111 protein-coding genes and 1 tRNA gene (1 of these 112 only partly in view) are annotated in these 114,336 nt (G+C 62.7%); 47 read left to right on the forward strand and 65 right to left on the reverse strand.

Annotated features, from left to right (window positions below; genetic code table 11):
• On the reverse strand, positions 1-331 hold a 331-nt coding region (locus ABX74_RS11425), incomplete at its 3' end, for an ATP-binding cassette domain-containing protein (protein WP_047888863.1).
• 211 nt (positions 332-542) lie between these two features.
• On the opposite strand from ABX74_RS11425, the gene ABX74_RS11430 reads away from it, so the two are divergent.
• A complete protein-coding gene (locus ABX74_RS11430; RefSeq protein ID WP_223257891.1) occupies positions 543-1,763 on the forward strand; it encodes an HNH endonuclease in 1,221 nt (406 codons plus the stop codon).
• 15 nt (positions 1,764-1,778) lie between these two features.
• On the opposite strand, the gene ABX74_RS11435 is transcribed toward ABX74_RS11430, so the two are convergent.
• The 8 genes from ABX74_RS11435 to ABX74_RS11470 form a co-directional block, all read right to left on the reverse strand.
• Complete coding sequence (locus tag ABX74_RS11435; RefSeq protein ID WP_029536790.1) at positions 1,779-3,380, reverse strand: substrate-binding and VWA domain-containing protein; 1,602 nt, start codon at positions 3,378-3,380, stop codon at positions 1,779-1,781.
• Positions 3,381-3,593: 213 nt separating this feature from the next.
• Entirely contained in the window at positions 3,594-5,006 is a 1,413-nt protein-coding gene (locus ABX74_RS11440) for an acyl-CoA synthetase (RefSeq protein WP_047888916.1), read from the reverse strand.
• A gap of 12 nt (positions 5,007-5,018) precedes the next feature.
• The gene (locus ABX74_RS11445; RefSeq protein WP_047888865.1) at positions 5,019-5,699 is read right to left on the reverse strand and encodes a rhomboid family intramembrane serine protease; all 681 of its coding nucleotides are present in this window, start codon (positions 5,697-5,699) and stop codon (positions 5,019-5,021) included.
• 64 nt (positions 5,700-5,763) lie between these two features.
• The gene (gene dapC, locus ABX74_RS11450) at positions 5,764-6,867 is read right to left on the reverse strand and encodes a succinyldiaminopimelate transaminase (RefSeq protein WP_021332787.1); all 1,104 of its coding nucleotides are present in this window, start codon (positions 6,865-6,867) and stop codon (positions 5,764-5,766) included.
• Positions 6,868-6,872: 5 nt separating this feature from the next.
• Positions 6,873-7,196: a ferredoxin gene (gene fdxA / locus ABX74_RS11455; RefSeq protein ID WP_003945248.1), complete on the reverse strand. Its 324-nt coding sequence runs from the start codon at positions 7,194-7,196 to the stop codon at positions 6,873-6,875.
• Between the two features lie 146 nt (positions 7,197-7,342).
• Positions 7,343-8,101, reverse strand: a complete 759-nt coding sequence (locus tag ABX74_RS11460; RefSeq protein ID WP_020908480.1) for a hypothetical protein — start codon at positions 8,099-8,101, stop codon at positions 7,343-7,345.
• Positions 8,101-10,659, reverse strand: a complete 2,559-nt coding sequence (locus tag ABX74_RS11465; protein ID WP_019744516.1) for a bifunctional FO biosynthesis protein CofGH — start codon at positions 10,657-10,659, stop codon at positions 8,101-8,103. The genes ABX74_RS11460 and ABX74_RS11465 overlap by 1 nt, the downstream gene beginning before the upstream one ends.
• A 118-nt stretch (positions 10,660-10,777) precedes the next feature.
• Positions 10,778-10,966, reverse strand: a complete 189-nt coding sequence (locus ABX74_RS11470; protein WP_003945217.1) for a hypothetical protein — start codon at positions 10,964-10,966, stop codon at positions 10,778-10,780.
• A gap of 82 nt (positions 10,967-11,048) precedes the next feature.
• Between ABX74_RS11470 and ABX74_RS11475 the strand changes: the two genes are divergently transcribed.
• Positions 11,049-11,552: a PH domain-containing protein gene (locus ABX74_RS11475; RefSeq protein WP_047888866.1), complete on the forward strand. Its 504-nt coding sequence runs from the start codon at positions 11,049-11,051 to the stop codon at positions 11,550-11,552.
• Complete coding sequence (locus tag ABX74_RS11480; RefSeq protein WP_021345012.1) at positions 11,549-13,120, forward strand: PH domain-containing protein; 1,572 nt, start codon at positions 11,549-11,551, stop codon at positions 13,118-13,120. The genes ABX74_RS11475 and ABX74_RS11480 overlap by 4 nt, the downstream gene beginning before the upstream one ends.
• On the opposite strand, the gene ABX74_RS11485 is transcribed toward ABX74_RS11480, so the two are convergent.
• The 6 genes from ABX74_RS11485 to typA form a co-directional block, all read right to left on the reverse strand.
• Positions 13,080-13,925, reverse strand: a complete 846-nt coding sequence (locus ABX74_RS11485) for a uroporphyrinogen-III synthase (RefSeq protein ID WP_020908485.1) — start codon at positions 13,923-13,925, stop codon at positions 13,080-13,082. The two genes, ABX74_RS11480 and ABX74_RS11485, sit on opposite strands and share 41 nt — an antisense overlap.
• 51 nt (positions 13,926-13,976) lie before the next feature.
• On the reverse strand, positions 13,977-14,393 hold the full coding sequence (locus ABX74_RS11490) for a hypothetical protein (protein ID WP_021332784.1): 417 nt from the start codon (positions 14,391-14,393) through the stop codon (positions 13,977-13,979).
• 93 nt (positions 14,394-14,486) lie between these two features.
• A complete protein-coding gene (locus ABX74_RS30375) occupies positions 14,487-14,645 on the reverse strand; it encodes a hypothetical protein (RefSeq protein ID WP_179154671.1) in 159 nt (52 codons plus the stop codon).
• Between the two features lie 107 nt (positions 14,646-14,752).
• Entirely contained in the window at positions 14,753-15,637 is an 885-nt protein-coding gene (gene mshB / locus ABX74_RS11495; protein WP_047888867.1) for an N-acetyl-1-D-myo-inositol-2-amino-2-deoxy-alpha-D-glucopyranoside deacetylase, read from the reverse strand.
• The gene (locus tag ABX74_RS11500; RefSeq protein ID WP_047888868.1) at positions 15,634-17,418 is read right to left on the reverse strand and encodes an ABC transporter family substrate-binding protein; all 1,785 of its coding nucleotides are present in this window, start codon (positions 17,416-17,418) and stop codon (positions 15,634-15,636) included. The genes mshB and ABX74_RS11500 overlap by 4 nt, the downstream gene beginning before the upstream one ends.
• Positions 17,419-17,569: 151 nt before the next feature.
• Complete coding sequence (gene typA / locus ABX74_RS11505; protein WP_019744525.1) at positions 17,570-19,477, reverse strand: translational GTPase TypA; 1,908 nt, start codon at positions 19,475-19,477, stop codon at positions 17,570-17,572.
• 324 nt (positions 19,478-19,801) lie between these two features.
• Between typA and ABX74_RS30380 the strand changes: the two genes are divergently transcribed.
• Positions 19,802-19,978 carry a hypothetical protein gene (locus ABX74_RS30380; RefSeq protein ID WP_019744526.1) on the forward strand — a complete coding sequence of 59 codons (177 nt, stop codon included), beginning with the start codon at positions 19,802-19,804 and terminating at the stop codon, positions 19,976-19,978.
• Here the strand turns inward: ABX74_RS30380 and ABX74_RS11510 are convergent.
• Entirely contained in the window at positions 19,956-20,381 is a 426-nt protein-coding gene (locus ABX74_RS11510; protein WP_047888869.1) for a (deoxy)nucleoside triphosphate pyrophosphohydrolase, read from the reverse strand. The genes ABX74_RS30380 and ABX74_RS11510 overlap by 23 nt on opposite strands.
• Before the next feature lie 16 nt (positions 20,382-20,397).
• Here ABX74_RS11510 and ABX74_RS11515 point away from each other — a divergent pair, with 16 nt between their 5' ends.
• The 3 genes from ABX74_RS11515 to ABX74_RS30595 all read left to right on the forward strand — a co-directional run bounded on the left by ABX74_RS11515 (position 20,398) and on the right by ABX74_RS30595 (position 22,195).
• Positions 20,398-20,700: a 4a-hydroxytetrahydrobiopterin dehydratase gene (locus tag ABX74_RS11515; RefSeq protein WP_029255826.1), complete on the forward strand. Its 303-nt coding sequence runs from the start codon at positions 20,398-20,400 to the stop codon at positions 20,698-20,700.
• A 271-nt stretch (positions 20,701-20,971) separates the two neighbouring features.
• Entirely contained in the window at positions 20,972-21,715 is a 744-nt protein-coding gene (locus tag ABX74_RS11520) for a hypothetical protein (protein WP_029255827.1), read from the forward strand.
• A 78-nt stretch (positions 21,716-21,793) separates the two neighbouring features.
• Positions 21,794-22,195, forward strand: a complete 402-nt coding sequence (locus ABX74_RS30595; RefSeq protein WP_223257892.1) for a hypothetical protein — start codon at positions 21,794-21,796, stop codon at positions 22,193-22,195.
• On the opposite strand, the gene ABX74_RS11530 is transcribed toward ABX74_RS30595, so the two are convergent.
• A complete protein-coding gene (locus ABX74_RS11530; protein WP_080945697.1) occupies positions 22,186-22,644 on the reverse strand; it encodes a MarR family winged helix-turn-helix transcriptional regulator in 459 nt (152 codons plus the stop codon). The genes ABX74_RS30595 and ABX74_RS11530 overlap by 10 nt on opposite strands.
• An 86-nt stretch (positions 22,645-22,730) precedes the next feature.
• Between ABX74_RS11530 and ABX74_RS11535 the strand changes: the two genes are divergently transcribed.
• Both ABX74_RS11535 and ABX74_RS11540 read left to right on the forward strand, forming a co-directional pair.
• Positions 22,731-24,176, forward strand: a complete 1,446-nt coding sequence (locus tag ABX74_RS11535) for an MFS transporter (protein WP_047888870.1) — start codon at positions 22,731-22,733, stop codon at positions 24,174-24,176.
• 235 nt (positions 24,177-24,411) lie between these two features.
• Positions 24,412-24,912, forward strand: coding sequence for a nuclear transport factor 2 family protein (locus ABX74_RS11540; protein ID WP_007726289.1), 501 nt, complete (start codon positions 24,412-24,414; stop codon positions 24,910-24,912).
• On the opposite strand, the gene ABX74_RS11545 is transcribed toward ABX74_RS11540, so the two are convergent.
• The gene (locus ABX74_RS11545) at positions 24,899-25,681 is read right to left on the reverse strand and encodes a DUF1906 domain-containing protein (protein ID WP_020908491.1); all 783 of its coding nucleotides are present in this window, start codon (positions 25,679-25,681) and stop codon (positions 24,899-24,901) included. The genes ABX74_RS11540 and ABX74_RS11545 overlap by 14 nt on opposite strands.
• Before the next feature lie 888 nt (positions 25,682-26,569).
• Here ABX74_RS11545 and ABX74_RS11550 point away from each other — a divergent pair.
• Positions 26,570-26,800, forward strand: coding sequence for a PLD nuclease N-terminal domain-containing protein (locus ABX74_RS11550; protein ID WP_047888918.1), 231 nt, complete (start codon positions 26,570-26,572; stop codon positions 26,798-26,800).
• Here the strand turns inward: ABX74_RS11550 and ABX74_RS11555 are convergent.
• The 8 genes from ABX74_RS11555 to ABX74_RS30750 all read right to left on the reverse strand — a co-directional run bounded on the left by ABX74_RS11555 (position 26,788) and on the right by ABX74_RS30750 (position 34,150).
• On the reverse strand, positions 26,788-27,729 hold the full coding sequence (locus tag ABX74_RS11555; protein ID WP_047888871.1) for an antibiotic biosynthesis monooxygenase: 942 nt from the start codon (positions 27,727-27,729) through the stop codon (positions 26,788-26,790). The genes ABX74_RS11550 and ABX74_RS11555 overlap by 13 nt on opposite strands.
• A 1-nt stretch (position 27,730) precedes the next feature.
• Complete coding sequence (locus ABX74_RS11560; RefSeq protein WP_020908493.1) at positions 27,731-29,131, reverse strand: amidohydrolase family protein; 1,401 nt, start codon at positions 29,129-29,131, stop codon at positions 27,731-27,733.
• A gap of 69 nt (positions 29,132-29,200) precedes the next feature.
• Positions 29,201-29,899, reverse strand: a complete 699-nt coding sequence (locus ABX74_RS11565) for a CPBP family intramembrane glutamic endopeptidase (RefSeq protein WP_020908494.1) — start codon at positions 29,897-29,899, stop codon at positions 29,201-29,203.
• A 168-nt stretch (positions 29,900-30,067) separates the two neighbouring features.
• On the reverse strand, positions 30,068-31,030 hold the full coding sequence (locus ABX74_RS11570; RefSeq protein ID WP_223257893.1) for an iron-siderophore ABC transporter substrate-binding protein: 963 nt from the start codon (positions 31,028-31,030) through the stop codon (positions 30,068-30,070).
• A 110-nt stretch (positions 31,031-31,140) separates the two neighbouring features.
• The gene (locus ABX74_RS11575; protein ID WP_007726307.1) at positions 31,141-31,620 is read right to left on the reverse strand and encodes a VOC family protein; all 480 of its coding nucleotides are present in this window, start codon (positions 31,618-31,620) and stop codon (positions 31,141-31,143) included.
• 86 nt (positions 31,621-31,706) lie between these two features.
• The gene (locus ABX74_RS11580; RefSeq protein WP_223257894.1) at positions 31,707-32,693 is read right to left on the reverse strand and encodes an alpha/beta hydrolase; all 987 of its coding nucleotides are present in this window, start codon (positions 32,691-32,693) and stop codon (positions 31,707-31,709) included.
• A complete protein-coding gene (locus ABX74_RS11585; RefSeq protein WP_047888873.1) occupies positions 32,690-33,694 on the reverse strand; it encodes an alpha/beta hydrolase in 1,005 nt (334 codons plus the stop codon). The genes ABX74_RS11580 and ABX74_RS11585 overlap by 4 nt, the downstream gene beginning before the upstream one ends.
• Before the next feature lie 330 nt (positions 33,695-34,024).
• Positions 34,025-34,150, reverse strand: coding sequence for a hypothetical protein (locus ABX74_RS30750; protein ID WP_019744544.1), 126 nt, complete (start codon positions 34,148-34,150; stop codon positions 34,025-34,027).
• A 272-nt stretch (positions 34,151-34,422) separates the two neighbouring features.
• On the opposite strand from ABX74_RS30750, the gene ABX74_RS11590 reads away from it, so the two are divergent.
• Positions 34,423-35,544: a winged helix DNA-binding domain-containing protein gene (locus tag ABX74_RS11590; RefSeq protein ID WP_047888874.1), complete on the forward strand. Its 1,122-nt coding sequence runs from the start codon at positions 34,423-34,425 to the stop codon at positions 35,542-35,544.
• Positions 35,545-35,658: 114 nt separating this feature from the next.
• Positions 35,659-37,356, forward strand: coding sequence for a fumarate hydratase (locus ABX74_RS11595; protein WP_003945198.1), 1,698 nt, complete (start codon positions 35,659-35,661; stop codon positions 37,354-37,356).
• Positions 37,357-37,415: 59 nt separating this feature from the next.
• On the opposite strand, the gene ABX74_RS11600 is transcribed toward ABX74_RS11595, so the two are convergent.
• From ABX74_RS11600 to ABX74_RS11630, 7 genes are all read right to left on the reverse strand, one after another.
• On the reverse strand, positions 37,416-37,766 hold the full coding sequence (locus tag ABX74_RS11600) for a hypothetical protein (protein ID WP_003945214.1): 351 nt from the start codon (positions 37,764-37,766) through the stop codon (positions 37,416-37,418).
• Between the two features lie 52 nt (positions 37,767-37,818).
• Positions 37,819-38,382, reverse strand: a complete 564-nt coding sequence (locus ABX74_RS11605) for a mismatch-specific DNA-glycosylase (RefSeq protein WP_020970240.1) — start codon at positions 38,380-38,382, stop codon at positions 37,819-37,821.
• A gap of 20 nt (positions 38,383-38,402) precedes the next feature.
• Entirely contained in the window at positions 38,403-39,731 is a 1,329-nt protein-coding gene (locus ABX74_RS11610; protein ID WP_021345023.1) for a WS/DGAT domain-containing protein, read from the reverse strand.
• Between the two features lie 32 nt (positions 39,732-39,763).
• Positions 39,764-40,258, reverse strand: a complete 495-nt coding sequence (locus tag ABX74_RS11615) for an SRPBCC family protein (protein WP_042952474.1) — start codon at positions 40,256-40,258, stop codon at positions 39,764-39,766.
• A 75-nt stretch (positions 40,259-40,333) separates the two neighbouring features.
• A complete protein-coding gene (locus tag ABX74_RS11620) occupies positions 40,334-40,699 on the reverse strand; it encodes a VOC family protein (protein WP_020908504.1) in 366 nt (121 codons plus the stop codon).
• Complete coding sequence (locus ABX74_RS11625) at positions 40,696-41,082, reverse strand: phage holin family protein (protein WP_019744552.1); 387 nt, start codon at positions 41,080-41,082, stop codon at positions 40,696-40,698. Before ABX74_RS11625 ends, ABX74_RS11620 begins: the two co-directional genes overlap by 4 nt.
• A gap of 40 nt (positions 41,083-41,122) precedes the next feature.
• Positions 41,123-42,088 (reverse strand): L-lactate dehydrogenase, encoded by a 966-nt coding sequence (locus ABX74_RS11630; protein ID WP_019744553.1) that lies wholly within the window; start codon positions 42,086-42,088, stop codon positions 41,123-41,125.
• A gap of 107 nt (positions 42,089-42,195) precedes the next feature.
• Here ABX74_RS11630 and ABX74_RS11635 point away from each other — a divergent pair, with 107 nt between their 5' ends.
• Both ABX74_RS11635 and ABX74_RS11640 read left to right on the forward strand, forming a co-directional pair.
• Positions 42,196-43,053, forward strand: a complete 858-nt coding sequence (locus ABX74_RS11635; RefSeq protein ID WP_047888919.1) for a PE-PPE domain-containing protein — start codon at positions 42,196-42,198, stop codon at positions 43,051-43,053.
• 95 nt (positions 43,054-43,148) lie between these two features.
• A complete protein-coding gene (locus tag ABX74_RS11640; protein ID WP_047888920.1) occupies positions 43,149-44,213 on the forward strand; it encodes a glycerophosphodiester phosphodiesterase family protein in 1,065 nt (354 codons plus the stop codon).
• Between the two features lie 307 nt (positions 44,214-44,520).
• On the opposite strand, the gene ABX74_RS11645 is transcribed toward ABX74_RS11640, so the two are convergent.
• A tRNA-His gene (locus tag ABX74_RS11645) sits at positions 44,521-44,593 on the reverse strand.
• A gap of 187 nt (positions 44,594-44,780) precedes the next feature.
• Here ABX74_RS11645 and ABX74_RS11650 point away from each other — a divergent pair.
• A complete protein-coding gene (locus tag ABX74_RS11650) occupies positions 44,781-45,743 on the forward strand; it encodes a pseudouridine synthase (protein WP_047888875.1) in 963 nt (320 codons plus the stop codon).
• Between the two features lie 16 nt (positions 45,744-45,759).
• On the opposite strand, the gene ychF is transcribed toward ABX74_RS11650, so the two are convergent.
• Positions 45,760-46,839 (reverse strand): redox-regulated ATPase YchF, encoded by a 1,080-nt coding sequence (gene ychF, locus ABX74_RS11655; RefSeq protein WP_019744568.1) that lies wholly within the window; start codon positions 46,837-46,839, stop codon positions 45,760-45,762.
• Positions 46,840-46,909: 70 nt separating this feature from the next.
• Positions 46,910-47,413, reverse strand: a complete 504-nt coding sequence (locus tag ABX74_RS11660; protein ID WP_020908510.1) for a CD225/dispanin family protein — start codon at positions 47,411-47,413, stop codon at positions 46,910-46,912.
• 89 nt (positions 47,414-47,502) lie between these two features.
• Between ABX74_RS11660 and ABX74_RS11665 the strand changes: the two genes are divergently transcribed.
• The 3 genes from ABX74_RS11665 to ABX74_RS11675 all read left to right on the forward strand — a co-directional run bounded on the left by ABX74_RS11665 (position 47,503) and on the right by ABX74_RS11675 (position 51,677).
• Positions 47,503-49,080, forward strand: coding sequence for an FMN-binding glutamate synthase family protein (locus ABX74_RS11665; RefSeq protein WP_047888921.1), 1,578 nt, complete (start codon positions 47,503-47,505; stop codon positions 49,078-49,080).
• A gap of 111 nt (positions 49,081-49,191) precedes the next feature.
• Positions 49,192-51,474 carry a carbon starvation CstA family protein gene (locus ABX74_RS11670; protein WP_019744571.1) on the forward strand — a complete coding sequence of 761 codons (2,283 nt, stop codon included), beginning with the start codon at positions 49,192-49,194 and terminating at the stop codon, positions 51,472-51,474.
• Between the two features lie 2 nt (positions 51,475-51,476).
• Complete coding sequence (locus ABX74_RS11675; protein ID WP_019744572.1) at positions 51,477-51,677, forward strand: YbdD/YjiX family protein; 201 nt, start codon at positions 51,477-51,479, stop codon at positions 51,675-51,677.
• A gap of 6 nt (positions 51,678-51,683) precedes the next feature.
• On the opposite strand, the gene ABX74_RS11680 is transcribed toward ABX74_RS11675, so the two are convergent.
• Positions 51,684-52,088, reverse strand: a complete 405-nt coding sequence (locus ABX74_RS11680; protein WP_019744573.1) for a hypothetical protein — start codon at positions 52,086-52,088, stop codon at positions 51,684-51,686.
• A gap of 152 nt (positions 52,089-52,240) precedes the next feature.
• Between ABX74_RS11680 and ABX74_RS11685 the strand changes: the two genes are divergently transcribed.
• A complete protein-coding gene (locus tag ABX74_RS11685) occupies positions 52,241-53,434 on the forward strand; it encodes an AI-2E family transporter (protein WP_003945249.1) in 1,194 nt (397 codons plus the stop codon).
• Here the strand turns inward: ABX74_RS11685 and ABX74_RS11690 are convergent, their stop codons facing one another.
• Both ABX74_RS11690 and ABX74_RS11695 read right to left on the reverse strand, forming a co-directional pair.
• Complete coding sequence (locus ABX74_RS11690) at positions 53,435-56,413, reverse strand: AAA family ATPase (RefSeq protein ID WP_047888876.1); 2,979 nt, start codon at positions 56,411-56,413, stop codon at positions 53,435-53,437. It abuts the gene before it with no gap.
• Entirely contained in the window at positions 56,410-57,585 is a 1,176-nt protein-coding gene (locus ABX74_RS11695; protein WP_047888922.1) for an exonuclease SbcCD subunit D, read from the reverse strand. Before ABX74_RS11695 ends, ABX74_RS11690 begins: the two co-directional genes overlap by 4 nt.
• 217 nt (positions 57,586-57,802) lie before the next feature.
• On the opposite strand from ABX74_RS11695, the gene ABX74_RS11700 reads away from it, so the two are divergent.
• Positions 57,803-58,759: a DUF6542 domain-containing protein gene (locus tag ABX74_RS11700; protein WP_020970252.1), complete on the forward strand. Its 957-nt coding sequence runs from the start codon at positions 57,803-57,805 to the stop codon at positions 58,757-58,759.
• Positions 58,760-58,826: 67 nt separating this feature from the next.
• Here ABX74_RS11700 and ABX74_RS11705 read toward each other — a convergent pair whose 3' ends face one another.
• Positions 58,827-59,840 carry a 4-hydroxy-3-methylbut-2-enyl diphosphate reductase gene (locus ABX74_RS11705; RefSeq protein WP_003945273.1) on the reverse strand — a complete coding sequence of 338 codons (1,014 nt, stop codon included), beginning with the start codon at positions 59,838-59,840 and terminating at the stop codon, positions 58,827-58,829.
• Between the two features lie 153 nt (positions 59,841-59,993).
• Between ABX74_RS11705 and ABX74_RS11710 the strand changes: the two genes are divergently transcribed.
• From ABX74_RS11710 to ABX74_RS11720, 3 genes are read left to right on the forward strand one after another with little or no spacing between them, the layout of a single operon-like run.
• A complete protein-coding gene (locus ABX74_RS11710; protein WP_029255847.1) occupies positions 59,994-60,593 on the forward strand; it encodes a lipid droplet-associated protein in 600 nt (199 codons plus the stop codon).
• Positions 60,590-61,855 (forward strand): exodeoxyribonuclease VII large subunit, encoded by a 1,266-nt coding sequence (gene xseA / locus ABX74_RS11715; protein ID WP_003945258.1) that lies wholly within the window; start codon positions 60,590-60,592, stop codon positions 61,853-61,855. The genes ABX74_RS11710 and xseA overlap by 4 nt, the downstream gene beginning before the upstream one ends.
• A complete protein-coding gene (locus tag ABX74_RS11720) occupies positions 61,852-62,076 on the forward strand; it encodes an exodeoxyribonuclease VII small subunit (protein WP_019744579.1) in 225 nt (74 codons plus the stop codon). The genes xseA and ABX74_RS11720 overlap by 4 nt, the downstream gene beginning before the upstream one ends.
• A gap of 21 nt (positions 62,077-62,097) precedes the next feature.
• Here ABX74_RS11720 and ABX74_RS11725 read toward each other — a convergent pair whose 3' ends face one another.
• Positions 62,098-62,667 carry a DUF4245 domain-containing protein gene (locus tag ABX74_RS11725; RefSeq protein WP_029255848.1) on the reverse strand — a complete coding sequence of 190 codons (570 nt, stop codon included), beginning with the start codon at positions 62,665-62,667 and terminating at the stop codon, positions 62,098-62,100.
• Positions 62,668-62,847: 180 nt separating this feature from the next.
• Here ABX74_RS11725 and glpX point away from each other — a divergent pair, with 180 nt between their 5' ends.
• Both glpX and ABX74_RS11735 read left to right on the forward strand, forming a co-directional pair.
• Positions 62,848-63,882: a class II fructose-bisphosphatase gene (gene glpX / locus ABX74_RS11730; RefSeq protein ID WP_019744581.1), complete on the forward strand. Its 1,035-nt coding sequence runs from the start codon at positions 62,848-62,850 to the stop codon at positions 63,880-63,882.
• A gap of 101 nt (positions 63,883-63,983) precedes the next feature.
• Positions 63,984-65,387 carry a class II fumarate hydratase gene (locus ABX74_RS11735; protein WP_019744582.1) on the forward strand — a complete coding sequence of 468 codons (1,404 nt, stop codon included), beginning with the start codon at positions 63,984-63,986 and terminating at the stop codon, positions 65,385-65,387.
• A gap of 49 nt (positions 65,388-65,436) precedes the next feature.
• Here the strand turns inward: ABX74_RS11735 and ABX74_RS11740 are convergent, their stop codons facing one another.
• Positions 65,437-66,156, reverse strand: a complete 720-nt coding sequence (locus ABX74_RS11740) for an NADPH-dependent F420 reductase (protein WP_020908517.1) — start codon at positions 66,154-66,156, stop codon at positions 65,437-65,439.
• A 59-nt stretch (positions 66,157-66,215) separates the two neighbouring features.
• Positions 66,216-66,671, reverse strand: a complete 456-nt coding sequence (locus ABX74_RS11745) for a nitroreductase family deazaflavin-dependent oxidoreductase (protein ID WP_020908518.1) — start codon at positions 66,669-66,671, stop codon at positions 66,216-66,218.
• 339 nt (positions 66,672-67,010) lie between these two features.
• Here ABX74_RS11745 and ABX74_RS11750 point away from each other — a divergent pair, with 339 nt between their 5' ends.
• The 5 genes from ABX74_RS11750 to ABX74_RS11770 all read left to right on the forward strand — a co-directional run bounded on the left by ABX74_RS11750 (position 67,011) and on the right by ABX74_RS11770 (position 71,835).
• Positions 67,011-67,577 carry a TetR/AcrR family transcriptional regulator gene (locus ABX74_RS11750; protein WP_003945239.1) on the forward strand — a complete coding sequence of 189 codons (567 nt, stop codon included), beginning with the start codon at positions 67,011-67,013 and terminating at the stop codon, positions 67,575-67,577.
• A 97-nt stretch (positions 67,578-67,674) separates the two neighbouring features.
• Positions 67,675-69,246, forward strand: coding sequence for an MFS transporter (locus tag ABX74_RS11755; protein WP_047888877.1), 1,572 nt, complete (start codon positions 67,675-67,677; stop codon positions 69,244-69,246).
• Between the two features lie 97 nt (positions 69,247-69,343).
• Positions 69,344-70,957, forward strand: a complete 1,614-nt coding sequence (locus ABX74_RS11760) for a serine hydrolase (RefSeq protein ID WP_047888878.1) — start codon at positions 69,344-69,346, stop codon at positions 70,955-70,957.
• Between the two features lie 17 nt (positions 70,958-70,974).
• Positions 70,975-71,400: a limonene-1,2-epoxide hydrolase family protein gene (locus ABX74_RS11765; protein WP_019744587.1), complete on the forward strand. Its 426-nt coding sequence runs from the start codon at positions 70,975-70,977 to the stop codon at positions 71,398-71,400.
• Positions 71,401-71,430: 30 nt separating this feature from the next.
• The gene (locus ABX74_RS11770; RefSeq protein WP_019744588.1) at positions 71,431-71,835 is read left to right on the forward strand and encodes a carboxymuconolactone decarboxylase family protein; all 405 of its coding nucleotides are present in this window, start codon (positions 71,431-71,433) and stop codon (positions 71,833-71,835) included.
• A gap of 60 nt (positions 71,836-71,895) precedes the next feature.
• Here the strand turns inward: ABX74_RS11770 and ABX74_RS11775 are convergent, their stop codons facing one another.
• The 5 genes from ABX74_RS11775 to ABX74_RS11795 form a co-directional block, all read right to left on the reverse strand.
• Entirely contained in the window at positions 71,896-73,263 is a 1,368-nt protein-coding gene (locus tag ABX74_RS11775; RefSeq protein WP_003945274.1) for a PhoH family protein, read from the reverse strand.
• 275 nt (positions 73,264-73,538) lie between these two features.
• The gene (locus ABX74_RS11780) at positions 73,539-74,255 is read right to left on the reverse strand and encodes a helix-turn-helix transcriptional regulator (protein WP_007726367.1); all 717 of its coding nucleotides are present in this window, start codon (positions 74,253-74,255) and stop codon (positions 73,539-73,541) included.
• A gap of 26 nt (positions 74,256-74,281) precedes the next feature.
• Positions 74,282-75,715 (reverse strand): amidase, encoded by a 1,434-nt coding sequence (locus ABX74_RS11785; RefSeq protein WP_019744590.1) that lies wholly within the window; start codon positions 75,713-75,715, stop codon positions 74,282-74,284.
• Positions 75,716-75,867: 152 nt separating this feature from the next.
• Positions 75,868-77,175 (reverse strand): serine hydroxymethyltransferase, encoded by a 1,308-nt coding sequence (gene glyA, locus ABX74_RS11790; protein ID WP_003945195.1) that lies wholly within the window; start codon positions 77,173-77,175, stop codon positions 75,868-75,870.
• A gap of 76 nt (positions 77,176-77,251) precedes the next feature.
• Entirely contained in the window at positions 77,252-78,448 is a 1,197-nt protein-coding gene (locus ABX74_RS11795) for a hypothetical protein (RefSeq protein ID WP_020970259.1), read from the reverse strand.
• A gap of 172 nt (positions 78,449-78,620) precedes the next feature.
• Here ABX74_RS11795 and coaA point away from each other — a divergent pair, with 172 nt between their 5' ends.
• Entirely contained in the window at positions 78,621-79,553 is a 933-nt protein-coding gene (gene coaA / locus ABX74_RS11800; protein ID WP_003945270.1) for a type I pantothenate kinase, read from the forward strand.
• 6 nt (positions 79,554-79,559) lie between these two features.
• Here coaA and ABX74_RS11805 read toward each other — a convergent pair whose 3' ends face one another.
• Complete coding sequence (locus ABX74_RS11805; RefSeq protein ID WP_003945211.1) at positions 79,560-80,327, reverse strand: isoprenyl transferase; 768 nt, start codon at positions 80,325-80,327, stop codon at positions 79,560-79,562.
• 172 nt (positions 80,328-80,499) lie between these two features.
• Here ABX74_RS11805 and trhA point away from each other — a divergent pair, with 172 nt between their 5' ends.
• The gene (trhA, locus tag ABX74_RS11810) at positions 80,500-81,168 is read left to right on the forward strand and encodes a PAQR family membrane homeostasis protein TrhA (RefSeq protein ID WP_020970260.1); all 669 of its coding nucleotides are present in this window, start codon (positions 80,500-80,502) and stop codon (positions 81,166-81,168) included.
• On the opposite strand, the gene ABX74_RS11815 is transcribed toward trhA, so the two are convergent.
• The 3 genes from ABX74_RS11815 to mca are packed head-to-tail and all read right to left on the reverse strand — an operon-like array spanning position 81,135 to position 84,371.
• Positions 81,135-83,162, reverse strand: a complete 2,028-nt coding sequence (locus tag ABX74_RS11815) for a thioredoxin domain-containing protein (protein WP_047888879.1) — start codon at positions 83,160-83,162, stop codon at positions 81,135-81,137. The genes trhA and ABX74_RS11815 overlap by 34 nt on opposite strands.
• Before the next feature lie 19 nt (positions 83,163-83,181).
• Positions 83,182-83,496 carry a hypothetical protein gene (locus tag ABX74_RS11820; RefSeq protein ID WP_007726381.1) on the reverse strand — a complete coding sequence of 105 codons (315 nt, stop codon included), beginning with the start codon at positions 83,494-83,496 and terminating at the stop codon, positions 83,182-83,184.
• Positions 83,493-84,371: a mycothiol conjugate amidase Mca gene (gene mca / locus ABX74_RS11825; RefSeq protein WP_020908526.1), complete on the reverse strand. Its 879-nt coding sequence runs from the start codon at positions 84,369-84,371 to the stop codon at positions 83,493-83,495. Before mca ends, ABX74_RS11820 begins: the two co-directional genes overlap by 4 nt.
• Positions 84,372-84,674: 303 nt before the next feature.
• On the opposite strand from mca, the gene ABX74_RS11830 reads away from it, so the two are divergent.
• Together ABX74_RS11830 and greA are read left to right on the forward strand one after the other, a co-directional pair.
• A complete protein-coding gene (locus tag ABX74_RS11830; RefSeq protein ID WP_021345049.1) occupies positions 84,675-85,100 on the forward strand; it encodes a DUF4307 domain-containing protein in 426 nt (141 codons plus the stop codon).
• A 227-nt stretch (positions 85,101-85,327) separates the two neighbouring features.
• A complete protein-coding gene (gene greA, locus ABX74_RS11835; RefSeq protein WP_007726385.1) occupies positions 85,328-85,822 on the forward strand; it encodes a transcription elongation factor GreA in 495 nt (164 codons plus the stop codon).
• 86 nt (positions 85,823-85,908) lie between these two features.
• On the opposite strand, the gene ABX74_RS11840 is transcribed toward greA, so the two are convergent.
• On the reverse strand, positions 85,909-87,009 hold the full coding sequence (locus tag ABX74_RS11840) for an NlpC/P60 family protein (RefSeq protein ID WP_053062017.1): 1,101 nt from the start codon (positions 87,007-87,009) through the stop codon (positions 85,909-85,911).
• A gap of 205 nt (positions 87,010-87,214) precedes the next feature.
• On the opposite strand from ABX74_RS11840, the gene ABX74_RS11845 reads away from it, so the two are divergent.
• Positions 87,215-87,460, forward strand: a complete 246-nt coding sequence (locus tag ABX74_RS11845; protein WP_153211881.1) for a hypothetical protein — start codon at positions 87,215-87,217, stop codon at positions 87,458-87,460.
• On the forward strand, positions 87,457-88,251 hold the full coding sequence (locus tag ABX74_RS11850; RefSeq protein ID WP_003943281.1) for an FAD:protein FMN transferase: 795 nt from the start codon (positions 87,457-87,459) through the stop codon (positions 88,249-88,251). Before ABX74_RS11845 ends, ABX74_RS11850 begins: the two co-directional genes overlap by 4 nt.
• A 6-nt stretch (positions 88,252-88,257) precedes the next feature.
• Here the strand turns inward: ABX74_RS11850 and ilvA are convergent, their stop codons facing one another.
• From ilvA to ABX74_RS11865, 3 genes are all read right to left on the reverse strand, one after another.
• Positions 88,258-89,421: a threonine ammonia-lyase gene (gene ilvA, locus ABX74_RS11855; protein ID WP_223257899.1), complete on the reverse strand. Its 1,164-nt coding sequence runs from the start codon at positions 89,419-89,421 to the stop codon at positions 88,258-88,260.
• A 135-nt stretch (positions 89,422-89,556) separates the two neighbouring features.
• On the reverse strand, positions 89,557-90,729 hold the full coding sequence (locus tag ABX74_RS11860; RefSeq protein WP_007728802.1) for a cystathionine gamma-synthase: 1,173 nt from the start codon (positions 90,727-90,729) through the stop codon (positions 89,557-89,559).
• Positions 90,730-90,773: 44 nt separating this feature from the next.
• Positions 90,774-92,159 (reverse strand): cystathionine beta-synthase, encoded by a 1,386-nt coding sequence (locus tag ABX74_RS11865; protein WP_003943292.1) that lies wholly within the window; start codon positions 92,157-92,159, stop codon positions 90,774-90,776.
• 71 nt (positions 92,160-92,230) lie between these two features.
• Between ABX74_RS11865 and ABX74_RS11870 the strand changes: the two genes are divergently transcribed.
• The gene (locus ABX74_RS11870) at positions 92,231-93,202 is read left to right on the forward strand and encodes an SGNH/GDSL hydrolase family protein (protein WP_047888880.1); all 972 of its coding nucleotides are present in this window, start codon (positions 92,231-92,233) and stop codon (positions 93,200-93,202) included.
• A 121-nt stretch (positions 93,203-93,323) separates the two neighbouring features.
• Entirely contained in the window at positions 93,324-94,541 is a 1,218-nt protein-coding gene (locus tag ABX74_RS11875) for an acetyl-CoA C-acetyltransferase (protein WP_047888881.1), read from the forward strand.
• Between the two features lie 66 nt (positions 94,542-94,607).
• Here ABX74_RS11875 and ABX74_RS11880 read toward each other — a convergent pair whose 3' ends face one another.
• The 8 genes from ABX74_RS11880 to ABX74_RS11915 all read right to left on the reverse strand — a co-directional run bounded on the left by ABX74_RS11880 (position 94,608) and on the right by ABX74_RS11915 (position 105,018).
• Entirely contained in the window at positions 94,608-95,363 is a 756-nt protein-coding gene (locus ABX74_RS11880) for an enoyl-CoA hydratase/isomerase family protein (protein WP_021332748.1), read from the reverse strand.
• 120 nt (positions 95,364-95,483) lie between these two features.
• A complete protein-coding gene (locus tag ABX74_RS11885; protein ID WP_007728810.1) occupies positions 95,484-96,335 on the reverse strand; it encodes a Bax inhibitor-1/YccA family protein in 852 nt (283 codons plus the stop codon).
• 177 nt (positions 96,336-96,512) lie between these two features.
• Positions 96,513-97,649 (reverse strand): class I SAM-dependent methyltransferase, encoded by a 1,137-nt coding sequence (locus ABX74_RS11890; RefSeq protein ID WP_047888882.1) that lies wholly within the window; start codon positions 97,647-97,649, stop codon positions 96,513-96,515.
• Positions 97,650-97,739: 90 nt separating this feature from the next.
• A complete protein-coding gene (locus ABX74_RS11895; protein ID WP_020908534.1) occupies positions 97,740-98,426 on the reverse strand; it encodes a nitroreductase in 687 nt (228 codons plus the stop codon).
• Positions 98,427-98,494: 68 nt separating this feature from the next.
• A complete protein-coding gene (locus ABX74_RS11900; protein WP_046378941.1) occupies positions 98,495-99,400 on the reverse strand; it encodes a TIGR03619 family F420-dependent LLM class oxidoreductase in 906 nt (301 codons plus the stop codon).
• A gap of 3 nt (positions 99,401-99,403) precedes the next feature.
• On the reverse strand, positions 99,404-100,255 hold the full coding sequence (locus ABX74_RS11905) for an SDR family NAD(P)-dependent oxidoreductase (protein ID WP_021332745.1): 852 nt from the start codon (positions 100,253-100,255) through the stop codon (positions 99,404-99,406).
• A 46-nt stretch (positions 100,256-100,301) separates the two neighbouring features.
• The gene (locus tag ABX74_RS11910) at positions 100,302-102,722 is read right to left on the reverse strand and encodes a putative bifunctional diguanylate cyclase/phosphodiesterase (protein WP_189637333.1); all 2,421 of its coding nucleotides are present in this window, start codon (positions 102,720-102,722) and stop codon (positions 100,302-100,304) included.
• Positions 102,715-105,018 carry a putative bifunctional diguanylate cyclase/phosphodiesterase gene (locus ABX74_RS11915; RefSeq protein WP_223257895.1) on the reverse strand — a complete coding sequence of 768 codons (2,304 nt, stop codon included), beginning with the start codon at positions 105,016-105,018 and terminating at the stop codon, positions 102,715-102,717. The genes ABX74_RS11910 and ABX74_RS11915 overlap by 8 nt, the downstream gene beginning before the upstream one ends.
• 297 nt (positions 105,019-105,315) lie before the next feature.
• Here ABX74_RS11915 and ABX74_RS11920 point away from each other — a divergent pair, with 297 nt between their 5' ends.
• From ABX74_RS11920 to ABX74_RS11940, 5 genes are all read left to right on the forward strand, one after another.
• Entirely contained in the window at positions 105,316-105,993 is a 678-nt protein-coding gene (locus ABX74_RS11920) for a tellurium resistance protein TerA (RefSeq protein ID WP_007728823.1), read from the forward strand.
• Positions 105,994-106,283: 290 nt separating this feature from the next.
• A complete protein-coding gene (locus ABX74_RS11925; protein ID WP_047888884.1) occupies positions 106,284-106,478 on the forward strand; it encodes a hypothetical protein in 195 nt (64 codons plus the stop codon).
• A 944-nt stretch (positions 106,479-107,422) separates the two neighbouring features.
• Positions 107,423-108,109, forward strand: a complete 687-nt coding sequence (locus ABX74_RS11930; RefSeq protein WP_029255863.1) for a hypothetical protein — start codon at positions 107,423-107,425, stop codon at positions 108,107-108,109.
• A 549-nt stretch (positions 108,110-108,658) separates the two neighbouring features.
• Positions 108,659-109,882: a hypothetical protein gene (locus tag ABX74_RS11935; RefSeq protein WP_053062018.1), complete on the forward strand. Its 1,224-nt coding sequence runs from the start codon at positions 108,659-108,661 to the stop codon at positions 109,880-109,882.
• A gap of 102 nt (positions 109,883-109,984) precedes the next feature.
• Positions 109,985-110,473 carry a hypothetical protein gene (locus ABX74_RS11940; RefSeq protein WP_223257896.1) on the forward strand — a complete coding sequence of 163 codons (489 nt, stop codon included), beginning with the start codon at positions 109,985-109,987 and terminating at the stop codon, positions 110,471-110,473.
• Positions 110,474-110,637: 164 nt separating this feature from the next.
• Here the strand turns inward: ABX74_RS11940 and ABX74_RS11945 are convergent, their stop codons facing one another.
• The gene (locus tag ABX74_RS11945) at positions 110,638-110,976 is read right to left on the reverse strand and encodes a helix-turn-helix domain-containing protein (RefSeq protein WP_411269026.1); all 339 of its coding nucleotides are present in this window, start codon (positions 110,974-110,976) and stop codon (positions 110,638-110,640) included.
• Between the two features lie 50 nt (positions 110,977-111,026).
• On the opposite strand from ABX74_RS11945, the gene ABX74_RS11950 reads away from it, so the two are divergent.
• The 4 genes from ABX74_RS11950 to ABX74_RS30910 form a co-directional block, all read left to right on the forward strand.
• Entirely contained in the window at positions 111,027-111,614 is a 588-nt protein-coding gene (locus tag ABX74_RS11950) for a hypothetical protein (protein WP_144419574.1), read from the forward strand.
• 496 nt (positions 111,615-112,110) lie between these two features.
• On the forward strand, positions 112,111-112,407 hold the full coding sequence (locus ABX74_RS30175; RefSeq protein WP_144419575.1) for a hypothetical protein: 297 nt from the start codon (positions 112,111-112,113) through the stop codon (positions 112,405-112,407).
• A complete protein-coding gene (locus tag ABX74_RS11955; protein ID WP_047888886.1) occupies positions 112,404-112,985 on the forward strand; it encodes a hypothetical protein in 582 nt (193 codons plus the stop codon). Before ABX74_RS30175 ends, ABX74_RS11955 begins: the two co-directional genes overlap by 4 nt.
• 123 nt (positions 112,986-113,108) lie before the next feature.
• Positions 113,109-114,336, forward strand: the 5' portion of a protein-coding gene (locus ABX74_RS30910) for an AAA family ATPase (protein WP_082148494.1). Its footprint extends 977 nt past the window's final position; 1,228 of the gene's 2,205 nt are visible here — the first part of the coding sequence; its start codon is at positions 113,109-113,111; the stop codon falls past the right edge of the window.

The raw sequence follows: 114,336 nt of genomic DNA on the forward strand, positions 1-114,336 counted from the left end.
CCTCGTCCACGCGGGACTTCGGGATCCCGTTCGAAGCAGCCATCCACTGCAGATGCGCCCGCGCACTGCGATTGGGATGCACCCACTTCGCATCCAACAACGCGCCCACCGTCCGCAACGGCGTCTTCAACTCCCGGTACGGCTTGCCGTCGATCAACGCCGCACCCGACGTCGGCTGATCCAAACCCAGGATCATCCGCATCGTCGTCGACTTACCGGCACCGTTCGGGCCCAGAAAGCCCGTCACGATGCCCGGCTTGACCGTGAACGACAAATCGTCCACCGCTTTCGTCGGTCCGTAAACCTTGGTCAATCCCCTCAACTCGATCATGAGGACCAGTCAACCATGAAAACCGAACTGTCGGAACTTTCGGACGCCAACAGAGAAAGCCGTTGCGTGCGTTCACCGTCGGCGCTAGTATCGAATGTATGTTCGACACTACCGGGGGGTAAAAGTGACGACGAAAGTATCTGAACAGGCGATATCCAAACAGACGATATCCGAAGAGACGATCGGACAATTCCGAGCGTCACTCGTCAGCATGGATCGTTCCATCGACAACGCAGCTCGCGTGGATCTACTACGCGCACTGGAAGAGCTGAAGGCCAGTTGCGCTGGGGCCCAGGCATTGCTGGCTGCCGATCTCGACACGGTAACCCGCAAGGACCGCGGCGAACGGGGAGTTCCGCGCTCGTACCAGGGCCGTGGAATCAACGCACAGATTGCCCTCGCACGGCGAGAGTCGGCATGGTTCGGAACTCAGCATCTCAACCTGGCCCGCGCACTGAAAGACGAGATGCCGCACACACTTCGACTACTCGTCCGTGGCTCCATCAGTGAGCATCAAGCGACAATTCTCATGCGTGAAACTGCGTGTCTCACAGTCCAGGATCGCGCTGCATTGGATCGCGAGTTCTGCTGCGACGCTGCGATCTTGGACGGATGTGGCACCCACCAACTGACAGAAAGAATCCGCGCACGCACTGCGGAAATAGACGCCGACAGTGTTGCCAGACGAGCACGCAAAGCCGTACGAGACAGACGTGTGACGTCTCGGCCTGCGCCCGACACGATGTGCTGGCTCAATGTCCTACTTCCCGCTGCCGCGGGTACCGTCGTATATGCCACGCTCGGCCGCGATGCAGATTCCGTACTTGCCGGCGGGGACGAGCGCACGCGAGCTCAGATCATGGCTGATCTCCTGGTGGAGCGGGTCACCGGAATCGGCCGCGCCACACCGACACCCGTCACGGTGAATCTGATTGTCTCCGACCAGTCACTACTCGGCGACGGTTCCGACCCTGCCCACGTCCACGGGTACGGACCTGTTCCAGCAGCCATCGCACGTGAATGGATCACCTTGTCCGGCGAGGACTCCGAAACCATGACAACGGTTCGAAAGCTCTACGCACGCCCCGATACGGGCGCACTGACCGCAATGGAATCCACCGCGAGAACCTTCCCGAAGGGGTTGGCACGATTGATCGAACTTCGTGATCGAAGCTGCCGCACTCCGTGGTGCGACGCGCCGGTTCGCCACCGCGACCACATTCGCGATCACTCGAGGGGTGGCCTCACCAGCGCAGCCAACGGTGCCGGGTTGTGCGCGGCATGCAACTACGCGAAACAGGGCTCGGGCTGGTCTGCCGAACCTGTACGAGGTACCCGGCACACCTTCACCACGACGACGCCTACCGGGCACCGATATTCGTCTGAGGCTCCGCCACTTCCGACCCCCTGGGCCGGTCCCGACGCGGCCTGAGTTCCTCGGTGTCGCTCACGATCCTCGGTGAGCCAGTGCGTTCACAAACACCTCGGAAATCTCCGAGGGGTCACGAGCGATGTATGTCGAACCGCCCGTCACGCGGGAGATATCGGCGAGCGCCGCCGCATCGGCGTCATCGGTGATGCCGATGGTGACGATGATGACCGGACGCGCCGGATCCTGCTCGCGTGCAAGAACATCGAGCAGCTGTTCACGGCTGATGCTGTCGGGATCTTCGTTGGCACCGTCGGTCAAGATGATGACGCTGTTGACCGCTCGCGGATCGTACGATTCCTGCACCTTACGGAAGGCGGCCAGCGTCGTGTCGTACAAACCGGTGGCGCCACGCTTGAGTTCGGTGAGCCGGTTCGCCTGATCAGCCATCAACTTTCGCTGAGTCACGCCGTCGACGATGGTGTCGTAGCGCCTGATCGGCACCAATTCCTGAAAGTCCTGGGTTCCGTTCATACCTTGGGAGAACGCCCAGAGACCGGCAGCGACACTGTCCGGGAAGACCTGATTGCCGGCGAGAGCGGCAGCAGTGGTCAACTGCATGCGCGTCTTGCCGCCTGCTGCCGGGTAGTCCATCGACGCAGACACGTCGATCGCAACGAGTGTCCGGATCGGCTTGGCCATCAGAGCCCAAGCGCCCAGCGTTTGATCGGCCACCGACTGTTCGGAGACCGTCAAGGCCGTCACGTCACCAACTCCACCTTCGACAGCTCCACCGCCGGAAGTACGGAAACCGCTGCGTGTCAGCACTTCCTGAGCAGATTCACTGTGCAACAGGTCGGCTATGGCGTCACTCTTCTTCGCTGCCGCGTAGTGCCGATCCGGCGCCGAGGCACTGACCACCAGGGGGTAATCCATGATCATGGTTCCAGTCGCCGGTACTGTCGCGGAAATCTTCGACTCGGCTTTCGTGAACTCGACGACCTGTTGCTCGGTCGAAACACCGACCTTGCCGGAGCTGACCAATTCGGTGAGCATCTTCTGCCCTACCGGCTGATCTTCGGTACGAACGCTCTCTGCTTGGGCATGGGGTACGAGTGCCGCTCGAACCGATTCGGAGGTGGCCCCGGTCTCCGCGAGGGCTCCGAGAATGGGCGCCGACGCAACCCCGGTGAACAACGGATTGCCCAGCGCGAGATCGGGAACCTGAAGCGCCGTGAGCCAACTGGCAAACTGCTCGCCACCGCCGGACGCGAGGACGACAGGCGAGGTGGCGATCGAACCACCGGCGGCAGCGACCGGCCCCTTGGCCGTCAGTGCAGCTTTGCCGACCCACGCTGTCGAATCCGGTATCCACATGTCCGGTGCGTCCACGCCCTTGCCCAGGGTTCCCGCTACGTCGCCTGGCAACGCAGAGGTGACCGTGATCCGCGAACAGCCTGTCTGCTCCGGCGACGATTCTGCGAGGATCTCCGTGACTGCAGGCGCGATCGCAGGATCTGCTGCCAGCGAGTACTCGTCGACGCTCTCGCAGGAATCGGACTGTGTTGCCTTGAAGACCACCACCCCGGTAGCGACTACCGCGACGGCAACCAACCCACCCACTGCGTAGAACCCGATCGATCGCCCGCTGTCAGGACTCGAATGCCGTCCGCCCGCCATGAAATCTGCCCTTCCGAGGCCACTCGCACTAGGACATACCGACGGCATGCGTGCGACTGGAGCTATCCCTACCGGGCGGTAGTGTAGCCAAGAACACAGAAATTCCAACTAGCGCTGAATCGTCGGAGAACCGACGAGCCCATATTCCGGGACAGTCCGACCGAAGTCACGAACCTTCAAGCGTCACAGCGACTTTTCAGCAAACCGCCCTGCTCAGAAGAGCTCGCGCTTCTGGACCTTGCCCATCGCGTTACGCGGGAGAGTCTCGGCGAAGCGAACCTCGCGGGGACGCTTGTGCGCCGACAACTCAGCCCCGACCAACTCGACCAACTCAGCTTCGGTGACCTCGGGGCTCCCGGGCTTACGGACTACGACGGCGATGATCCGCTGACCCAGATCGGCGTCGGGGACACCGATCACCGCAACTTCGGACACCGAAGGGTGCCCGAGGATGGCGGTCTCGATCTCGCCGGCGCCGACTCTGAATCCACCGGTTTTGATCAAGTCGATGGATTCGCGGCCGACGATTCGGTGGAACCCACCCTCGTCGATGACGGCGACATCACCGGTCTTGAAGTAGCCGTCCTCCGTCCAGGACTCGGCGGTTGCGTCTGGACGGTTCAAGTAGCCGTCGAAAAGCATCGGCCCACGTACCTGTAGACCGCCGATACTCTCGCCGTCGTGTGGCACGTCGTTGCCCTTCTCGTCACGAAGACGAGTCTCGACTCCGCGCAGCGGCACGCCGACCCACCCCGGGCGTCGCTCGCCGTCGAAACGTGTGCTCAGAGTCAGCATCGTCTCACTCATGCCGTAACGCTCGATGGGCGTCAATCCTGTTCGCTCCCGCAGCTTTTCGAAGACAGGCACAGGAAGCGGCGCACTGCCGGAAACCAGAAGTCGGGCACCGGACAACGCGCGGGCAGCTTCTTCGTCCTCGGCGATACGCGACCAGACGGTGGGAACACCGAAGTAGAGGGAGCCTTTCGCCCGGGCGTAATTTTCCGGCGTCGGCTTGACGGTGTGGATCACCCGGCTGCCGATCCGGAGGGGGCCGAGGATTCCGAGGATCAGTCCGTGCACGTGGAAGAGCGGAAGCCCGTGCACGAGCGTGTCTCGCCACGTCCAGTCCCAGGCCTCGGCGAGCGCGTCGATCCCGGCTGCGATGGCCGAGCGACTGAGCAGAACGCCCTTCGGTGGGCCAGTGGTTCCGGACGTGTACAGGACGAACGCGGTGGTCTCCGGTGCCGGTTCGGGATAGCTGTGCCACGAGCGAGCGTGCAACCGGACGGGAACTACCGGCAGAGTGTCGCAGTGGTCGTCCGTTTCACCGAGCCACGCCTGAGCACCCGAGTCACGCAGAATGTGCTCCCGCTCAGCCTTCCCCGAGTCCGGCGGGACCGGCACAACGGTGACACCGGCAATCAATGCCCCGACGACGGCGAGAATCGTTTTTGCTGTGGGAGTTGCCAATACGGCAACCCGATCGGCCTGCGCCACCCGTTCCGCGACCGAGGTCGCGGCACCGAGAATGGCACTCCGCGAGAGAACCGTGTCACCGATCGTCACGGCGTCGTCGAGGTCGTCACCGCGGGCGACAGCAAGGGGGTTCAGTGATCTCAGCAGCACCACGACAGCATCTCACAGGGCCGATGGTCGCAAACTTTCTCCTGCCCGACGCGCGTCTATCGAGTGAGGAGGGAAAAGCGTCACCAGCGCCGCCCCCAGGAGCGCCCCGGAAAGAACGGCGAATCCGTGCGCATCGTCGACCGTCACCAGGGTTGCGCCGCCGACGACAATCACGGCCGTCAGAACAATCTCAGGCATTCGCGGGCGCACCAGAACACCGATCCCCGCGGCCGCCGCTGCCAGAGCAAGTGTGGCACCGGAGTTTCCTGCGCCGGTCGACGGAAAGACTGCGGTGGTGAGCAAACCGAACAACAGTTGACCGAGCAGAAAGAGAGCCCAGCCGCGTGCGGCGCCCCAGAGCCGAAACGCAGGCGGTGCAACCACAGCCAGGGTCACGAGATTGGTGACGGTTCCTGCGACCCCTCCGTCCTGGACGAGCACGGAGGTCAGAATGCGCCACCATTGACCGTCGCGAATCAATGCGGGATCACGACGAAACATCTCGAGTAGTCCTGGTATCAGCGCCTGCAGGATGGACGGCACTGCAACCATCAGCCAGAGGAGAGTTGCCGAGAGTGGGAATTCTCCGAAAACTCGACGACTTTTCAACCACACGAGCATCAGTGCAACCGAGGCGACAACGACAGCAAAAATCAGTACCGCGTCCAAGCCGCCGGTCCCTGAGGTGGTCACAGCGCGACCTTACATCGGACCGATACCGACATCAGGGAACCTGACACCTGGGAAAGGACACAGTTCAGGCGGAGAGGCGCTTTGCTGCCGCGGCGATTCGTTCGTCTGTTGCAGTGAGCGCGATCCGCACGTGCTTGCTCCCGCTCGGACCGTAGAACTCACCGGGGGCAACGAGAATCCCACGATCGGCGAACCAACTGACCGTCGCTCGACATTCCTCGCCGCGCGTCGCCCAGAGGTACAGACCCGCCTCGGAATTGTCGACGGTGAATCCGGCGCCTCGAACAGCTTCGATCAACACGCTGCGACGCTCGCGGTACCGCTCGCGCTGGATGTTCTCGTGTTGGTCGTCGCCCAAAGCTGCGGTCATCGCCGCCTGGATCGGCAGCGGCAGGATCATGCCCGCGTGCTTACGCACCTCGAGCAGTTCCGACACCAAAGCCGGATCACCGGTGACGAACCCCGCGCGATAGCTCGCGAGATTGGACGTCTTCGAAAGCGAGTGGACCGCAAGCAAACCGGTCAGATCGCCGTCGTTGACACGGGGATCGAGAATGGAGAGCGCATCCGCTTCCCACGTCAATCCGAGGTAGCACTCGTCGGAGACGACGATCGCGCCGCGCTCGCGCGCCCAGGCCACGACCTTCTGCAAGTGCTCGAGGCCGAGCACTTTGCCGGTGGGGTTCGACGGCGAGTTCACGAAGATCATCGCCGCCGACTCGGGACCGAGCTTGTTCAAGCCGTCGGCGCGCAGGACGCGAGCGCCTGCCAGCTTCGCCGCGACCTCGTACGTCGGGTATGCCAACTCCGGAATGACCACGAGATCGTCGGCTCCGAGACCGAGCAATGTCGGCAGCCACGCGATCATTTCCTTCGTGCCGATCGCCGGCAGGACCGCTGCCGGATCGACGTCGGGAATGTTGTAACGGCGATCGAGTGACTCCGCTACGGCCTCGCGAAGTGCGAGCGTGCCGTGCGTCGTCGGATATCCGGGTATCTCGGCAACAGAGGACAAAGCCTCCTGTATCACCGGATCAACGGGATCAACCGGCGTTCCCACGGACAGGTTCACGATGCCGTCGGGATGAGAGTGCGCCTTCGCCGTGACGTCGGCGAGCGAATCCCACGGAAAATCAGGAAGCCCAGCGGCCACCGGAGTACGAGACAAGATCTCTATTCCTCACCCATGGGAGGCAGCGCCTTGATGAACGGCGTGTCGTAGTCGACCTTGCCGAGCTTGGCCGCTCCACCCGGCGAACCGAGATCGTCGAAGAAATCGACGTTGGTGCTGATGTACGCGTTCCACTGGTCCGGGACGTCGTCTTCGTAGAAGATGGCTTCGACGGGACAGACAGGCTCACACGCGCCGCAGTCGACACACTCGTCGGGGTGGATGTAAAGCATGCGTCCACCCTCGTAGATGCAGTCGACAGGGCATTCTTCGATGCACGCCTTGTCCATCACATCTACACACGGTTCAGCAATCGTGTAGGTCACTGCCGATCTCCCTGCCTTCCTGTCGTGCATCGCCGCCGCAACACGCAGTTGCAAGGGGCCGAAAATCCGATACGACTCTCACGTACCGCGGGAACAGCCTATTATCCCCCTGCCAACCGACTCTGAGCAGGCGGGGGTAACACATTTCAGCCTACTGCGGTGATGTTCCTCGACCGAATCGCGATCCACTTCTCCCCCGCAGCAGCAGCGCGGACCAAAGCGCCGCGCTCACCGAGATAATCCGCCACGACGCCGACCACCGGAATCTTGCCGAAAATCTCGTACGGTTTCGTCCGCGACGGCCGCTTGTGCAGCTCGTCCGTGATGGCACGAAAAGTCTTGGACGTGCGCCACAAGGTGCCGATGAGCGCGAACGGGCGCCAGGTCTCGTCAGCACCGCTGACCGACTTTTCGGCGAAATCCTCACCGGCGAGCAGATCTCGGGACTTGGTCTCACGCCGGCACAGCACCGACGCCAGGAGGTCCACCTGCTGATCCCGCTCCGTCACTCCGTGTTCACGGGCAACCGCAACGAGCACAACGGCCTGATTCGCGAATGCCAAGAGGTCCTGGATCGGCAGCCGATTGAGGAGGACGCCGAAGATGCCGGGGAACGCGACGGCAACGGTGTTGAGTGCACCCAACCGGGTCGTCCACCACTTCGAGCGCTGCTCGTCGGTCATCACCGACCACGCAGCCGTCCCGGGGAACTTGACGACGTCGAGGACCCAGGCCGCCGCGTCCAACACCATCGCTGCGGCATTTCGCTCGGGATCGGTCGGCTCGAAGGTCCGACGCTTGATACCGAGCGGATCGCTGTAGGCGAGATCGAGAACCGGGTTGATCCCCCATACCGCTCGATCGAGAACCTCGACGACCTTGCGGTCCCCCAGAACATCGGCCATCAGGCAATCGCTCCTTCGCGTCGTGCATGTGTGGTGGTTCGTTCGCGCGCCGGGCGTCCGATTCCCTCGGCGATGGCGCGCAGTTCTGCGACGGTCTTCTCGGACCCGTGTTCGGAGCCTGCCATCCGCGAGATCGTCTCCTCCATCAGCGTTCCGCCGAGGTCGTTGGCTCCGCCGTTGAGCATCATCTGCGTTCCGGTGATCCCGAGCTTGACCCAGCTGGTCTGGATGTTGGGGATACGACCGTGCAGCATGATGCGTGCCAGTGCATGCGCAGCGCGGTTGTCCCGGTTGGTCGGCCCTGGCCGTGAAGCGCCCGCCAGGTACAGCGGCGCGCTCTGGTGAACGAACGGCAGCAGCACGAACTCCGTGAATCCTCCTGTACGGTCCTGAATTCCGCGAAGAACGTTCAGGTGCCCGACCCAGTGGTGCGGCTGATCGACATGCCCGTACATCATCGTCGAACTCGACCGCAGCCCCACCTCGTGGGCCGTGGTGACCACTTCGATCCACTCTGCCGTCGGCAGTTTGCCCTTGGTGAGGATCCAGCGCACCTCGTCGTCGAGGATCTCCGCTGCCGTACCGGGAATGGTGTCCAGGCCCGCCTCACGCAAAGCGGTCAGCCAATCCCTGATGCTTTCACCGCTGCGCGATGCACCGTTGACGATCTCCATCGGCGAGAACGCGTGGACGTGCATCGACGGCACGCGCTTCTTGACGGCCCGGACCAGGTCGGCGTAACCGGTGACGGGAAGTTCCGGATCGATACCGCCCTGCATGCACACCTCGGTCGCGCCGGCGACGTGCGCTTCCCACGCACGGTCGGCGACCTGCTCTGCCGACAGCGTGAACGCGTCGGCGTCGCCCTTGCGCTGCGCGAATGCACAGAACCGGCAGCCCGTGTAGCAAATGTTGGTGAAGTTGATGTTTCGGTTCACCACGTAGGTGACGTCCTCGCCGACGGCGTCCTTGCGTAGCGCATCCGCCAGTGCCACAACAGCTTCCAGGCCCGGGCCCTCCGCCGTGGCAAGGGCCAGGTACTCGTCGTCGGAGCATCCGGCCGGGTCGCGTTCGGCACTGCGCAGCGCAGCCAGCAGATCGGTGTCGACGCGAATCGGAGCACTGAGCTCGAGTACCTGTTCGCGCACGGTCTCCCAGTCGCCGAACGCACTGCCCAGGTCACTGCGGGTCTCGGTGTTGCGCCCGTCTGTATCGATCTCGGTATTGAGATCGACGCGTCCGCTCGATTCCCACGACTCGTCCGGTTCCTGCCACGGTCGACCCACCGGTTTGGTGTCGGGCCGGGCGAGGCCGGTTTTGGGGTCCGCCAGTGCCTGCACGTGGCCCGCAATGCGCGGATCGATCCACGGAGCCCCGGCCAGGACATATGCCGGCTGAGCCGCAGTGCGTTCGGTCAGGGTGAAGCCGCCTTCGGCGCTGATCTCCGCCAAGGTCTCGAGATTCGGCCACGGACGCTCCGGGTTGACGTGATCGGGGGTCAACGGTGACACCCCGCCCCAGTCGTCCACACCGGCGCCGAGCAGCGCAAGGCACTCGCTGTTCGAGACGAGATTCGGCGGACTCTGAATCCGCATCGTCGGCCCGAGCAGCAGGCGTGCTACGGCGATGGCCGCGAGAAACTCGTCGAGTCCTGCATCAGGGGTATCGCGCATCGCGGTATCAGGTTTGGCCAGGAAGTTCTGGATGATCACTTCCTGGATGTGCCCGAACGCCTTCTGCGACTTGCGTATCGCCATGATCGATTCGGCACGCTCGAGGAAGTTCTCCCCGATGCCCACAAGAATTCCCGTGGTGAACGGGATGTTCAGTCGGCCTGCGTCGGTCAGGGTGCGTAGCCGAACCGCCGGGTCCTTGTCCGGGCTGCCGTAGTGGCATTCGCCCTTGTCGGTGAACAGGCGGGTAGCGGTCGTCTCGAGCATCATGCCCATCGACGGAGCAACGGGCTTGAGCCGCGAGAGTTCCTGCCAGCTCATCACACCGGGATTCAGATGCGGGAGCAGTCCGGTCTCCTCGAGTACCCGGATCGACATCGCCCGCACGTAGTCGAGGGTGGAGTCGTAGCCGCGTTCGTCCAGCCACTGCTTTGCTTCCGGCCAGCGAGCCTCGGGGCGATCACCCAGCGTGAACAACGCTTCCTTGCAGCCCAATTCGGCACCTGCCCTGGCAATGTCCAAAACCTCGTCCGGCTCCAGGAACATGCCGTGCCCAGCGGCACGCAGTTTCCCGGGCACCGTCACGAACGTGCAGTAGTGGCACTTGTCCTGGCACAGACGGGTCAGCGGAATGAAAACCTTCCGCGAATACGTCACGGTGTTCGGCCGACCCGCTGCCAGCAGACCCGCATCGCGAACCTTGGCTGCCGAGGAACACAGATCGGTCAGATCGGTTCCCCGCGCCTGCAGCAGCGTTGCCGCCTCGTCGACGTTCAGGGTCGCTCCATCGCGTGCGCGACGGAGAACTCGCCGCATCGCCGACGCTGACGGGCCGGGCGACGGACTGGACGAGGCGGACGCGGAAATGCCTGGCATCGGAAGCATGGTGGGTTTGCCGGAGTCATCACCAGTTCGGTTCACCTAGCGATCATGCGCCATGTTGGACGACTAGTGCCACCCGGTGCCAGAAGTAGGAGGCCTTACCGCCCCGACACGGCCTCGATCACGACGGCCGGTAGTCGTCGTCGACCGCGACCTCGACTCGTTGATCCACCACGTCAGCCACTGGCGCGTCGAGTGGAATGTCGGTCAGATCGGGTTCTTCGGGGGCGTTCGGATCTACGGGTGTCGATTGTTCGAGCGCATCTGATTCCGGAGCCTCCGGGTCGAATGTCGCATCTTGTTCGGTCATCACGTGCTCCCTTCGCAGTCGCCACACTCCACGATAGGGCCGATGTCGACAGATCGCCCCTCACTCGACCAAAGTAGTGCCCATGACTGCCCCGCAACCGCTGACCATGGCCGACCCGTTATGGCGACCCAGCGCCAAAGCCCCGAGGCTGTGGGCAATCACTGCCTCGCTGTTCTGGGTACCCGTCATCGTCGCCGAAATCGTCTGTGCCGTCTTGATACCCGGAATCCCGTCCTGGGTGGTGGGCCTGGTCTTCGCAGTCACCGTCCTATTCGCGGCCACCTACATTCTGATGGTTCCGGCGTGGCGGTATCGCGTCCACAGATGGGAAATCAGTGACACTGCGGTGTACACACGCACGGGGTGGTTCACCCAGGAACGACGGATCGCACCGATATCGCGCGTGCAGACCGTGGACACCGAACGCGGACCGATCGACCGCATGTTGGGTCTGGCAACCGTGACCGTCACTACGGCGTCGTCGGCCGGGGCTGTGAAGATCTCCGCGCTCGACCAGGAAATCGCCTCCCGCACAGTGGCCCAACTGACGGAGATCGCGGGCACCAACGTGGGAGACGCAACGTGAACGAGAAGCAGTTGGGCGACCCGACCGCGATCGAAATCCCGGTCGAGGCGGAAACGGCAGCTGCCGAGGCAGCCGAGGAGGAACAGCCCTGGCTCCGCCTCGACCGCCGCATGCTTCTGGTCCACCCCGTCAACGAAGTCGTCAAACTGCTCCCGGTCCTACTAGTCTCCGTAGTTCTCGGCAGCCAATCCGGAAACCACTGGTGGGGACTCGGCGTCGTCACTCTGCTCGTCGTCTTCGGTCTGTTGCGGTACTTCACCACCACGTACCGAATCGGGCCCGTTCACGTACAACTGCGCACCGGGGTATTCCAGAAAAAGCTGCTCTCCGTCCCGCGTAGCCGCATCCGATCCGTCGACGTCGAGGCCGGGGTCATGCACCGACTGCTCGGGCTGTCGATCGTGCGCATCGGGACCGGCCAGCGCGCCGGGATCGGCCACGATTCGAACAAGTTCGAACTCAATGCCCTCTCGACTGCCCTGGTTCCGGACCTACGTGCCGCACTGTTGGCCGGCGCGCAACAGGCACGGCGACTGGAAACCCCGGGCACACCGGTCGAGAACATCGCCGAACCGGTCGACACCGAGATCGGTCACTGGGAGCCCAGTTGGGTTCGCTACGCTCCCTTTTCGTTCACCGGAATCGCCATCATCGCAGCGATCATCGGCATCTCGTTCCAATACGGCATCGGCACTGCCGTCGCGAAATCGTCGGCAGTAAGCGACAGCTTCGACTCACTCGAGAGCCTGGGCATCGCGCTGATGGTCGTCATCGCACTCGTCGTGCTGCTGGTGCTGTCGAGTGCACTCGCCTGCGTCCAGTACCTGATCGCGTTCGGCAACATGAAACTCACCGACAACGGCCGCATCCTGCATGTCAGTCACGGCCTGTTGAAAACTCGGCAAACCACACTCGACCGCGCCCGCCTCCGCGGCACGACGCTCAAGGAACCGCTTCTACTGCGATTGGCCCGCGGCGCGCGGCTCGACGCCATCATGACCGGGGTCAGCGCGGAGAAGAAGGAATCTTCGCTGCTGCTCCCGCAGGGGCCACGGAGGGAAGCCGAGCGAGTGATGGCTACCGTGATCGGTGATTCACGTCAGGCGTCCGCCCCGCTGATCCCGCACGGCCCGGCCGCGCGGCGTCGCCGGTACACCAGGGCACTGTTTCTCGCGACTGTGGCGTTTCTGGTCTGCGTGGCGTGCGCGGCTTCTGGTCTGGATGTACCGATCTACGCGTGGTTCGGGGTCGCCGTACTCGCCATCGCTGGCGCTGCCCTCGCCTACGACCGATACAACGGCCTCGGCCACGCAGTCCTGCCGGGATGGTTGATCACCCGAAGCGGCTCGCTCGATCGCCAGCGTCACAGCCTCGAATCCGAAGGTGTCATCGGATGGACAGTGCGCGAGACGTTCTTCCAGCGACGCGCAGGCGTGGCAACCGTCATCGCCGCGACGCCAGCAGGCACCGGAAGCTACGAGGTGATCGATCTCCCCGCCGAGAACGCGTGGGCATTGATCGAAGCCGTCACTCCGGGCGGTGGCGACGTTTGGGCAGGTCGTCGATGATGAGCCTCGCCAGCGAACCGAGACGCGATCGCTCCGGCTGGATGGTCGGAACACCGAGAAGTTCCAGCGGGGCGGCCGTCACCGGTCCGACGCAGTAGGTCGGTACCGGTCCGCGCATAGCTGCGACGAACCGCTCCAGCTCGCCCATCTCTTTGGCCGTGCTGAGCATCGAGGAGACCGCGGGGGCACTGGTGAAGGTCAGTGCGTCGATTGCACCGGAACGAACTGCAGCGACCAACGCGCGGACCGGTGACTGATCCGGCGGCCGGATCCACCGATAGACCGACACCGGGGTGACAACCGCGCCGATGTCGGCGAGGGATGCGCTCAGGTCCGTCAACGGCTCCCATTCGGTGATGGTGCCGTGCAACTGGACCGCGACGCGTAAGCCTGCCACTCCCTCGCTTCCGAGGTGTTCCAGAACTTCCTCGGACGACTCACCCGAAGGCGACCATTCCTCACGCAGTCCGGCGCCCCGGATGGCGCCCGTCGCCTTGGGGCCGCGGGCGATGATGCGCGTCCGGGCCAGAGCTCCGAGGAACTCGTCGGTCAAACCCCACGACGCGACGGCGTCGAGCCAACCCCGAAAGCCGATTCCGGTGCTGATCACGACCAATTCCGGTGGATCGGCAATCAACGCGGACGTCTGAGTGCGCAGGTCTCGATCGTCCACCAACGGCAGCACATGGATCACCGGTGTCCGCACGATCTCCGCGCCTCGACGTTCGAGGAGCGTCGCAAATTCTTCGACACGCCGTTCTGCGGTCAAGGCGATAGTCGCGCCCGCCAGATCATCTTCAGCCACAGGCTGAGTGTCCCTTATGGATGGGTCACTTTCCTACGCGCGCGCCGAGAACTATTGCGAACTGAGGGTGGCAAGCCTGTTGATCGCTACTTTGAAGAGGAAAACCGCGGCCGGAGCGATTGCGCCGACCAGCAGTAAGAACGTCAGAGGGGACGAGAGCACCAGTACATCGCCGCCGGGGCCGCCCACCATGCACACCAAGAACCCGACGATCCAACCGGCGAGCGGCAATGCGGCCATACCCGGCGTCGTAACCGTGCGGGCGGCGATCACCAATACGAGGTTCGCGGTCGCTGCCACGAGAATGCTGATCGGAAATGCCGTCGTACCGAGATGAGTCGGCAAGAACAGGACTGACAACACCGCGCACAAGAACCCGTCGAAAATCAGGACACCGAGGATGACAGGGTCGAGCCACGACAGCGACGTTTCTGTCGAAGCGTCTGTGTTGTTCTCGGCCGTGATCATGGTTTTGATAGTGGTCTATCGACGGCCAACGCGCGAGCGCGGGGTCCCCTCCCGACAAGCACCCCGGCTCGCGCCCGAAAAGCACGAAGTCGATCAGGGAACCGGCGGGAACCCGAGCAGCGTCAGCAGATGACTTTGCTGATCTGCAAACGCGTAGAGCGATCCGTAATACACGTCGTGGTAGTAACCGGCCATCGGACGCAACGAATCGACGAAGGCGACGATCTGGTTCTGCAGGTCCCAGTTGTACATTTCTTCAGCCCCCAGGCTTTGCTGTTACCGAAAGGACCACCCATCCGGTGACACGCATCACACACCACTACGGCGTCGATCGCAATGCCTGTGAGCCGACGCCCAGGTCAGCTGTGCAGCCCGCCGAACAGATCGCGCTCGCGACCGTCCTCACCCACCGGACCGAGCGTGCCGGCGGCCAATACGAAATGCTCGACCGTCAGGATCGGTTGGGCCACGTTGTTCGACAATGCGAACTCGGCTCCACTCGGGGCTACCGTCACCTGAGTGGCGTGGGCGCTCAATGCCCTCGCCTTCGCATCGATGACGCCTCGAACATCGATTGCCGTCGTCACGTCTGCGTCCTCGACGCTCGGCAATTCACCGGGCTCGGGCAGACGCCAGTTCTCCGGGAACTCGGAAATCGCCGCGATGCCGCGTTCGAGTCCGCTGCGCTCGGTCACGGTCCAGTAGAACTTCGGAGTCGACCACGGCTCGCCGGCCTCGGGATATGCGGCCGTTGCTGCAGCTTCCACGGCCGCTGTCGTGATCGCGTGTGCCTGGATGTGATCCGGGTGCCCGTAGCCTCCGTTGGGGTCGTACGTGATCACGACGTGCGGCCGAATCTCACGAATGACGGCGACCACCGCGCCGACTGCCTCGTCGAGTCGAGCATTGACAAAGGCACGGGGATTGGCGGCCGAAGGTGTGCCGATCATTCCGGAGTCGCGATACCGACCGGCACCGGCGAGGAAGCGAGGAGCGGCACTGCCCAAAGCCGACAAAGCAGCGCTCAATTCGGCGATCCGGTAGCCCCCGAGTTGATCGGCCTCGGCAGCCACGAGCCCTGCCCACGCGTCACCGATCACTTCGCCTTCCTCCCCCAACGTGCAGGTGAGGACCGTGACGTCGGCGCCTTCGGACGCGTAACGCGCGATAGTGCCACCGGTGGTGATCGTTTCGTCGTCCGGATGTGCGTGCACCAACAAAAGTCGCTTCGCCGACGCGGTCACTTTGCCACCCTCACCCAGTCCGTAGCGTTTCCGAATATCCCCACCTGCACCGGCCCGTCGAGGACCACGCCCTCGACTCCGGTCCCGACTGCAACCAGCGCTCGGCTCTGCACGATCGGCAAAACCGCCGCAAGATCCCACAGCTTGGGTTCCGCATCGGCGATCAACGACCCGAGATCCCCGATGCCACTGAGCGCTTCGTCGATCCGACCTTGCAACGCCGGATCACACAGCCCGGACAGGTTGCTCGGAGCCTCGACGCTTGTCGTTCGGACAGGCTCCGGAGACTGCGACGGCGTGGGTGTGGGCACCGCCGAACCTGTCGCAGGAGTGGAAGGCGCTGTCGGGCAACTGAACCGGGAGGCCAGCGAAGTTGCGGTGTCAGCGCCTGCTCGGCTCCAACCGACGATCATGTCGACGCGTCCTGTGGTCAGATCCTCGCCGTAGAGCTCCTCCGGCGGCACCGATTCGACGGTCGCCAGGATCCCCACGTCACGCAATTCGTCGGCAGCGGTGTTTGCCACGGCGATCGCGATGTCGTCGTTTTCGGGAGCGCCGATCAGCAGCGTCAACTGAGCGCCGTCCCGGACGATCGATCCGACCGTTCCAGTGCCAGTGACGATTCCGGTGGGCGGTGCTGTCAAGTAACCGGCTGCGGTCAGCTCGCCCAGCGCCTGCTCTCTGGTCGGTTTCGGCGGCGCGGTTGGCGCATATCCCGGATCCGACGGCGCGAGGATCTGAGCTTTCACCGGGGCCGACGCCGATTCACTCCCGGCCGCCACTACGGCGAGCAGGTCCGGATCGAGCAGTCTCAGAACACCTTTACGCACCCGAACGTCCGCGAAGTTCTTGCTGCGCCCATTGACGTTGATGTCGAGAGTGCGCGGAACGTAGGAGAATGCAGTACTGACACCCGGGATTGCAGAAAGCTGAATATCCGTGGCACTACCCGAATGAACTTGCGCCACTTGAGCATCGTCGGTACGCAGTGCATCCGCCAACTGCGAAGCCGTTCCTCCGCGGCGCAGAACTATCTGATCCGGATCTGAGGGCTTGCCCCAGAATCGGTCGTTGCGTTCCAGCACGATTTCGTCTCGACCACGGTCGACCGAGCGCACGTGAAAGTGGGCTCCAGACACCGGAATCCCCTCACTCAAACCGGTGCTGAAACCGCCGGGAGTGTCCTTGATCAGGTGGGACGGAAGAATATCGGTGAACAACTCTCGCCACGCCGGATACGGCGCACGCATCACGACGTTGACCGTCTTGCCACCGCCGGACGAGTTCACGTCGTCAATCATCTGATAGCCCGCGGGGTTGACCACACCGGGAACCGAGATCATCTGCTGCCAGAGGTAGCGAAAGTCCTCTGCCGCAATGGGAGCGCCGTCCGACCATTGAGCTTCGTTGCGCAGTTGGTAGCGAATAGTGAACGGAGCCTCTGACGTCACTTCAGCCGAAACGAGAAAAGAATCGTCGATCGCCCACTCCGTCGCACCAGGCTGCGTCGGCGAATTGATCGGGCGAAACGCACTGGGCAACACGAGGTTGCCGACTGCGGAGTTGACCGGCGACTGATCCGCGAGCAGGTGCGGGTTGAATCCGCCTCCTACCTCGTCGATCGCCACAGTGACCTGCTTCATCGCCGGAACGACCGGAGTCGGTGTGGGCTTGACGGTTTCGGTGCTCTCGACCGGAGGCGGCGGATCGGCCGTACACGCAGTCAGCGACAACGCCGTCACTGCCACTGCCAACGCCAGGTAGCGACGTCCTGAGGCCACAGACAATTCCTTCCGTACGGGGCCGCGTCGCCCCTTCGCACTCGATTTCCGGGCAGAACTTTCGCCCGGAAACCATGAAGGCGAATGTACCTTTCCGCCGAAAACTCGGCTGAAAGGCACATCCGCCTGTCAGGTGGTAACCGACGAAAGACTACAGAGCAGCCTTGTCGCGAGACTTGCTACGCGAACGCTCGCGAGCGCGCTCGGTTGCATTGAGATGCACCTTGCGGACGCGGACGTCCTCGGGGGTGACCTCGACGCACTCGTCGCCGGAGCAGAATTCCATGGCCGCTTCGAGCTCGAGCTTGATGGGCTTCGCGAGGGTCTCCATCACGTCTGCGGACGACTGACGCATGTTGGTCAGCTTCTTCTCGCGGGTGACGTTGATGTCGAGGTCTTCCTGACGGGGGTTGATACCGACGACGTGACCCTCGTAGGTGTCTGCGCCGGGCTCGACGAAGAAGGTTCCGCGGTCAGCCAGCTGGATCATGGCGAACGGCGTCACCGTGCCGGAACGGTCCGACACGAGAGAACCGGTGTGGCGTGCACGAATCTCGCCGGCCCAGGGGCCGTACCCGTCGAAGACGGCGTTGGCGATGCCGGTTCCGCGGGTATCCGTGAGGAATTCCGTACGGAAGCCGATAAGACCACGCGAAGGAACGATGAACTCCATACGAACCCAGCCCTGACCGTGGTTCGACATCTGAACCATCTTGCCCTTGCGGTTTGCCAGAAGCTGAGTGATGGCACCGAGGTACTCCTCGGGGCTGTCGATGGTCAGCTCTTCGAAAGGCTCGTGGATCTTACCGTCGACAGTCTGAGTGACCACCTGCGGCTTTCCGACGGTCAGTTCGAAGCCTTCGCGACGCATCTGCTCGACGAGGATGGCGAGCGCGAGCTCTCCACGACCCTGGACCTCCCAGGCATCGGGACGTCCGATGTCGAGAACCTTGAGCGAGACGTTACCGACCAGCTCCTGGTCCAGGCGAGCCTTGACCATGCGCGAGGTGAGCTTGTGACCCTTGACGCGGCCGACCAGCGGTGAGGTGTTGGTACCGATCGTGACCGAGATAGCCGGCTGATCGACAGTGATGCGAGGCAGCGCAACCGGGTTGTCGAGGTCGGCAAGCGTGTCACCGATCATGATGTCCGGGAAGCCCGCAACAGCGCAGATATCGCCGGCAAGCGCAACCTCGGCGGGAACACGCTCGACACCGATGGTGGTGAGCAGTTCGGTGATCTTGGTCTTGGTGATGACGGGCTCGCCGTCGACCTCGCGGCACCAGGACACGGTCTGGCCCTTGCGCAGCTCGCCGTTGTGGATGCGAACCAGCGCGAGGCGACCGAGGAATGCCGACGCGTCGAGGTTGGTGACGTGAGCCTGAAGCGGCGCGTCGACCGTGCCCTTGGGGGCCGGGACGTACTCCATCAGAACCTGGAACAGAGCGGTAAGGTCCTCGGCGTCGGGCGCCTGACCGTTCTCGGGCTGCACCGTCGAAGCCTTGCCCTCGCGGCCGGAGGCGTAGAGAACCGGCAGCCCGAGCGCAAGCTCGGCGGCTTCGGCGGCCTCGTCGGAGAGATCGGACGCGAGGTCCAGGAGCAAGTCCTGAGCCTCGGAGACAACCTCTTCGATGCGAGCATCGGGACGATCGGTCTTGTTGACAACCAAGATGACGGGCAGTGAGGCAGCAAGTGCCTTACGCAGCACGAAACGCGTCTGCGGAAGCGGGCCCTCGGACGCATCGACGAGCAGGACGACGCCGTCGACCATGGACAGACCGCGCTCGACCTCGCCACCGAAATCGGCGTGGCCCGGGGTGTCGATGACGTTGATGACGGTGACCGAACCATCCTCGTTGCGCTTGTGCACCGAGGTGTTCTTCGCGAGGATCGTGATGCCCTTCTCGCGTTCTAGGTCGCCGGAGTCCATGACGCGATCGACCAGCTCGGCGCGCTCCTCGAACGCGCCGGACTGACGAAGCATGGCGTCGACGAGGGTGGTCTTGCCGTGGTCGACGTGTGCGACGATGGCAACGTTACGGAAGCTGGTGGTGGTCACGCGATGGCTCTCCTGGCTGAGTTGATTCGGCCACGCGAAAGTCAAGTCGCACGGCTCTTCTGGTGGCCGCTGCACGAGTGTGTGATCCGAATCAGGGCACGAATCGCCTGAATAGGCACCGCGGCCTAGTAAATACTACTCGCTCCGAGCGGATACTCCTGCATTGTGCGGCCTCTATCACCGCCCCCACCAGCCAATAGTGATCTGCACCACGCTGAAGCGAGTAGGATTACGACCTGGAGAAACAGGGTGTTTAAGGGTACGCTAACCTCGTTCCAAGAGCGGGCTCTCCGCCGTAGTGAAACAGGAAAGCCGCAGCGTCACATGGGAAAAATCAAGGCAAGCAAGGTCTCGAAGCTCAAGCCGAAAAAGAAGTGCTGCCGGAAGAAGACACGGTGCATCAAGTGCCCCGTCGTCATCATGCGGATGAAGAAGCTCGAGAACGAGGGCGCATCCAAGAAGGAACTGAAAGCCGGTCTCAAGAAGGCCCGCGCGGCGTAAGCGCCCTCAACTCCTCGAGCAATTCGGGGATCCAGGCTCGATCGTTGTCGACCAGATCCATCGACAAGAGTTCTTCGGCATCGACCCATGCCAACTGAGCGTGGTCGAGCGCGACCGGTTCGCCGGACAGCAACTCCGCCCGGTACGCCCGCAGGACCAACCCGGCCGACAGTTGCACGTCGACGCCGATTCTTGTTCCGCATCGAACCTCTACCGCAAGCTCCTCGCGCAACTCGCGGGCCAACGCAGCCTGCGGCGTTTCGAACTCCTCGACCTTCCCGCCCGGCAGTTCCCAGCGACCGGCCAACGCCGGCGGACTCGTCCGCTGCGCGAGGAGCAGCCTTCCCCCACGGAAGATCGCACCGGCGACAACTTCGCGATCCCTTGCAGGCACATCACTCATCGCACCATGATGGAGTATGGCCACTTTGTTGTCCGACTCCGCGATCCAAAGCGCTCTCGACGAACTGCCGGCCTGGCAGCTGTCGCCGGGCTCGATCACTCGTACCGTCGATTCCGCGACTTTCCCGGATGCGATCGCGCTTCTTCAACGCATCGCGGCTGTCGCCGAGGCCGCAGATCATCATCCTGACATCGACGTTCGCTGGCGAAAGGTCACGTACACGCTTTCGACACACTCGGCGGGCGGTCTCACGGAACTGGACTTCGACCTTGCCCGTCGAATTGACGTACTCGTCGACGATTCGGTCCGTTTCGACTGATCTCCGAGTAAACAAACCTCGCAATCTGACGTAACAGTTGCATCAACTTTCACATAGATCACTTCAGTCACAGGTATGGTCGCCGTAAATCACGATCGAGGCCGGTCATGCCATAGACTCCCCCCGGTGCGTAGCTGCTCAGCAACTGAACAGCTGTACAACCCGGGGGCTCTGTACATAGAGTGACCCCTCGAGCCGTCAAACGCGGAGCTCGCCTAGGCGCCCGCGCGGTATGACTAAGGATGGGGAAACAGTGCTTCGAACCCGAGGTATGCGAAAGGCGTTCACCGCCGTCGCTATTGCCGCAGTAGCAGGACTGGCATTGCCGGCACAGGCAATGGCCGATCCGGCAGCACCGCCCGCACCCGAAAGTGTGCCGATCGAGTTCCTCGCATCGTTTGCGCCCGCCATCATCGGCGCCGCTGCAGGTCCGGCTGACGTCGCCGGCGGCCCGCAGCAAGCGTTGCTCGACCAAGCTCGCGCGATCCTGAACTCTCCCGGCATTCCGCCCGAGATCAAAGCCACCCTCGAGAAGGTCATCACCTTCCTCGACGGCAGCGGCGGCGGCGGACCGGAAATCCCGAACGAGAACGCCCCCGTCATCGCGCAGTTCCTCTACCCGACGCTTGGCAAGGGCTGCATCTCGGCCACCGCCGATTCGGTCGGAACCGCGCTTGCTGTTCCGGGCCCGGCTCACCTGCCCCCTCCCGGCCCCGCTGCCGGTCAGGCCGGGTTCGTCTTCACCGCTCTCGGTACGGCTCCCGCCGTCGACGACCAGCCGGTGCCGATGACCGTGACGTGGGTCAACATCGACAACCAGCGCAGCGCCACCCAGAACCTGACCAACGCGTCGCGCATCAACCCGGATGGTCCCGCCACCTTGTCGGCTATTGCCGATACGGGTCCGGGACGCGTCCTCTCGGTGATCAGCGGTTCGCTGACCACCCAGCCGGAAGGCGCAGATCGCATCACCTGCAGCTTCCTCCCGACCGTGGGTATGTTCGCGGTCGCTTGATCGAAGTCTTGTGAAAGGGACCCGCCGAATTCCGGCGGGTCCCTTTTGCATCTCCGATCACCGTGATAGACCCGATAGATGGGACATCTACGAGTGGATATCACGCATGGCCGTCCAGACAAGGCATCGAGCCCAGACGACCAGTCGATACGGTCTCACAAGTCGAGTCGATCGATACTGTCCATCCGATCCGAGGGGTCCATTCTCTCGATCGGATCGGCGTACTCGATTCTCTCGATCGGTAGCGTCGGCTCTTTCCTTTCGATCGGGAGCATCGGGTCTACGGCATCGGTGCTGAGTTCGGGCTCGTTCGCCAGCCTCGGGTCGGCACTGTCCGGTCTCTCACGCTGGTCACTGCTTTCCTGGCGGGGAAATCACACCGCCCCCGAGGAACATCCGAAACTTGTTGTCATTGCGCCGGAATCGGATTCGAGCGATCCGGACCGATCACTGCGGTCCGTCTCGCACTCTCAGACCTGATTCGGTCGCGGCCATTCGCGGCCTTCCAAGGACTCGACCGAGGTATTGAATTGCCGCAGTAGGTCACCGAGCGCGAGGCGCTGCTCCGGCGTCCACTCACGCAGCGCCTTTGCGACTCCTGCTGTCGAATGTGCGCGGTCTGCACGGAGTTTCGCCAGACCCTGCGCCGTCGGCCGAACTTTTCGAGCCAGCCCACCGTCCGGATCCTCCACCCGCTCCACCAGACCCTGCCGCCTCAGAGCGCCGATCTGCCGGTTGATGGTCGAAATGTCGAGCGAGAAAGCACAAGAGAGTTCCTTGAGGCTCATGGGCTGCTGCAATTCCAGTCGTCCGAGCAACAGATACGCGGACCGGTCCAGAAGAAGTTCGGCTCTTTGAGCCAGCGCGTGGTAACGCGAGAGCAGGGTCAACTCGTACTCGATGTTCACCAGTTCGGGTTCTCGATCCATACTCATATTGTGCAGAATACACACGATGTGTAGCGTGCACATTGGGGCGAACGCACCAAATCAGAACAATCCATGGCGGGAGCCGCATGTCCGTGCACGCAGATTCGTCGAACGTCGACGAGAAATCCCCGGACAAGAAAACCACGGTCACGAACTACGCACCTTCGGGTCCCGTGCTCACAGTCCTCGGGCTGTGCGGAATCGTCGTCGCGCTGATGCAGACACTGGTAGTCCCGATCATCCCGCAGTTGCCTCACCTACTGAATTCCACCCCCACCGACACCTCGTGGGCGGTCACCGCAACACTCCTCGCTGCCGCGGTGATCACGCCGATCAGCGGGCGGCTCGGCGACATGTTCGGCAAGAAGCGAATGCTGCTCGTCAGCCTCGGATTGGTCGTTCTGGGCTCGGCCATCTGCGCGATCGCACCTTCACTCGTGGTGCTCATTATCGGACGTGCACTTCAAGGAGCATCTATCGGGGCGATTCCATTGGGCATAGCCATCATTCGCGATGTACTGCCGCCGAAAAAGGTAGCCGGGGCAATGGCGGTCATGAGCGCCACCCTCGGCGTCGGTGGTGCGATCGGATTGCCCATCGCCGCGGTCATCGCTCAGCATGCCAACTGGCACTTCCTCTTCGTCACTGCGGCGGCACTCGGATTGATCTGCGTCGCACTTGTTGCGTTCGTCATTCCCGAATCAACGGTACGACGCCCGGGCCGTTTCGACTTCGTCGGAGCCCTCGGCCTCACAGTCGGCCTGATCACTCTGCTGCTGCCCATCACCAAAGGCGGGACTTGGGGATGGGGCGACGCAAAAACGCTCGGGCTCTTGGGCGTATCCGCCCTCAGCTTCCTGGTTTGGGGATGGTGGGAGCTTCGACGCAACGCACCTCTAGTGGACCTCCGAGTATCGGCCCGGCCGCAGGTTCTCTTCACCAACTTCGCGTCGATCGCCGTCGGATTTGCCATGTACGGCAACTCTTTGACGCTCCCCCAACTCCTCATGGCACCGACATCCACCGGCTACGGACTCGGATTGTCCATGGTCGCAGCAGGACTCGCGCTGGCTCCCGGTGGACTCGTCATGATGGCACTCTCACCTGTGTCCGCTCGAATTTCGGCGTGGCGAGGCCCGCGAATCACGCTGATGCTTGGCGCGCTGATAATCGGATTGGGTTACACCTTTGCGTATTTCACGGTTTCGAGCGTGTGGCAGGTCTCCGCTGCCGGAATGATCATCGGTGCAGGCGTCGGACTGGCGTACTCGGCGATGCCCGCACTCATCATGGGCGCTGTGCCCATCACGGAATCTGCAGCCGCAAATGGACTGAACTCCTTGATGCGATCGATCGGCACATCGACGTCTGCCGCGATCGTGAGCGTCGTTCTGGCAGGAATGACCATCACCGTCGGCACCGCAGTGATCCCCTCGTTCGAGGCGTTTCGTGCCACGTTCCTGATTTCCATCGCAGCCGCCGTTGTGACGATGGTGTTCGCCGGATTGATTCCCAAACAGAAAGTCACGTAAGGGAATCAACCCGGCAGAGGACTCACTTCTCCGAAGAGCCTTCGATGCTGCCAGTCTGCAACTTCGACAAAAGTGTGTAGATGAAACTGATGATGGTATCCACGCGTTGCCCTCTCACATATTGGGTCCCCGACCCGTCAACGACGGTACCGCAGAACTCGTCTGCATCGAATCGCCGACAATCAATTCTGCAACGTGTTCTAATCTGAAGCGACGACAAACCGAGGAGCCCTTCATGACCTGGACGCGTACCGAACTCGAAGACGCCTTCGCGGGGTACCAGAACACCGTTGTCGAGTGCACTCGTTCCGGCGATTGGAACGCCTTCGCGGACATGTTCACCGAGGACGTCGTCTACGTGGAACACGCTTTCGGAACCCTCAATGGCCGAGAGGCTGTACGCAAGTGGGTCACTCGCACGATGACAGAGTTCCCGGGGCACCGCATGACCGAATTCCCGGCCAACTGGTTCGTCGTCGACGAGCAGCGCGGATGGATCGTGTGCGAGATCGACAACCCGATGGAGGATCCGGGCGACGGATCCAAGCACGGAGCCGCCAACATCACGATCCTGCATTACGCCGGCAACGGATTGTGGTCTCGCGAAGAAGACGCCTACAACCCGATGAACTTCCTGTCGATGGCAAAAGCATGGTGCCTCGCCGCCGAAGCGGCGGGCACCCTCCCCGATGACGCCAAAGCCTGGCTCGCCAAATTCGGCGCTATGGTGCGATAGACCCTGTCGGCAACGAGGATCCGACGGGCTGGACCGGACCGACCGCACCGGCCAACGACCACTGGCCGTAGTCGCGAGTGAGGATCGAGTTCAGATCCACGCCCACGCCGTCGACCTTGCGCTTGTCGATCTCGAACTGGTGCAGGTTTGCCCTCGGGTGCACATATCCTGCGGGCGACCCCCAGTTGTGCTGCCAGAACCAGGTTCCGACGCCGGCGCTGATCATTGCGTCGATCACGCGAGTGTTTCCGTAGATACCGAGTGCTCCGTTGCCGACGACCGAGGCCCACCCCTCGAGGTACGGCGCGATCAGGGTGGTGATTTCGGTACTGGTCGGGTTGTCGTCGATCGACGCGTAAATCGGCCGACCGGACGGCCCACCGGCCGCAGCATGTAGTTCGAGGCCACGGGAAGCATGACGCTTGCCTGCCTCGCGAGCCCCGCGCCAGTCCGCCGTTCCGCCCTTGCCGAATTGATAGCAGGAAACGACTTGGAGTCCGGCCGCCGTCAACGCGTCGGTTTCCCGCGCCAGTACGGGCTTACCGACCATCCAATCGGCTCCCGGGCGCCTGTCCGAGACATATCGAATGGCGCCTGCATACCCGGCGGCCTTGATTGCCTGAGCGGACGGCACACCGGCGGCGTAATCGAGCAGGGTCCCTAGTGAACCGGCATTGGCCACCGACGTCGTACCGCTCAATGCAGCGAGTCCGGCAGCTGCCGATCCAGCAGCTGCGTACTTGAAGAGGTTTCTTCGCGAGACGTGCACAAAGCTCCGATCATCGGCGTGTCCCGCTGGAAGTGGCGGGCAGGCAAGCTATCTTCTTTCGCTCGCATTCCACCACAGTCACATCAACCCCGCCATGCACTTGGCCAACAATGCTCACATTGTCACCAAATTGGACGTTAGACAGATAGTCAAACAGACAACAGTGGCCCCCGAAGACATCGTCTTCGGGGGCCACTGAGTCGGCCTAGCGGCCGGAAGCTATCAGCTGAGCGAGGTGAAGAAGCTCAGAGCGCTGAAGAGATCAGACGCGTTGCTGAAGAAGTCGTTGAGGAAGGTGAAGGCATCCGAGAATTCTGCGCTGCTCATGCGATGTGCTCCTGTCGAAGATACGGTCCAGAGGATTGCCGCCACGTGAGTGGCTGCTGGCGATAAGAGTAGAGGTCTTCCGTTACTTCCGCGACACCAAATGTGTCCGGGACGTTACATTTCGACCCCTTCGGGACACGGACATACACACAGGTGACGCCCACCGGCAGTGATCGAACTGTCACCTACGGACGATTTATTGACGTATTCCGAACATCGTTCCCGATAACAGCTATCTCGCAGCATCAAACCTGTAGGCGGACCACAAGATTGGCAAGCCTTACTTAACAGAGAGGGCGTTGCTCCCGCTAGAGCGCGTACCAGCAGATTGGCCAAATCCCCCGCGGCAATGTGGCCACGCGAGCTTAGCCCGGGCGCAAACATTCAGCCACAGTTCGAGTTAGCGAGATCTTTACGCCGAAAACGACCATCCCGACTGACCGCGGGACCGTACCTAGCGGTCATCATGGTGACGCTATTCACACCGATTTGCGGAACTCCAGGCACAGATAGCAGCCCTATCTCGACACCAATCGGACGTTCGAGGGCACAGTGGAGTTCATGAACCTCACAAAAAAGAAATCCTGGAGTGAGATGTCACCCGCGCAGCGCCGCGTCGTCTCCCTGCTCGCAACGATTCAGTCCCTGTTGGCGATCGCAGCGTGGACCGACCTGGCGCGACGCCCTGCCGATACGGTCAACGGCAGCAAGAAGAAGTGGGCGGCGATCATCTTCGTCAACTTCTTCGGACCGCTCACCTACTTCCGCCGAGGCCGGATTCAGTCGAAGTAGTCCCAGAACTGCAGCCACTTCACGGAGGCGAAGAGCGTCAGAGTCACGACGTACACCGCAATTACCGCTGCGACACCGCGCCAGTTGGTGCGGGGAACGGCGCCGTCGACCGGGTCGAGCCAGTGGCGGAACCACCTGGTGACCGTCGGCATCAGGAACCACGTCATGGCGCCGACGCTGACTATCTGGCTCAACCACATCGACAGCCACGGCGGCGCTCCGATCCCGTCGAGCAGCGGACCGAGAAATCGTGACAGCGTCATCACTGTCGGATAGAGAACGAGCAGGATGATCATCGCCGTTTTCCAATTCGGCGTCGCACGGGTCTGCCCGTTTTCCGTGCGCAGAATCGTACCGAACGGTGTCGACCGCGTGGTCTCGGTGAAGTCCTCGGCCAACTCGGCTCGCAGTTTCGGCAGTGCCGCGGCCCTTTCGGGCGACGCCATCCACTCCGCCAATTGCTGCTCGGTCCGAAACCGAAGGACGGACTTCCACTGGGTGGAGTCGGTGACCGACCGCAACAACATCACCGACTCGTAGCCGGAAAATCGCGAACTGAGATCGATGAGATGGCGTTGCGTTCGCAGAAACTCGTTCTCCTTACCCATGACGACGACGTGGTCGTACACGCCGATACCGGGCGGCGGCAGAACTCCGTCGACGAGGACCAGATCACTCGTCTGTGCCAGAATTCCCGTTGCCGCAGCAGCTCTTTCGAGATCGCGGCGATCACTCGACTCCAGCCAACGGTGAAGATCGTCGGCACTGTCGAATGTGACAGACATGCCGTGCGACACCGGTTCCGGTTGATCACTGATGCCACAGCTCAGGTAGCCGTCGAATCGACCGGCGGTCTCGGCCGCACGCTCGACCCACGCCCGGAATCCCGAACTCGTTCGGTGATACCCGGTGATGGCGGTTGCGGACACGTCAGCCCGACACCCGGCGCCCTTGCACGTATACGTGCGCAATCGCGGGCTCGCGCATCGCCATCAGGAGGCCGAAGAGCGTCTGGTCGCGGGCGAGTATCGGATCATCCGAACGCGTTCCGTGGTTGACGAGCCCGGCGAGCGGCGGCCACCCGGAGGGATCGATCACCAGGAAGTCGGCCTCTTTGCCCTCGTCGAAGTTGCCGATCCGGTTCTCCATGTCCAGCGCGCGAGCACCGGCGAGTGTTCCGGTGAACAGCAGTTCGGCGGGGTGCATCGACACTCCGTCGTCGCCGGCTTCGGAGATATGAACCTTGAAGGCGTCGCCGAGGACTCGGGTGAGCAGGCACTCGTCGCCGCCGCCGAAGTCCGATCCGATCGCGATGTTGACCCCTGACGCAACGGTTCGTTTCCACGGCATGGTGCCTGAGCCGAGAAACTGCTGGGACGTCGGGCAATGTGCGATCGAGGTTCCGGTCTCGGCCATGCGTGCGAGTTCGGAGTCCTGGCAGTGCACCGAGTGCGCGAGTATCGCGCGCGGACCCAGAAAGCTCTTTCCGCCGACCTGTGAGCCGGGGAGGAACTTGCCGTCGTACGTGTCGAGATAGGTCTCGACCTCGTACTCGGCGAGTGTGGTTGCCACCTCGCCGGTTCCCGGCCGATTGTTCTCATTGAGGTGACTGTGGAAGTAGACGCCTCGGTCACGGACCGAGTCGTACAACTCCCCCAAGTCTTTCAGCGTCCGTGTTGTCACCGCGAGGGAGAAGCGAGGAACCACTGCAACGTGAATGAGTGCGGTGTTCACGTCGCCGGTGTCGGCCGCGTGCCACTTGTCGATCTCCTCGCGGGTGAGTCTGATCGCGTCCTCTTCCGAGGTGATCAGCGCGGCAGCGGACGCCGGGCCGGTGGTCTGAATCCCGCGGCCGCTGACCACTCGAAGGCCGCGATTCAGAGTTTCACTGAACAATGCGTCCTGTGCGTGCGGGAAGGCCGATCCGAACACCATCGCGGCCGTCGTTCCCGTGGCGATTCGGCGAGCGCAGAAGGCCTCGGCAGCGTGCTGGGCGAACTCCGGATCAGCGAATCTCGATTCGGAGGGAAAGACGCACAGGTCGAGCCACTCGAGGAGTTGGCCGCCGCCGTACGCATCGCCGGCGTAGGTCTGCGGGAAATGAATGTGGGCATCGACGAATCCGGGCAGCAGGAAACCCGGTCGATGATCGTGAATTTCGCCGCCCGCGAGGTCTCCGGGGAGCGATTCGAATTCTCCGCAGTAGACGATCGTTCCGGCATCGTCGATCGCCAAGACGCCGTCGGGGATCGAGACGAGCGACTGCGCCGCATCCTCAACCGTCGGACGACCGGAAATGTGGAAGACATGGCCTCGATGAAGGTGCGTCACTTACTGAGCAAAGCACAAAACTACCCGGCGCCGCGCGGCGAATGCTGTCCTTTTTGTCAGATATTGGGATCAAGCAAGAGTTGCATGCCAAACAAGAGCCGCAGCCAGTGCACCTGCACCATTCAACGACCAATGCAGAGCAATCGGCGCAATCAGGCTGCCGCTGCGATGACGAAGCCAGGTGAATACGAGACCGGCCGCAGCGGTGGCGAGAACAGCTCCGAGGATGCCGGCGACCTGGCCGACGACTCCGGTACCGAGAAAGCCGGACAGCCCTTCGTTACCACTGGTCAAACCCATCGACGACGCGATATGCCACAGTCCGAACATCAGAGAACCGGCAGCGGCGACGCCGCGGAATCCACTGACCCGGTTCAACGTGCCGTGCAGGACGCCACGGAAAGCCAACTCTTCGGGAATGACGGTCTGCAGCGGGATCACGATCATCGACGCGATGATCGCGCCGGAAATAGTGGCGTAGCGATCCGCCATGAAGAAAGGACGTGTGAGCGGAAGCAGAGCGCCGACGGCGACAACGGTCAGGACCAGGCCGACGGCAGCAAGCGCGTACTTCGAACCTCGCCGCAGGTCACGAGGGGACAGCCCCAATTCCGCCCAACCCATTCCCCGGCGCTTGGTGAGCGCCAACAGGACGAGAGCAGAGATGGGTACCGTCGCGATGCTTGCCCAGGCGGTGGTGAAATGCGCGATCAGATTGGTTCCCACCAGCACCACGATCACAACAGCGATATCCACGTATGCATGCATCCGCGGAAAACGAGGAGCGGTCGCTTCGATCTCCACTGGAGCGATCTCCACTGGGCCGCCGCTCGTTAGCTGAAAGTTCACTTTTTCCAGTGTACTGACGCACGAGAACTGCCCGCCACTGTTTGCGAACACGCTCACAGTGACGGGCAGGTCCCGAAACACCTCTGATCAGGCGCCGAGCGTGCTCGCAAACTTCGGAACGGCGTTGTCGATTGCGTAGGTCAACCCCGGTACCGAGCCACTCGAGAACGCATTGACGAGTGCCGGGTCATCGAGGATCAACAGATGTCCCTCCTGGGCCGACGGGATTGCGCGCAGCAGCGGATCGTTCGCAAACGCACTGCTGTCGAGGAAGATCGGAAACAGAACCGTGAGATCCGCGTCGAACAAGTTCAGGTTCTCGTTGGCGACCGGGATGTAGAAGTTTCCGGTGGCTTTTTCGGTGATCGCCGTCGGGATCGTGAAGCCGAGGCGCGTCATGAAGTCTGCGCGTGCGTCGCCGGGTACGTACGCGCCGTAACCATCGGAACTGTAGGCGCCGACGGCCGCTGTCTTACCCGCAAAGCTCGGATTGGCGGCAATTGCAGCGTCGAACTTGGCGTCGAGGCCGGACAGTAGCGCCTTTCCTTCTGCTTCCTTGCCGAGAGCCTTCGCGACGAGTTCGGTCTGCTGCTCGACCGTCGTCCCGTACGCAGTGGCCAGACCCGGCGGCGGCCCGACCGTCGGCGCGATGGCGCTGAGCTTGTCGTAGGTGGCCTGCGTATTGTCGCTTCTCGTCCACAAAATCAGGTCCGGGTCGAGAGCAATGACGTCCTCGATGCTCAGGTCCATGGTTCCGAGGATCTTCGGGTCCGTGGTGAACTCGTCCGCAATCCAGGGTCCGACACCCTTGCCACCGAACGCCATCCAGTCCGCGACACCGACCGGCTGTGTTCCGAGGGCAAGTGCCGTCTCGGCGTCCGACCAACCGAGCGCGACGACGCGCTGCGGGTTGGCCGGGACCTCGACGTCGCCGAACATGGTCGAGACGGTTGCTCCCGCCTCCGCGGGTGCGTCAGCGCTGTCGCTGCTGCAGCCGGCAAGCCCGGCGACGGCGAGCGAGGCCGCCAAGGCGGTGACTGCAATCTTCATTCGAGAGACTTTGATTCGCATGGTTACCAGCACTCCTCCAACGCTCCAGCGAGAATTAGGGAAGGCTAGCATCAGCTAACGAAGACTGTCGCCCATCGGCCAGATCGTATTCAGGATGCGTCTGCGGCCCGTTCGAGCTCCGCGATGTCGATCTTCTTCATCTTCATCATCGCGTCCGTGGCGCGTTGTGCCTTGGCCCGATCCGGATCCTTCATCAGTTCGAGAAGACGATTCGGGACTACCTGCCAGGACAATCCGAACTTGTCCTTGGCCCATCCGCACGGGCCCTCTTCCCCACCTTCGGTCAGCCTGGACCAGTAGTGATCGACCTCAGCCTGATCGACGCACGGAATCTCGAATGACACTGCTTCCGAGAACGTGAACATCGGTCCGCCGTTCAATCCGGTGAATCGCTGACCGCCGAGCTCGAAGCTGACGGTCATCACCGATCCCGCCGGCATTCCGGAAGGCGATCCCTCGACGTATCTTTCGATTCCCAGGATCTGCCCGGAACCGAACACCGAGATGTAGAAGTTCGCTGCTTCTTCTGCTTGGTTGTCGAACCACAAACAGGGAGTGATGGAAGGCATGTTCTGTCCTTGTCGATGAGGTTACGAAATCAGGTGTACAGGGTTATAGACCCGGCCCGAAGCGGAAACTCATCGCAAGGAATTACTCAAGCCGACAACGCAGAGTCGAGCATCGGCCAGGAGCGAACGAGTTCGTCGCGCCAGTACGGCCAACCGTGCGTCCCCACCGGTTGAGCGCTGCGGGTGACATCGACTGCGCGATCGCGCAACACCTGCGTGATCTGGTCGGTGCACAGGTTCGATCCCAGTTCCATGACCCCGCCAACGACCAGTACCCGGCCCAGGGCAGGAGTATCGAGAGTTTCGTGCGGGCCTGGTAGTCCCGATCCCGAGGCGAGATACACCTTGGTGCCGCGCAGCTTGTCGGCATTGGCGAAAATGTCGTGCTCTTGCCAAGCCTCACTGCCGGCCGGACCCCACATCTGTTCCGAACGGGCATTTCCGTTGATGACCACAAGATCGGTCAACGCCTTGCCGAATCCTCCGACGGTTGTGTAGCAGCCGCTGTAGCCCGCGACCGCGTCGTACAACCCGGCCGAGCGTTGGGCCAGGATCAGCGCGGCCTCTGCGCCCATCGAGATCCCGCCGATTGCGTTGTGCCCGTTCGTTGCGAATCTCGTGTCGATCAGTGGGGGAAGCTCTTTCGTGAGGAACGTCTCCCATTTCAGACGACCGAATTTCGGGTGGTCTTCCTGCCAATCGGTGTACATGGTGCCGGTTCCACCGATGGGGAGTACGACGTTGACGTTCTTGTCGGCAAAGAACGGGACGATATCGCCGTTAGCCGGAGCCAGCCAGTTGTTCTCTTCGATCTGCCCGGAATTGCCGTCCAGGAGATACAGCGTCCCGCGCGGTTCCGAGCGGTCGGCAGGAAGCAGTACTTTCACCTGCATGGTGCGCCCCATGGCGGGACTCGCGACGTCGAGAAGAACCAAGCGCGAAGACAGTTCGGTGACACTCGTTATCTTCGGGGTCTCGTCGGCGAGCGCGGTCGAGGGCAACGCAAGTAGTGAAATCAAGGCGAGCGCGCCGACGAGAACGACGCTTCGAAGGCTTGCTCGATGGGGCCTCACACGCCGAGCGACGCGGCGATCATCGGCCACGAGTCGTGTAAGTCGTCTTCCCAGTATCCCCATGAATGCGTTCCTGCCGGCTTGAAGTTGTAGCGAATGTTGTTCATACCCAATGCGTTCGTCCTGTCCGCAAGCTGGGTGGTGCAGTAGTGAGTTGCCGCCTCGATTCCGCCACCGAGTACAAGCTGCAACGCCAAATCTGTGACGTCGTTGTCGATCCGTGGATCGGCAAGCGTGTCGTACGGACCCGGAATCCCGGTTGCGGTAGTGATGTACATCGGGATTCGAGGTAGCTTGTCCGCGTTGACAACCGGATCGTGAGCCGGCCAACCCGGGCCATCGTACGGACCCCACATGTTCTCCGCGTTGCCACCACCCACTGCGACCACGAGTTTCACGAAGTCCTGACCGATGCCTGGACTCGTCATCGCACACCCGCTGAAGGACCCGACACTGTTGTACAGCGCGGGCGCCGCCATAGCCAGATCCAGTACCGACGTGCCTGCCATCGACAAGCCGGCAAGTGCGTTCTCGCCGGTCGTCCCGAACGTCGAATCAATGACTGGCGGTAGTTCTTCCGTCAGGAACGTGGTCCACATGTTGACCCCGTTGTTGTTGCCGGATTTCGCGAGGCCGGGGTCCGGCCGCTCCCAATCGGTGTAGTAACTGAATGCTCCACCGAGAGGGGTGACCACGTTGACGTGCCTGTCCGCGAAGAACTTCGGTGCATCGGTCCGCACCGACCACGTCGCGTCGTCTTTTCCTCCGTCCACTCCATTGAGTAGGTATAGCGTCGGAGCGGGCGTGGAGGTATCAGCCGGCCGCAAGACCTGCAACGGAATGTCGCGCCCCATCGACGGTGAGTACACCGAGATGTCGACCAGCCTGCTGTCCACCGGCTGAGCGTGACCCGGTGCCGTGAGGAGCTGGAGCCCACATACTGCCGTGGCCAACGCCACGAAGACGCGGAAAACCGTTCGCAAAGCACGAGTCTCGATCATCCGGGTCACTCTCTTCGGCAGCGGAACCTTTCGAACGGTACCGGCCGAAAGAGGCAAACCCGACGTGATCGGAAAAACTCGATCCGGTCGACCTAGTTCCGATCGACACGGAAAGGCTCACGCACCGAGTGCGTGAGCCTTTCTCGTCAGACGACGCTTACTTGGGCGTAACCGTGCCGCCGCTGAGCGTGGTCAGTGCGTCGACGAGACGCTGACCGAGGTTGTTGACGCTTCCGATGGCTTCACCGAGAGATCCCATGAGTTTCCTCCTGCAGTTTGTCGAAATTGAAGTAACTACACCCGGAGCGGGCGTGGCAAAGTCGCGCTGAATTAGGGGGTGGGGTCTTTGGAGATGGTCTCTACCGATCCCATGAAGGTCTTGAGCAGACCGTCAGCGCTGAACAGTGATCCCAGGCCCTGAACAACAGCGCCGAGAATTCCTTCCATTGAACCCATGTGAATCTCCTTGAGAGGTCAGAGGTCAGCTGCCGAAAAGCACCCGACAGTGCTGTGACAGCTGCGTCACATCTGTAATGTATCCGTGACGTGGGTAACAGTAATCATACGAACGACCAGTTGGCAAAGGATTCCGACAATGGGGTCATTATTTCGACTAATAAGGTCTGCTACTGAAAAAATTCCGGACAATCGGTCGAATTTCACCAATTCTGTCGTCGCTTTGATCAACTGTCCCAAATCCTGCGGTTACCCACCAGTAAACTGAAATCATGTCTAGCGCAACCTCACTCACGCAGGTGGCTAATTTCCGGTGGCACCGCCATCAACTCGACCGAGCGGCTGCCGGTGACGCCGATCACAGCGATTGCAGCATTCTCGATCTCGGGATTCAGAACACCGGACCTGACGGAGCCGCCTGGGCCCTGCGGATCCGCGGCGTCCGCGGCGACGTTACTGAGCTCGCTCTCGCCTGGACGTTGCGCGGCGCTCCCCACTATTACCGTCGGGGCGACCTGCCTGCCATCGCCGTCGCCACGTCGCCGTTCAGCGAGGCTGATGCAGCCAAGCGCATTTACGACGCGAATCGGCCCCTGAAGGCCGCCGGCATCCCGACGCTGAGTGCCCTGCAAACAGTTGCTACTGCGATGCGGGACATCGTCTCGAAACCAACCGTCAAGGGCGAGATGTCCGCGCAATTGACCACGCGGGTCACCGAGCCCTTTCTGAGATTCTGCCGCCCGTGCAACGCCACTCATCTGTACGAGATGCCGTTCCGGCTCGCGGCACTTCAGGCAGGCCTCGAGCTACAGCCGGGCACATCTCCCCCAGTGCTCGAACGCATTCCGGGTTGGCGCCGACGCCCGTACACAGCCTCAGGTTCAGACGCCGATCCCCGCTTCGACGTGATTCGCGGGTATCTGCGCTTCTACGGCCCCGCCACTCCTGCTCACGTCGCGTCGTTTCTCGATGCCCCGGTCAAGGACGTCAAAGCCCACTGGCCCGTCGATGCCGAGGAGATCGAGGTGAACGGCGAGAAGCGGTGGATTCTCGAACAAGACCGCGAAGACTTGCTCGGCTCCCCCTCCGATTCGAGTACGCGCTTGCTCGGGCCTTTCGATCCGTATGTACAGCTCAAGGATCGGGAGACCCTGGTGCCCGATCCGGCCGCCCAGAAGACGGTGTGGCCGACCCTCGGGCGACCGGGCACGGTGGTGGTCGGCGGCACGATCACCGGACTGTGGCGACCGCGGGCGTCCGGAAAGAAGCTGAAGGTCGCGATCACCCCGTGGGGAACGTGGTCACGATCGGCCCGTGCAGCAGTGGCCGAGCAGGCCGAAATACTTGCCGAATTTCGCGGCGTCGAGCTCTCCGAACTGGTCGAAGTATCTTGATCGAGCCAGTGGCATCCGGATAATTCCAGCTCACACCCGCCCCGATTCGGAGAAGGAAACCCCCAACGATAACCTGAATGCGACCCTCGCACGCACCCTTGTTCAGGAGAGATGATGGCCGACTTCCTCTATGAGGACCTGTTGCCGATCGGTGATGACACCACCGAGTACCGATTGCTCACCACCGAAGGGGTGTCGACAGTCGAGGGACCGGACGGCCGCACCTTCCTTCAGGTCGAGCCGGAAGCGATGCGCTTGCTGACCGAAACGGCGCTGCACGACATCTCTCATTACCTGCGCACGGATCACCTGACGCAGCTCGCGAGCATCCTCGACGATCCCGAAGCGTCGAACAACGACAAGTTCGTCGCGCTCGACCTGCTCAAGAACGCCAATATCGCCGCTGCCGGCGTTCTGCCGATGTGCCAGGACACCGGAACCGCCATCGTCATGGGCAAGCGTGGACAGCACGTACTCACCCCCGGCGACGACGAGAAGTCCATTGCCCGCGGTGTCTACGACGCATACACGCGTCTGAACCTGCGCTACTCGCAGAACGCCCCCATCACGATGTGGGACGAGAAGAACACTGGCAATAACTTGCCCGCGCAGATCGAGCTGTACGCCGATACTGCTGCCGGACATGAGAACTCGTACAAGTTCCTCTTCATGGCCAAGGGCGGCGGCAGCGCCAACAAGTCCTACCTGTACCAGGAAACCAAAGCGATCCTGAACCCCGACTCGATGATGCAGTTCCTCGAGGCAAAGATCCGCTCGCTCGGTACCGCTGCCTGCCCGCCGTACCACCTTGCAATCGTCGTCGGCGGCACGTCGGCCGAGTTCGCGATGAAGACAGCCAAGTACGCGTCCGCGCACTACCTCGACGAGCTCCCCACCGAAGGCGCCATTACGGGCCGCGGCTTCCGCGATCACGAACTCGAGAAGAAGGTCTTCGAGCTCACGCAGAAGATCGGCATCGGCGCACAGTTCGGCGGTAAGTACTTCTGCCACGACGTCCGCGTCGTTCGACTCCCCCGCCACGGCGCTTCATTGCCCGTCGCCATTGCGGTGTCGTGCTCGGCCGATCGACAGGCGAAGGCCAAAATCACGCCGGAGGGCGTGTTCCTGGAACAGCTCGAATTCAACCCGGGCCGTTTCCTGCCCGAGGTCACGGACGCTCAGCTCGACGAAGAGACCGATGGCATTTCGGGTACCGGCAAGGGTGCTGCGGTCAAGATCGACCTCACCAAGCCGATGGCCGAGATCCTCGCCGAGCTTTCCAAGCACCCGGTGAAGACTCGTCTGTCGCTCACCGGTCCGCTCGTCGTGGCACGCGACATCGCGCACGCCAAGATCAAAGAGCGTCTCGACGCAGGTGAAGAGATGCCGCAGTACCTCAAGGATCACCCGGTGTACTACGCCGGCCCAGCCAAGACGCCCGACGGTATGGCGTCGGGTTCGTTCGGCCCGACCACGGCCGGCCGTATGGACTCGTACGTCGAGCAGTTCCAGGCCGCCGGTGGCTCGATGATCATGCTGGCCAAGGGAAACCGTTCCAAGCAGGTTACCGACGCCTGCAACACCCACGGAGGTTTCTACCTCGGATCGATCGGTGGGCCGGCGGCTCGTCTGGCACTCGACTGCATCAAGAAGGTCGACATCCTCGAGTACGCCGAACTGGGTATGGAAGCCGTCTGGAAGATCGACGTCGAGGACTTCCCCGCGTTCATCGTCGTCGACGACAAGGGCAACGACTTCTTCGCCCACACCGGTGAAGTGACCCTGACGATCGGCAAGCGTCCGGGCCTGTAGACGCGTCAACAGCAAAGAGCCCCGGCGAGTTTCGATCGCCGGGGCTCTTTTGTGTCTTGTCAGGTCCAGAGCGCAGCCACGAATACGGTTACGATCGACAACCCGCCGACGACGTGCACCAGATTCGGATTGGGTTGCCCCTTCTTCTGCTTCGCCCGGGTGATCTCGGCCAGCGCCACGATCACCAGCGAAAGCACCAGCTTCACAGCGATTTTCGCGTGAATGTAGTTCTTGTCCAGCGCGCCTTCGCCCAAGCCGACGATGATCAGGCCGGACACGAACTGCATCCTGGCACCCCACACCATGACCTCGGTGATCGAAGGAGCCTTGAGGACGGTGAAGTAGCTACCGACCAGGGCAGCCATACCGAGTAGGTGAATCACTACAAAGACGTTGTATAGAACAGACATACAAGCACTTTAACTTGTACCTTGTTCTGGCCGAACGGAACTGCGACTTCTCTCATAGAAGTCCGGCTTCGGATGCGGCGGAACGATATTTCGCTGCCAAGGTGTCCACCGTCTCGTGTGCGTTGAGGCCACTGGGATTGGGCACGATCCACAGTTTTGCCCCCTCGAAATCACGGTCTTGGCGCCCGGCCTTCGCCTTCTTGTCACCGAAAGCTGTTCGATAGGCGGTGATCCCGGCGAAGGCAACTACTTTCGGTTTTGTCGCACGCACGACCGCCCGCACCCGCACTCCCCCGGCGGCAAGCTCCTCCGCCGTCAACTCGTCGGCTCTGGCCGTCGCGCGAACGGCGAGATTGGTGATACCGACGCCGCGATCGATCAGGTGCTGCGTATCGGCGTCCGACATACCCGCGGAAGGATCGATCGGACGCTCGATGATGCCTGCCCTCAGCAGTGCCGGGTAGAACCGATTACCCGGCCTGGCGAAATGCGCGCCGGTCGCCGCCGTCCACAGTCCCGGATTGATACCGACGAACAACAGACGACAATTCGGCCCGATCAGATCCTCGATCTCGGCGTCTCGGAACGATTCCAGTTCGGCGCGCGTGAATCCCATGCTGCCAGTACATCAGGCCGTCACGACAGCGCTTCGCGTACCTCGTCGATCGCGTCGTGCATCATCTGCTCGTACACGTCGATGTCCGCGATCGAGGCCGGACTGCTGGTGATGCTGATCGTCACCGTGTCCCCGATCCCGTGTACGCCGTGGGTCAAGGACATGACCGGTGACAAACTCGGGAAGCCGGCTGTGAACCGAACGACGCCGCCTCCGAGCACCAGATCCGCGTCACCGCGCGCGACACTCGACACCACGGTGTTGCCGGTGACCTCGTCGGGCACTGCCGTGAAATCGTATTGCTGCACGCCCCAACGGACCAGCGGGCCGGGAACCGCGTTCAGCGCGAGATCCGAAGCTGCGCTGGACGGATGGGATGCCCGTGCGCGACGCTCGTCCATCGACGCCTTGATCCGTTGAGCTCGCTCACGGAGGTCATCGATATCCGGGAACAGTCCGACACCTGCATTGCGGAAGTGGTTGCGCGCCGTGGGTGTACCCGCCTTGGCGATGGTCACCTCGGCTCCCAGTTCCAGCGGTACCGAGCCGTCTCGCTCGGTGAGGTAATTCGCCATCGCTACCGAGATGGCTGTCATCGCTCCGACCGTGACGGATACGCCGTCACCACGGAAATCTGCGCTGTCCCGCACGACCATGCGCACCAGTCGGTGAGATCCAGGCGGGATGTTGGAGCGCACCTTGGGACGGCTCGCCGCCTGCGGCGCAACAACTCCCGATTCGGTGTCCGCCTGCAGCTGTAACTGCGCTCGGTGCCCCGCCCGGCCGTCGCGGAACAGCGAAACAAGTTGACCCGGAAGGCGCAGGGCGGCGCGGCCCAGAATCTCGGCTGATCCGCTACGCCGCACGTCCGTCTTCTGCTTTGCGGGCGGTTGCGGCGAGAACAGCTGGCGAGCAATCGCCGACGCGCGTTTGCCGTCCGCCAGAGAATGCGCGACCTGCAGAACTGCGATCAGCGCCGGGCCGCTACAACGCGGCGCGCCGGTGACGCCGTGGAACAGGTGAAGCGTCCACGGGGACTCACGCGGGTCGACGTGGTTTTCGAGAAGCTTTTCGATTCCGTGAATACACGATGGCCACGAGTCATCCGGCAGCTCATGCACTCTCACCAACGAGGCATCGACCGGCATGGGATCCCAGAGCGGATAGTCGAGATGCCACGGTGATTCACGAATCCGAACATTGAGATCCGGAATGAGCGACGCTCGTTCCACCACCGAGCGTCGTAGCTCGTCGATCGACTGGCTCTGCCCGTCGAAACAGTAGAGCAGTAGTTGATCGTTGGGGATCTTCTCCGAAATCCAGAAGGTTTGGGCATCGGTGGGCGTCATCCGTAACACCGGGAGACGGTACCACCGGCTCGTCAGCCCTTTTCGGCAGCAGCTTTCAGCTGGGACAGGCCCTTCTCGAAATCCTTTCCGACGAGCTTGTCCATGCTGAAGATGAAACCGAAGATCTTGAAGAACAGATTCTTCTTTCCAGTCATCTTCCACGTCACCTGAACTTCACCGGCATTGGGAGAGGCACCGGCAGTCGGAGAGATGAGAAAGGTGGTGACGTTCTGTGCCTTGAACGGCTTGAGGAAGGCCAGGTCCAAAACTACGCGTTCGTCTGGGACGGATTCGGTGATCACCATCGAACCGGAACCTGCCTTCTTGTTGCCGGCCCAGGCGTACGAAGCCCCGACGCCCGCGTCAGGACCCGCGTACGTGCGCTGCATTGCCGGGTCGAGACCTTCCCAGGGCGACCACTGCGTCCACTGGTGGAAATCGTTGATCAACGCGAAGACGACCGATGCTTCTGCCTTGACGATCGTCGTACGTTCTACCAGGAATTCGTCGGAATTCTGCGAAGCCATCGTCGATCTCCAATTCTCGGGCGTGACAAGTGTTCGGAATTATCCACGGTCGACGAGATCGGGGCGAGTCGACACTCAGTCGCGCAGACACAGGCAGAAGTGGTGACCGACTGGGTCGCGGTAGACGCGGAAAGTCTGATGCTCCGGGATGCCGGTCACCCGCTGCGCACCCAGGCTGATCACCCAAGCCTCCGCGGGGTCGAGAGAATCGACGAGCAGATCCAGATGGATTCCGACGCCGGATGTCGGCCAGTCGACCGGAACAAAATCCGGAGCAAGCTGAAACGCGAGCCGCTCGCCGGCGGGTCCTTCGATCACGTGCCAATCATCTTCGTCCCGAACGCTTTTCCAGTCGAGGACCTGGACGTAGAAGTTGGCCAATGCAGCCGGATCCGGGCAGTCCAGGACTGCGTAGTCCATACCGATGTTCGGACGCGTCACTGAGCCTTCTTCTCCTGAACTTTCTTACGCACGAACAACAACGGAAGCACCAGCGTCGCAAGTGCTGTTACCAGCCACACGACGACTGTTCCCAGAATCCACGTCGAGACACCGGAGATCGACAGATTGGAGAAGAGCGACGCAACCAACAGAGCGACAAACGTCGACACCAATCCGATTCCACCGAGAAATGCTGGTGCGTGGCGCTTTGCCACTGTCGCGATGAACGGCGCCAGAACCGACTGCGCTATCGCAAAGATCACGACCGCAACGATGAATCCGGATGTGGGCGCCGAGAAGCCCGAAAGAATCAACGACGCAACAAGAAGCCCGACAGCGGCAGAACCCAGGAAGATCGCGGCGCGAATCAGGAAGCTGATCATTTGTTGATCCTATATGTCGGATATCGAGCAGAACAGATATTCACAATCCCAGAGATTCCTGCACCTCTCGCAATGTACGGGCAGAAGATCGGAGCCCCGAAGCCTCTTTTTCTGAAAGTGGTACCTCGAGGACTCGACCGGCACCCGCACGACCGACCATCGTGGGAAGGGACAGGCAAACGCGCTCGAGTCCGTGGACACCGGTCTGCAAGGTCGATACCGGAAGAACCCGTTGTTCGTCCCGCAACACGACTTCCGCGATGAATGCGCTCGACAATCCGATGGCGAGGTTGGTCGCACCCTTTCCTTCGATGATCTCGTAGGCACTCTCGACCACAGACTTCGCGACATTCGCGCGTAAGTCGGGGCCGAGGACGCCGCCCGACGGTCCCACGAACGAGGTTGCCGGCACTCCGCCGATGGTTGCGCTCGACCAGAGCGGAATCTCGGAGTCCCCGTGCTCGCCGACGATGAAGGCATGGACGTTCTCGACCGCGACTCCGAGTTCGGTGGCCAGCAGGAATCGCAATCGGGCCGTGTCGAGCACCGTCCCCGATCCGAAAATTCGGCTGCGGTACGACGGTCCCGCAGCCTGGATCGCTGCGTAGGTCGCCACGTCGACCGGGTTGGTGACGAAGAGTAGAACCGCGTCCGGTGACACCGCCAACAGTTGTTCGGTCAGAGTCTGTGCAATCTTGACGTTCACCGCGGCAAGTTCGAGCCGCGACTGGCCGGGATGCTGTTTTGCGCCCGCGGTGACGACAACCAAGTCGGATCCCGCGGTGACCGAGATGTCATCACCTCCCTCGACGGTGCACGGCGGTGTGAACTGGGTTCCGTGGTTGAGATCGAGAACTTCGGCACGGACCTTTGCACTGTTGGTGTCGTAGAGGGCGAGCGCGTCGGCTGATCCGCGTATCAAGCACGCGTACGCAATCGCAGTGCCGACGCTTCCCGCACCGACAACGGACACTTTTCGCCTGGATGAACGATTCGGCGTCGTCATGGGTAAATGGTGCTCGCTCGATAACGATTTCGCAGCACAACGGATTGCCAGCCTCTTCTCAGGGTTTGGATGCCGGCCTCTCAGAATTGACGTGGATCATCGCTGGCATGGCTGAGGTAACCGTTCTTGCAGTTGGCGGCACCGGCGAATCCCACGTCGGCGACCACGGCGCCCGTGTGCGCGGACTCCTCAGTGCCGTCACCGACGAACTCGACAGTCGATTCGATTCTCGCTGGGTCGCCTATCCCGCGTCGTATGGCCCGGTCGCCGACGGCGGCCTGAGCTTTCGGCACAGCACCGCGATGGGTGTGAAGGCCCTCTCGACCGCAATCGCAGAGATAGACGGCCCAGTCATGCTGATCGGATACTCACAGGGATGCACCGTGATCCGCGCGGCTCTTCCGACATTTACGTCTCCGACGCTGAACGGCGTCAACATCATCGGAGTCGGACTGATCTCCGATCCACAACAACCGACCGGCGTCATCGAAGGTTGCGAGGGACACGGAGTTGCCGGCGACGGACCCGAAGTCCAGCCGTGGATTCCGGTCAAGTGGATCGGGCACCCACAGGACATGATCTGTAATGCCAGCGACGACAGCTACATTCGCGACATCGCAGACTTGACGCGCTGGATGTCCTTCTCCCAGGCGCGCGTGTGGGCACAAAAAGTTTGGGAACTACTTCGTAGCAATGCTTTCCAGAATGCGCAGAAGACTCGTTTCAGTCCCAAGCAGTGGCGCACCGATCTACGACGCATTCGCACCGCGTTCCTCGAAGTCCTCGGCTATCTGCCGACGCGGTTGAACCTGAACCGCTTTCAGCTGGAGAACCCTCGCGGCGGTAGACACATCAGCTACGCGATCGAACCTCTCGACGAGAGCGGACTGACCGGGTGCGAGCTTCTGGCGTCGTGGATGAAGGTCCAGGCAAACGGCGTCGAGCAGCGCGTTCACGCAGCCTGACCTTTACCGTTAGTTTACCTAACGAACCCCGGCGAGCCATTCGACGCCCTTACGTTCCTTTCATGCAACTGAGCAGAATATTGTCGTGTGCCGCCGTGACCGTCGCACTCCCCCTCACCGCCCTGGCGACCCCGGCCGGCGCATCGCCAACCGGCAGTCTCGACTGGTCCGGTTCGTTCGGTAGTTCAGCACCCCAGCCGGTTTCGACGTTCGACGTCCAAGCCCACCGCGGCGGGCTCGGCCTGTACACGGAGAGCAGCCTGGCCGCGTTCTCCAATGCTCTCGAAATGGGCGTCAGCACACTGGAACTCGATACCCAGATCACCGAAGACGGGATCGCTGTCGTCACGCACGATCGTAAGATCTCGAACAAGAAATGCCTCGACACCGAGCCCGCCACTACCGGCGACCCGGAGTTCCCGTACGTCGGCAAATTCGTCAACACGCTGAGCCTGCAACAGATCAAGACCATGGACTGTGGCACGCTCCCCCTTGCCGGATACCCTGAGCAGCAAAATGTTCCGGGAGCGAATATGCAGACACTCGAAGAAGTGCTCGCTCTGGTGAAGTCGTACAACGCACCCGGAATCAAGCTCAACATCGAGACCAAGGTGGAAGCGGGAGCGCCCCACGAGACCGCCCCGCGTGAGCAGTTCGTCTCTGTAGTCCTCGATACGATCCGGGCAGCCGGATTGTTGGACAGCGTCACCATTCAGAGCTTCGACTGGGGCTCGCTCATGCTCACCCGTCAACTCGCGCCGAGTGTGCCCGTGGTCGCGCTCACCAACGGTGACTTTCTCCAGGTAGGCAAGGACGGAGCGTCACCGTGGCTCGGCGGTCTGGACATCGATGATTTCGGTGGCGACGGCATCGCGGCGGTGGCAACCTTCGGCGCCTCCGCCTACTCCCCTGTCCAAGGAACTCCCCAGGGTGGAAAGGTCGGCGACCCCGGCTTCGCCTTGTACCCGACAGCCGACATGATCGCGAGCGCACATGCGCGTGGCATGAAGGTCATCCCGTGGACCGTCGATGATCCCGCCACCATGCACGCCCTCATAGACCTGGGTGTCGACGGAATCATCACCGATTTCCCCGACCGTCTCCGCGCCGTCCTGTCCGAGCGCGGTGTGCCGCTACCAGCGCCTGCGGTCAAGAAGTAACCTCGCCCTCATTCCAAAGCAGGTACCTGAACAGGTACTTCGGCCGATGTCCGCGGGGTGTCGCCGGACGCATCCTGGACAGGTACTTGCTCGGGCGATCGGAGGTGAATTCTGATGATGTCTTTGAAGGATCAGTTGGACAACTGCGAATACCTACTTGCCGACGCGGAAATGGCGGGTGACTGGAATGCTGTCCGGCGATTCAGGGAATACCGGCTGAGGCTCGTTCGACAACTGTGCAGGCAAAGGGCTGCCGGTCTCTGCGCCTAGAGGCCCGACCTCAGCCGTATCTGAGCTGAGGCCTTAGTCCCTCTGGGCGGTTACGATCCGCCGTCGCCCGAGTCACAGTCGGGTGCTCTCACCAATTGAGCTACAGAAGGTATGGACCGCAGTGCTTTTCGACTGCGACCTTTCTCTGCCGAACCATACGGGCCCACATCTCGCCTGCGCTACTGATTTTCGACTCGACGATCTCTGGTGATCACCGCTCCGAGTTGGTCCCCACGTCCCCGCGGGGACGTCTCCGGCCAGGCCGCACCGAATCACCGCTGACCAGCAGTCGATGGGATGATTACCTGTGTGTCCATGTCCCCACCGCTGCCCGTCAAGAACGGGGTTGGCCCGACGCGTCTACGCATCCCGCTCTCTGGGCCATGGACGACGATCGCCGAGTACGTCGTAGCCAAGTTCGACCATCTGGACGCCGAAAACCTGTATCGGCGGTTCGACGACGGCGAGTTCGTGGGTATCGACGGCCAGTCGATCTGCCGGAGCACAGAACTCAGCGCGCACCGGTTCATCTGGTACTACCGTGAGTTGCCGGCGGAGGACCCGGTGCCGTTCCACGAGGAGATCCTGCACATCGACGACGATCTCGTCGTCATCGACAAGCCACATTTTCTCCCGACCACCCCCATCGGGCGCTACCTCCGCGAGTCGGCGCTCGTCCGACTGCGGGTTCGTCTCGACAACCCAGATCTGACCCCGATCCATAGACTCGACCGCGGCACCGCAGGGGTGGTGATGTTCTCGGCCCGCCCCGCGACGCGCGGCGCGTACCAGTCACTGTTCGAGAAGCGGCAGGTCACGAAGGTCTACGAGGCGGTGTCGGCGCGACCGTCCCGGTGGGGCCAGGATGCGCCAGCGCTCGACGTCCCTCTCGTTTACCGCAACCACATCGAAGCTCGACGCGGCGAGTTGCGGGTCGTCGTCGACGACAGCCGTGAACCCAACTCCGAGACCACGATCGAGGCGCGAGGGATGGGCGTGAGCGCCTCCGGACGTGCTGTGCTGCACACGGTTCTACGTCCGCAGTCCGGACGGATGCACCAGTTACGGGTGCATCTGGCGGCTCTCGGCGCCGGGATCCTGGGTGACCGGCGATACCCCGACCTGCTTCCCGACGCCCCGGACGATCATTCCCTCCCACTCCAATTGCTCGCGCGGGAACTCGAATTCACCGACCCGTTGACTGGGAGAGCGCGGTGGTTTGTGACACGTCGGACGCTCAGCGAGTTGCCCGTGGGGTGAGGACCAGAAGCCGGATTTAGACGTTGAAGCGGAACTCCACCACATCGCCGTCGGCCATGACGTATTCCTTGCCCTCCATGCGGACCTTGCCTGCAGCCTTGGCTGCGGCCATGGAACCCGCCTCGACGAGGTCGTCGAAGGACACGATTTCAGCCTTGATGAAGCCACGCTCGAAGTCGGTGTGAATGACGCCGGCAGCCTGGGGCGCGGTGTCACCCTTGTGGATGGTCCAGGCGCGAGCTTCCTTCGGACCGGCCGTCAGGTAGGTCTGCAGTCCGAGGGTGTGGAAGCCGGTGCGCGCGAGAGCGTGCAGGCCCGGCTCGGTCTGACCGATCGAGTCGAGCATTTCCTGGCGGTCTTCCTCGTCGAGCTCGAGCAGTTCCTGCTCGACCTTCGCGTCGAGGAACACAGCGTCGGCCGGTGCGACGGATGCGCGCAATTCCGCAACCTTCGCTGCGTCGGTGAGCACAGACTCGTCTGCGTTGAAGACGTACAGGAAGGGCTTGGTGGTGAGCAGGCTCAGTTCACGCAGCAGCGAGAAGTCGAGCTTGTCCTTGACACTGAAGAGCGTCGTGCCCTCGTTGAGGAAGGCCTGAGCCTTGAGTGCCTCGTCGTGGGCCGGCTTGAGCTCCTTGTTCTTGCGAGCTTCCTTGTCCAGACGCGGGAGAGCCTTCTCCAAGGTCTGCATGTCGGCGATCACGAGCTCGGTCTCGATGACTTCGATATCGGAGGCCGGGTCGACCTTGCCGTCGACGTGGATGACGTCGTCGTCGGCGAAGACGCGAACTACCTGGCAGATGGCGTCCGCTTCACGGATGTTGGCCAGGAACTTGTTGCCAAGGCCTGCGCCCTCGGACGCGCCCTTCACGATTCCCGCGATGTCGACGAACGACACGGTCGCGGGGAGGATGCGCTCGGAGCCGAAGATCTCGGCGAGCTTCTGCAGCCGCGGATCGGGCAGCTCAACCAGGCCGACGTTGGGTTCGATGGTCGCGAACGGGTAGTTCGCTGCCAACACGTCGTTGTTGGTCAGTGCATTGAAAAGGGTGGACTTGCCGACGTTGGGCAGTCCGACGATTCCGAGGGTAAGGCTCACGGTCTGTGGATTCTACGGCCTCGCGGCGACGTGACGGGTACTCGCCCCACCGTCACGTCGCGGCAGGTGATCAGTTGTAGGTATACGAATCGACGGACGACACGATCGCAACCAGGAAGATGACGTAGAACGCGATGAACAGCACCCAGCAGATGACGGCTATGAGGAGCGAGATCTGCCCGAGCTTCTTCACCCGCTCGGACGCGTACTGCGCGCCCTGGTGATCGCCCATCGCCCACTTCGGGTAGATGTCGTGGAGATGGTTGAACGCGGCGAACGCGATAGGCCAGAAGAACAGGATCGACGCGACGGCCCATCCCGCGTTGGACTTCGGCGGACCGTACTGGGGCGCCGCGTACGTGGGTGCGGCGCTGTACTGCTGGGTCGCGCTGTACTGCTGACCGGTCGGATACTGCTGTCCGGCTGAGTACTGCGGGTCGGTCGGGTACTGCTGGCCCGTCGGATACTCCTGGCCTGCTGAATATTGCTGACCGGCTGAATACTGCTGGCCCGCCGGATACTGCTGCTCCTTCGGATCCTGCGGGTCGGTCGGATATTGCGGTTCGGTCATCATTCCCCCAAAGAGTCGGATTCGGTTCTCTATCGCAGAACCTAGTGGAGACTTACCGCTGCCGTGTCACAGTGGGCGCCTACGCTCTCGAGGTGACTCGGATGCTGATCGTGCTCTTGATATGGATAGTGGGTCTCGGCACCGCCGCGCTCGCAATTGTCGCCTCGCCCGGATGGTGGGTGATCGCTGTCGTCACTCTCGCGCTGGCGGCGATGGGCACCTACGACCTCACTCAGAAGTCCCACAGCATCCTCCGTAACTATCCGGTCCTGGGGCACGCGCGATTCCTCCTCGAGAAGATTCGACCGGAGATCCAGCAGTACTTCGTCGAATCATCCACCGATGGAATGCCATTCGATCGCGAAACGCGAGATCTGGTTTACGAGCGCGCAAAGGGAACACTGGCGGAAGAGCCCTTCGGGACCGAGCGCGACGTCAATGCGATCGGCTACGAGTTCATGACGCATTCGATTCGCGCACGGACCGCCACCGACACCGTTCCGCGAGTTCGCCTCGGCGGACGCGATTGCACGAAGCCGTACGACATCGCTCTATTGAACGTCTCCGCGATGAGCTTTGGGTCGTTGTCCGCCAACGCAATCGAGGCCCTCAACGCCGGCGCCGCCAAAGGCGGCTTCGCCCACGACACCGGCGAAGGCGCGATCAGTCCGTATCACCGCAAACACGGCGGCGATCTGATCTGGGAAATTGCCTCGGGATACTTCGGATGCCGAACCGAGGACGGCCGATTCGATCCTGACCGGTTTGCCGAGCGTGCCGGCCTCGATCAGGTGAAGGCCATTTCGATCAAGCTCTCGCAAGGTGCGAAACCCGGGTTGGGTGGCGTGCTTCCCGGAGTCAAGGTCTCACCCGAAATCGCCGAAACCCGCGGGGTACCCGTCGGCCAGACCGTGATTTCGCCACCCGCGCACACCGCGTTCAGCACTCCGGTCGAACTGGTCGATTTCATCGCGACCCTGCGAAAACTGTCGGGAGGCAAGCCGGTCGGGATGAAACTGTGCGTCGGCTCGCGTCGTGAATTCCTCGGAATCTGCAAGGCGATGATCGAACGCGGCATCACGCCCGACTTCATCATCGTGGACGGTTCCGAAGGCGGCACCGGCGCAGGTCCGGTGGAATTCGAGGACCACATGGGCATGCCGTTGACCGAAGGCCTGATGCTCGTGCACAACGCCTTGGTGGGAACCGGTCTGCGCGCTCTCGTGAAAGTCGGCGCTTCCGGAAAGGTGGCGAGCGGTTCCGACATCGTCAAACGCATCATCCAAGGCGCAGACTTCACGATGGCTGCCCGCGCAATGATGTTCGCAGTGGGCTGCATTCAGGCCCAGATGTGCCACACAAACCGCTGCCCGGTCGGCGTTGCCACTCAGGATCCGGCACGCACCCGCGCACTCGACATCCCCGACAAGAGCGAGCGCGTCTACCGCTTCCAGAAGGCAACTGTCGCCAGCGCACAACAGATGATCGCGTCGATGGGCATCGATTCGTTCGACCAACTGCAACCGGGAATGCTCAACCGCCGCGTCGACGGTCTCACCACGCGTACCTATGCCGACCTGTTCGACTGGCTGATGCCGGGCGAACTGCTCGACTCCCCGCCGCAGAGCTGGCTCACCGATTGGATCGACGCCGACGCTCACCGATTCTGACGCCGGTCGACTCCCGCGCCACAGATCGCGCGGATTCACCCGTCTGGTCCTACAGTGACAGATGGCCCGCTGTGACGGCGGCCACACTGCACTAGTGGACGGAGTTCGACGATGAGCTTGACGACTGCGCCGGAACCAAATGTCGAGTACCTGAAAACCGATCCTGACCTGCCACCTGTCGGCGTCATCGACAAAACACCCATTTCCACCACTGCGCGCGTCGTCTTCCTCGTTCTCGGACTGGTCGGCGCGGGCTCCTGGTACATGATTGCGATCGTCCGCGGTGAACACATCAGCGCCGTGTGGTTCGTGTTGGCCGCAATCTGTACCTATCTGATCGCCTACCGCTTCTATGCGCGGTTGATCGAACGCAAGATCGTCAAGCCCCGCGACGACGTCGCAACTCCCGCCGAAATCATGGAGAACGGCGCCGACTACATGCCGACCGACCGTCGGGTGCTGTTCGGTCACCACTTCGCGGCAATCGCCGGTGCCGGTCCCCTGGTCGGGCCCGTTCTGGCGGCGCAGATGGGATATCTTCCGGGAACGATCTGGATCATCGTCGGCGTGGTGTTCGCCGGGGCGGTGCAGGACTTCATGGTCCTGTGGATCTCGTCGAAGCGCCGCGGGCGCAGCCTCGGTCAGATGGCCCGCGAAGAACTCGGCCTCGTCGGCGGCGTCGCCGCATTGATCGGCGTGTTCGTCATCATGATCATCCTCATCGCGGTGCTCGGACTTGTGGTCGTCAATGCGCTCGCCGAGTCCCCGTGGGGTGTGTTCTCGATCGCGATGACCATCCCCATCGCCCTGTTCATGGGCGTTTACCTGCGGTATCTGCGGCCGGGCAAGGTTTCCGAAGTCTCCCTGATCGGCGTCGTCCTACTCCTCCTGGCCATCGTCTCCGGTGGTTGGGTAGCCGATACCGGTTGGGGCGCAGACTGGTTCACACTCTCGAAGGTCACCATTGCGTGGCTGATGATCGCGTACGGATTCGCCGCTTCGGTGCTGCCGGTCTGGCTGCTCCTGGCACCGCGCGACTACTTGTCGACGTTCATGAAGGTCGGCACCATCGCATTGCTGGCCATCGGAATTCTGGTCGCACGACCCGCGCTGAACATGCCTGCAGTGACGCCGTTCGCCTCCAACGGCGAAGGCCCGGCCTTTGCCGGTTCATTGTTCCCGTTCCTGTTCATCACCATTGCCTGTGGCGCACTCTCGGGCTTCCACGCGCTGATCGCGTCCGGCACGACGCCGAAGCTGCTGGAGAAGGAAAGCCAGACCAAGATGATCGGGTACGGCGGCATGCTGACCGAATCGTTTGTCGCGATCATGGCTCTGGTCACCGCCTGCATCCTCGATCAGCACCTGTACTTCGCACTCAATGCTCCCGCGGCGCTGACCGGTGGAACACCGGAAACCGCAGCCGAATACGTCAACAATCTGCCCCTCGGTACCGCCCCCATCACACCGGACGTGCTGACGCAGGCAGCCGAGGCCGTCGGGGAAGAATCGATCATCTCGAGAACCGGCGGCGCCCCGACGCTCGCGTTCGGCATGTCCGAAGTGCTCAGCGACGTCTTCGGCGGCGACTCGCTGAAATCGTTCTGGTACCACTTCGCGATCATGTTCGAGGCTCTCTTCATCCTCACCACGATCGATGCCGGCACTCGCGTCGCTCGATTCATGCTCTCGGACTCGCTCGGCAACTTCGGCGGTCCGGCAAAGAAGTTCAAGGACCCGTCGTGGCGCATCGGTGCGTGGCTGTGCTCGCTGATCGTGGTCGCTGCGTGGGGCGCGATCCTGCTCATGGGTGTCACCGACCCACTCGGCGGAATCAACACGCTCTTCCCGCTCTTCGGCATCGCCAACCAACTTCTGGCCGCGATCGCACTGACGGTGGTCATGACGATCGTCATGAAGAAGGGCCTGTTCAAATGGGCCTGGATCCCCGGCGTGCCGCTGGTGTGGGACCTGGTCGTGACTATGACCGCGTCGTACCAGAAGATCTTCTCCGACAACCCCGCGATCGGTTACTGGGCTCAGCACAACGTGTTCAAGGATGCGAAGGCCGCAGGTGAGACGGCGCACGGTTCTGCGAAGACTCCGGAGGCCATCGATGCCGTCATTCGCAACACCTTCATTCAGGGCACGTTGTCGATCATCTTCGCGTCACTGGTGATCGTCGTCGTCATCGCCGGGATCATCGTATGTGCCAAGGCAATCCGAGCGGGTGGGCTGCCGACCACCGAGTCCCCGGAGGAACCGTCGAAGATCTTCGGTCCCGCAAGCTTCATTCCGACGCCCGCGGAGAAGGAAATCCAGAAGGAATGGGACGAGCTCATCAAAGCCGGGAAGGTCCGGGCACCCGGCGCCGCGCACGGAGGTGGGCACTGACCATGACCATGACGGCAAAACTCACCACAGCGTTCCGTGGAACGCTGTGGTGGGTTCGCTCGGTGATGGGTGATCTCGACTATCAGCGCTACGTCGAGCACACCCGACGCCACCACGCCGACTCACCGGTGATCAGCGAACGAGAGTTCTGGCGCCGCCGGCATGCAGCAGCCGACGCCAACCCGGGCGCCCGCTGCTGCTGAATCCGGTCAGGGGCAGGTGGCCTTCGCGAGTTCGTAAATGTGGCCGGCCTGCTCGTCGGTGGGCTTGTTGCCGTTGTTCTCGGCCAGGTCGGTGATCTTGGACTTGACCTCCGCCTCGTCCGTGCCGTTGGCGACCTCCGTGCACGTGGTCGTCAAGATCTCCTCGATGTCTGCGTCGTCGCGGTTCTCCGCCAACGGTGCGTAAGCCCCACGGAAGGTGGCGACGAACAACGCCGTCTTGCCCTGGTCGATGGCGTTGCCCGCTGACTGCTTCGCCGTCTCGAGCGCCTGTTGCCCGCTCGTGACTGCCTCGCTGATCTTGTTCTGCGCGTTGTCCTGATCCTCGGTGCTACACGCGGTGAGCCCGAGAACGACGATTGCTGCTGCCCCGACTGCTGCTGCGATTCTCATGACGGAAATGTTAGTCCGGTCGGCATGCTTCAAAACACAGAATTGCATCGCAACACACGAGTTATCGCATGCAGTCGTTACGATCAGCTCAGCTAGATCACCGGATTCGCACATCGGCGAGGAGATCCCTGCGCCGACGGAAAGGACGATCAGTGAGCGAGCAAGACAAGGGGACGTCCGCAGGGGTGCGGAAGCGCGACCGCGGCGAGATCATCGGGCAAGGGGGTATGTGGCTCGCAAAGTGGTCGTTGGTGTTGGCGTCGATTTCGCTGGGCGCCTGGATTTTCGGTTGGCTGATCGAAAAGCTCTGGGTCATCATCCTGCCGGTGGCTCTGGCAATCGTCGTTGCGACAGTCATGTGGCCACCGACCCGCGGAATGATCAAGCGCGGTATGCCACCGGCCGCGGCAGCCGGCATCACCCTGGTCCTCTCGATCGGAATCTTGGCCGGTGTGATCGCAGGCATCGTTCCGTCAGTGGTCAGCCAGGCCCCCGAGCTCGCGAACAAGACCACCGAGGGCATCAATCAGGTTCAGGACTGGCTCCAGGGTCCGCCACTGAATCTGAAGGACGACCAGATCGACAACGCAGTCCATGCCGTCATCACGAAGGTGCAGGAAAGTGGAACCGCCATCGCTTCAGGCGTTTTCAGCGGTGTGAGCACGGCGAGCTCGTTGTTGGTCACGCTCGGTTTGGTCCTGATTCTCGCCTTCTTCTTCATCAAGGACGGACCGAGGTTCATCCCCTGGCTGCACGCTGTCGGCGGCGGCCGCGCCGGTCGGCATCTCGAAGAGGTCCTCACCCGCATGTGGGACACGCTCGGCGGATTCATCAGGACTCAAGCACTGGTGAGCCTGATCGACGCGGTCTTCATCGGCGCCGGACTGCTGATACTCGGGGTCCCGCTGGCACCGGTGCTGGCAATTCTGACGTTCATCGGTGGATTCATCCCGATCGTCGGTGCGTTTGTCGCCGGCGCCCTGGCCGTGTTGGTTGCGTTGGTGGCAAACGGCCTCACCACCGCCATCATCGTGCTGATCATCATCCTGGCCGTTCAGCAGATCGAAGGAAACGTCCTTCAGCCTGTGCTGCAGAGCAAGTCGATGAAACTCCACGCCGTCATCGTGCTGCTTGCCGTGGCCGCCGGTAGCTCGCTGTACGGCATCGTCGGCGCCTTCCTCGCAGTGCCCGTCGCCGCTGTTGCAGCAGTTGTCATCCGCTACATCGGAGAGCAGATCGACGAACGCGCAAGCGACAACGAGCCGATGCCCGCCGGCGATGCGTCGGACATCCTCGAAGATCAGGACGACGACGCCGAGTCAGAGGTAGAGAACAAAAAGGCCTGATCAGCCCGCGATTACCTTTACCGAGGAGCCTGCACGTCCGCGAATGACGTGCAGGCGACTCGGGATTCGCTGCCTCATCTCGTCCACGTGACTGACGATGCCCACCACTCGTCCTCCGTCGCGAAGCTCGTCCAACACAGCCATCACCGAGTCGAGGGTGTCGGCGTCGAGGGTGCCGAATCCTTCGTCGATGAACATCGTGTCGAGAACGATTCCGCCGGACTCCGCCGCAACCACATCGGCGAGTCCGAGCGCCAAAGACAATGACGCCAAGAACGATTCACCGCCCGAGAGCGTCTTCGCCGAGCGAACGACGCCCGTGAAGTCGTCCCGGATGTCGAGTCCCAGACCGCCGCGGCGACCCCGAGATCCTGCCTCGTCACTGTGCACGAACTCGTACCGTCCCCCGGACATCCGCTGCAGCCGAACCGATGCCGACACGGCGATCTCTTCCAACCGCGAAGCGAGCACATACGCTCGCAGCGACATCTTGCGACTGTTCTGACCTTTACCGGCGATCACGTCTGCGAGGGCAGCGAGTTCGTCGTGCAGTTCACGCTCAGGTGCAACCGCCTCGTAGGCCTTCTCGAGTTGTCCGCTGAACCGTTCGAGATCCGACACACGGTTCTCGGCCAGGGAAGCGGCCGCAACAGTCGCGTTCACTACCTCGGCGCACTGAAGCGCGAGGCCGCGAGGGCCGTCCACGTCGACGGTCTCGACTTCACCCACCGCAACAACCTCGGGGTCGTCGAGGACAGTCCGGGCGGCAACCTCGAGGTCACGCGCCTTGGCGAGTTCCGTTTCGATCGCCGCGATTCGGGCAGGCGCTCTCACCCCTCCGATCGCAGCCTCGACCGAATCGAATCCGGCAGCGGCCGCAGCAGCGGACAGTTTGGCCGACAGTTCCGCCGATCGGGCCTGCGCACGAACGGCGTCGTCGCGCATTTCGGACGCCGCCGTGGCAGCGGAGGCAAGGCCTTCGAACCGTGAGCGCCGAGCAGCGATGGTCGAATCTTCTCCCACCGCAGCAACGATCGCCGCTCGAATCTGCTCGACCGTCGCTGACAGAGTCGTCCTACGCTCGGCAAGTGCCGCCAATTCGGCTGTCAGAGAAGCGGATTCCTGTTGTAGTTCGGTGTCACGCCCATTGAGTTGCGCAAGTTTTTGTGCCAGCACTCCAACCTGACCGGCAGAGTGTGTCGCCTCGTCGACGGCGTTCCGTGCCTCGGCGCGGAGCCTGTCGAGTTCTTCGGAATCGCCGTCTCCGCCGCGCGCGATCACCCGGTCGATGTCACGTTCGACGGTTACCTGGCGATCGGCCACCTTGCTGAGGGCTTTCTCGGCCGCACGCTCGGCCGCTGACGCGGCTTCCAGATCGGGTTCGGTGACCGTGACGACATCCGACTGAGCCAGCGCAGGGTGTTCACGCGAACCACACACCTGGCATGGGTCACCAGGCGCGAGTGAACTCGCCAACTCCGCCGCCATGCCCTCGATACGCTTTTGCACGAGGTCGAGCCAGCGCCCGCGAGCACTCTGATGGGCGTCGCGCGCATCCAACACCTGCACACGAATCTTCTCGGCTTGCGCACGCAGAGAAACGATTTCATGGGCCGCTGTCGCAGCATCCGACGCTTTTACGAGTGCAGCCTCGAGGCCAGGCAGAGCCGCGTGCGCGCGTTGCGCATCCTCCAGTCGTTGGCCGGCCGAGCGCACCATTTCTGGCAGTTGTGTGCGTTCAACCGCGATGGCATCGATGCGCTCGGACAGAGCGTCTCGCCGAACTCCGAGTTTCTCGATCTCGGCTTCTGCCGCATCGGCTCGGCGAGCGTCCTCCGCCATTGCGTCCAGGCGAACGATCTCGTCACGCCAGGTCCGGATCCGAGCTACGACGCGTTGACGCTCATCGTCGGTGGGTGGCCACACCTCCGGCACGAAAATCTCCGGACCGTCGAGTGCGGAGTAGGTCGACATCGCTGTGGTCATCGATTCGAGTGCGGCAGCGAGATGCAAGCCGGCAGCGTCCACATCGCCGGCGACAGCGGCCACCGGCAGTGCGCGCTTGGCGGTCTCGAGTTCAGCGCCGATCACAGCTCTTTGGGCGGCGCCCCTGTTGAATGCTGCGAGTTCAGCGGTCGCACGATTGCGGCGAGCTACCAGATCTGCGGTTCGCTGCGCCGCCGACAGAACCCGATTAGCCTCGGCTGCTGCATCTTTCGCGATCACCAGCTCCGCGAGACTTGCATCGCGGGTGTCCTGAGCCTCGGCGAGGAGTTTGCGCGACCATTCCAGTGGGTGTGCCTCGGCGCCTACCTCGAGTCCCGCAGCTGTCTCGACCTTCGCGAGCAGCAGCCGCACGGATTGCTCCCTTGCCGCGAGCGCGGTCGCACTTGCCTTTCGTTTGGCGTCGAACCATGCCTCGACGGAGACAAAACGCTTGGTGTCGAACAGACGCTCGAGCAGTTTGCCTCGCTCGTCGCTCTCGGCACGCAGGAATTTGGCGAACTCACCCTGCGGCAAGAGCACCACCTGGAAGAACTGATCAGCGCTCATGCCCATGAGGCGGTTGATTTCGTCACCGATGTCAGGGATGCGCGAGAGGTTTTCGCCGCGGCCGTCCAACCACGTCAGTGTGGCCTTTGCATTCTCTGTGATCGAACCGGTGCCACGCTTCTTCGGGCGCGAATACTCTGGACTACGAACAAGTTTGATTCTGCGACCACTGATGGTCGCTTCGAGTTCCACGCGCGGCACCGAACCGGCAGGCGCATGATCGGACAGTAGCCGTTTGCCCTCGTTGCGCGCACCCGGAACCCGGCCGTACAGGGCAAACGCAACCGCGTCGAGGATCGTGGTCTTGCCTGCACCGGTGTCGCCGTGCAGAAGGAACAGCCCGTCAGCACCCAATCGGTCGAAGTCGACCTCGACGGTGTCGGCAAAGGGCCCGAAAGAGCTGACTTCGAGTTTGTGAAGCCTCACGCGGTTTCACTCAGTTCTACCGTGGACTCCTCGGCGCGCGCGGCAGCGCTGAGCGCTTCGGCCATCAACGTGACCTCTCGCTCGGACGGGTCACTACGCACGGCCGAGACAAAGCCACGGGCGATCTCCATGTCGGTTCGACCCCGTACCGCGTCGCGATACTTGAGATCCGATTGTCCTTCCGGCCTTTGCCATTCGAGATGAACGGCAAAGGGGAAACGTGCATGGAGCTGCCTCATGGCATCGACGGGACGAACCGGATCAGTGAGCAAAGCGGAGACGTAGCACTGCTCGGAATCGGCGTACTTCGACTCGGTGAGAAGTTCCTCGAGAGTTCCAGCCACCTGGCTCAGCCCTCGAATCACCGGAAGATCGAGGCGCTGCACCGACGACAGTCCGGCTGCGTCGAGTTCGATCAAAAGCGCAGCCTTGCGGTGGCTGCGCTCACCGAACGAATACGGCAACGGTGAACCTGAGTAGCGAACGCTCTCCGAGAGCATCTGGGGCGAATGCAGATGCCCCAGCGCAACGTAGTCGACACCGGCAAACTCGCCCACGGCGACAGTCTCCACTCCGCCGACCGAAATGGAGCGTTCCGATTCAGACGCCTCACCGCCCACGACAAAGGCATGCGCGAGCAGTACCGACCGAGTCGACGGATCGGTAGCTGTTCGTTCGGCGAGGTCTCGCCGAACACGCGACATTGCCGCACCGAGGATGTCGGAATGAGTACGAGCCCGGGGCACGTCCAACTCGACGCGCGTGATCTCCGGCTCGAGATACGGAATCCCGTAAAACGCGACAGGTCCGAACTGATCACTGAGCGTCACCGGAGTACCGATCTGGCCGACTCGGGTGATCAAATGCAATCCGCCGGCAGCTGCAAAGGACGCCCCGGCACCGAGCCGCACCGCGGAATCGTGGTTGCCGGACGTGGCGACGATGACCGCTCCGGCCGCCCGGATTGCCTCGAAGCCTCGATTGCACACCGTGACCGCGTCGGAACTGGGAATTGAGCGGTCGTAGATGTCACCGGGCACGACCACGACGTCAACACCGTGTTCGCGGACGGAATCTGCGATGGAACCGAGCACACTCGCCTGATCGGCCAACAGATCGACGCCGTGAAACGTGCGACCTATGTGCCAATCGGAGGTGTGCAGAATCTTCATGAATCCGACGGTAGAGCAGCCCACCGACACTGCCGATCTCCCACGCTGACGGCTTCGACGGTGTGCCCCAACCCACGAACGTCCGGTGACCCTGCACACAATCCGTCCGGTTCGTTTGGCGAAGAACCCGAAACCATCGCGCCATCGCGCCGATAAATGCGCCAGCCACGACCCGCACAAACACGGCCGACAACGCAAGAACCGCTAATGTCGTTATGTGTCTGCAACCCAACGTGCTCGCTCCGGGGTACCGCTGGACAAGCGATCGCTCATCGTGACCGTCCCCGGCCTGCCCTGGTGGGGAGTGATCCTGCTTGCTGCCGGTGTCACCGCCGTCGGCGTACTGATCGATGCAACCGGAGGCGGCGGCGAGCTCACCGCGGTGTTCTCGACGTTCTACTTCCTGGGCTGTCTCTTCGCTGTGGTTGCCGCTTCGAACAAGGCTCTTTTCACCGCGATGGCCCAACCTCCGTTGCTGCTCTTCGCTGCGGTGCCGATCGGGCACACGCTCATCGGCAAGGACAACAGCACCGCACTGCGCGACATCGCGATCAACATCGCGTACCCGTTGGTCAACCGCTTTCCGATCATGTTGGCCGCAACCGTCGTCGTGCTGATAATCGGCGGTTTCCGGTACTTCCTGCTCAATCAGCGTCCCACCGGGCCTGCGCGCTCGACCCGCTCCCGCCGCTCGGCGACCGCCACTCGAGACTCCTCTGCGGCTGCCACGCGAGAACAATCCGCACCCGAGACCGGGCGTCGCCGCAGAGTCTCGGACGCGCCCGTCCCCGGGCCCCCGCGTCGCCGCGCCCCCGAGGTGGACGAACAGCCCGCTTACCGAAGCGCTCCCCGGCGCGAACCGATCGAAGACGATCGCCCGCTGCCGCCCCGGAGAAGCCCACTGCCACCCAGGGTCGATCGCACGCACCAACCGCCTACGCGTCGCCCTCAGCCGGACAGCAGACCGACAGCAGACGACGACTACCCGTCGTACGGTCGCCGCCGGGCGCCCGAGCCCAGTCCGTCGCCCAGGCGTGAGGAGCGGATGGAGCCCTTCTTCGCTTCGGGTGACGACGTATCGCCGCCGCTGCCCCCTCGCCGCCGCCCACCCGGAGTCGATCTTCCCGCGTATCCGCCGCCGCGAGTTCGGTACCGCGATCGCGAAGAGCCCTGACAGACGAGCCCAGTAGCAAAAAATGCGGGGCACCTTCCAGATGGAAGGTGCCCCGCATTTTCTTGTTCTAGGACGTGCGCGCTGCTCGCAATTCACGGGGAAGAGCGAACACCAAGGTCTCGTTGGCTGTGGTGACGGGCTGAACGTCGTTGTATCCATGCTCGGCAAGAAGTTCGATCACGCCGCGCACGAGCACCTCGGGCACTGATGCGCCCGACGTGATGCCGACGGTCTGGACACCCTCGAGCCACGCGAGATCGACCTCACGGGCGTAGTCGACCAGATACGACGCAGCAGCGCCTGCACCAAGCGCGACCTCGACCAGGCGAACCGAGTTGGACGAGTTCCGCGAACCCACCACGATCACGAGATCGCACTCGGGAGCCATCGCCTTGACCGCGACCTGACGGTTCTGCGTGGCGTAGCAGATGTCGTCGGACGGCGGGTCCTGCAGATTGGGGAAACGCTCACGCAGGCGCGCGACGGTCTGCATCGTCTCGTCGACGCTCAGTGTGGTCTGGGAAAGCCAGATGACCTTCGACTCGTCCCGAACCGTGACTGCGTCGACCGAATCCGGGCCGTCGACGATGGTGACGTGATCGGGAGCCTCACCTGCGGTGCCCTCGACCTCCTCGTGGCCTTCGTGGCCGATGAGGAGAATGTCGTAATCGTCGCGAGCGAATCGCTTTGCTTCCTGGTGCACCTTCGTGACCAGGGGGCACGTAGCGTCGATCGTGCGCAGGTTCCGCTCGGCGGCCGAGTCGTGGACGGCCGGAGACACACCGTGCGCTGAGAACACGAGGAGTGATCCTTCCGGAACCTCGTCGGTTTCGTCGACGAAGATCACGCCTTGATCTTCGAGCGTCTCGACGACGTGGCGATTGTGGACGATCTCCTTACGCACGTAGATGGGTGCGCCGTGCTTCTCGAGCGCCTTCTCGACGGTCTCGACCGCGCGGTCGACGCCGGCGCAGTAGCCGCGAGGCTCGGCGAGGAGCACGCGCTTGGCGCTGCCCTTGCGGGTGGACGGCGAATCAGCCGAGTGCGCGATACCGAGATTGAGAGGAACAGCCGAAGACATGTGACCAGCCTACTGGCACCTCGAACGTGAGACACTCCGGCAAACGTGAACACCTCGGTTTCGGGCTCCGATCGAAGGTTCCGAAGTAAACGAGTACGGCCGTCACAGGCAAGTCGGCTACCGATTGTCGGAGCTTTGCGGCAAGCTGTGGGAATGATCCGACCACCGTTCGTGGCGCGCGTTGCCGCGGGACTCGCCGTCACCGCGATGGAAGAGGCAAAGAAGTTGCCCACCACCGCTGTCGCCCTGCCGATGACCGCCGTGAGCCAGATGCTGCAGACAAGCATGCGCGTGCAGCAGTCGATCACCTCGTTGGCGATCAAGGGCGATCAGGCATTTGCACTGATCAACTGGTCTTCCGAGGACGAACAGCCCGAGTGGGCGGTCTTCGACGAGGACGCCGACGCTCCCGCAGACTCGGCGTCGACCACCGGCGCGACCACCGCTGACACCCCGACCAACGCCGGACGCTTCGCGCTCTACTCGCTCGAGCCGACTGCCCCCATCGAGGAGCCCACACCCGGCGCCGAGTCCGAATCCGCGGCAGCTACGACGGACGGACCTGCCGAAGAGCCCGAGATCGTCACCGAACTCGACTACCCCAACCTCACACTCGCACAGCTCCGTGCGCGCATCCGGACGCTCAGCATCGACGAGCTGACCGCCGTCCTGGACTACGAGAATGCGACGCTCGCCCGCGCACCGTTCCAGACCATGCTCACCAACCGCATCACCACAGCCAAGGCAAAGTGACTTCCGCAACGCCCCCCGCTTCATCGCAGCGATCGTCCGGCGCCAGCAGCGCTGAACAGCCGTGGCCGGTCCGCACGGTTTCCGCCAAGGTCGCCGGCTGGATCGATCGACTCGGCAGCATCTGGGTCGAAGGTCAGATCACCCAGATCAATGCACGCCCCGGTACCCGAACGGCCTTTCTCGTTCTGCGTGATCCGTCGGCAGACATGTCGCTGTCGATCACATGCTCACCACAGTTGTTGCACAACTCTCCGGTGCCGTTGACCGAGGGCTCGCGTGTCGTGATGTTCGGCAAGCTCTCGTTCTACACCGGACGCGGAACGGTGTCGTTGCGTGTCACCGAGATTCGCGCCGTGGGTATCGGTGAGCTGCTGGCCCGCATCGAGAGACTGCGCGCCTTGCTCGCCGCGGAGGGCTTGTTCGATCCGAGACTCAAACGGCCTCTTCCGTTTCTGCCCGGCACGATCGGCCTGATCACGGGCCGAGCCAGCGCGGCCGAAAAGGATGTCGTCTCGGTCGCCCACCGTCGTTGGCCCGCAGTGGCTATCGCGGTGCGTAACACCGCGGTGCAGGGCCCGACTGCTGTTCCCCAGATCATCGAAGCGCTGAAGGAACTCGACGCCAACCCGGTAGTCGACGTCATCATCCTCGCTCGCGGCGGCGGTAGCGTCGAGGATCTCCTGCCGTTCTCCGACGAGGCGCTGTGCCGCGCCATCGTGGCCTGCACGACGCCGATCGTCAGTGCCATCGGCCACGAGCCGGACAGCCCGCTCAGTGACCACGTCGCCGACCTGCGCGCAGCCACACCCACCGACGCGGCCAAGCGCGTCGTACCCGACGCGGTTGCGGAAGCTGCTCTGGTTGCCGATCTTCGTGACCGCAGCGCTGCGGCACTGCGCAGCTGGGTCAAGCGTGAGTCTCATCTGATCGAACAGTTGCGCACTCGACCGGTCATGGCATCACCGCTGCTCGCGGTGGACCGTCGCGCCGAAGAGGTCGAAAGGCTCCAGGCCGCCGGGCGACGCGATGTGACTCGGTTGATCGACTCCGAGTCCCGAACGATCGAGCATCTGCGCGCCCGGCTCACCACTCTCGGCCCCGCCGCGACGCTGGCCCGCGGGTACGCAGTCGTGCAACGTGTTGTCGCCGACGGCGATCCGGAGGTTCTGCGCTCGGTCGAGGACGCGCCACCCGGAACCCAGATTCGAGTTCGACTTGCAGACGGCGCCGTTCGCGCCGCAGTGATGGGAAGAGAAAAATGAGCAACGCCACCGACACCGACACCGACATCAACGAACTCGGCTACGAAGCAGCCCGCGACGAATTGGTGAGCGTCGTGAAGATTCTCGAACAGGGCGGCCTGGACCTCGACGCGTCACTCTCACTGTGGGAGCGAGGCGAAGCGTTGGCCAAGCGCTGTGAAGAGCATTTGGCCGGCGCCAGGGCTCGCGTCGAAAAGGCTCTGGCCGAAGCGGACGAGTAACGTCCGCTCCGACCGGAAATCCTATGGCGTGATCGGCTGCGCTGCGCCGACCTTCTCGGCAAGAATCCGGAACTCGTCCGGCGTCGCCGCGCCCGTGAGCAACAGGCGAACATCCCCGACGTCCGTGACCCAGATCGACTCGACACCTTCGCCGCCGAAGACGTTCCACGTATCGGCGCCGACGGTCTCGACTCCGGTCGCGAATCGCTGTCCACCGGCAACGTGTGACACCAACGGGAATTCCTCGGCGTTGCTCTGTGTCAGCTGAATGTAGCGACCGCTGGTCGTGATGAATCCCACAGTGCTCGAATCTCCGCCACCGTCGCCGGAGATGATTTTGCGACTGCCGGAGTTCGGGGTCCACCCGTCCGGAACACCGGGATTACGGATGGGAAATCCGAGTTCCTTCGCGTCGTAGTTCAGAGCAGCGTCCACGTCGACGCTCGGGATAGGCCCCTGCGTCGGGCCGCCAGGACTGAACGTGCACTGGCTGGCGATGCCCGCAATGATGATGCAGAACAGCACCAACGGTACGAGAGACCAGACCATGTCTTTGTTGTCTTCGAGAATGCGGGGTTTCTTCGATGCCACACCCCCAGTATCCAGGTACTGCGCAGTAGATACGATTCCCGGTCCCCTTCGAGCGAGACAAAACGTCGCAGCGGCGACCCGACAGCGCACGTAGCCGCTCCCATCTGGGACAATGACGCCTGAAGAAACCACTGTGTCGACACACCCCGTCGACCGCGACCGCGCCAGGAGGCACCGCACATGACGGCCAGCAGCACTCATCGTGAGACCCCGGACCGTAACCTCGCACTCGAATTGGTCCGAGTCACCGAAGCCGGTGCTATGGCTGCCGGCCGCTGGGTAGGCCGCGGCGACAAGGAAGGCGGCGACGGAGCAGCCGTCGACGCTATGCGTCAGCTCGTCTCCTCCGTCTCGATGCGCGGCATCGTCGTCATCGGTGAGGGCGAGAAGGACGAAGCGCCGATGCTGTTCAACGGCGAAGAGGTCGGAAACGGCGACGGCCCCGACTGTGACTTCGCCGTCGACCCGGTCGACGGCACCACCTTGATGTCCAAGGGCATGCCCAACGCGATCTCCGTTCTGGCTGTTGCCGAGCGCGGCGCGATGTTCGATCCGTCGGCCGTGTTCTACATGGAGAAGATCGCTGTCGGACCGGATGCTGCAGATGTCATCGACATCAGCGCACCGATCGCCGAGAACATCAAGCGCGTCGCCAAGGTCAAGAAGGCGTCGGTCTCCGACATCACGATCTGCATCCTGGACCGCCCGCGTCACAACCAGCTGATCCAGGACGTGCGCGACACCGGCGCTCGTATCCGTCTGATCTCCGACGGTGACGTTGCCGGCGCCATCGCCGCAGCGCGTCCCGAGTCCGGCACCGACATGCTCGTCGGCATCGGCGGAACGCCTGAGGGCATCATCGCCGCAGCAGCCATGCGCTGCATGGGTGGATCGCTGCAGGGCAAGCTCGCACCCACCGACGACGAAGAGCGCCAGAAGGCCATCGACGCCGGTCATGATCTCGATCGGATCCTGACCACCGAAGATCTCGTCTCCGGCGAGAACGTATTCTTCTGCGCCACGGGCGTCACCGATGGTGACCTGCTGCGCGGTGTCCGCTACTACGGCGGCGGCGCCAGCACGCAGTCCATCGTGATGCGCAGCAAGTCCGGCACCGTTCGCATGATCGACGCGTACCACCGTCTCGAGAAGCTGCGTGAGTACAGCTCCGTCGACTTCGACGGCGAAGAGGGCGCGGTTCCCCCGACGTTCTGATCGGCTCCGCCCCGTGAGCGGTTAGGGAGTCCCTGCACTCCTTAACCGCTCACGGGGGACGTAGTCCCCTACCCGCCCTCCAAAAGTGGCAATGTGGAGCCATGACGGAGAGCAACGATCAACAGTTCCGAATCGAACACGACACCATGGGCGAAGTTCGGGTGCCCATCGACGCGCTGTGGCGGGCACAGACCCAGCGTGCAGTCGAGAACTTCCCGATCAGCGGGCGCCCACTCGAGCGCACCCAGATCCGCGCAATGGGCTTGCTGAAAGCAGCGTGTGCGCAGGTCAACAAGGACCTCGGACTGCTCGACGCGGACAAGGCCGACGCAATCATCGCCGCCGCGAACGAGATCGCCGAAGGCAAGCACGACGATCAGTTCCCCATCGACGTCTTCCAGACCGGTTCCGGAACCAGCTCGAACATGAACGCCAACGAGGTCATCGCATCCATCGCGAAGGCCGCCGGTGTAGACGTACATCCCAATGATCACGTCAACATGTCGCAGTCCTCCAACGACACCTTCCCCACCGCCACGCACGTCGCAGCTACCGAAGCAGCGGTCACCGATCTTGTGCCGGCACTGGAACATCTGCATGCTGCGCTTGCCACGAAGGCGTCCGAGTGGAAGACCGTCGTCAAATCCGGACGCACCCACCTGATGGACGCTGTGCCGGTCACGCTCGGTCAGGAGTTCGGTGGCTACGCACGTCAGATCGAGGCCGGCATCGAGCGCGTCAACGCAACGCTCCCCCGCCTCGGCGAGTTGCCGATCGGCGGAACAGCAGTCGGCACCGGTCTCAATGCTCCGGATGGATTCGGCCCCAAAGTTGTTGCCGAGCTGGTCAAGTCGACAGGCGTCGACGCGCTGACTCCGGCGAAGAACAGCTTCGAAGCACAGGCCGCGCGTGACGGACTGGTCGAAGCATCGGGCGCGCTGCGGACCATCGCAGTCTCACTGACGAAGATTGCCAACGACATTCGGTGGATGGGATCGGGTCCGCTGACCGGACTCGGCGAGATCGCACTCCCCGATCTGCAGCCGGGTAGCTCGATCATGCCCGGCAAGGTGAACCCGGTCCTGCCCGAGGCAACCACTCAGGTTGCGGCTCAGGTGATCGGAAACGACGCCGCCATCGCGTGGGGTGGCGCTGCCGGAGCTTTCGAACTCAACGTCTACATCCCGGTCATGGCACGCAACCTGCTGGAGTCGTTCACCTTGCTGGCCAACGTCTCTCGACTGTTCGCCGACAAGTGTGTCAGCGGACTGGTCGCGCACGAGGAGCACCTCAAGACACTCGCCGAATCGTCACCGTCGATCGTGACGCCCCTCAACTCGGCGATCGGTTACGAGGAAGCCGCGGCCGTCGCGAAGCAGGCGCTCAAAGAGAAGAAGACGATCCGCCAGGTCGTCATCGAGCGCGGACTCGTCCCGGACAAGCTGAGCGAGGAAGAACTCGACAAGCGTCTCGACGTTCTGGCGATGGCGAAGGTCAAGGACTGAACAGACAACAGAGTGGCGGTTTCCACTTCGGAAACCGCCACTCTTTTCCCTACACCGTAGTGGTTGCGCGCCATTCGTCGGTGCGATCGGGGCTCGCCTCGGCCAATGCCTTCAACGTCGCTTCACGATCGAAGTCCTTGCCGTACACCGGAGTTCCCGGCTGCTGACGCCAGGAATCGTCGATCGTTCCCGCATCGACAGGATCGAAGCCCAACTGATTGATCAGATCGAACACGACCTGCTTGTTCGCGTCGTCGTCGCCGGCGATGGGTAGCGCAATGCGCCCCTCTGCACCTTCGGGAAGCCCCTTCTCGAGGAGGTGCTTCCACCAGATTCCGTTGAACGCCTTGAATACCGGTACACCCAGGCGCTCCTGCACCCATCCGCTTTCGGTCTGTCCGTCCTCGATGGCCGAGATCAGACCGTCACGCTGTTGCGGGTAGTAGTTGTTGGTCTCGATGACCGGGGCACCGGCGACCGCACCGCTGAGGATCCCCGCCGGTAGATCGACCACGTTCTTCTGCGGAATGCTCACGATGACCAGCTCGGCGCCCTCGGCGGCCTCGGTGCTGCGGACTGCCTTCGCGCCCGTCTCCGCTTCCAGTTCTGCAAGGGTGTCCGGTGTCCGCGAATTCGAGACGCGCACGTCGTGACCGAGCGCAGCGAGCCTACGTGTGAGCGTGCCACCGATCTGACCGGCTCCGATGATTCCGATGCGCATGACCCTGCTCCTTCGTCGTGTGTAGTGGCGATCGCGCCACCGCTGCATTCGTCAACGACGAGAACGCACCGGGTCATTCCGTACCGACTACTTCAACTCCCGTTGATTCAATCGGTTGACGGATCGAGTTCGAGCCTGATGCGAACACTGACCGGATCGGTCTGCAATCCGCGAAAGGCAGAGGCCGTCAGCGCCGATCTGAACTTCCCCGACGTGAATGTCTTCACCCGCGCCGGCACGTCGTCGTCCGGCATGATCTGGGCCTGTCCGTCCACCCACTCGCCGCGGCGACGGATCCGAACCTTCGGCGTCGCAGAGATATTGGCACCCCAGCCCCTGTCGATGCCGTGCTGCGCGATGACCCACGCCTCGTCGCCGTCGTAGGTGATCGCAACGGGCACTCGGCGGGTCAGACCGGTTCGGCGTCCAACCGTCTCGATCTCGGTCATCAACGACGGCATCAAACCGATCCGATTCAATCCGGTGACCAGCGGATTGGCGAAATACTTCCCGACTGCGACTTCGATTCTTCGTTTTCGTGCAACTGACGTCGGTACCGGCATGCCGTTTCCTCTCCTCCGGAGCTGACCTCGAAGCAACAGCTCTATACCGCACGATATAACCACTGATCCGGGAGTTTTGCCACCATGAATATCGATCAATACCCACTACCTGCACACAACACTTGACTGTGTCTGTCGGTTACATCTAGTCTCAGATTCGTTCCTATACCGATCGACATACTGGGAGGCAGTGATGAACACACCTCGAGACACCTCGTTGCCATGACCGGCCCGCAGACGCGTTGTCCGATCGCCGCAGCGCGTCGCAAGTGGGGAGTACCAAGAGAACCAGCGGCACCAGATGAATCGAACAGCTCTGCGATTGCATACGATGGCGGGATGGCCGACTCCGATTCCCGCACTCTGATGCTGGTCGGCGCCATCAATGCCTTCCGTGAACACGGGATCGCGACGACCTCGCTCACCGAGATCGTCGAACGCTCGGGAGCTCCCCGCGGGTCGGTGTACCACTATTTTCCCGAAGGCAAAGGACAGCTGGCCGGCGAAGCAGTTGCCTACTTCGGCCGAGGCGTCAGCGCCGCCATCAGTTCGATGATCGCTCAGTCTTCCCCACCGGAGATCATCGACGCGGTTGTCACAATATTTCGAAACAGCTTGGTAGAGAGCGATTTCACCTCCTCCTGTCCGGTCGCAGCCGCGGCGGTGGAGGGCGCGTCGACGCCGGCGGCATTAACTGCTGCGGGCGAATCCTTCACCTCGTGGGAATCGCTTCTCACATCGTTCTTCTGGCAGCAGGGACAGCCGTCCGAGACTGCAGCACAGTGGGCAACCGTCGTGATCGCGTCGATCGAAGGCGCGACTCTGATGGCAAAAGCTCAGCACACCACCGCGCCTCTCGATCGGATCGGCGCGCACCTCAAGGCTCTGGTCTCGGCCCCGAGCTGACCAACCCCTCTACTTCCAACCGCTGCTGCCGTCCGCGCAGGAGCAGAGATGGCGTACAAACATGTCTCACACACTTGCACCGGCGCCCTCGGCGCCTATGATGACCAAGTCCCGTCGATTCACTGCGCTGATCTTCATCTGCCTCGCCGAACTCCTTGTCGTGCTGGACAACACAGTGGTCAACGTCGCACTGCCGACGATGAGCGTCGACCTGTTCGCCAGCGTCAGTGACCTGCAATGGATCGTCGACGCGTACACGTTGACCTTCGCCGGGTTCCTACTCACTTTCGGCCACCTGGGTGACCGCTTCGGACGCCGCCGAGTGATGATCATCGGTCTGATCGGCGTCGGCGCGATGTCGCTCGTCGGCGCTTTGGCTTCCAACCTCGAACAGGTGATCATGGCGCGCGCTGCCATGGGTGTCTTTGCCGCAGCGGTCTTTCCGGCCACCCTGGCCATGATCACGAACATCTTCACCGACGCCAAAGAACGAGCCATCGCCATCGCTGCCTGGACCGCAATGGCCGGCTTCGCGATTGCCATCGGCCCGACGGCAGGCGGTTGGCTTCTCGAGCACTTCTCCTGGCACTCGGTGTTCTGGATGAACGTTCCGGCTGCGTTGCTGGTCATCGTCGGTGTGCTGCTGGTTGTTCCGGAATCGAAGGCGCTTCACGTCGGCCGATTCGATTTCGTCGGAACAATCTTGTCGCTCCTCGGCATCGTCATTCTGGTGTGGACCATCATCGACGCGCCACATCGCGGATGGGTGTCGCCATTCAGCATCACGGGATACCTCTCTGCGACAGTGTTGTTGGCGGCATTCGTCGCATGGGAACTGCGCACCGATGCGCCGATCCTGAACATGAATCTCTTCCGAATCCGGCGGTTTTCATTCCCCGCCTTGGCTATTGCGGTCAGCTACTTCAGCATGTTCGGGTTCTTGTTCCTGATCACGCAGTACTTCCAGGGCGTTCGCGAATACTCGCCACTCGAATTCGGCATCCACTCTTTGCCTTTCGCCGCCGCTGTTGCGGTGGGCGCTCCCGTCGCCACCTTGGCGGCACAGAAACTCGGCACGACCGCAGTGATGGTGTTCGGCCTCCTCGTCCTCAGCGGCGGCATGTTCCTGGCCGGCCAGACGACCGTCGAGACGCCCTACCTCGGACCCGTCGTGATCTCGATGGTTCTCATGGGTCTGGGCCTCGCAATTGTCCAGGGACCGGCTACCGACTCCATCATGTCCTCGGTGCCCCTCGACGAAGCCGGCGCAGGCTCGGCAGTCAACGACACGACGCGTGAACTCGGTGGGACCCTGGGCGTCGCCGTCATCGGCTCGATCGTCGCCTCGTATTACACGTCCAAGGTGGCTCCGATCGTCGACGCCATTCCCGACGCCGTGATGTCGGCACAGGAGAAGGGCTTCGCTCGTGAGTCGGTGCTCAGCGTCATCGAGATCCGCTCGCGCGACATCAGTCCGCTCTTCGAGCAGCAGAAGGACAGTCTGATCTACACGATGAAGGCCGCGTGCCTGGAAGGTTTCGCCATCGCGTCGTACTTCACGGTCGGCGCAGCACTGATCACCGCGCTGCTGGTCGCGTTGTTGCTCCCCTGGAAGCCGGTCACAGAAGGCTCCATTCTCGGCAGTCTGGCGACCAAGACCCCGAAGTAGCTACAAGGTTTCCCGATTTGTCCGTATCTCAGCCCGCCGTTCCCCGATACTGGATTGACCGAGTGGTACCGACGACAGCCCTGCTAGGGAGAATCTCGTGTCCATCACCAGTAGAAACAGCTCGCGACTGTCGGCTGCGGCGATTCCGGTAGTACTGACGGTCGCCCTGCTCGCCGGATGCTCGTCCGATTCAGACACCACCTCAGCGCCCAGGCCGGTCGTCAGCGACGCCAGCCCCGGTCTCGACGCCGGGGTGCCGATCCCGGACGGGCAAATCGACGACGCGGTCGGAAAGCTCGACGGCCTCGCGAACGATCTCATGGCAAGTTCGGGTGTTCCCGGCATGGCTGTGGCCGTGGTGCACGGCGGTAAGACTGTGTATGCAAAGGGATTCGGGGTTCGCGAGTTGGGTAAGAGCGCCACCGTCGATGCCGACACCGTGTTCCAACTGGCATCGGTGTCGAAGTCGGTAGGAGCCACGGTGGTCGCCCACGAAGTCGGAATCGGGACCGTCGACTGGGACACTCCGGTGATCTCGAAACTGCCGGGGTTTGCGCTTGGCGATCCGTGGGTGACCGACCACCTCACGATCTCCGATCTCTACACGCATCGGTCGGGATTACCGGACCACGCCGGCGACGGGCTGGAGGACCTGGGCTACAACCGGGCCCAGGTGCTCGAGAAGCTTCGCCAACTACCGCTCAATCCATTCCGAATCACATACGAGTACACGAACTTCGGCGTCACAGCCGGCGCTGAGGCCGTTGCAGCTGCGGCGGGCACCGATTGGGAAACGCTGTCGCAGAACACGATCTACGGCCCGCTCGGTATGACATCGACGTCTTCGCGGTTCGCCGATTACCAGGCCCGAGAAAATCGAACAGTGGGCCACATCCTCGAAGACGGAAAGTACAAGGTAGGGCCGGTTCGGGACGCCGACGCCCAATCCCCCGCCGGTGGAGTCAGCTCCTCCGTGAACGACTTGGCCAAGTGGTTGGACATGGTGCTGTCCGGCGGTCAGTATCAGGGGCAGCAGGTCGTTCAGACGGATGCGCTCGTGCCCGCAGTGAACCCGGAGATCGTCTCGCGCCACGCGCAGGAAATCGGGGAACGCTCCGGCTTCTACGGCTACGGGTTCAACGTTTCCGACAGCGCCGCAGGCCGTGTCACCGCCAGCCACTCCGGCGCCTTCCTGGTCGGAGCCGGGACAAATTTCGTGACGATTCCCTCCGCTGACGTCGGCATCGTCGTTCTGACCAACGGCACGCCCACCGGCGTCGCGGAGACCTTGACCGCCGAGTTCGCCGATCTGGTGCAGTTCGGGAAGATCACCCGCGAGTGGCGCCCGCTGTACGAAGCGGCGTTTGCCTCACAAGCCGATCCCGAGGGCGAACTTGCCGGGAAGACACCGCCGACCTCCCCCGCGCCTGCCCCACCGACAAACCAATTGACCGGCGACTACGGCAACCCGTACTGGGGTCCCGCACTCGTGACGCAGCAGAACGGTGCGCTGACCTTGACCATGGGTCCCGCGGCGGTGACGTACCAGCTGACCCACTGGGACGGAAACACCTTCACGTTTCCGCTCAGCGGCGAGAACGCACCGGCCGGGACGGTCTCGAAGGCCACCTTCGACGGAAACTCGCTAACCTTGGAGTACTTCGATCACGATCATCTCGGTACCTTCATCCGGGCAACACCGGCCGAATAATCAGCCAAGGACACCCCATGAGTAGTTCGACAGCCACGGTGAACGCAATGTTCGCGGCCCTCACCGATTTCGACGTGGACGCAGCAGCCGAATTGATGACAGACGACATCGTCTGGCAGAACGTCTCGCTCCCCACACTGCGAGGCAAGAAGACCGTCGTGCGAGCGCTTCGTCTGGTCACCAAGCCTTCACTGAAATTCGAGGCCGAGATGCACCACATCGTCGGCGACGAGTCCACGGTGCTCACCGAACGCACTGACATCCTGACCGTCGGGCCGCTGCGCATCGAATTCTGGGTGTGCGGAACTTTCGAACTGCGCGACGGCAAGGTCTCCGTCTGGCGGGACTATTTCAGTCTGCGAGACGTCGCGTGGGGTGTGGTGACCGCGGTCGGCCGTGCAGTCGTCGGGAGCGGGACACGAAGTAGGCTTGCTCCGGCCTGAAATCACCTGCCGAAAGCGAGCGAACCTGCCATGCCCGAGAACACCACGCCTGACTCCTTCGACGCCGGCTTGGCTGTGCGCACCGAAGTCATGGGGGCCGATTTTGTCGACGCCGCCTTCGAGCGCACCCGCGGCACCGACAGCGAAGAACTGCAGAACTTCGTGACGGCCAACGTCTGGGGTTCGGTATGGACGCGTCCCGGACTCGATCGCCGCAGCCGCAGTCTGATCAATCTGGGGATGCTGATCGCGCTGCGCGCGGAGAACGAACTCAAAGGCCACGTACGCGGAGCACTACGAAACGGCTTGACGCGCACCGAGATCGTCGAAACCGTGATCCACGCGAGCGCGTACTGCGGCGCGCCGGCGGGGCTGGCGGCAATGCGTGTGGTGCAGGAAGTTCTCGACAACGAACTCGGACCGCTGCAAAACTGAACTACTGAAAACCCAAGAATCTCCCCGTGCAGACCGAAGTCCGCACGGGGAGATCGCTTCTCAGGAAGTAGGGCCGAACTCCTCGAGCATGTCGGTCACCAACTCGGCGATCGGCGACCGCTCACTGCGCGTGAGTGTGATGTGCGCAAAAAGCGGGTGCCCCTTGAGCTTCTCGATGACGGCCGCAACTCCGTCGTGCCTGCCCACTCGCAGGTTGTCACGCTGCGCGACGTCGTGCGTGAGAACCACCCGCGAGCCGGTTCCCAGACGAGAAAGCACTGTCAGCAGAACATTTCGTTCGAGTGACTGCGCTTCGTCGACGATCACGAACGAATCGTGCAGCGACCGACCGCGAATGTGCGTCAGCGGCAGCACTTCCAGCATTCCGCGGGCGAGAACCTCTTCGAGAACCTCCGGCGAAGCCAACCCGTCGAGAGTGTCGAAAACGGCCTGAGCCCACGGGCCCATCTTCTCGCTCTCACTACCGGGAAGGTAGCCGAGTTCTTGTCCGCCAACGGCATACAGCGGACGGAAGACGACGACCTTGCGCTGGGTGCGGCGCTCGAGAACGGCTTCCAAACCTGCTGTCAGAGCCAAGGCCGACTTACCGGTGCCTGCCTTGCCGCCGAGAGAGATGATGCCGATGCTCTCGTCCATGAGGAGATCGAGCGCAATGCGCTGCTCGGCAGAGCGGCCGTGCAGTCCGAACGCCTCACGCTCACCGCGCACCAACTGGATGCGCTTGTCGGGAGTCACCCGACCGAGGGCGCTCGACGAACCACCGAGCAGACGAAGACCCGTGTGACACGGCAGATCTCGCGCTTCGTCAAGGTCCAGGAAACCCTCGTTGAACAGCTCGTCGATGTCCGTCGAGGCGACGTCCAGCTCGGTCATGCCCGTCCATCCGGATGGCACGACGTCGTGAGCGTGGTACTCGTCGGCAGGTAGTCCCACCGCGCCTGCCTTCACACGAAGCGGAATGTCCTTACTGACGAGGACTACGTCCTTGCCCTCCGCCGCAAGGTTCAGCGCGCACGCCAGAATCCTCGAATCGTTACTGTCCGTGCGGAATCCGACGGGTAAGACCGCAGGGTCGGTGTGATTGAGTTCGACCTGCAGTGTCCCGTTCTCGGTGCCGATCGGTACCGGACGGTCGAGGCGGCTGTATTCGATCCGGAGATCGTCGAGCATGCGGAGCGATTCTCGGGCGAACCATCCCAGTTCGTGGTGGTGTCGCTTGCCTTCGAGTTCGCTGATCACGACCAGTGGCAGTACCACGTGGTGTTCGGCAAATCGAGTGACAGCCCATGGATCGGACAGTAGTACCGAGGTATCCAAGACGTACGTGCGAAGTGCATCTCCCGAATGATTCCCGGCTGATAGATCAGCCCGGGCCGAGTGGGCAGAGACGGAGCGTGATGCAGTCACGTTGGGCTCCTAGGTCTGCGCGGCACCCGCGCAAACTCAGCTCGCTGGGCCGGACGGCTCTGGTGTCAGGTGACGCTGTGTCAGCTGAAACAAGGGCCGGGCGCCGGCCCTCTCGTACTGAGTGTTTCAGTCACGATCAGAACCTCCCGCACAAGTAACTTCTGGTTACTCGTTACTGCCGACGGTACTGCGGATCGGACACTCGCGCCACGGAACGAGCCGCACATCTGGTGAACGCCAGGTAACAAAATGCCACTCGTGTGATTCAGCGTCACTCAGGACTCGATCAGACCCCACTTCGCGGCGCGCACCGCTGCCTGAACCCGCGAATTGGTTCCGGTCTTGACGAAGATGTTCTCGAGGTGGGTGGCGACGGTGCGACGGCTGACGAACAACTCCTCGGCGATCTCGACATTGCCCGCGCCCCTGGCCACCAATTGCAGTACCTGGATCTCCCGTGGGCTCAGATGGACACGATCGAGCGCCACCTGGTCCCCCACGACGCGCGAGCAGGCCGCGCTGGACGCCGCCACCACCTCGCGCACGCGATCGACGACGCCGGAATCCGCGAAGCTCATGTGCAGCAATCCGGTCACCTCACGGCCGGAGAACCCCAATGCGACCGACGCGCCCTCGGCGTACCCGGACGGCCGCAGAACATCGGTAACCATCTCGACCTGCTCGAATCGTGGCACGTCCTGCCAGAACACTGGCACGCCCGAAGCCTCGCGAATGATGCCGAAGAGATTGCGATCGGCGACGAAGTCGTCGAGCAGGAACTCGAGCACCCTGGCGTCGTATCCGGAACTCGCCAGAGCCCGATGCCGTCCGCTCGACGGGTCTCGGTACGTGACCGCCGCAGCCGAGTACGCGAGTCCACGTGCGCGAAGTTCTTCGGCGCACAGGCCGAGAATGCCGTACGCCCCGGCCGCCGGCGATCGCGGCGCGAACATGTCAGGTCCAGCGCCGCGATCAGGCAGTACAGACGTCATCACACCAATCTAGCCAATCGTGTGAGCTAGGCCACCACCAGTGAATCGGCCGGCTTCCTGTCCGCCCACGGACGCACCGCTTCGAAGTTCGCGGCAGTCCGCAGAACCAGTGCGTCCTGGCGGTGGCGTGCGGCGATCTGCAGCCCCACCGGTCGACCGTCGGCGGTGAATCCGGCGGGCACGGTGATCGCGGGGTTGTTGAGCATGTTGTACGGGTAGGTGAAGAGCCAATCGAGCAACTGCTCACGCAACGACGCACCTTCGAGCCATGACGGCGCGAACTGACTGAGCGGGAACGTGGCCGAAGCCAAGGTCGGCGAGACCAACACGTCGTAGTCGTTCATGAACGTGGTCCACGTGTCCCACATGACGCCGCGGAATGCGTCGGCCCGCCCGACGTCGACACCGGTGAGCCGCTCGGCCTCGTGCATGATCTCGATCAGGTTGTCGTCGACCTCGCCGCGCTGGTTCTCCCAGTCGAGCAAGTCGTATTCGGAAGCGAAACCGGGAACCCAGATGCCGTTCCACATCGACTCCGACGGATTTCCCCACTGCGGGGTGGCCTCGGTGATCTGGGCACCCAATTCCTCGAATGCCGCCAGCGCGTCGAGGCACACCGCCAGCACCTCCGGATCAACATGGCCGAGGCCGAGATTCGTCGACCACGCGACGCGAAGCCCCTTCACGTCGCCCTTCGCCGCTTCGACGTACGAGGTCTCCGCACGCTCGATCGAGAGCGGATCCGCATTGTCCGGCCCGGCCATGATGTCGAGCATCAGCGCGTTGTCGGCGACGGTCCTGGTGATCGGACCGTGGTACGCCCAGTTGTAGAACCGGCCGGCCAGAATGGTCTGCGGAATGACGCCGGTGGTCGGTTTGAGCCCGACGACCCCGCAGAGCGCCGACGGGATACGCACCGATCCGGCGCCGTCACTGCCCTCGGCAAGTGGCCCGAGGCCTGCAGCCACGGCAGCCGACGCACCGCCACTGGACCCGCCCGCGCTGTTGCCGAGCTTCCACGGGTTGTGCGTCGGCCCGTACAGGTGGTTGTCCGTGCCACCGTAGTAACCGCTTTCGGGAGTGTTCGTCTTTCCCAGGAACAGTCCGCCAGCGCCGCGCAGCCTGTCCACGACGACGGCATTTCCCGTCGCGATGTTGTCGGCCATCGGCTTCATCCCGAACGTGGTCGGCAGCCCGTCGACTGCCGTCAGATCTTTGATCGTGAACGGAACGCCGTGCAGCGGGCCGAGTTTCTCGCCCGATTCCTGTTGCCGTGAGAGTTCGGCCGCGTCGCGCGTGACCTGCTCGCGATCGAACTGCACTATCGCGTTGATCGACGGATTGACAGCGTCGACGCGCTGGATCATAGCTTCGGCAATCTCGTTGGGCGAGAGACTGTTCGACGCGACCGACGCCGCCATCTCGGTAGCGGAGAGCCAATGCAGATTCTGTTCGGTCATGGGGTTTCCTTCGCCGGAGGGGTGATGCTCTCAGGCTAGGAAGCGCCGAACTCGGCCACCATCGGTCATGTGACCGATGCCACAATCCGCGACTGGCAAAAAACCAGCGGCCCGGCCCCTCGAAAGGGACCGGGCCGTCGGTGAAGGAATACCTAGACGTTCTTGCTGAGCAGGCCCCAGTTCTCGAGACCGTCGTACAGCGGAAGGTCGAGGGCGAGCTTGGCGACGCGCGCACGCAGCGCCGGCAGATCCGCGTTGCCGGCCAGAGCGGTACCGATGATGTCGGCGACCTCGGTGAACTCGGCATCGCCGAATCCGCGGGTGGCCAACGCTGCTGTACCGATACGCAGACCGGAGGTGGTCATCGGCGGGCGGGGATCGAACGGAACAGCGTTGCGGTTGACCGTGATGCCGATTTCGTGCAGAAGGTCCTCACCCTGCTGGCCGTCGAGCTGTGAGTTACGCAGGTCCACGAGAACGAGGTGGACGTCTGTGCCGCCGGTCAGGACGCTGATGCCCTGGTCTGCGACGTCCTTGTTGCCCAGACGCTCGGCAAGGATGCGCGCGCCGGAAAGGGTGCGTGCCTGACGATCCTTGAACTCTTCACCGGCAGCGATCTTGAAGGTGACTGCCTTGGCCGCGATGGCGTGCATGAGCGGTCCACCCTGCTGACCCGGGAAGACAGCGGAGTTGAGCTTCTTGGCCCACTCCTTCTTCGCCAGGATCAGGCCGGAACGCGGTCCACCGAGTGTCTTGTGGACGGTCGAGGAGACGACGTCCGCGTACGGGACGGGCGAGGGGTGCAGGCCTGCGGCAACCAGTCCGGCGAAGTGAGCCATGTCCACCCACAGGTACGCCCCGACCTCGTCGGCGATCGCACGGAACGCCGCGAAGTCCTGCTGACGCGGGTATGCGGACCAACCGGCAACGATGACCTTCGGCTTCTCGGCGAGGGCGATCGAGCGCACCTCGTCCATGTCGATGCGGTGATCTTCCTTGCTGACGCCGTAGGACGCGACGTCGTACAACTTGCCGGAGAAGTTCAGCTTCATGCCGTGCGTGAGGTGACCACCGTGGGCAAGGTCGAGGCCGAGCAGCTTCTCACCCGGGTTCATCAGTGCCATCAGAACAGCAGCGTTGGCCTGTGCGCCCGAGTGCGGCTGAACGTTCGCGAACTCTGCACCGAAGAGTTCCTTCGCACGGTTGCGCGCCAGATCCTCGATGACGTCGACGTGCTCGCAACCGCCGTAGTAACGACGTCCCGGGTAGCCCTCGGCGTACTTGTTGGTCAGGACGCTGCCCTGAGCCTGCAGAACCGAGCGGGGAACGAAGTTCTCCGACGCGATCATCTCGAGCGTGTCGCGCTGACGAGCCAATTCACCAGCCATCGCCTCGGCGACTTCGGGGTCGAGTTCGGCGAGTGATGCAGAGTTGACGTCGGAGCCGGGCACAGCGGTCATCGAGGAATCTCCAAGCTGGATGCGGAAACGAATGCGTCCAGTCTACGAAGTTCGCTCCCGCCGTCTCCACCCGGCACTAGGCAGCACGCAGAGAGCTGGGGACCAGCGGCTCGTCGAGCAGCCTGCGGAAGCGTTCGGTGCGCTCGGCGCCCACCGGCACCTCGTCCAGCCAGCCCCCGAGCAGCCGGTATCCCTCGACATACGTGCTGGTGTACGCCCGCCACAGCGGCGAAGACAGGAACTTGAGCGATTGGCGAGCGCGTTCCGGCGTCGACAGCGACCACCGTTCGAGGAACAGCGCCACGTCGTCGAGGCTGCGCCCCTCGTCGTGCAACATCAGAGCGGCATCCTGACGAACACTCAGCAGTTGCCCCGACGCGGCGGAGAGCCGTTGCGCCTTTTCCCCGTCGAATGACAAGCCGAGATCGGCGTAGATGTCCTGCGCCCACAAGCCCCACTCCGGACCGACGATCGCTTCCAGCGCCAGATCTGCGAGGCCTTCGGCCATGATGCACTGCGGCGTGTTGACCAGGAACAGTGTCTGCTCGAGCTGACCCGAACCGACCAGACCGGCTTCCTTACGGCAATGCTCGGTGTGATGGCCGGGGTAGGACTCGTGCGCGATCAGCCGCGGCAGGTTGGCCATGAACTGCGGCAGATCCGAATTGATCGCAACCTTGGAGCGGTAGTCACCGAGGTAGTAGTTGAAGCCGGACCACGGCTTGTCCCCCACCACTTCGTATTCGACGGTTTCCGACGCCGGAAGCCCGAACGTGCCGCGGACCAGATCGCGCAGCGCACTCGACATTGCCTCGACGCACTCGTTCAGTCTCGCCGCGGGGATCTCGTCGGCCTTGCGATGCGCCTGCACTCGCTGCGCCAGCGGTCCCGGACCGGGCAGAACTTCACCCATCAACCGGTGCGCGTCGCTGTAGGCGTCCTCGTTTCCCTTTTCGATTCGTACGTCGAAGTACGCCTCCACCTCGTCCACGAAGCCGATGTCCTCACCCGCGAACTTGCGCCCGGAGCATTCCAGGGCGCGAAGGTGAACGTCGATGAAGTGAGCGCGCTCGGCATTCAGACCACTTCCGGCCAGCTCGCCCCGCAATTCACGTGCCGTGCGGGCAAGTTCACGCGGATCGGGCTTCGGGGCGCTCTCGATCTGCTTACGCAGCGCCGGGTCACCGGTGAACGCGTCGACGAACCCGTCTTCGAGACGGTCGAAACCCAGTCCGAGCAGCAGATATTGGCGAACAAGTGTGTCTGGATCCATAACGACCGAGCCTAGCCGCTCGCTCCGGAATGCCACCCGGCGAAAGTCCCGGACGTGGCACCGAGCACAATCCGACTATGCACTCGGATCGTGCGCACACGCGCCTGGCTTGCTCGCATAGCTGTTTCGTCCGCCGGGCCCCGGGTTCACTACATGCCGGTGAGCTGGGCTGATGGCGCGCACCAACGAATCGAGTCCCTACGTCGAGTTCGACCGCAAGCAGTGGCGGACACTGCGTAAGTCGACGCCGCTGGTGTTGACCGAGGACGAGTTGTACGGCTTGCGTGGTCTCGGCGAGCAGATCGATCTCGAAGAAGTTGCCGAGGTTTATCTCCCCCTCGCACGTCTGATCCACCTGCAGGTGGCGGCACGCCAACGGCTGTTCGCGGCCACCGCGACGTTCCTCGGTGAGAAGCATCCCGATCGTCAGGTGCCCTTCGTCATCGGTGTCGCCGGTTCGGTCGCGGTCGGAAAATCCACGACTGCTCGTGTGCTGCAAGCTCTCCTGGCCCGCTGGGACCACCATCCACGCGTCGACCTCGTCACCACGGACGGATTCCTCTATCCGACCAGGGAACTCCAGCGTCGGGGCATCATGCACCGCAAGGGTTTTCCCGAAAGTTACGATCGCCGCAAGCTGTTGCGCTTCGTCACCGAAGTCAAGTCCGGGGCGGAAGAGGTAGCGGCGCCGGTCTATTCGCATACGTCGTACGACATCATCCCGGGCCAGTACCACCTGATCCGCCAGCCTGACATCCTCATCATCGAGGGCCTCAACGTCCTGCAGACCGGCCCGCGTCTGATGGTCTCCGATCTGTTCGACTTCTCGATCTACGTCGACGCCCGCATCGAGGACATCGAAGCCTGGTACATCCAGCGGTTCCTCGCGCTACGCAACACGTCGTTCGCCGATCCGAACGCTCACTTTCACCACTACTCCGGCCTCTCCGACCGTGACGCGACCATCGCGGCGAAGGAGATCTGGAACTCGATCAATCACCCGAACCTGGTGGAGAACATTCTCCCCACCCGCCCCCGCGCAACCCTGGTACTGCGCAAGGACGCCGATCACACGATCAACCGACTGCGCCTGCGCAAGCTCTGAGACGGCTCAGGCGCCGAACCGGCGGTGGCGCGCCGCGTAGTCACGCAAGGCTCGAAGAAAGTCGACTCGACGGAACTCGGGCCAGTACGCCTCGGTGAACCAGATCTCCGAATAAGCGCTCTGCCACAACAGGAATCCGGAGAGCCGCTGCTCGCCGGAGGTGCGGATCACCAGATCCGGATCGGGCTGTCCCGACGTGTACAGATGACCGTCGATGCCGTCGACCGTGACGGCCTGGATCAGTTCGTCTCCGCTCAGACCCGCACCGATCTTGTCACGCAGGAGCGATTGGACGGCGTCGGCGATCTCCTGACGTCCGCCGTATCCGATCGCGACGTTGACATGTGTCCCGGTTCGGCCACTGGTCCCCGCCGCCGCTTCCCGCAAGCGCCTGGACTGCTCGGGGGGCAGAAGATCGAGAGCACCGACGATCTGCACACTCCAGTTCTTGCCGGGCCCGGAGATCTCTTCGACGACGTCGGTGATGATTTCGAGGAGCGTGTCGAGCTCTTCCGGCTCGCGGCGCAGGTTCTCGGTCGAGAGCAGGTAGATGGTTGCCATCTCGATTCCGGCGGCGTCGCACCACTCGAGCAATTCGGCAATTTTGAGCGCGCCCATGCGGTGCCCGTGACTGACATCGGTGAAGCCGTTCTCGCGAGCCCATCGCCGGTTTCCGTCACACATCACGGCTACGTGCCGTGGGTGCGCGAGACCGTCGAGATGACTGAGGAGCCGTCGCTCGTAGATGCTGTACAGCAGTCCGCGCAGATTCACCGTGACATCACCATGGTGTCAAAGACTACGCCCGGCAGTGACAGCCACATGCGAGCGCCGTCACGCTTTTTGTACGCGTCGAAAACCCGCAGGTAGGTTATGCTACTGGTGCGTAACCTACGGTACCGTAGGTTACGCAGTTCGCAACAGCACGGAACGAGAGGGGTTGCACATGACGGCATTCGGGCTCGACGAGCTTCCGGTCAAACCACGCATGCGCGGTTGGATCCATCTGTGGGCGCTCGGTGTCTCCGTCGTCGCGGGCATCGTTCTCGTCTCCGTAGCCGGCGCTCAGGTGGGCGCCAAGGCGGCTTGGGCAACCGCGATCTACAGCATCACGATCTGCGGCCTCTTCGGCATCAGCGCGACGTATCACCGCATCCAGTGGCAGACCGTCAAGGGCCGTACGTGGATGAAGCGTGCTGACCATTCGATGATCTTTCTCTTCATCGCCGGCAGCTACACACCGTTCGCCATGCTCGGCCTTCCCACCCACACCGGCAAGATCATTCTTGCGATCGTGTGGGCAGGTGCACTGGCCGGCGTTGCCCTCAAGATGCTCTGGCCCACCGCGCCGAAATGGGTGGGGGTACCGCTCTACCTTCTCCTCGGCTGGGCGATCGTTCCCGTGGTCGGTGAACTGACACACCAGGTCGGTGTGGCGCCGATGGTGCTGCTGCTCGTCGGCGGAATCTTCTACAGCGTCGGCGCAATTCTGTACGCGACAAAATGGCCCAACCCGTGGCCGACGACGTTCGGGCATCACGAGTTCTTCCACGCTGCCACTGTCATTGCAGCGATCTGCCACTACATCGCGGTATGGCTCGTCGTGTTCAACTGATTCGCCAGTTCCACCACCGTCGTCACCGGCCGATCACACACGAATCCCCGACAGATGTACGCGGCTTCACCGTCGTCGACAAGGGGGCGATCTGCAAGCAGCGGTGAAGAATCCGGCGCTCCGCCGACAACCACTGCACCGCCCGGGGCAAGCCGCCGGGCATCGGCCAACAGCGAACCTTCCCCGACGACGGCAACCTGTATCGGACCACGCAACGATGCTTCCGCCACTGTGAGCCAGTGTCCCGCCGACCGAGGCGCACGCTCGAGCGGCAGCGTGGCCCTCGCCAGCGCGTCCGCCGCGGCCTGGGCGTAACGAGAGGATCGATCGGCATCGGTCAACGCCGCCGCGGTCAACAGAGCCTCCGCGACGCTCGACGCACCGGACGGCGTCGCGCCGTCCAACGGGTCTCGGGGCCGTGTGACGAGGGACTCCGCGAAATCGGCCGTGTCGAACCAGCTTCCCGGCTCGGCCGGATCGGCGAAGTGGTCGAGCGTGACGTCGAGCAACTGCTGCGCCGCATCGAGCCACCGCGCGAATCCCGTTGCCTGGTAGAGAGCCAGGAGGCCGGTGGCCAACATTGCGTAATCCTCGAGCACTGCCGTCGGGGTGCCGACAGCCCCGCCGAGGGAAGCGCGACGCAAATGACCGTCCACCAGGTGAAGGTCGAGAAGAGCGCCAGCGCACTCGGCCGCCGCCGCGATCCAGTCGGATCGATCCAGGGCAAGTCCCGCTTCCGTCAAAGCCGTGACGGTCAACCCGTTCCAGGCCGTCACCACTTTGTCGTCGCGGCCAGGCTGTGGACGCTGAGCCCGGGCGGCGCGTAGAGCGTCGGAGACCGTCTGCCAGCGCGACCAGTCGTCGGGGTCACGGAGCAATTGCAATACCGACGCACCCTCTTCGAATGTTCCGGTATCGGTGACCCGGAACAAGTCCGCCGCCCACTGCCCGTCCTCCGCACCGAGTACCTCGACCAGCTGCGTCGGCGTCCATACGTACGTGAGGCCTTCGACGCCGTCGGTGTCGGCATCGAGAGCCGAAGCGAAGCAACCGTTCTCGGTCAGCAGATCGGAGAGCAAAAATGCTGCGGTCTCCCTGGCTATGCGGGTGGCCAGGTCCGATCCGGTCCGCCGCGCCCAGTGCGCGTAGAACCGCAGGAGCAACGCGTTGTCGTAGAGCATCTTCTCGAAGTGCGGAACCACCCACTCGGCATCGACCGAGTAGCGCGAGAATCCTCCGCTCAACTGGTCGTAGATACCGCCACGTGCCATTCCTTCGGCGGTGCGCTCGATACCGCCGAGGATCTCGCCCGAACCCGTTCGCTCGAACTGTCGGAGCAGCCCCTCCAGTAATGCCGACGGTGGAAACTTCGGTGCCCCACCGAATCCCCCGCGCGGGATGTCCTCGTCACCGAGGATCGATCGACCCGCCGCGTTCAGCAACTCGGCGTCGATAGGCGCTCCGGCGTACGGAATTCCGCCAGACGCGCGCTGAAGTTCCGTGACGATCGACTGTGCCGCGTTGTCGACCTCGTCGCGCCGATTCGTGAAGGTGTCGGCTATCGCTTCGAGAAGCTGTGTGAACGACGGCATTCCGCCGCGAGGCGTCGGCGGGTAGTAGGTGCCGCAGTAGAACGGTGAACCGTCGGGAGTCAGAAAACAGGTCATGGGCCAGCCGCCCTGACCGGTCATCGCGACCGTCGCATTCATGTAGACGGCGTCGATGTCGGGACGCTCTTCGCGGTCCACCTTCACACAGACGAAGTTCGCGTTCATGACGGCCGCGATCTCGGCGTTCTCGAACGACTCGTGCGCCATGACGTGGCACCAGTGGCACGCCGAGTATCCGATCGAGAGAAGGATCGGCACGTTGCGCTCGCGCGCCCACTCCATCGCCTCTTCGCCCCACTGTTGCCAGTGGACCGGATTGTCGGCGTGCTGACGCAGGTAGGGGCTCGAGGACCCACCCAGGTTGTTCCGCAGCCGTGGGTCCATCGTCGCTACCTCGTTCGTCTCAGGATTCTTGCTTCGGCTTCTTCTCGGTAGAGACGTTCGGTTCCGCCGGGCTCGGAGCTGTGATCGCTCCCCGGTCGGTGCCTTCGTCTGCCTGCTGATCGAGTTCGGGATGATCCGGTTCGAACGTTTCCGGCAGCTTCTTGAGCTGGCGATTCATCGACCGAACCAAGAGGATCACACCGATGAGCAGCGCAAGAATCACCAGCAGGCCGACCGGAGACGACTTTCCGAACTCCGGGCCGGATGGGTTACTCGGGGTCTGAGCAAGAAATTGTGTGGTGCCGAGAACTACCTCGGCGGACAGAGCATTCACTTCTGCGCGTCCTCTTCGAGACCTGCGAACAGGTCGGTTTCCGGAATGGACGTGGTGACCCGCGTCTTGGCGAGCTCGAATTCCTCGGTGGGCCAGATCTTCTGCTGAATATCGAGCGGCACAGCGAAGAACGAACCGTTGGGATCGATCTGCGTCGCGTGCGCACGCAGAGCGTCGTCGCGCTGGGGAAAGTAGTCGCCGCAAGTGACCTGAGTGGTCACACGAACCATCATGTCGCCGCGCTCGGTCTTCCACTTCTTGAGCCAGTCCGCCATCGGGAACGGCTCACCGCGACGCTCGTACTCCTCCTGGAAGAGTTCGAGGCGCTTACGGATGAATCCGTGCGAGTAGTAGACCTTCTTGATTTCCCACGGCTGACCGTCCTCGGGGAAGTACTCGGGATCGGCAGCGGCCTCGTAGGCAGCCATCGACACCTCGTGGCACCGGATGTGGTCCGGGTGCGGGTATCCGCCGTTCTCGTCGTACGTCGTGACGACGTGGGGACGGAACTCGCGAATCACCTTGACCAGAGCGCGCGTCGACTCTTCGAGCGGAACGAGGGCGAAGCACCCTTCGGGCAGCGGCGGAAGAGGATCACCCTCGGGGAGCCCGGAATCGACGAAACCGAGCCAGCGCTGCTTCACGCCCAGGATGCGAGCGGCCTCGGCCATCTCCTCCTGGCGAACTTCGCTGATTCGATCGCGGACACCGGGAACGTCCATGGCCGGGTTGAGAATGTCGCCACGCTCACCCCCGGTGAGCGTCAGGACCATCACTTCGTGGCCTTCGGCTGCATAACGGGCGGTGGTGGCCGCACCCTTGCTCGACTCGTCGTCGGGATGGGCATGGACGGCCATGAGCCGGAATCCGCTCACGTGTTCGTTCACCTCAACTTCACCTGTAGCCGTTGCCGGCAGTTCACTTGTAGCCGTTGCCGGCAGTTCACCTGTAGCCGTCACCGGCAGTCTTCGAGTCACACGCTGTGCACCGCTCGGATTACTCCGGGTGGTTGCCGTCAAACGTACCGACTGCCGACAAACCTACCGACGGCGCGACGGGACACGTCCTCTATAGTTCCACCCGAGAGTTCCTGGCGCAGCCGTGACCCCTTCGGTAATTCGGCGGGACACAGTCAGTTGCTGCACGACACGTGAACTCGAGTCTTCGAGAGCAGAGTGATGAGCAAACCGCTTCCCCAAGATCGGTACCCGAGCACAACTCGCACAAGCAGTCCCCGCAAGTGGATGGTGTGGGCTCTGACCGCACTCGTCATCGTCGTAGGCGGCGGAATCGCGTACTACGCGTACGGAAAATTTGCGGTCAAGGAAATCGAGACCGAGACCATCTCGTTCGACATCGCCAACGACTCCACGGTGAAGATTCGCTTCACCGTCACACGCGACGACTCGTCACGTGACGCGATGTGCATCGTGCGCGCTCGCTCGAAGGACGGATCCGAAACCGGACGACGTGAGGTCTACGTCCCGTCCTCCGAGCATCAGACCCTCGAGTTCAACACCGAGGTCAAGACGTCCCAGCCGCCAGGCATGGCCGACGTCTACGGCTGCAGCTTCGACGTTCCGGAGTACCTGACCAAGAGCTGACCTCGGAACGCATCCACCCTGCCGGACGTTTGGCGCCGGACAGGGCGGGTAGTCATGCGTGATAGAATTGCCCGATACACGGTTCCGGGTGGAACCGTGTATTGCTGCATTGACGCAAGGTTTGACGGCAAGGTTGCATCCCTGGTGGTGCTTCCGAGTCGTTGTTCGCTGCTGTTGCAGCGATCGTCGAGGGAGCCCCCGGCTCCGACTACTAGGGAGTGATCGAGATGACCGAGACCCAGGTGACCTGGCTTACCCAGGAATCACATGACAGGCTCAAGAACGAACTCGACCAGCTCATCGCCAATCGCCCGGTCATCGCCGCCGAGATCAACGAGCGTCGCGAAGAGGGTGACCTGAAAGAGAACGGCGGCTACCACGCTGCCCGCGAAGAGCAGGGTCAGCAGGAAGCCCGCATTCGCCAGCTCCAGGAGCTGCTGAACAGCGCGAAGGTCGGCGAGGCCCCCACTCAGTCCGGTGTTGCACTGCCCGGATCCGTAGTCAAGGTCTACTACGACGGCGACGAGAGTGACACCGAGACGTTCCTCATCGCTACCCGCGAAGAAGGCGCACGTGACGCCAAGCTCGAGGTCTACTCCCCGAACTCACCGCTGGGCGGCGCGCTGCTCGAAGCCAAGGTCGGCGACACGCGTGAGTACAACCTGCCCAACGGCAGCACCATGAAGGTCACGCTGCTGAGCGCGGAGCCTTACCACAGCTGATCGGCTGTACCAGCTCTGAAAAGAAGCGCCACCCGACTCGGTCGGGTGGCGCTTCTTGCTCTGTCGGCGTTGCAGTTCCGGCCCACTCACACCACGCGGCGAGCCTTCATGCCGGCGAAGATCGGGCCGACCTTCACCACGTCACCGAATGTGGGTGCGTGAAGCATCTGTCCGTTCCCGACATAGATCGCCACATGGCCGGGACCGCCTGCCTGCCAGTTGCCGAACAACAGGTCACCGGGCTGCGCCTGATCCAGCGGGATCTCGACGCCGACGCCCCACTGTGTCTCCGAGGTCCGGGGCAGAGTCACTCCGGTGGCCGCGTGGATCGCGTACGACGTCAGACCCGAGCAGTCGAACCCGCCCATCGAGGGCCCGTTGATGTTTCCGCCGCCCCACACGTACGGCAATCCGAGAAACTTCAGACCGGCCTCGACGACGCCGCCAACGGCAGCGGCGAGGTTGTTGTAGTCGAAGGGGGCGAGCATCAGAGCGAACGAGTCCTGCAACGATTTGATCTGTGCGACAAACGGAGCGGCGACCGCCTGCTCCGCGGGAACCTCGCCCGCCTTGTCGGCGGGGACGCCGCCCGCTTCGCGAATTGCGTCCGGCCCGACGTCGTAGGCAGCGAGCGCGAGGTCGACGGTATCGCCCTCGACCTCACCGGATTTCTGCCAGGACTGCGCTTGCTTCACGAGATCGCACAACCGGTATCCGGTTGTCATCACCGGATCGGCAACGCCCAGGATGTCCATCTTTCCGTCGCCGTCACCGTCCTTGCCGTATGCCGTCCACGCTGCGGTGGTGAAGCGGCCAGGCCCGCGCCCACCTTCCGGTGAGATGTCGGTATCGGGTCCGTACTTGAATCCGTTCTCGACCGAGTACAGCGAAGCGATCACCGCGGGCGTGATCTCCGAGCACAGAGCACCGGCCTTCTTGATCCACGGCGCGAACACCGCCACCGCTCCGACGGGCGCCAATGTCGCTCCCGGAAAGTTGGAGGGTACGGAAGGCACGATTCCCTCAGGTGTGTCCTGAGTTCGTGCCGGTCCGTTCCAGGCTGCAAGTGAGACTGCAGCATTCGAAGACTCGTTCTTCTCGACTTGTGCGGGCGCTCCGAGAGTTCCACTCATCACGCCCAGTGCGGTGCCGATCGACACAGCGATCGCCAGGACACCGACTGCCATCCGAACCTCCGATAAACCTCTGAAAATCTACGTACGTGGTCGTACCCGAAACTTGTCGGTGCGAACATCTACCCTTTCGAACATGCATTCGACACGGCTCAGTCTCGCGACTCCTGTAACCAATGTCTCATTTATCTCGGTGGGCGTTACGCAAATGACTACAGACACCAAGGCTTTTCTCAGGTTCGGCGTGCAAGCTGAGTGCATGAGCGACGATCGGCCACGACCCGCCCGGGGACGCACTACGGTGTATCGACCCGTTCGCCTCGCCCTCGCAGCCACGGCTGTGGCGGGAGCGCTCGCAAGCGGCGGACTTTCACTCGTTTCTTCTCCCACTGCCACGGCACTCGCGCCGGACACCTCGGCTTCTCACACCAAGAATCCCGTAGCGAAGCGGCCCGTCGTGGTCGCCGGATTCGGAACCCCGGACGCCGTCTCCAACGGTTCGTGAGCACTCCGCGCTCTGCCTCCGAGTGGCTCACGTGGGGTGTGCAGGCCCGGGTTGTCGTCACCGACCCTGAGGTCCTTCCCTCCGCGGCCAGCCTGGTTCGCGGATACCTCACCGCTGCCGACGCTGCCACCAATCGAGATCGTGCCGACTCCGAGATTCGTACCTATGTCAGCGCCGCGAGCAACGTCGACGGCGTCGCCGTGACTCCGATGTTCGCGCACTTCCTCGAAGACGCGTTGGCCGTCGCACGACTGACCGACGGCAAACTCACGCCGACGGCCGGGTCGGCAGACCCTCACTCCTGGTGGAAGATCCGCGTCGAGAACAACCGCGTGTACAGCCCGGACGACGTCGTTCTCGATCTGTCCGCGACGGCCCGCGCCAGTTCAGCGGACCACTGCGCGGCATCGACCGCCACGCTTCTCGGGTGCGGAGTACTGGTCGGCCTCGGCGGGGACATCGCGGTTGCCGGCCCGGCGCCGGAAGACGGCTGGCAGATTCAGGTTCAAGACCTGCCCGGCGACCCGACGTGCCAGGTAGCGCTTCCTTCCGACTGCGGGATCGCCACGGCCAGCACCGTCAAACCACTACACCGCGAATCGACGGCGACGCCGATGTGGCGCACGGTGTCGGTGATTGCATCTTCCTGCGCCCAGGCCGCCGCATTCAGTCGGGTTGCGGTCGGCATGGGCGGTTCGGCCATCGACTGGCTACATCAACTCGACGTACCCGCCAGGCTGGTCGACCAGGAGTACCGCGTAACGGTTCTGGGCGGCTGGCCTGACGAGTAAGTCGCGTCAGTTCTGCAGTCGTACGGCGTAGCCGGCACGGTCGAAGGCGGTGAGAAGTTCCGCCTTGTTGTCCGGACCCCGCGTCTCGACGGTGAGGAAGACTTCCACTTCGTCGAGCGCGAGTTCGCCACCGGTACGGGAATGGATGACGTCGACCACGCTGGCGCCGTTCGCTCGAACCACTTCGAGCAACGAGACCAGTGCGCCCGGCCGATCGTCGATGGTGATGTGAACGCCGAGGAACCGTCCGGCCGCTCGCAGACCGTGCGAGATGACGTGCGTGAGCAGTAGCGGATCGATGTTGCCGCCGGAAAGCACGGCGCACACCGGCCCTGTCAGTCCCAGCTCCTCCGGAGAGCAGGTCATCAAGGCCGCGACGGCCGCAACGCCGGCCGGTTCGACGATGAGCTTGGCGCGTTCGAGGCACAGCAGGAGCGCTTTGGACAGCGCTTCCTCGCTGACCGTCACCACGGCATCGACATGGGCGGCAACTTCGGCGAACGGAACCTCGCCAGGGCAGCCAACGGCGATACCGTCTGCCATCGTGGACATCGACGCCAAGGCGGTCGGCTTCCCGGCTGCCAACGACGCCGGCCAGGCAGCCGCGGTCTCGGCCTGCACTCCGACGATGCGGACCTGCGGGCGTACAGCTTTGACTGCTGCGGCCACTCCGGCGATCAAACCGCCGCCGCCGGTGGGGACGAGGATAGTGCCGACCTCAGGCAGTTGCTCGAGGATTTCGAGCCCCACAGTCCCCTGCCCCGCCACGACGTCCTCGTGGTCGAACGGGTGGACCAGAACTGCTCCCGTCCGGTCCGCGAATTCGCGAGCGGCCACGAGCGCTTCGTCGACAGTCGAACCGTGCAGGTGGACCTGAGCTCCATATGCCTTGGTGGCCACCAACTTCGGCAGCGGCGCACCCGTCGGCATGAAGACGGTCGACTTGATTCCCAGTTCTGTTGCAGACCAGGCAACTCCCTGCGCATGGTTACCGGCACTGGCCGCCACCACGCCCGCTGCCCGTTCCTCTGCGGAAAGATTGGCAATGCGGTTGTACGCACCGCGCGGTTTGAAAGAGCCGGTGCGCTGCAGGTTTTCACATTTCAAGCTCACGGCGAAGCCGGTGGTTTCGGACAACACTCGCGAGGCCACGACCGGGGTGCGTCGCATGACCGGGGCGAGCAGTTGCTGTGCAGCCTTTATCTGTTCGAGATTCACGCATGCCTCCAGAAAGTGCGCCTCCACACCCTCGTGAGGTGTGAAGGCGCACTGCAGATTCGAAGTCGAATTACTGTAGAGCGAAGATCAGGACAGCGCTTGCTCGATGTCGCCGACCAGATCGGAGGCGTCTTCGATGCCGACCGACAGGCGAACCAGATCGTCGGGAACCTCGAGAGCGGAACCGGCCGTCGAGGCGTGGGTCATCGCGCCGGGGAACTCGATGAGGGATTCGACTCCGCCGAGCGATTCTGCCAGCGTGAAGATCTCGGTGCGCGAGCACAGGTCGAGAGCTGCCGCCTTGCCGCCCTTGAGGCGGACGGAGATCATGCCGCCGAAGCGTCGCATCTGCTTGGCCGCGACCTTGTGCGACGGATGCGAAGCCAGGCCCGGGTAGATGACGCTGGCAACCGCGGGGTGGCCGTCGAGCAATTCGACGACCTTCTCCGCGTTGTCACTGTGACGCTCCATGCGCAGCGCCAGCGTCTTGATTCCGCGCAACGTCAGGAACGCGTCGAACGGGCCGGGAACGCCGCCGGATCCGTTCTGCAGGAAGGCAAACGCAGTGTCCAGTTCTTCGTCGTTGCAGACGAGAGCGCCACCGACCACGTCGGAGTGTCCGCCGATGTACTTGGTCGTGGAGTGCAGCGCGATGTCGGCACCGAGCTGCAGCGGCTGCTGCAGGTACGGCGACGCGAAGGTGTTGTCCACCACGATCTTTGCGTTGCCCTCGTGGGCGACCTCGGCAAGGAGCTCGATGTCACCGATATTGAGCAGCGGGTTCGTGGGCGTCTCGACCCAGACCAGCTTGGTGTTGGACTTCATCGCCGCGCGCACCGCATCGACGTCGGACACCGGAGCCGGGGTGTACTCGATCCCCCACTGCGTGAACACCTTGTCGATGAGACGGAAGGTTCCGCCGTACGCGTCGTCGGGGATGACCAGGTGATCGCCCGGTCGAAGCACCGAACGGAGCAGGCAGTCGGTGGCCGCCATTCCCGAACTGAACGCTCGGCCGTAGGTTCCGGATTCGAGCGCGGCAAGGTTCGCCTCGAGCGGGCGACGGGTGGGGTTGCCCGTTCGCGCGTACTCGAAGCCACTGCGCATTCCACCGACGCCGTCTTGGGCGAAGGTGGAACTTGCGTAGATCGGCACGTTGACCGCACCGGTCAGCGGATCGGGTTCGTAACCCGCATGCACCGCTTTCGTGGAGAAACCCTGCCAGCTGATGTTGTCGGCCTTGCTGCGTTGCTCACTCATGGTCCCCAGCCTAATGGCGCCGGCACCGGCGCAGGAATCCGAACTCAGGAATCCGAACTCAGGAAACCCAGGAGATCGTGGCGCGTGATGACACCGACCGGCTTGCCGTCGTCGACGACCATGAGTGCGTCGGTGTCACCGAGCGCCTTCGTGGCAGCCGAGACCGGCTCGCCGGAACCGATGAGCGGGAACGGCTTGCTCATGTGCTTCTCGACGGAATCCGCAAGGTGCGCACGGCCTTCGAATACCGCGCTCAGCAGATCTCGCTCGGACACGCTTCCGGCGACCTCGCCTGCCATGACCGGCGGTTCCGCACCGACGACGGGCATCTGGGACACGCCGTACTCGCGCAGGATCTCGATCGCGTCGCGCAGAGTCTCCGACGGGTGAGTGTGAACGAGGTCCGGCAGCTCGCCCGACTTGCCGCGCAGGACGTCGCCGACGGTCGGGACGTTGGTCTTGCCGTCGAGTGGGGTGCGCAGGAATCCGTACGACGCCATCCACTGATCGTTGAAGATTTTGGACAGGTAGCCGCGGCCGCCGTCCGGGAGGAGGACGACGATCAGAGCGTCGGGGCCTTCGCGCTTGGCTACTTCGAGGGCAGCGACGACTGCCATACCGCAGGAACCGCCGACCAGCAGTCCCTCTTCGCGGGCGAGGCGACGCGTCATCTCGAAGGAATCGGCATCCGAGACGGCGATGATCTCGTCCGGGATGGACGGGTCGTATGCCGACGGCCAGAAGTCTTCGCCGACGCCTTCGACCAGGTACGGGCGACCGGTGCCGCCGGAGTAGACGGAGCCTTCGGGGTCTGCGCCGATGACCTTGACCTTGCCGCCCGAAACTTCCTTGAGGTAGCGGCCGGTGCCGGTGATGGTGCCGCCGGTGCCGACGCCCGCGACGAAGTGCGTGATCTTGCCGTCGGTGTCGGCCCAGATCTCGGGACCGGTGGTCTCGTAGTGGCTCTCCGGTCCGCCCGGGTTGGAGTACTGGTTGGGCTTCCAGGCGCCGGGGATCTCACGGGTGAGGCGGTCGGAGACGCTGTAGTAGCTGTTCGGGTTGTCCGGTGCGACGGCCGTGGGGCACACGACCACCTCGGCGCCGTAGGCACGCAGGACGTTGCGCTTGTCTTCGCTGACCTTGTCTGGGCAGACGAAAACGCACTTGTATCCACGCTTTTGCGCCACGAGTGCCAAGCCGATTCCGGTGTTGCCCGAAGTCGGCTCGACGATGGTGCCGCCAGGCTTCAGTTCACCCGAAGCCTCGGCTGCGTCGATCATCTTGACGGCGATGCGGTCCTTGGAGCTACCGCCAGGGTTGAGGTATTCGACCTTGGCTGCCACGGTGCCGAAGTTTTCGCCCGTGACGGACGTGAGCTTGACGAGTGGGGTGTTGCCGATGAGGTCGACGACGTGTTCCGCGATGCGCATTCGTCCATGTTCCCAGATGAAAGAAAACGGTGCGCGCGGACGTCGGGCGAAGGTGGTGCAATCCGGCTAGATTGGCAAGTGTGAGTCGAACCGGACTGAAAGCGTCGGTGGCCACGGTGGTGGCCGGATCGAGTGCAGGCACGCTCTCCTGGTTGGGCTACAACTATCTGATGTCGCAGGCGGGGGCGGCCCGTGGGGTGATCGGTCGCAATATCGCCAAGCCACCCGAGGCGGACGGGGTGTACGCACCCGGCGCCGACAGCCCGGAACTCTGGTGGCGGGCCGTGCCCTTCGATCTCCACTTGATGATTTTCGGCGATTCGTCTGCGGCCGGCGTCGGCGCGCTGACGGCGTCGGAAGTTCCGGGTGTGCAGGTCGCGAAGCTGCTTGCGAGTGAAACCGGGAAGCGAATCCGTTTGAGCACCAAGGCCATCGGCGGCGCCACCTCACGCGGGTTGAGTGGGCAGGTCGACGCCATGTTCGTCGCCGGCCCTCCCCCGGATGCTGCCGTGATCCTGATCGGCGCCAACGACGTCACGGCGAAGAACGCAATTCATGCTTCGGCAAAACGCCTCGGCGACGCGGTACGACGGCTACGCGAGAGTGGCGCCGTCGTTGTTGTCGGCACCTGCCCGGATCTGGGGGTGGTCACGGCTATCCCGCAACCACTGCGCTCCGTGGTGCGTGAATGGGGTCATCGTCTCGCGCTCGCCCAGGCGTCCGCGACCAGAAACGCCGGGGGTCATCCCGTTCCACTAGCCGACCTGCTGGCCAAGGAATTCCTGGCCTCGCCCGACACGATGTTCTCGGCTGATCGTTTCCACCCGTCGGCGGCCGGCTACGAACTCGCGGCGAAGCAGATCGTCCCGGTTCTCGCGTCGGCTCTGGGTGAGTGGCAGGGTGGCCCGCTACCCGAACTTCCCCACGTCTCGGAGGCGGCGCAAGCTCGCACCGTCGCGGCCCGACTGACGGCAGCGGCAACTCAGTGGAAAGCCTTCGCGAGACGCACCAAACCCGCAGTTCAGCGCCCCGACGTCAACTGAGTGAGACTGCGTGACCACCATCTGGGAGCGGCAACGTAAATTGTAAGTCGAAGCTGCATTCAACTTGCCCTGCTCGACGGCGTTTCAAGCCGCCCACGAGCAGTACACAAAAGGAGTTTTCATGCCCGAGGCAGTAATCGTCTCAGCAGTACGGTCGCCCATCGGCCGCGCAATGAAGGGTTCGCTCAAGGACATCCGCCCGGATGACCTCGCAACTCAGATGGTTGCCGCCGCGTTGGCAAAGATCCCCGAGCTCGACCCCACCGAGATCGACGACCTCATGCTCGGTTGCGGCCAGCCCGCCGGCCAGTCGGGCTTCAACATCGCCCGCGTCGTCGCCGTTCAGCTCGGCTACGACTTCCTCCCCGGTGTGACGGTCAACCGTTACTGTTCCTCCTCGCTGCAGACCACCCGGATGGCATTGCACGCCATCCGCGCAGGCGAGGGCGACGTCTTCATCTCCGCCGGCGTCGAGTCCGTCTCCAGTTTCATCACGGGCAACGCCGACGGCCTACCGGGCACCAAGAACCCGCTCTTCGACGCAGCGCAAGCTCGTAGCGCCAAGCTCGCCGAGGGTGGAGTCGCCTGGACCGATCCTCGCGAAGAAGGCCTGATCCCCGACGTGTACCTGGGCATGGGCCAGACCGCCGAGAACGTCGCTTCGGCCACCGGCATCACCCGCGAAGACCAGGACCGCTGGGCAGTTCGCAGCCAGAACCGCGCCGAGGAAGCCATCGCTCGCGGCTTCTTCGAGCGTGAAATCACGCCCGTCACCCTCGCCGACGGCACCGTCGTCTCCAAGGACGACGGCCCCCGCGCCGGCACCACCTACGAGGGCATCAGCGGCCTCAAGCCCGTCTTCCGCCCCGACGGCACCGTCACCGCCGGCAACGCCTGCCCGCTCAACGACGGCGCAGCCGCACTGGTGATCATGTCCGACACCAAGGCGAAGGCACTCGGCCTGACCCCGCTCGCTCGCATCGTCTCCACCGGCGTCTCGGGCCTGTCCCCCGAGATCATGGGCCTCGGCCCGATCCAGGCCGTCAAGAACGCCCTGAAGATCGCCGGCAAGTCGATCTCCGACATCGACCTGTTCGAGATCAACGAGGCATTCGCCGTGCAGGTCCTCGGATCCGCTCGCGAACTGGGCATCGAAGAGGACAAGCTCAACATCTCCGGTGGCGCGATCGCCCTGGGTCACCCCTTCGGTATGACCGGTGCCCGCATCACCAACACCCTGATCAACAACCTGCAGGAGCAGGACAAGACCTTCGGCGTCGAGACCATGTGTGTCGGCGGCGGACAGGGCATGGCAATGGTGATCGAGCGCCTCAGCTGATCCCCTGAGCACGTCGAAAGCGGCCGCCCGGCTTCTGCCGGGCGGCCGCTTTCGTGTGGTCGTGTTTCAGGTAGTCGTGAATTTCCGAGCAAAACTCCCCAACTCGCGAATCAACGCTCGTGCAGCGTCGTCCTCACGCTGCACAGCGGCGCGGGCTTCGTCGGCCCAACCGTGGCGGAGCAGTCGCTTGGCGGCAAGGACTGCCGGTCCGATGTTGGCGGCAATCTGCTCGGCACTCTCGCGGGCACGTGCCTGTACCTGGTCGGCCGGTACGGCGGCTGTCGCCAGTCCGTAGGCGGCAGCTTCGACGCCGCTGAGCCACCGGGCCGACAGGATCAGCTCGGCGGCTCGCTGCGTTCCGATCACCTTGGGCAGCAACCAACTACTGGCAGCTTCGGGAGCTGTACCCAGCGACGTGAACGGTGCCCGCAGGCGTGCGTTCTCGGCAACGTAGACGACGTCACAGTAGAGCAGCATGGTCAGGCCGATGCCGACGGCAGCGCCGTGCACCGCGGCGATCAATGGCTTCGGGAACTCCGCCAGCGCAACGATCAGCGGCGCGAATGCATTGCCGAAGTCTGAATTGTCGGTGCCTGGTTCGGCGAGTGCGCGTAGGTCGACGCCACTGGAAAATGCCTTGCCTGCGCCCTCGACGATCACCACGGCCACGGCTTCGTCCGACGCCGCGTCGTCAAGCGCCTTGGTCAACGCTCGAAAGCCGGCCGCATCGAAAGCGTTCAGGCGGCCCGGATTGTTGAAGGTCAGCGTTCGCACTGCTCCGGCATCCGCCACCAGCACGGGTTCGGTGGTGTTTGTCGACATTCGCTCCCCTTCGCTCCAAACCAAGCAGTTGCTAGGCATCCAAGCACCGTAACCGCCCACAGACGACAAAAGAAGGGCCCCGAGTGGGGCCCTTCTTCGTGTTACGGAACGACTCGAGAACTAGTCGTTGTTGAAGTAGCTCAGCAGACGCAGGATCTCGACGTACAGCCAGACCAGGGTGACGGTGAGGCCGAATGCGACGCCCCAGGCTGCCTTCTCCGGGGCCTGTGCGCGGATCAGCTGATCAGCGGCGTCGAAGTCGAGCAGGAAGCTGAAGGCTGCGATGCCGATGCAGACGAGGCTGAAGATGATGGCGAGCGTTCCGCCGTCACGCAGTCCCAGTCCGCCGTCGACGAAGAAGCTCGCGACGAGGTTGCCGAGCGCCAGAACGACAACGCCGATCAACGCGCCGATGATCATTCGCGTCAGACGCGGTGTCACCCGAATCGCGCCGGTCTTGTAAACCACGAGCATGCCGAAGAACACGCCGAAGGTGCCGAGGACTGCCTGCGCGATCAGTGCCGATCCGCCGACGCCACCGAATTGAATATCGGTGAACATGAACGACAGCGCACCGAGGAACAGACCCTCGGCGACGGCGTACGCCAACACGATTGCCGGGTTGTCCATCTTGCGACCGAACGTCGCGACCAGAACCAGAACGAGGCCGACGAGACCGCCGCCGATGACCAGCGGGGCTGCAAGGTCGGCGTTGTTGTTGACGAGGAAGTACGACACCAGTGCCGAGATCGTCAGCACGCCGAGCGTGATGCCCGTCTTGGTGACGACGTCGTCGATCGTCATGGCCCGCGAGGTGGGACCGGTCTGGTACGGCTCGGCCGGAGCGTACTGCGGCTGACCGAACTGCTGGGTTGCCTGCGAGGCGCCCGCCGTCGCAGATCCGAACGAGGCGTATCCGTTGCCCTCTTGCTTGGGCAGATTGCGGAACACCGGGTTGCTGGTGGTGCGCACCGTGATCATCCCTTCATCGTGGTGGCCTACGACGGGTGCGTCGCGGGTTCGCCGTACGGATCCGAGTTTCCGACACGGTCCGTGTACCTAACTAAAAGTAAAGCACTCGTAATTTACAACGTCGAAGCGTCGGTTGTAGTTCCCGGCGCATTTCCGGAAGATCAACACTCTTCGATACTAGGACGGTTTGACCGACTTCATCACGATGAACTTGGCGTTCTTCGCCATCGCCTCGCTCGGACCCACCGCGGCTTTCAGCGGTTCGCGATACCCCAGATGCGCGTTGTGAACAGTCCACAACTCGCCACCCGGACGCAGGACGCGACCGGCGGCTTCGAACATCTTGAGTGCTCCGCCGGTGTGCACCGCCGCGCCGACGTGGAACGGCGGGTTCAACAGAACCAGATCGGCACTCGCACTGGGCAACGAACTCACGGCGTCGTCGCGCAGGCCGCTCACCCGCTCGCCGACGCCGTTTGCAGTTGCGGTCGCCAGAGCCGAAGCGACGGCTGCCGAGGACTGATCCGTTGCGATCACGTGGACATCCGCGAACTTCCGCGCGATCGCCGCCGCGAGAATGCCGCTGCCACAACCCAGATCGATCACGTCGCTCAGCGGATCGACCGCAATCTTTCCGAGGTTCTCCAGGAGCAACCGGGTGCCGATGTCCAGGCTCGCGCCGGCAAACACGGCGCCATGAGCAACGACGTCGAGGCCGAACTCGTCGAGGCGCTCGGCCATCGGGAACGTGATGGCAACATCGGCCTTCGGTTCCGATGCCTTGAGTACGCGGGACTTCTGACGCCCACGCGAGGCGCTGACGTCGGAAAACGATTCGCCGAGAACCTTGTTCATCGCCGGGGTGATGTGCTTGTCACGCCCACCGGCGAAGACACGAACCGCCGGGTCGGCGTGGAGCGCGATCAGCTGAGCGATCTCGGCAAGTTCAGCGAGGCTACGCGGCAATTGCATGAGCACGACGCGGGCGCCGCTGAGCAACTCCTCGTCCAGCCCGTGGGAGGTGAAGGCGTCACTGAAACCGAGTTCGCGCGCATTGTTCGCGAGGGCCAACTCTCCGGTGAGCGGATCCTGGTGAACCCGCACGCCGGCGATTCCGTGAACGAGCGCAACACCGGCGGTCAGCGCACCGTAGTGATCGCCGATCACGACGACGGTGCCCGCCGGTGCCGCGGCAAGAGCGTCGGCGGCCTCGTCGAGGATCAGACGATCAGCCGCGTCGACGGCAAAGAGATTGGGTGCCTCGACATCGGGGAATCGGCGCAGACGATCGAACAGTTCGGGTGTGTCGGACATGCCACCAGTCTTTCAGGTGAATCAGCTCAACACTCAATCCCTGGAAGTGCAGGTGATCAGTTCGACATCCACATCAGTTCGACATCCCCATCAGTTCGACATCCACTGCACGACGTTGTCGACGGTTTCGCGTTCGGTGCGGAATCCGTTCACCGGGTGGTCGGTGTCGGGGTACCCGAACGAGATCGCGCACACGACCTTGCGCGTGTCGTCGATGCCGAAGTGCTCGTGAATGAACTTGGAGCTACCCGCGAGCGCCGCCTGCGGAATGGTGGCCACCCCCAGGCTCTGGGCCGCGAGCAGGAAGCTGTTCACGTACAACCCACAGTCGACGGCGCCGTAGGTGCCCAATGCCTCGTCGGTGGTGATGATCGCGACGTGGGGAGCGCCGAAGAGCTCGAAGTTCTTCATCGTCTGTGCCGCGGAACCGGCGCGGTCACCGTGCTCGATTCCGACGCTCGAATACAGCGCCATCGCACAGTCGAACCGACGCGACTTGTAGATGCCCTGGTACTCGCGGGGGAACTCGAAGTCCGACTCCTGGGCGTTGGCCATCACGTATTCACCGAGGCCGGCGCGGAATCGCTCTGTGCCCTCCCCTTCGGTGATCGCAACCTGCCACGGTTGCGTGTTGCACCACGACGGCGTCTTCTGCGCCAGCCGAAGGATCTCCTCGATCACCTCACGTGGCACCTGACGGTCCTCGTAGGCGCGGCAGCTGATCCGGGCATCGAGCAACCCTTCCAGGCTCGTATCCACGACGATGCTCTCGGTCATGTGTTCTCTCCTCGATCAGGCTGCACTACAACACTTCGCACGATAGAACTATCGCTTCAACGCAATAGTCATCGGGTCACCTTTGCGAAGGCCGACACCAGCTCGCCGAACTCCGACATCGCCGTGTCCGGATCCGGATCAACAGCTGCCAGCGCGACCAGCACATCGGTAGCACCGGATTCGAGCAGCTGTTCGGCACCGATCATCGTCGCCGGGAGATCGATCGAACCGTCAGCCCCGCGAACAACGGTCAGTCGCCCACGGACCTGCAATTCCGCTGGATCGCGTCCGAGATCCGCCATGGCCTTCCCGATGACATCGATCCCTTCACGTAGGTCGTCGTCCGCGGCGCCCATGATCGGAATCCACCCGTCACCCCAGGTTGCGACGCGTCGTACGACGGCCTTGGATAGTGAACCGGATACCCAGATCGGGATTCCAGCGGCCGGACGGGGCGCGCAGTACACGTCGTCGAACTTCAGACGAGGAGTGTCGATGCTCGCCGGCGCCGAACTCCACAGTGCCCGGCACACAGCGAGAGCGTCGTCGAGCAACGGTCCTCGTTTACCGAAGTCCATACCGACCGCGTCGTATTCGCGTTGCTGCCAACCGGTTCCGACGCCAAGGTCGAGGCGGCCGCCGGACAGCAGATCGAGTGTCGCGGCAGTCTTGGCAAGTACCGCTCCCCCGCGAAGCGCCGCGATGACGATTCCGGTCCCCAAGCGAATTGTCTTCGTCTGTCCGGCAACAAAAGCCAGGACGGTCAGCGGTTCGAGCCAGTTGGCGTCAGGCTCGGTGGGGAACGCCGACCACGTGTATGCCGAGTTGTCCGAGCCCATCACCACATGATCGGTGACGAGGACCCGGTCGAAGCCGGCAGCTTCCGCGCTCTGGCAGACCTGCACGAGTTTCCCGTAGGAGTTCTCCGCGAGGGTGGTACCGAAATTGGGAACGTTCAGACTGAAAGTTGTCATGCGTCAAGCCTTTCGGGGCCGGTTGGTCCAGCCGCCTTCTTCGGTGGGGAACCAGCCGCCGGCAGCGTGCGAGCCGCCGTCGACGTGGATGACGGTTCCGGTGATGTATCTCGCCAGGTCTGAAGCCAGGAACAGCGCGGGGCCGGCAATGTCGACCGGCTGGCCCGGTCCACCCAGCGGCGCCCACCCCGGCCACTTGTCCCAGTCGTCGGCAGGGACGATCCTGCGATACGGCACCTGTACCGACTCGATCAGATCCGGGGCAATGGCGTTGACGCGCACTCCGGTTCGACCGATCTCCACACCAAGACTTCTGGTGAACTGCGTCAGCGCGGCCTTATATGCCGAGTACATGGTGTGGCCCGGGATCGCTCGATGCGCCTCCACCGTCGTCAGGTTCACGATCGATCCACCGACTCCGCGATCGATCATGCCGGGAAGCAGGGCATGGGTCAGGCGCACGACGTGATCGAAATTGATGTTGCCCGCCTCGGACCAGAATCCTGGATCCGTACCGGTGAACGCCGTCGGCGGGTTCAGGAAATGACCCACATTGTTCACCAGAACGTCCGGCGCGAACTCGGTCAACGCGACGGGGACTTCCTGCGCACGCACGTCGTACTCGAGATGGTTGATCGAACCACCTGCAGCTGAGTCGAATTCGACCTCGCCCAGCGGTGCCATGTCCACAACCAGAACTGACGCGCCATGCGAGGCAAATGCTCGAACGATCGCTGCGCCGATTCCCTGGGAACCGCCTGTGACCACTGCCTTCTTACCCACCAACATCGGCCCTGGGAAGTACGCCGATCCGACCACCACGAAGACACCCTTCTGCAGTTCGATGTGAATCACTTCGGCGTACCGTCACACATCGATCGCCAAAACGGGCGCAAAGTTCTCACTCAGTGGTAGCCGCGACACCCAGCCTGCTCGGACCGCCTGGTCGCTCATTCAAGTAGTCCGGAATCTCGGCTGCCCGTATCGGCATTCCCTCCAAGTACCCCTGGATCACGTCACATCCGCACTCCGTCACTATCGCGCGCTGCCTCTCCGTCTCCACGCCCTCGGCAACGGTGTCCAGCCCGAGAGATTTGGCAATCGCGATGACGGCTCGCAGGACAGCGAACCTCGAATTCGAGGGATCCGCGTCCAGCGGTGCGACGAACGCCCGATCGATCTTCAACCGATCGAGCGGCAGCCGGGCCAAGCTGGCAACCGAGGAGAACCCTGTACCGAAGTCGTCCATCGCAATCGCGATTCCGAGCGCCGAGAGCTGTACCAACACATCTCGGTCGGCGTCGTCGATGACCAGCGATTCGGTCACCTCGATCTCGAGTCGGCTGGGGTGGAGGTTCACCTCGTTCAGTGTCTGGCGTACCGATTCGACGTATCGACTCGAACGCAGTTGCACCTGAGAAACATTGACGGCAACCCGAATGTCCTCCGGCCACGTTGTCGCTGCCGTGCAGGCAGCCCGCAAAACACCTGCACCGATCGGCACGATCAAGCCAGTTTCCTCGGCGACCGAAATGAAGTCTCCCGGCGAGACGAGACCTGAAGTCGGATGGTTCCAACGCAGCAGAGCCTCGAACCCGACAACAACTCCCGTCGCGGCTGAAACCTGCGGTTGATAGACCAACTCGAACTCTTCGTCGATCAACGCACGACGAAGATCCAACAGTGCTCTGGCCCGACCTGTCGCACGATCCCGCAAAGTCGCATCGAAGGCGCGAATCTGGTTCCGACCGCTCTCCTTTGCGTGGTAGAGCGCGAGGTCCGCAACAATCACCAGGTCTTCGAGGCTGTCGGCGTCGTCGGGCGTCGAGCCGTACCCCAGACTGGCACGAATGCGAATCTGGTTGCCGACCAGTGAAAATGGTCGTTCGAATGAGTCGAGAATCGTTTGGAATCGTTCCTCAACCTCATCTGCACTCGCGATGTCGTCGAAGGCGGAGTCGTCGAAGGCGGAGTCGTCGAAGGCGGAGTCGTCGAAGGCGATGGCAAACTCGTCACCCCCCAGTCGCCCACAGATCTCGTTCGATCGCAGAACGCTGTGCAGCCTGCTCGCAACATCGCGAAGCACGTCGTCTCCGACGTGGTGTCCCAACCGGTCGTTGATCGACTTGAAGTTGTCCAGGTCCAGAATCGCCAACCACACTCTGCGTCCGTCCCGAAGCCTCGACGAGAGCTGAGAGTTGAAGCTGTACCGATTCTTGAGCCCGGTCAGAGAATCGACTTCCGCCAGTCGCAATATATTTTGACGCTGGTGATAAGAGTGCGTGATATCGGATCCGACACCGCGCCACCCGTAGTCCGCCCCGTCGCCGCTGGCGGGGTGACCTGACATCGACCACCAGCGAGTATCGCCCCGTACGACAACTTGCATGGTGAGGTCCCGAAACGCCGTCCCGGCTTGAAAATTCGCGGTGAGAAGATCAAGGGACTTCCTGCCCGCATCTGTTCGAGATGCGCCGATCCCGATCAGGATCTCGTGCATGGTGCGGCCCCGAATCTGCGCTGCCGGTAAACCGACCTGCTCGGCAAATCGATACGACACGGTACTGGCGATACCGCGCGAATCGGTTTCCCAGAGCCAATCCTGCGCTCCGTCTTCGAGATCGTTGAGCAACAATTCGACGAGATCTCGTTCGTCCTCGGCTACGAGTTCGGCGCGTAGCCGTCTCTCGAAGAGGTTGGCCAACAGCAAAGTTCCGCTGTAGAGCGAGCCTACGAAGATGACCAGCACCCCGATCAGTACATAGCGCGAGGGTTCCGGCTCGGTCCAGAATCCCCCCGCCAACCCAAGCCCAACCAGTCCGATCCATATCAGCGTGAATCCGCGAAACATCAATGTCGGGAAAACGCCGACTGCGATGCCTCCCATCAATGTCGAGGTCAGCACCAATTCGTTACCAGGATCCAGGATCGGGAACAGCACCAGCGCCAGGCACGCGAGCAAGACCCCCCACACGACGACCTGGGTTGTGAGTACAACCAATTCGGTGGTCTGCGACTCCGAAACCCCCAGCCGCGAGCGCCCCAGCCAATAGAGGCTGAACGCGATGCTCGACACGGCCACGACGCTCGGCCATACCCAGCGGAACATCCCGGTATCTGCCGGCAGAAGCACCACGATCGTCGAAAGCGCGATAGCAGCGATCAGGAAGGCCCACGGCAGTACTCGCGACGTGAACTCCAGGCGTCGGTTGAGAAGTCGGTGACGATCGTAATCCGAAAGGTGGTCGTCAGAACCTCGTCGACCGAGCCTGCGCACGGTGGTTACGACTCGACGTCTGCGTACCACCGCCGGGTCATCCACGTCGGCCTGCTGTCGCCAGCGCCACTGCCTGGACAGACATGACTTCGCCGGCAGCACGCCCCTGCACCGTCCGCACCCCCGCAGCCGCAACGGCCTTCAGTTGCTCCTCGCTGTCCACCCCCGAGACAACGACCTCCATTCCCAGTGCGTCGACCAGATCCACGAGCGCTTCGAGGATCGGCCGCCCGCCGGGCGCCGCACCGGAAATGGAGCGTTCGATGCGCACTCGCGTGAACGGAAGGCCGGACAGTGATGCAAGGGAGGAGAATCCGGCTCCGAACTCGTCGACCGTCAGCGATACTCCCATCTCCGCGATGGCATGCAACGCGGCTCTGGACTGGTCGGTAATGACAGAGGACTCGTCGAGTTGGAGCTCGAACTGCCCTGCCCTGGCATCTGATCGACGAAGCGAGTCGCCGACCGCCTCGATGAACGCCTCCGATTCGAGCTGACGCGTCGATACCGCGACCGCTACCCGCAGGTGATCAGGAAGACGCGACGCCGCCTCGCACGCCAGCTCGAAGACTGTCGTTCCTAGTGAATAAGCCAAACCGGTGTCGTCTGCCACGCTCATGAATTCGGCGGACGTCACAGCTCCGAGGCGGGCGTTGTGCCAGACCACGCGGACCTCCACGGCCACGATCTCGCGGGAGAGCACGTCGATCCTGGGCAGCAGCTCGAGTTCGAGGTCCTTCTCCGCGACGGTGTTTCCCAGATCTTCGAGCAGGCGGGCCCGCCGATCGGCCACGGACTTCATCGAGTCTCGATATTCACGCACGGCCCCGCGCCCAGATTCCTTTGCCGCGAACAATGCGAGGTCCGCAGCGCCCATCATTTCGTCGGCGGAGGACGGCAGTTCGGCGGGGAGGTAGTACCCGATGCTGCATCCGATCTCCAACCGCGTGCCGGCCACTGTGATCGGCTCATGCAGAGTTTCGATGTAGCGGCCGAGCAGAGTACGAACTTGCGAACTGTCACCCATGTCGGTGAAAAGAATCGCGAACTCGTCTCCACCCAGACGTGCGAACAACTGTGACATTCCGCCGGCTTCGGACAGGCGATCCGCGACCTCTCGCAGAACCGCGTCGCCAACGGTGTGACCCAGTGTGTCGTTGACCGATTTGAAGTTGTCGAGGTCGAGCATCGCCAACGCGAGACCACTTTCGCTTGTGTACGGATCACGCAGCAGTCGCTCGAGCTCGGTCCAGAAGCTGTGCCGGTTCGGCATGCCGGTCAGTGCGTCCACGCGACCCATCCGCACGATCTCGTCACTCTGCAGTTTCACTTCCGTGACGTCGGAACCGACTCCTCGCCAGACGAACTCGTCAGGTGTGCGGCCGGGGCGCGGGCGTCCGGAGATCTGCCACCACCGGATTTCACCGTGCACTCGGACCGGAACGAGCACGTCGACGAATGCGGTCTTCGTGTGGCGGGCTTGCTGCAGCTCCATGAGCGCATCGATTCCGCCGGGGATCCGTAGAGTGCCCAGCTCCATGAACAGGTCTTGCCACGCCGTTCCCTGCAACTCGGCGGAGTCCAGCCCCGCTTCGGATGCGAGCCGCGTCGGGATTCGGTTGAATTTGCCTTTCTGGTCCGTCTCCCACACGAAGTCCCCGGCGTTGCCTTCGAAGTCTTCGAGCAGCATCTGCACAACCGATCGTTCCGATGCTGCGCGCAGCTCGGCTCGGTAGCGAGATTCCAGGTTGCCCGAGACCACTATCGTGCCGCCGATCAGAGCTGCTCCGTACACGATCAATCCGATGAGAATTCGTTCGAACTCGGGCCCCGGTTGGAGCCAGAACGCCACGCCCAAAATCACGAGATTCGACAGGACCCAGGTGAGTCCGACGATCCGCAACATCGCGGTAGCCACGGCTCCGGCGCCGGTGATAGACGCGGACGCCGCCGTGAGGATCAGATCGCCGGAATCGTCCAGGATCGGATACAGGACCAGGGCGAGCGAGGAATACAGGATCCCGACTACAGCAAATTCGACGATGAGAAACGCGTAGGACATCCGGTACGTGGGTGCGATCAGGTTGAAATGAATGGCGAGACCGACGCACATCCCCACCAGCCCGATCACTCCGGACAGGAATGGCCACAGGCGCGGCAACGGTCCGCTGTCCGGCGGAATCACATACAACGTCAGCCCGAGTGTGACGACCAGGTGGACAGCAGCGGCCCACGGCAGCACGCCGAAGGTGACGGCTATCTGCTCACGAGTGACGTCATCGCGCTGCGCGGGCGTCAATCTTTCTCGCTGGTGGGGTTGCAGAAGAGACAGGACCGACATCACTTACCTCCCGCTCCCACGACGCAATTCGAATCGGACGTCCGACTCAGCAATTCTCTCGTAATTAGGCACTGCGGCGCCAACCAGTACGTCCGACCTATTTCGGAGTCAGGTCTGCCCACAGACACAGTAATCAGCAAACTACTGGTCTGCCGGTAGTTGGTGCGGCAAGTTTGATGCCGATGGGTTGAAATCAGACATGAGGGACAATGGCCGGAGATCGCCGATCACGTCGGTGGAGATTCCTCGACGGGTAACACGATCGGACTCATTCGAGTTCAGACAAGGACTATCACGATGGCAATCGACTACACCCGACGTTCCGGCGAGTCCACTCCGTCGCAAGCACCGGTCAGCCTGAGCAAGATCACGCTCACCAAATCGGCACCGACGGTCAACCTCGCGAAGGCGGGTGAACGACAAGGCAATATGCGGGTGAACCTCAACTGGTCGCAGGGAGCACCACCGAAGAAGACCGGTTTCCTCGCCAAACTCGCCGGCGCAGGTTCTGGCGCGGTCGACCTGGACCTCGGATGCCTCTACGAACTTGCCGACGGGTCCAAGGGAGTGGTCCAAGCCTTGGGCAACAGTTTCGGTTCACTGACTTCTCCGCCCTACATCTCCCTCGACGGCGACGACCGCAGTGGTGCGAACACCGGCGGCGAGAACATGCACGTCAATCTCGGTGACCCAAGCGCTTTCCGGCGAATCCTGATCTTCGCGATGATTTACGACGGCGCCCCCAACTGGGCGGCCGTGGACGGCGTCGTCACCCTGTATCCCACCAACGGCCCCGAGGTGGAAGTGCGGCTCGATTCGGCCAGCAACCAGGAGCGGTTGTGCGCAATCGCTCTCATCCAGAGTTCAGGTCAGGGCGTGACGGTGACCCGCGAAGTTCAGTACATCAACGGCAGTCAGTCAGATCTCGATCGGGCCTACAACTGGGGAATGAAATGGGCGGCTGGACGAAAGTAGGTGTCACGGGCGGGGTGTCCCCCATCCGAATGACAATGTCCGAATCGTCCACAATGTCGCAAGTTACTGGATAGTGTCGAGAAGTGGGGTCGGACATGAGGGGTCACGCTCGACACCGATAGTGGGTCGGTGACGCTATGTGCTTGGCGACACCGACGTTCGACCGGAAAGGCCCTCGATTTCCCCCGAGATCGAGGGTCTTTTCGTATCTTGCGTCACTGTTCGGACCCGTTTTATTAGTTGATTGTTAAACTAAGCGTTCGTCCAACATGTACCGATGGAGAACGTGAATGTCCACGAATTCAGATCGACGCCCGCGCCTGCCCGCGAGAATCGCCTACCTCGCCGCAGGAGTTCTCTTTGTCGCCGCCATGCTCCTGCTGGCAAGCGTCGTCAACCCTGACCGGGACCGCGATTTCTCCATGAACCACGTCCCCGCGGGGACGTCGGTAACCTCCGTCGTCGCCACCACTGACCTCGGCTAACGAAGGTACTGGTACGTAAGTGGCGCGCGTCACGAACTGTGGGTACCTTCAACGCCAATGGTTCGCCGTAGGTCGGTATTGAGAGGGACGGCCAACCACTGCCCTGCCTGGTTGCCCCACCCAAGCAGGCAGGGCACCCCAGATCAGGCAGGCACCCCCGATAATTTAAGCCTCAAGTAACTGTTACTCGGGAAAGACTTGTATCAAACCGGGACGAATCGTACATTTCATCCGGCAGTCGGCCTTCGTCCGACGCCTTTGCCGTCAATGTCGACGGAACTTCTCTGAACACCACCACAAGTCGGCCACTTGTCGTGACCGCATTCGTCCTCGCGAAAGGCTCGCCCATGTTCGATTTCTTCGGCGCAATCTCCGGCTTCTTCGGCCTACTGTTCGGCACCGGCTCGTCGAGCGGGAGCTCGGGAGGAAGCAGCGACGCACCCGTCGCCCCGCCTACCTGATCCACAAGCCTCACCCGGCACCAATCCGCCGGGTGAGGCTCTCGCGAATCTCTTTGAAACACAACGTAACAGCACTTCAACTCCACCGACTGTTCTGCGGATTCACGCCTACGCACTCCGGCGTCCGGACAGTTTCACCGCAGCGCCTGCAGTAATGGGTCCGATGCCCGCCATTCTCGGTCGAGGCACACCCGCAAACCTCCCAGCCGACGAGGCACGTATTGGCCGTCAGCGGGTGTCCGTTCGCGCAGCGGTCCGGGGATCGCTCGGTTAGCCGCATCTCCACATTTTCGCACACACGTTCGATACCTTGGTACTGCACACTGCAAATTCGATTGCACCGGCCGCTTCCGGTCAGCCCGAGCGCAACTATCCCTTCTGTCACTTCGGTCTGCTTTAATACGAAGGCTTTGTCGGGGGTTTACCAATGTCCGAAGTTGTCGAGTTTCTGCGAGCACACGCAGGCGAACACGGGGTTGAACTATGGGTTTCTTCAAGAAGGCGGCTGTGACTGCTCTAGCGGTCGCTGCAGTCGGAGCATCAACAGGGATCGCATCAGCTGATCCGTCAACCGACGTGAATTACGAAGCGAAGATCGTCGACAAGTCGATCGTCACCACCATCGATGCCGGGTTGTTCAAGGTGTCCGGCGACGGCAAGTCTGTTGTCTTGCAGGACAGCAAGGGAGCCGACCTTGTTTCCCTGCCTCTCGCATACAACCTCGGGGATCTGCAGTTCCCCTTCGATCGCACGATCAGTGAAGACGGTAAGACCCTCACACTGACACCGATCACCGATTCGGCGAAGGCAACACCTCGACCCGAGAGTGCGCCTGCGGCAAAGGAATGGACGCCGGTAGCCTCGCCCGAGGAGAATGATCGGGCGATTGCGCACTTCCAGAGTCAGCTCGGTCTCGGCACTCAGGTCGGCAGCCTGCTCGGCACCATCGTCGGCGCCGGAATCGGTTGCGCTGTCGGCGCTCCGCTGGGCTTGACCATCGTCGGACTCCCCGTCGCTGCGGCACTGTGCCTGGGTGGCCTCGCAACAGGAGCCGGAATCGGCGGTGTCGCCGGAACGATCCTCGGCGGCGGCGGCGCGGCTGTCGTAGCCGGCATCGATCTCGTCAACACACTGAATGCGCCTGCAGGGACGACCGTCTGGGCTCAGTAGCCACTTGCGCCACTCCAAGGAAAACCCCGCCCGTCCGTATGAGGACGAGCGGGGTTTTTCGATTCAATGTGCAGGCGGATCTACTTGGTGCCCCCAGTCGGACTCGAACCGACACTTGACGGATTTTAAGTACCCCCATCCCGCATTCACGGCGCTCTCGCCACCTGCGGCAACACCTGCGACACATATTCATTTCCACTGGTGAGATGGCATAGTTTGCTACCTTTTGAGCACCTGCGGCCACCTCCAGCGCACCGCTGACATAGCGCCGGTGGGTAGCGCGGGGGTAGTGCGGGGGTAGTGCGCGGCAAGGTAGCGCTGGGCAACAATTACGGGCTAACCTGGCACCCGGTACGGCACCGCAGGGCAGCGCCCAGTCGCAGGTACACAATCCCCGGCCAGAGGCCGGCAACGACATTCTTTTCATACGCGCCTGTGCTGCATCGCATTTCAGCTCGGCCGGAGACCGGCTTCCCAGAACCAGAGTAGTGCTCGGTTCATCCCTCGTCTTACAGCGATTTCTCGTCGCTAACCGAATTGGAGCAAACCATGACCACTACTCGTCCAACTGATACGCGCACTTGGAATTCCCGCCCTTTGTTCTCGCACCCCCGCGACGCCACACCGTCGACGGTCGAGTCCGTTGCTGCGTTGTTTGCTCGAGGTGGTGACGCTGGCTATTCCTCACAGGGCGACGTCCTGGTGAATCAGACCGCTGACGGCGTCGACCTCAGCACCATTTGGAACGAAGTCGCCACGGCGATGTCGTTCTACAACCGTGAACGATCCGCCTTGGCTTCACTGATCAGCTACTCGACTACCAATGTCGGCGATGCGATTCCGCAGCAGGTTGCGGCCGACAACTTCGAAAAGGCTAGTGAGTTCGGCGAACCGGAAGGTATCCGCAGTAATCCGGACGCATTGATTCTCGGATACGATTTCGATGACTTTGATCTAGCCTCACGCATGACCTGGAAGTTCCTCCGAGCTGCCTCTGCGGAACAGGTAAGGGCCAGCATCAACAGTGCCTTGGAAGCTGACAACCGCAAGGTCACTGGAACACTGCTGCGCCGTTTGTTCGACCCGGCAGAAGGCTTGAGCCCCGAGAAGAACAGGGTGTACGGCCTGTGGAACGGCACTGATGGCATGACGCCGCCGCCACACGCGGGAAAGACGTTTCCTGCGAGCAACTCGCACTATCTGGCGTCCGGCAATGCAGTGGTTGACCCGGGAGACTTGATCGACGCGATCGACCAGGTACGCAGCAAAGGATTCGGCACCAGCGGCAACACTCGCCTAATCGTTCTCTGCAATCCTGCAGAGGCTGAAGAGATTTCGACGTTCCGCGCTGGGGTTGAGACCAACGGAGTCGTCAGCAAGTTCGACTTCATTCCGTCGGCCAGCGCCCCGGCCTACTTGACGACCGAGAACATCGTCGGTCAAGTTGCTCCAGAGGAATTCGGCGGCCTGGCGGTATCCGGCAGCTACGGACCGGTGTGGATCATTCCCAGCTACTTTGTGCCGCAGGGTTATTTGACTGTAGTGGCGACAGGCGGTCCGAACAGCAGCATGAATCCTGTTGCCTTCCGGCAGCATACGAACCCCGCGTATCAGGGTCTCAGGCTCTTGGCTGGCAGAGACCAGCGATACCCGCTGCAGGACAGCTTCTTCCAGCGGAGTTTCGGTTGCGGCGTCCGATACCGTTCGGCCGCGTGCGTAGTTCAGGTGACATCCGGCACGACTTACACCGCGCCAGCCTGGGCGTGGTCATGATGGCGCGCGACCCTGAAGCGGTTGCAGGCGAGTATGACTGGGGTCCTGGGATGGCACCTCCAGCGCTGGAAGACGCCCCTCCGAGTGACGGAGGTCGATATCGTGGCAAGACGCCGAGAGAGGACGATCCCTCCGGTATCCGTGCCCTGGCTGACGAACTGGCAGCGAGAGGTCGTACCTGACATGGCGCGTAAGCGAAATCAGCGCCGAGACCGCCTTGGCCGGTTCTCCGGCGCGGGGACGAAGATCGCCTCTACCGCTAAGGGCGCTCGCACTGCAACGAAAGCTGCGACGAAGACCGGAGCGAAGACGGTAGCGACGGGTATCGGTAATAGTTACGTGCCGGGTTCCTTCTCCCAGAACATTGCCGTCGGCCAGAGCGGCGAATACAAGCGCATCCGCGTCGGCGCTGAGTTCAAGACGCCGAAGGGCCGGGGCGTGGTCGTCAAGGGCGTCGTGGGATTTCATGGCAAGCCCAACCGCCGCTTCGACATCAAGCCCAGTTTGGACGTTCAGCAAAAGAAACTGACCTTCACGTCTAAGCCCAACCCGAGCCGCGGAGCTGCCGCAGGCACGAAACTGAAGCGCTAATGCTTGACGTTTGTGCCGGGTGCGCACACACGCGCAACCTGCACGGCAAACCTGCTCACAGGCCCGGTGGCCCTGTCTAAAGGGCATTGCAGGCAAAACCGCCCAGCCGCGCCCCGCGCAACGGCACGGCAATGAGCCCCGTCGAACTAATCCCTCGGCGGGGTTCAGTCGTTTTCAGTAGGGAGCGGTAGATCGTCCAGGAGCTCACCGGGAGTGATCTGCAATCCGGCAGCTAGTTTGAGAATGTTCTCAATGCGGGAGCTTCGTTGTCCTCGTTCCACCTGGCCAAGGTGTGTGAAGTGAATGCCGATGTGGTCGGCGGCGACTTCCTGGCTCCAGCCAAGCGCAACCCGCCTGGCCCTCACACGAACGCCAAACTCCGCCAATGTGGCGTTGATTGGTGGTTTCAGAGTAGGCATCGCCAGACAGCACATACGTCTAGGGCGTAATCGTCCAGAGTGTAAACGTCGTATTCGCTGTTCAAGCTCATAAACGATGTGCATATGATTCGGGTGCGATCCCAATGGAGGGTCGCCAAGACTTAGGGGAACAAATGAAACGATGGACTCTAGCGGCGGCGATAGTCACTGCCTTGACAGTCGCGGGGTGTAGCAGCACAGACGCGGCTACCGGAGAGAAGCCCGCCGGAGGTACTGCAACCTCCACGGCTGCTGCTTACTCCTCGTCGGAACTGTCCGCAATGCGCGCTGCTCGGGAGGCCGCGCAATCGGGTGATAGGACCAGTATCGCGATTGCCGACGCAGCCCTGCGGACCGTTCAGCAAGTCGGGAGTGACTACGAAGCGCTAAGTGATAGCGATTTCCAGAAGATGGTGGAGGATCCCGATTCGTTCGCTGGGCGCAAGGTCGTACTGTATGGGCAGGTCCTCAAACGGGACGGCGAAGTTACTCGGCTAGCCACGGGCCCGAGCCTGAATCTCAGGACGTCGAAGTACACGACAACAACAGTTCTCACGGCCGACGACTCAAGCCTCCTCGCCGCCCACGAATCTCTCGACCACGTCATCGTATTCGGGGAGGTCCGGGGGGCCGTGTCCTACGACAACCCCGTTTTGGTTGGCGAGACTGCTACCTCGCCCGAAGTGAGGGTCGGCACCATCAAGTTGCTGGCGTACAACTAGGCGTCACTCACTCCCGACTCCAAGCCCTGCCGTGAAGTTTCCGGCGGGGTTTTGTCGTGTTCTGCGTCTACTCGGACACGCTCCTTGAGTTTCGCCACGCACGGTTCTGAACTCATTTTCCAATTTCGTCCGCCTCCGTAGATTTCAGGCAACAAATCACAGCAACTGACGCCCTGTCAAAATTTGGGCCTTTCTTTGCGAAAGTATTAGTGCGGCAACATCTTTCATGACGCACTAATTGCGCAACTGCCGCCACTAGGGGTAGGTTTGCGGCTAGCACCAACACCGCTATGGCGGCTGTGAAGTGCCGGACCGGTCAAGCGGTTCGTGATATTTCGGACCCGATACGGACACGGCCCAGTGAGAGTCTGGAGCAGCCCCGCATCCCTTGGGTGGGCCCGACCAGTGAACACAGAACCCTTTATGAGGGGTGTGTTCGCGGTCGGCTTTACCGTCTGCGAATGCACCTCTCGCACTCGAGAGGAAGCAGACAGCAATGAGCCAGCAGGCAACGAACCAGCGCGGGCGGACGGGTGCAGAGTCGCGTCAAAGTCGAGCGCTGATCAATCGCGAGGAACTTAACGCACTACCTACGATCAAGAGCCGGGATGGCGGCGTTGACTTCGTGGCTAACCGCTTGGGCGTTCCAATGACGCCAACCCGAATGCGAGCGGCGATTGAACGGCGAGAACTGCCCGTCTACAAGATCAGTGGAGCCAACTACCTGGCCGAGCGCGACCTGTATGACTGGGTTCTGAGTCTGGCGCAGACCGGAAAGGTCGGTGCCGCATGAACTCTCATTCACTGACTGAGCTGCGGAAGACGTTCTCAGCGTTGGATGCCCACGAACGCGGCGACTATGCCGCGCTGCGGCAGTCCAATCCGCTCGTGGATCGGATTCAGGCCGCGATGAACCCGTTCGTCGTCGGAAAGCCGCAACGTCCGCTGTCTCCTTCTGCGCGAGCATTTCCCGTCGTTAGCGACGGGCTCGATCGCGCGAGGACAGTCGCCCTGGATTCCCGAGAAGCCGAGATCCGCGATCGTGGGTCGTTCTTGGAACGTCGCCTGGAAGTCCTCAATCGAGGCGGGGAGCCCGTTGTGATTGTTGTGCTGCACAGCAAGAAATGGACTTACGACGGTGAGATACCAGCCAGCATCGCGGAAGTAGTGCCGGTGGGATACCCGCCAGAAGAGGCCGCACGCCGCATCGCTCACTCCGCGTGGGACTGCTGGTTCTGCGACCGGGAGATGTCTTATAACGCCGAGTCGTACCTAATGGTCAGCTGCGCGGCCATCGTTCATGTGATGTCCGCGTGCCGTCGATGCAGAAAAATGCTGGATCACAACGGACTCGACTGGGCGGACGTGTGACGAACGCCCGGCGGGTGGCGGCAACGTCAACGTAGCTGCAGATAGAAAAGAAGTCGCCGACCTGGTGTTGGGCAGCAGGTCGGCGACTTTCTCACCAGAAGACAATCCCAGAACAGGACTATTATGGCCAATAGTACATCTGCCCGTGAGGTAGCGCTGTCGCGTAATCCTCAGTGCTACAGACGATTATCTCCCGACGAATTCGTAGAGAAGGCGAAGCAACTCGTCGATCTCGGTTGGCATCCTATTCCGCTTACTGGAATCGGCGGCAAGGTCTGTGGAGCTAAAGGCGTAACAGGCCGTGAAGGCGTTGATGTCGCAGACGACGACATATTTCGGCAGTGGGCGAACACTTGGGCTGGTACCCCCGACGGACTGAATCTAGGCACCCGCATGCCGGTCGGAGTGATCTCACTCGATGTGGACTGCTACCACGGGAAGCCCGGAGCCGACACAATCGCCGCCTGCACAGCCGAATGGGGTGAACTCCCGCCGACGTGGTCCATCACCGCCCGCAACGATGGGAGCCGAAAGCTGCTATTTCGCGTGCCCGCAGGATGGGAGGGCGTGGGAGTGATCGCCGCATCTGACGGCGGAATGGCTTCTGGTGTGGAAGTTCTCCAGCGGCATCATCGCTACGCGGTAGTTCCGCCATCGATACACGATGTAGGACATGTGCGGACGTTTGGGCCAGACGGCGAAGTGTGCGAACAGTTCCCGATGCCAGGCGACTTGCCGATGCTGCCGGAGCTTTGGGTCGAGGGGCTGCGCAAGAACCACACGCCGGTTCAACGTCACCGAACAGCTGAACCCGACTACCTACTCGCCTCATTTCCAGACGGGCTAATGACCGATGCGGTGCAGACGGCCATGCGGCAAGTGCTCGACTCAATCAATTCTGGTGCAGGTCGGCACGACACCATGAACCAGAAGGTGTTGGAACTGCTGTGGCTCGGATGGGGTGGTGCAACCGGAGTGCCATTGGCAGTCGAGGTCGTTCGCGCCGCTTTCATACAGGCGCTCGCAGGGGAGCGAGGGGAGGAAGCCGCACGGACTGAGTTTGACCGATCTCTTAAGGGTGCCGCCGAGATAGTGGCTGCTGCCGGACCGTCTTTCGCACACGCATTTCAGCCAGGAGGAATTTGGCACAAGGATTCTGATTGGATTATCGACGCTGACACCGGCCTGGTGATGAGGGGCATACGAAATTCGGCCGGCGACGAACCGGTGGGTTTTCGATTTGCCACAGTGAGCGCTCGTGCTCTGGCACAACCTGTTCCACCGATGGAATGGCTTGTCCGTGGGGTGTGGCCGCGCAATTCGTTCGGGCCGATGGGTGGGGAGAAGAAGA

This window comes from Rhodococcus sp. ARP2, from assembly GCF_001029585.1.
GTDB lineage: Bacteria > Actinomycetota > Actinomycetes > Mycobacteriales > Mycobacteriaceae > Rhodococcus_F > Rhodococcus_F erythropolis.

Excerpts from the sequence above, each read along its gene's own strand:
- ABX74_RS11935 (WP_053062018.1), top strand. The coding sequence starts at position 108,659 with ATGACCACTACTCGTCCAACTGATACGCGCACTTGGAATTCCCGCCCT.
- ABX74_RS11625 (WP_019744552.1), bottom strand. The coding sequence starts at position 41,082 with ATGATCAGCTTCCTGATTCGCGCCGCGATCTTCCTGGGTTCTGCCGCT.
- ABX74_RS11745 (WP_020908518.1), bottom strand. The coding sequence starts at position 66,671 with ATGCCGGTACCGACGTCAGTTGCACGAAAACGAAGAATCGAAGTCGCA.
- ABX74_RS11735 (WP_019744582.1), top strand. The coding sequence starts at position 63,984 with ATGACGGAGAGCAACGATCAACAGTTCCGAATCGAACACGACACCATG.
- ABX74_RS11635 (WP_047888919.1), top strand. The coding sequence starts at position 42,196 with ATGGCTGAGGTAACCGTTCTTGCAGTTGGCGGCACCGGCGAATCCCAC.
- ABX74_RS11595 (WP_003945198.1), top strand. The coding sequence starts at position 35,659 with ATGGCCGACTTCCTCTATGAGGACCTGTTGCCGATCGGTGATGACACC.
- ABX74_RS11865 (WP_003943292.1), bottom strand. The coding sequence starts at position 92,159 with ATGCGCATCGCGGAACACGTCGTCGACCTCATCGGCAACACCCCACTC.
- ABX74_RS11830 (WP_021345049.1), top strand. The coding sequence starts at position 84,675 with ATGAGCAAACCGCTTCCCCAAGATCGGTACCCGAGCACAACTCGCACA.
- glpX (WP_019744581.1), top strand. The coding sequence starts at position 62,848 with ATGACGGCCAGCAGCACTCATCGTGAGACCCCGGACCGTAACCTCGCA.
- ABX74_RS11845 (WP_153211881.1), top strand. The coding sequence starts at position 87,215 with ATGAGCGACGATCGGCCACGACCCGCCCGGGGACGCACTACGGTGTAT.
- ABX74_RS11915 (WP_223257895.1), bottom strand. The coding sequence starts at position 105,018 with ATGTCGGTCCTGTCTCTTCTGCAACCCCACCAGCGAGAAAGATTGACG.
- ABX74_RS11880 (WP_021332748.1), bottom strand. The coding sequence starts at position 95,363 with ATGTCGACAAACACCACCGAACCCGTGCTGGTGGCGGATGCCGGAGCA.
- ABX74_RS11895 (WP_020908534.1), bottom strand. The coding sequence starts at position 98,426 with ATGACCGAGAGCATCGTCGTGGATACGAGCCTGGAAGGGTTGCTCGAT.
- ABX74_RS11550 (WP_047888918.1), top strand. The coding sequence starts at position 26,570 with ATGAACCTCACAAAAAAGAAATCCTGGAGTGAGATGTCACCCGCGCAG.
- ABX74_RS30380 (WP_019744526.1), top strand. The coding sequence starts at position 19,802 with ATGGGAAAAATCAAGGCAAGCAAGGTCTCGAAGCTCAAGCCGAAAAAG.
- ABX74_RS11660 (WP_020908510.1), bottom strand. The coding sequence starts at position 47,413 with ATGATGACCGAACCGCAATATCCGACCGACCCGCAGGATCCGAAGGAG.
- ABX74_RS11925 (WP_047888884.1), top strand. The coding sequence starts at position 106,284 with ATGTCCACGAATTCAGATCGACGCCCGCGCCTGCCCGCGAGAATCGCC.
- ABX74_RS11840 (WP_053062017.1), bottom strand. The coding sequence starts at position 87,009 with ATGGCAGTCGGTGTCCTGGCGATCGCTGTGTCGATCGGCACCGCACTG.
- ABX74_RS11720 (WP_019744579.1), top strand. The coding sequence starts at position 61,852 with ATGAGCAACGCCACCGACACCGACACCGACATCAACGAACTCGGCTAC.
- ABX74_RS11900 (WP_046378941.1), bottom strand. The coding sequence starts at position 99,400 with ATGACAACTTTCAGTCTGAACGTTCCCAATTTCGGTACCACCCTCGCG.
- ABX74_RS11465 (WP_019744516.1), bottom strand. The coding sequence starts at position 10,659 with ATGCTTCCGATGCCAGGCATTTCCGCGTCCGCCTCGTCCAGTCCGTCG.
- ABX74_RS11780 (WP_007726367.1), bottom strand. The coding sequence starts at position 74,255 with ATGACGTCTGTACTGCCTGATCGCGGCGCTGGACCTGACATGTTCGCG.
- trhA (WP_020970260.1), top strand. The coding sequence starts at position 80,500 with ATGACGGCATTCGGGCTCGACGAGCTTCCGGTCAAACCACGCATGCGC.
- glyA (WP_003945195.1), bottom strand. The coding sequence starts at position 77,175 with ATGACCGCTGTGCCCGGCTCCGACGTCAACTCTGCATCACTCGCCGAA.
- ABX74_RS11520 (WP_029255827.1), top strand. The coding sequence starts at position 20,972 with ATGCGAAAGGCGTTCACCGCCGTCGCTATTGCCGCAGTAGCAGGACTG.
- ABX74_RS11695 (WP_047888922.1), bottom strand. The coding sequence starts at position 57,585 with ATGAAGATTCTGCACACCTCCGATTGGCACATAGGTCGCACGTTTCAC.
- ABX74_RS11650 (WP_047888875.1), top strand. The coding sequence starts at position 44,781 with ATGATTACCTGTGTGTCCATGTCCCCACCGCTGCCCGTCAAGAACGGG.
- ABX74_RS11890 (WP_047888882.1), bottom strand. The coding sequence starts at position 97,649 with ATGTCCGACACACCCGAACTGTTCGATCGTCTGCGCCGATTCCCCGAT.
- ABX74_RS11955 (WP_047888886.1), top strand. The coding sequence starts at position 112,404 with ATGAACTCTCATTCACTGACTGAGCTGCGGAAGACGTTCTCAGCGTTG.
- ABX74_RS11785 (WP_019744590.1), bottom strand. The coding sequence starts at position 75,715 with ATGACCGAACAGAATCTGCATTGGCTCTCCGCTACCGAGATGGCGGCG.
- ABX74_RS11945 (WP_411269026.1), bottom strand. The coding sequence starts at position 110,976 with ATGCACATCGTTTATGAGCTTGAACAGCGAATACGACGTTTACACTCT.
- ABX74_RS11765 (WP_019744587.1), top strand. The coding sequence starts at position 70,975 with ATGAGTAGTTCGACAGCCACGGTGAACGCAATGTTCGCGGCCCTCACC.
- ABX74_RS11670 (WP_019744571.1), top strand. The coding sequence starts at position 49,192 with ATGAGCTTGACGACTGCGCCGGAACCAAATGTCGAGTACCTGAAAACC.
- ABX74_RS11770 (WP_019744588.1), top strand. The coding sequence starts at position 71,431 with ATGCCCGAGAACACCACGCCTGACTCCTTCGACGCCGGCTTGGCTGTG.
- ABX74_RS11570 (WP_223257893.1), bottom strand. The coding sequence starts at position 31,030 with ATGAAGATTGCAGTCACCGCCTTGGCGGCCTCGCTCGCCGTCGCCGGG.
- ABX74_RS11605 (WP_020970240.1), bottom strand. The coding sequence starts at position 38,382 with ATGGGATTCACGCGCGCCGAACTGGAATCGTTCCGAGACGCCGAGATC.
- ABX74_RS11600 (WP_003945214.1), bottom strand. The coding sequence starts at position 37,766 with ATGTCTGTTCTATACAACGTCTTTGTAGTGATTCACCTACTCGGTATG.
- ABX74_RS11530 (WP_080945697.1), bottom strand. The coding sequence starts at position 22,644 with ATGGATCGAGAACCCGAACTGGTGAACATCGAGTACGAGTTGACCCTG.
- ABX74_RS11575 (WP_007726307.1), bottom strand. The coding sequence starts at position 31,620 with ATGCCTTCCATCACTCCCTGTTTGTGGTTCGACAACCAAGCAGAAGAA.
- ABX74_RS11590 (WP_047888874.1), top strand. The coding sequence starts at position 34,423 with ATGTCTAGCGCAACCTCACTCACGCAGGTGGCTAATTTCCGGTGGCAC.
- ABX74_RS11535 (WP_047888870.1), top strand. The coding sequence starts at position 22,731 with ATGTCCGTGCACGCAGATTCGTCGAACGTCGACGAGAAATCCCCGGAC.
- coaA (WP_003945270.1), top strand. The coding sequence starts at position 78,621 with ATGGCGCGCACCAACGAATCGAGTCCCTACGTCGAGTTCGACCGCAAG.
- ABX74_RS11470 (WP_003945217.1), bottom strand. The coding sequence starts at position 10,966 with ATGACCGAACAAGATGCGACATTCGACCCGGAGGCTCCGGAATCAGAT.
- ABX74_RS11740 (WP_020908517.1), bottom strand. The coding sequence starts at position 66,156 with ATGCAGCGGTGGCGCGATCGCCACTACACACGACGAAGGAGCAGGGTC.
- ABX74_RS11680 (WP_019744573.1), bottom strand. The coding sequence starts at position 52,088 with ATGAGAATCGCAGCAGCAGTCGGGGCAGCAGCAATCGTCGTTCTCGGG.
- ABX74_RS11705 (WP_003945273.1), bottom strand. The coding sequence starts at position 59,840 with ATGTCTTCGGCTGTTCCTCTCAATCTCGGTATCGCGCACTCGGCTGAT.
- ABX74_RS11815 (WP_047888879.1), bottom strand. The coding sequence starts at position 83,162 with ATGGACCCACGGCTGCGGAACAACCTGGGTGGGTCCTCGAGCCCCTAC.
- ABX74_RS11930 (WP_029255863.1), top strand. The coding sequence starts at position 107,423 with ATGGGTTTCTTCAAGAAGGCGGCTGTGACTGCTCTAGCGGTCGCTGCA.
- ABX74_RS11435 (WP_029536790.1), bottom strand. The coding sequence starts at position 3,380 with ATGGCGGGCGGACGGCATTCGAGTCCTGACAGCGGGCGATCGATCGGG.
- ABX74_RS11920 (WP_007728823.1), top strand. The coding sequence starts at position 105,316 with ATGGCAATCGACTACACCCGACGTTCCGGCGAGTCCACTCCGTCGCAA.
- ABX74_RS11430 (WP_223257891.1), top strand. The coding sequence starts at position 543 with ATGGATCGTTCCATCGACAACGCAGCTCGCGTGGATCTACTACGCGCA.
- ABX74_RS11755 (WP_047888877.1), top strand. The coding sequence starts at position 67,675 with ATGATGACCAAGTCCCGTCGATTCACTGCGCTGATCTTCATCTGCCTC.
- ABX74_RS11540 (WP_007726289.1), top strand. The coding sequence starts at position 24,412 with ATGACCTGGACGCGTACCGAACTCGAAGACGCCTTCGCGGGGTACCAG.
- ABX74_RS30375 (WP_179154671.1), bottom strand. The coding sequence starts at position 14,645 with ATGTACAACTGGGACCTGCAGAACCAGATCGTCGCCTTCGTCGATTCG.
- ABX74_RS11750 (WP_003945239.1), top strand. The coding sequence starts at position 67,011 with ATGGCCGACTCCGATTCCCGCACTCTGATGCTGGTCGGCGCCATCAAT.
- ABX74_RS11875 (WP_047888881.1), top strand. The coding sequence starts at position 93,324 with ATGCCCGAGGCAGTAATCGTCTCAGCAGTACGGTCGCCCATCGGCCGC.
- ABX74_RS11610 (WP_021345023.1), bottom strand. The coding sequence starts at position 39,731 with ATGACGCCCACCGATGCCCAAACCTTCTGGATTTCGGAGAAGATCCCC.
- ABX74_RS30595 (WP_223257892.1), top strand. The coding sequence starts at position 21,794 with ATGGGACATCTACGAGTGGATATCACGCATGGCCGTCCAGACAAGGCA.
- ABX74_RS11490 (WP_021332784.1), bottom strand. The coding sequence starts at position 14,393 with ATGATCACGGCCGAGAACAACACAGACGCTTCGACAGAAACGTCGCTG.
- ABX74_RS30175 (WP_144419575.1), top strand. The coding sequence starts at position 112,111 with ATGAGCCAGCAGGCAACGAACCAGCGCGGGCGGACGGGTGCAGAGTCG.
- ABX74_RS11515 (WP_029255826.1), top strand. The coding sequence starts at position 20,398 with ATGGCCACTTTGTTGTCCGACTCCGCGATCCAAAGCGCTCTCGACGAA.
- ilvA (WP_223257899.1), bottom strand. The coding sequence starts at position 89,421 with ATGCGACGCACCCCGGTCGTGGCCTCGCGAGTGTTGTCCGAAACCACC.
- ABX74_RS30750 (WP_019744544.1), bottom strand. The coding sequence starts at position 34,150 with ATGGGTTCAATGGAAGGAATTCTCGGCGCTGTTGTTCAGGGCCTGGGA.
- ABX74_RS11630 (WP_019744553.1), bottom strand. The coding sequence starts at position 42,088 with ATGACGACGCCGAATCGTTCATCCAGGCGAAAAGTGTCCGTTGTCGGT.
- ABX74_RS11460 (WP_020908480.1), bottom strand. The coding sequence starts at position 8,101 with ATGGCCGATGTTCTGGGGGACCGCAAGGTCGTCGAGGTTCTCGATCGA.
- ABX74_RS11675 (WP_019744572.1), top strand. The coding sequence starts at position 51,477 with ATGACCATGACGGCAAAACTCACCACAGCGTTCCGTGGAACGCTGTGG.
- ABX74_RS11585 (WP_047888873.1), bottom strand. The coding sequence starts at position 33,694 with ATGATCGAGACTCGTGCTTTGCGAACGGTTTTCCGCGTCTTCGTGGCG.
- ABX74_RS11950 (WP_144419574.1), top strand. The coding sequence starts at position 111,027 with ATGAAACGATGGACTCTAGCGGCGGCGATAGTCACTGCCTTGACAGTC.
- ABX74_RS11615 (WP_042952474.1), bottom strand. The coding sequence starts at position 40,258 with ATGGCTTCGCAGAATTCCGACGAATTCCTGGTAGAACGTACGACGATC.
- ABX74_RS11475 (WP_047888866.1), top strand. The coding sequence starts at position 11,049 with ATGACTGCCCCGCAACCGCTGACCATGGCCGACCCGTTATGGCGACCC.
- ABX74_RS11510 (WP_047888869.1), bottom strand. The coding sequence starts at position 20,381 with ATGAGTGATGTGCCTGCAAGGGATCGCGAAGTTGTCGCCGGTGCGATC.
- ABX74_RS11710 (WP_029255847.1), top strand. The coding sequence starts at position 59,994 with ATGATCCGACCACCGTTCGTGGCGCGCGTTGCCGCGGGACTCGCCGTC.
- greA (WP_007726385.1), top strand. The coding sequence starts at position 85,328 with ATGACCGAGACCCAGGTGACCTGGCTTACCCAGGAATCACATGACAGG.
- ABX74_RS11860 (WP_007728802.1), bottom strand. The coding sequence starts at position 90,729 with ATGAGTGAGCAACGCAGCAAGGCCGACAACATCAGCTGGCAGGGTTTC.
- ABX74_RS11795 (WP_020970259.1), bottom strand. The coding sequence starts at position 78,448 with ATGGATCCAGACACACTTGTTCGCCAATATCTGCTGCTCGGACTGGGT.
- ABX74_RS11565 (WP_020908494.1), bottom strand. The coding sequence starts at position 29,899 with ATGCATGCATACGTGGATATCGCTGTTGTGATCGTGGTGCTGGTGGGA.